Genomic DNA, 115343 nt, shown 5'->3' on the forward strand with positions numbered 1-115343 from the left:
GCGCGGTGGTCCCACCTGACCCCATGCCGAACTCAGAAGTGAAACGCCGTAGCGCCGATGGTAGTGTGGGGTCTCCCCATGTGAGAGTAGGGAACTGCCAGGCATCAAATTTAGCGTGCTGATATGGCTCAGTTGGTAGAGCGCACCCTTGGTAAGGGTGAGGTCCCCAGTTCGACTCTGGGTATCAGCACCACTTTATACTTAGGTTAAAGTTCGGCAAGAAGTAAAAGAATTTGTCTGGCGGCTTTAGCGCGGTGGTCCCACCTGACCCCATGCCGAACTCAGAAGTGAAACGCCGTAGCGCCGATGGTAGTGTGGGGTCTCCCCATGTGAGAGTAGGGAACTGCCAGACATCAAATAAGTGAGAAGGCCATCCGAAAGGATGGCCTTTTTGCGTTTGTGCGCCGAAAAAACGGTAGGCCGGGTAGGCGAAGCCGCCACCCGGCAGAGCAAACGACTAATGAATCACCTGCGACAGGAATGCTCGCGTACGTTCTGACTTCGGATGGGCAAAGAACTCATCCGGCGGCGCTTGCTCAACAATCTCCCCGCGGTCCATAAAGATCACTCGGTCGGCCACGGTTCGCGCAAACCCCATCTCATGCGTCACACACAGCATGGTCATGCCGGATTGTGCCAACCCAATCATGGTGTCCAGAACCTCTTTAACCATTTCAGGATCGAGGGCAGATGTCGGTTCATCAAACAGCATAATTTTCGGTTTCATACACAGAGAACGGGCGATAGCCACACGCTGCTGTTGGCCACCCGATATCTGGCCAGGGAACTTATTCGCATGTTCTGCGATACGTACGCGCTCCAGGTAGTGCATGGCTAATGCCTCCGCTTCCTTTTTCGGCATCTTTCGTACCCAAATCGGTGCAAGCGTACAGTTCTGCAGAACGGTCAGGTGCGGAAACAGATTAAAGTGCTGAAAGACCATTCCCACTTCCTGACGCACGCGTTCAATATTGCGGATATCTTCATTCAGCTCGATACCGTCAACCACGATGCGTCCTTGCTGGTGTTCTTCAAGATGGTTAATGCAGCGAATAGTTGTGGATTTCCCGGATCCGGAAGGGCCGCACAGGACAATGCGCTCTCCCTGCTTGACCTTAAGATTAATGTCCTTAAGGACATGAAACTGTCCGTACCATTTATTCACGTTTTCCAGCGTAATCATCGCGTCGGCGGGTGTCATAGTTATTTGGCTCATAATTTCCTCAGTGCGGTGTACGCCCGGTGTTAAAGCGCTTTTCCAGATGCTGGCTGTAGCGCGACATGCTAAAACAAAAGATCCAGTAGATCAGAGCTGCAAAGACATATCCTTCGGTGGACATACCCAGCCAGACAGGGTCAACGGTTGCCTGCTGCACGCTGCTAAAGAGATCGAACAATCCAATGATGATCACCAGGCTGGTATCCTTGAAGAGGGCAATGATCGTGTTGACCAGACCTGGGATGACCAGCTTGAGTGCTTGTGGAAGAATGACCAGCCCCTGCGTTTTCCAGTAACCGAGAGCCAGTGATTCCGCCGCTTCGTACTGGCCTTTAGGCAGCGCCTGCAGACCTCCGCGCACAACTTCAGCGACATAGGCGGACTGGAAGAGAATCACCCCCACCAGGGCACGGATCAGCTTGTCGATGGTGGTCCCTTCTGCCATAAACAGCGGCAGCATGACCGACGACATAAACAGAACGGTGATAAGCGGTACGCCGCGCCAGAACTCAATGAAGATAACGGAGAGCACGCGTACGATCGGCATTTTTGAACGCCGCCCCAGGGCAAGTAAAATCCCCCACGGCAGAGCACCGGCTATCCCCACTGAAGCGATAATCAACGTCAGCGTCAGCCCGCCCCACTGGCGTGTTTCTACGCGTTCCAGCCCCAGAAAACCGCCATACAACAGTACCCAGACAATAATCGGATAAACCACTGCCCAGACGGCAATATAGCGTCCGCGATGAGGCAGCTTTTTCCAGAACATGGCTGCGACAGAGAGCAGGCCGATAACCAGCGCCAGATTAATCCGCCAGCGCTGTTCATGCGGATACAACCCATACATGAACTGACCGAATCGCTCGTGGATAAACACCCAGCAGGCACCGGCTTTTGTGCAGTCTGCTCGGGTTGAACCGACCCAGTTGGCCTGTAAAAACGCCCAGTTCAGCAGGGGAGGAATCAATTCCCACATGAGCCACAGGCAGACAATCGTCAGCAGGCTGTTACTCCAGCTGGAGAACAGATTCTTACGCGCCCAGAGAATGAAACGTCCACCTGTCGAGTTGGCAGGGCGCGAGGAGTGCGACAGTATCGCTTTTGTCATCATAGATCCTTAGCGCTCGACCAGTGCTATACGACGGTTATAAAGGTTCATCAGGAGTGAAATCACCAGGCTGATGATCAGATAGACAGACATCGTGATGGCGATGGTTTCAATGGCTTGTCCGGTCTGGTTAAGCACGGTTCCGGCGAAAAGTGACACCATATCCGGGTAACCAATGGCAGCGGCCAGCGACGAGTTTTTGACAATATTGAGATACTGGCTGGTCAGGGGGGGGATGATGACCCGTAAAGCCTGCGGAATGATGACCTGGCGAAGCGTCACGGTATGGGGTAATCCCAGCGAGCGTGCCGCCTCGTGCTGTCCGTAAGGTACAGCCTGGATCCCGGCACGGATAATCTCTGCGATAAACGCGGACGTATAAATCGACAGCGCCAATGTCAGCGCTGCCAGCTCGGGAATTAATACCATCCCGCCCTGAAAGTTAAAGCCACGCAGATGGGGAATGTCCCAGTGCAGCGCAGCCCCAAACAGCCAGTGTGCCAATAGCGGGAGACTAACGATCAGGACCACAGCCGTTGGCCAGGTTCTACGAAGCTGACCGGTTTTGATCTGGTGCTTGCGATTAAAACGAAATACGCCAACAGAAAGAGCAAGCGCCATCACAATCGCGCCAATGAAAGCGTACAGCCCTTCACCCGTCTGAGGAGAAGGAATGGACAACCCACGGTTACTCAGGAAAAACAGCTCAAACGCGTCGACGGCCTGACGGGGACCGGGAAGGTTACGCAGTACGGCGAAATACCAGAAGAAGATCTGCAGGAGCGGGGGGATATTGCGGAACGTCTCGATATAAACAGTCGACAGTTTCCGCAGCAGCCAGTTTTCAGAAAGACGTGCCAGACCAATAAAGAAGCCCAGTATCGACGCGAAGACGATACAAAGCGCCGATACCAACAGCGTATTCAGTAAACCGACCACGAACACGCGTCCATACGTGTCACCTTCCTGGTAATCAATAAGGTGCTGAACAATGCCAAACCCCGCGCTGCGATCTAAAAACGCGAAACCGGAGGTAATGCCACGATTATTCAGGTTGGTAATGGTGTTATGGATGAGATACACGGCGATGAGAACAACCGCAACAATAGCAATAATCTGGAATAGCCAGGCGCGGACCGCGGGATGAGAAAAGGATAGCGATCCTTTTACGGCTGAGCGGCGATGGGACATAAAGAAACCTCAGTAACCATGACTCTGGAGAGGGCACTGCCTGAGCAGTGCCCGTTACAGCTATGACTTAACGTACCGGTGGCGCGTACTGAATACCGCCGTTGTTCCAGAGATTGTTCTGGCCGCGTTTGATCTTCAGCGGGCTTTCCGATCCCACGTTGCGCTCAAAGATCTCAGAGTAGTTGCCCACCTGTTTGATGATGTTGTAGGCCCACTTGTTATCCAGCTTCAGATCCTTGCCGAAATCACCTTCTGTACCGAGCAGGTGTGCCATATCCGGGTTGGATGGCTTAGCGGCTTTCTCATCAACGTTTTTCGAGTTGATGCCCATCTCTTCTGCGTTCAGCATGGCGAACAGCGTCCAGCGAACAATTGAGAACCAGTCTTCATCGCCACGACGTACGACCGGTCCGAGAGGTTCTTTGGAGATCACTTCAGGCAGGACAATCCACTCTGCCGGGTTGCTCAGCTTAATACGTAAGGCATACAGCTGTGACTGGTCAGAGGCCAGCGTGTCGCAACGGCCGGACTCCAGCGCTTTGGCCGATTCATCCGAGCGGTCGAATGTCACTGGCGTGTATTTCATGTTGTTTGCTTTGAAATAATCCGCGACGTTCAGCTCGGTATCGGTGCCCGCCTGAATACAAACGGTGGCGCCATCCAGCTCTTTGGCGCTTTTCAGGCCCGCTTTATTGTGGGTCAGGAAGCCGATGCCGTCATAATAGGTCACGCCCGTAAATGACATCCCCATGCCTGCATCACGTGAGGACGTCCAGGTGGTATTACGGGAGAGCATGTCGACCTCGCCGGACTGCAGCGCCGTAAAGCGTTCTTTCGCCGTCAGCGGGGTATATTTTACTTTGCTGTCATCACCAAAAACGGCGGCCGCAACGCCACGGCAGACGTCCACATCGATACCGGTAAATTTGCCGTTCGCATCGGCATAAGAGAAGCCAGGCAAACCGTCACTGATACCGCATTGAACAAAACCTTTCTTTTTAACGGCATCCAGTGTCGTTCCCGCATGGGCTTGACCGGCTACGGCAAACAACATGCCTGCAGCGGCCAGGCTGGCTATCATCGTCTTTTTCATAATGCATCCTGTGTGGCGAAATTTATCGTTATAGAGGCGTTTTTAAACGCTTAACCTGTCTGTGGCTTTGGCCAACGTTTATAAAGCAAACGTAATGCCAGTTTTGCGTTCGACAAAATAAGAGACGAGCGAACGCTTAATGCTGAGTGTAGACAGGCTTAAATAAAACGAGCGCCCTGAAATGGTGCGAAATTACAACCTGTGCCACAAATCGGAGCAAAAGTTATGCGTCGGGTCAGGAAAAAGGGGAGATAGTTTCCAGAGTGAATATTGGCAGGGTATTCAATAATATTAATGTGTGAAAATCATCACGATAGAATAAGTAATTTGAATGAGTATGCGAAAAAGCTGTGACTGACTTCAGGCTTAGATTAATTACGTGAATAAATACGGGGCTATTTTTTTACTTATTTGAAAATACTGCACTCATTAAAAGCAAAAGCGCGGCCAGAGCCGCGCTTTCTTAACAGATGTTACTTCGTCAGGGCAACAATACCCAGCGTCAAACCCGCTACTGCGGCAGCACCGCCAGCGATAGCACCCGCAGTTTCCCAGTTATCCTGGGTGGTGCCTTTCATACAGGTATTGGTATGAACCAGTCGGCCCTGGTCATCGTAAACCGGTACACATGGAGAGTCGTGCGCGCAACCAGCCAGCAGCGCAGCGAGAAGTGCAACGGAAATGAATCTTTTCATGATGTTACCTCAGTATTATTTCTCATCCGCTATAAAGCCAGGAGGGCTATTAACGAACTGGAGGTTATTTTACCACCGGGATAAGTCCTCGTTACACGAGGAATAATCTCAAATTATGTAGTTTGTAAAAATCGTGGAGAAAAATCGGTTTCAGGAGGAATTAATGGAGACATTATGGAGCTGCAAGAGACTGTTTTTACTTAATGCAAATCATCATATTTTTAACACTGCCTTTATGTAAAGCGTAATTCATTGTTTATGTTAAAAATAAAAAAGGCACCAAAGGTGCCTTTTAGGGGGAATATTACTCTTTATGGTGAGTAAACCGTCGTCGAACAACCACAAAGAAGACGGGCACGAAGAAAATCGCCAGAAGCGTTGCGGAAAGCATTCCCCCCATAACGCCCGTACCGACGGCGTTTTGCGCGCCGCTCCCGGCACCGGAGCTGATCACCAGCGGCATGACGCCAAGGATAAAGGCCAGAGACGTCATCAGGATCGGTCGAAGGCGCATCCTGGAAGCTTCCAGCGTGGCTTCAATAATGCCTTTGCCTTCTTTATCCATCAGGTCTTTAGCAAATTCGACGATCAGGATGGCGTTTTTCGCCGATAAACCAATCGTCGTCAGCAGGCCGACCTGGAAATAAACGTCATTGTTTAACCCGCGCAGCGATGCTGCGAGAAGCGCCCCAATGACCCCCAGCGGTACAACCAGCATAACGGAGAACGGAATGGACCAGCTTTCATACAGCGCTGCCAGACACAGGAACACCACGATCAGCGAAATGGCGTACAGTGCAGGCGCCTGGTTACCCGAGAGCCGCTCCTGATAGGACATTCCGGTCCAGTCATAGCCGATGCCGGAAGGCAGTTTTGCCGCGAGACTTTCCATCATAACCATGGCCTCACCGGTACTTTTACCCGGGGCTGATTCACCGAGGATCTCCATAGAGGGCATCCCGTTATAGCGCTCCAGGCGAGGTGAACCGTAGACCCAGTGAGCGTTGCTAAAGGCGGAGAACGGGACCATTTCCCCATTCGCGCTGCGCACGTAGAGGTTGTTAATATCGCCTGGCAACATACGGAATTTGGCGTCGGCCTGTACGTAGACCTTTTTCACGCGCCCATGATCGATAAAGTCGTTCACATAGGTGCCACCTAATGCCGTCGAAATCGTCTGGTTGACGTCAGAAAGACTGACGCCCAGCGCCTGCGCTTTCTCCTGATCGACATCCAGTTTGAACTGAGGCGTATCTTCAAGACCGTTAGGGCGCACGCGAACCAGCAGATCAGGGTGCTCTTTCACCATGCTGAGCAGTTGGTTACGCGCCTGCGTCAGTTGGGTATGCCCCAGGTTAGCCTGATCGATCAATTCAAAGTCGAAGCCCGTGGCGGTACCCAGCTCAATAATTGCAGGCAGGTTAAACGGGAAAACAAGGCCATCTTTAATCTGACTGAAGGCTTTCGTCGCGCGGCCCACAATGGCTTCGACACCATTTTCCGACCCCGGGCGCTCCTCCCAGGGCTTCAGGCTGACGAATGCAATACCGGAGTTCTGACCCTGGCCGCTAAAGCTAAAGCCGTTTACGGTAAAGACGGATTCAACGTTCGCCTTCTCTTTGTTCAGGTAGTAGTCCTGAACCTGGTCGAGGACCTGCTGAGTACGCGTCTGGGTTGCACCTGCCGGGAGTTGAACCATCGTCATAAACACCCCCTGATCCTCTTCGGGCAGGAAGGAGGTGGGTAGGCGCAGGAAGAGTACCGCCATCCCACCGACAATAATGACGTACACCACCAGATAGCGCCCTGTCTTACGCAAAATACCGCTCACGCTGTTGCTGTAGTGCTCAACGCTTTTATCAAAGAGCGCGTTAAACCAGCCGAAGAAGCCCCCTTTTTTCTCATGATGGTCGCCGGATACGGGCTTAAGCAACGTTGCGCAGAGTGCGGGCGTCAGGATGAGCGCAACCAGTACGGACAACGCCATAGCGGAAACGATAGTCAGCGAGAACTGGCGATAGATCGCCCCCGTCGAGCCGCCAAAAAAGGCCATCGGAATAAAGACCGCCGAGAGCACCATGGCGATCCCGACCAGTGCGCCCTGGATCTGCTCCATCGACTTCTGCGTGGCCTCTTTCGGCGGCAGCTTGTCCTCGACCATGACACGTTCGACGTTCTCAACGACCACGATAGCGTCATCGACCAGCAGACCTATCGCCAGCACCATGCCGAACATCGTCAGGGTATTGATGGAGAAACCAAACGCCGCCAGAACCGCAAAGGTGCCCAGCAGAACGACCGGCACCGCGATAGTCGGGATGAGCGTCGCCCGCAGGTTTTGCAGGAACAGGTACATGACCAGGAAGACGAGAACGATCGCTTCAAACAGGGTCTTCACCACTTCGTGAATGGAGATTTTCACAAAAGGCGTGGTGTCATAGGGATAGACAACTTTCAGCCCCTGTGGGAAGAACTGCTGCAGCTGCGCCAGCTTGCTTTTGATGGCTGCCGCAGTGTCCAGCGCATTTGCCCCGGTTGCCAGCTTAATCCCCAGACCGGTTGCCGCCTGCCCGTTGATTTTAGTGACCATGTTGTAGTTTTCGCCGCCCAGCTCAATACGAGCCACGTCCTTCAGATGAACCATCGAGCCGTCCTGGTTCACCTTGAGCGTCACGCGGCCAAACTCCTCCGGCGATTTCAGGCGAGTTTGCGCGATGATCGAGGCATTCAGCTGTTGCCCGGGAATGGACGGCGTTCCGCCCAGCTGGCCTGCCGCTATCTGATCGTTCTGGGTTTTCAGCTGGTTGATAATATCCAGCGGCGTCAGCTGGTATTTGTTCATCGCGTTGCTGTCGAGCCAGATGCGCATCGCATACTGAGCGCCAAACAGCTGAACGTCACCGACGCCAGACGTTCGGCTGATGGCATCTTTGACGTTTGAGGCGACATAGTCAGAGATGTCATCCTGCGTGAGATTTTTGTTGTCAGAAACAAAACCGGCGACCAGCAGGAAGCTGCTGCTGGATTTCTCCACGCCAATCCCTTGCTGCTGAACCTCTTGCGGCAGCAGCGGCATGGCGAGCTGCAGCTTGTTCTGTACCTGCACCTGAGCGATGTCCGGGTTGGTGCCTGACTCGAAGGTCAGGGTGATGGTGACGTTACCCGCTGAATCACTGGTGGAGGACATATACATCAGGTTATCGATACCGTTCATGTTCTGTTCGATAACCTGGGTCACGGTATCCTGCACCGTTTGAGCGTCCGCTCCCGGGTAGGTCGCGGATATCGCCACGGCGGGAGGGGCGATGGTCGGATACTGTGCGACCGGAAGTTTGAGAATGGCCAGCCCGCCTGCAATCATCAGGATGATGGCAAGTACCCAGGCGAAAACCGGTCTCTGAATAAAGAAGTTAGCCATGTCGTCGTCCCTTAACCGGCTGGAGTCGTGGTGGTATCCGGCGTGGCGACGACGGTTACCCCTGGTCTGACTTTCTGTAGCCCGCTGACAATCACGCGGTCACCGTTTTTCAGCCCTTCCGTCACCAGCCAGCGATCGCCAATTGCCTGCGGGGCGACGACGGTACGCGGCTCAACCTGGTTTTTATCGTTCACCACCAGGACGGTTGCATCACCTCGCGGTGTGCGGGTCACGCCTTGCTGGGGAACCAGAATCGCATCCGGCTGGGTACCTTCATCGATGCGGGCGCGAACAAACATGCCGGGTAACAGCATATGCTGAGGGTTCGGGAAAATGGCGCGCAGGGTAATTGAGCCGGTACTTTCATCGACCGTGACGTCAGAGAACTGCAAGGTGCCTTTCAGCGGATAGGGCTGCCCGTTCTCCATCAGTAGCTCAACGCTGCTGGCGGTATCGCCTTTTTGCAGGCTAGTCTGTTTCAGGCGCATAAAATCATTACTGGACTGGGTGACATCGACATAAATCGGATCGAGTTGCTGGACCGTTGCCAGCGCTGAGGCCTGTCCGTTCGTCACCAACGCCCCTTCGGTCACGCTGGATTTCCCGATACGACCATCAACAGGCGAGGTTACTTTGGTGTAGGCAAGGTTGATACGTGCGCTTTCAACGCCGGCTTTCGCGGCAACCACGCTGGCATCTGCCTGCTGAGCCGTCGCCACGGCCTGGTCATACTCCTGCTTACTGACATATTGGGTGCCTACCAGCGGGAGATAGCGTTTTACCGTCAGGTGCGCAATATTGGCCGCCGCCTGAGCCTTCGCCAGTTCGCCTTTCGCGCTGTCATAGGCTGCCTGATAGGTCGCAGGATCAATCTGGTAAAGTGACTCACCCGCTTTTACATCGCTACCTTCCGCGAAGTTGCGGCGAAGGATAATGCCGCTAACCTGAGGACGAACCTCCGCAACGCGAAATGCATCTGTTCTGCCCGGGAGTTCAGTGGTGACAGCCAGAGGTGCGCTTTTCACAATGTGCACGCTGACCTGAGGCGCCTGCAGGTGTTGTTGTTGATTTTCCTGACCATCGCATCCTGTGAGCAGTACCGCGCAGACAATGAAACCGGATAAGGGCAAGCGTCTGAAATGATTCGTCATTACCGTTCCTTTAAATACCCATTAACCGATATATGCCGCGAACCGGTAGCTGGGGCAGAGGGATAAAAAATAAAATGTAGCTGCGTATAATAATGAGGGTATTTAATGTTTTTTAATTTATAAGTGCGAATGACCATGCTTCTGGAGAAAATCAGAATCAGACCTGGTCCATTTCGGGATATACTTCAGGCATGTTAATCAGGTAAATGGGGTTTATGTTGTTTGGTTATTCATCCCGTCAATTTAATTGACTCGATGTATTTGTATTGATTATAAATTAAGAGAGGTGACTTTTTTTGTGCAAAATTAAAACGGATTTTAGTGAATACTTACATTTGCATGAACGCAATATTACCTTTAAACCTTGTGAGTAACGAGTAGTTGCCTATGGCGCGTAAAAAGAAAGAAGAGGCTCAACAAACCCGGCAGCAGCTGATTGAGGCGGCTATAGGACAGTTTGCGACGCGTGGCGTAGCCAGTACGACGCTGACGGATATCGCTGATGCTGCAAAGGTGACGCGCGGCGCGATCTACTGGCACTTCACCAGTAAATCAGAAATATTTAATGCCATCTGGGAACAGCAATTACCGCTTCGCGACATTATTCGTGACAGGCTTTCCCTTTCCGATAGCGACGACCCATTGTTAAAACTTCGTGAGCAATTTATTACTGCGCTGCAGTATATTGCCCGTGAACCCCGGCAATGTGCGCTTTTACAAATTCTGTATCATAAGTGTGAATTTAGCAGTGATATGATTTCAGAGCGTGAAATCAGAAACCGCATTGGATTCAATGATGACACGCTACGCGCCACGCTGGAGACCTGTATTTCGCAGAATATCATTTCGCCAAAGGTGAATGTTGATCTCACCTTGATTGTATTCCACGGTTTTTTTAGCGGAATAATTAAAAACTGGTTAATGAATAACGACAGTTTTAATCTTTATCAGCAGGCTCCCGCTCTGGTTGATAGCATACTGGCGACACTCCCTGTCATTCGCGTGTCGCCTGATGAGGATGCTTACAGCTCAGCGCCAGGTAACATTTCCCCTCGGGCACAAAGTGCTTCTATGGTCTGCGCGCTGGTGGGTTTACCTAACAGATAACCCTGAAGGGTGTTACAGCCCAGCTCGGTTAAAAAGGCTTGCTGTGCTTCGGTTTCTACACCTTCTGCCACGACTTTCAGGTTAAGCGTTTTGGCAAGGGCGACAATCGCTGAGACAATAGTGGCATCCTCGCTTTCGCCGCTGAGCTCTTTCACAAACGCCCTGTCGATTTTCAATTCACAGGCCGGTAACCGCTTGAGATATAGCAGGCTCGAATATCCGGTGCCAAAATCATCAATGGAGGCCTTCACGCCCGCATCCGTTAGCTCTGTCAGCACCCGTACGCTCTCATCCGGGTTGCTCATCGCCGTGGTTTCCGTCACTTCGAGGATCAACATTTCCGGTGGCACATGGTGAAGAGCCAGGCAGTCGAGAACCGTTTTCACCAGCGAAGGTTGTTCAAACTGCAGTGTCGACAGGTTTACCGCCATTGACCAGCTTTGATGCCCCTGAAGATGCCATTCCCGCAGCTGGCGACAGGCTTCATTAATCACCCAGTTGCCAATGGGGATGATCAGCCCCGTTTTTTCCGCCAGCGGCAGAAAAAGCTCCGGCGTCAGTAACCCCTGCTTAGGATGCTGCCAGCGCAATAACGCCTCGAATCCGAGGACAGGACCCGCGGGGGCGTGAAATTTTGGCTGATACAGCAGGCGCAGCTCATTGCGATCGATCGCCATCCACAGATCGTTCATTAACTGGAGATGGGTCTGCGCCAGGGTGTTCATGGAGGGCTGGAAAAAGTGGTAGCCGTTACGGCCCATATGCTTCGTGTGATACATCGCCGCGTCGGCGTTAAACATCAGTTCACGCTCAGTTTTGCCGTCGTGAGGGTACAGTGCGATACCAATGCTGAGAGTCACCACCAGTTCATAGGGGCCGAGATTGAACGGGCTATCGATCGCGCGGACCAGCGAATTTGCCAGCGATGCCGCGTCGTCCGGACCTTCTCCCTCTGCCAGCAGAACAAACTCATCACCGCCGATACGTGCAAGGGTGAACTGGCCTTTCAGGAGAAGCAGCAGACGCTGCGTAACGGCGACCAGCAGCCTGTCACCAACATCATGGCCGTAGGCGTCATTGATGGCTTTAAAGCCGTCGAGATCCATGAACATCAGGGCAAAGTGATTCCCTTCACGATCGGCTTTGCTGATGGCCTGATCGAGTCTGTCTTCCAGCAGGATACGATTGGGCAGACGCGTCAGGGTATCGTGCAGCGCCAGTTGAGCGAGCTCCCGGTTAGCTTCTGCCAGCGACGAGGCCAGAAGGGCGGTACGTGCCTGAAGGCGGGCATCCAGCATCGACACCAGCAGGGTAATCCCAAGAATAGAGAGGGCGACAACGCTGACCAGCACCGCCAGCCAGCTCCCGTTAATCCCCTCATGATGAACCATTGTGGACATGGGAAACTGCGCCGCTTTCATCCCGGCATAGTGCATACCGGCAATGGCAATCCCCATCGTGATGGCGGCCCCCATACGCATCAGCACGACCTGTGCGGCTTCGCGACGCAGGCGGAAGGTCAGCCATAGTGCCGCGAGAGAAGCGGCAAGCGCAATCGCGACCGAAATGGCCACCCAGACTTTGTCCCAGATAATCCCCGGCATCACTTCCAGCGCCGCCATGCCGGTGTAATGCATAGCAACAATACCGCTCCCCATCACCAGCGCGCCGGGCAGCAGTCGGCGCAGGCGTAATTGTTCGCAGCTCACGAGCCATAGCGCAAACAGCGACGAACCCACGGCGATGACCATGGATAACACCGTCAGGGTGGCGTTGTAGCTCATGCTCATGGAGAGGTCCATCGCCAGCATGCCGATAAAGTGCATGGCCCACACGCCAATACCCATTGCAATACCGCCGCCAGCCAGCCAGACGCGGGCAGCGACGCCCTCACTCCCGGCGACGCGTGCAGCCATGTTCAGCGCGGTATACGCCGCAAGGATGGCAACAACAAAGGAGAGGACGACAAGGATATGGTTGTATTGGCTGACCAGCATGGACGGTTCTACTCGAGTGTGGGGTTACGCTAGAGCGGTTGAGAAGGGCGAGACATTATCACCGTCAGGTAATGGCTCAAAGGGATTTAAATCCCCGTTTTTAGTGGGTAATAACGGGGCGATTTGCGCAATCGGGCGGTTAGTCGAGCTCGGAGCAGTTCACGAGTTTCAGCGGATTGACGGAGTTCATATTGCGACACTTATCGGTTTCGGTACTCATCAGTTCAATCCACTGCATCAGGAGTGCATCGAAAATGAGAACGGAGATTGCAAAGACAATCAGCCACCAGTATTTACGAATCATTGTGTCATTCCGCGAGAAGAGCGCCTGTAGGATGGGGAAAAATATACACGAAAAACCGTGGTTTAAAAGCGGGAGAAGCGGAGGTTTACACTGCGTTGACGGAGAGGTACAGGTAATAAAAAAGGCGCTTCCCCATGCCGAAGAGCGCCTTTTTAAACAAGCATTTAACTGATTAGTATCAGTTCATGCCGTATTTTTTCAGTTTCTTACGCAGAGTACCACGGTTGATACCCATCATCAGCGCAGCGCGGGTTTGGTTACCGCGGGTGTATTGCATCACCATGTCCAACAGTGGCTGTTCAACTTCAGCCAGTACCAGCTCATACAGGTCATTAACATCCTGACCGTTCAGTTGAGCAAAATAGTTCTTCAGTGCCTGTTTAACCGAGTCACGCAGGGGCTTTTGAGTTACCTGGTCCTGAGAGTTAACGGTAGAAACGGTCAGTACGTCAGAATTTACGCGTTGTTCGAACATAGTTCTGTCAGCTCTTTATTTCATTACGCAAGATTTTCGAAGTATGCCTCCAACGCCTCCAGCTGTACGCTGGCATCCTCTATGGCGTTGAATGTGCGCCGAAACTGGTCATCTGGAGCGTGCTCCTGGAGATACCAGGAGACGTGTTTACGCGCAATTCGGTACCCTTTTGCCTGACCGTAGTGGTCATGCAGTTCCCGAACATGCGAACAAAGCAAGCGCTTAACCTCTGCCAGAGGCAGCGGGGCAAGCAGCTCCCCAGTGTCCAGATAATGCTGGATTTCCCGGAAGATCCAGGGTCTTCCCTGAGCGGCACGTCCTATCATCAGAGCATCAGCTCCCGTATAGTCGAGTACAGCTCTGGCTTTAAGCGGGTCAGTTATGTCGCCATTCGCGATAATCGGAATGGAAACTTTCTGCTTAACTGCCCGAATGCTGTCGTATTCAGCTTCACCGTTGAACAAACAGGCGCGAGTGCGTCCATGAATGGTCAGGGCCTGAATGCCACAGTCTTCGGCCAGTTGGGCAATCTCTACACAGTTACGGTGTTCCGGCGACCAACCCGTGCGAATCTTCAACGTAACAGGAACGTCCACTGCGCTGACAACCGCCGTCAGGATAGCTTTCACCTGGTCGGGGTATTGCAGAAGGGCTGAACCTGCAAGCTTGCGATTCACCTTTTTGGCCGGGCACCCCATATTGATATCAATAATCTGGGCACCACTTTCCACGTTAATCCGCGCGGCATCTGCCATCTCTTCAGGCACGCTTCCGGCAATTTGCACGGTGCGAATACCTGGTTCATCAACGTGCACCATCCGAAGGCGGGATTTATCGCTTTCCCAAACCTGCGGGTTAGACGACATCATCTCGGATACGGTTAAACCGGCTCCCATCTCATAGCACAGCGTCCTGAACGGCCGGTCTGTAATACCTGCCATAGGGGCTGCGATCAGGCGATTTCTAAGCTGGTGGTGTCCGATGCGCATGAGTTAAGAAATGACCATACTGTGACTGCAAGGCGGCGTATATTACGCATTTTTTGCACGAGATGAAAGGCCAAACTTTGAACAATCCACTGTTGTAGATCAAGGAATCGCCGCTCAATCTTTCTGTTCAAAATTATTCATTATTTAAATCATTATGTTATACGAGAATGGTTATTTTATAGGCGCTTACAATTTCCCGTAACTTCTCATCATTTCTGAATAAATGCTTCGATGAAGCGGGATAATCTGCTGTTTTTAGCAGCAGATTTCCCCACTTCTTTGCGATCTGCGTCGCATTTTAGAACATGATCGTCATGCGAAAAATGCGTCTTATTCGACCACAACGCGCCCATGCAGCGACTGTACCGGACGGTTATTATCGTGATGCATGGTATGAGTAAATTTCTCAAGCTGTTCTGCTGAGAGGGTTAACGGCTGTTTGAGCACGATCCAGGTGACCCCTTCAGAACACGGTGGCGTGGTCAAGGAGCCGCTAAAGCGCCAGTAAGTTTTCACCTTTGGCAGCAGTTTGTTCAGGTTGAGCTCCTTCTCAATAGATACATTCTGTTCAGCCTGCTGAGGCATCACACTCCACAGCTTTTCCAGCTCGGGATTCGCAGCACCTTTATCAAACATGACGGCCACCACGGCCAGCTCACCCGCGCTGTTTTTATGTACCAGATGCATCTCCATCGCGTACTTTTTGCCGTGCACGGTGTTTTCGCTCGGCGCATGGAAGTGGAACTGCTGTAGCGTCCAGGTTTGCTTGTCCAGGGTTATCGTGTTGCGGGTATCTGCTTTTTCGCTGGCCTGAATGGTATGGCCATTGTTTGTCAGCCCGACAGGGCCATCAATGTAGTGTGTTTTAAGCGGAGGGAGATGGGCGTTAGCGGTCGAATCAATATTAATCGGAGACTGGTTCATCCCGCTTTGACAGGTCTTGTATGCCTCGTCCAGCTCGCCCCAGTGTTCCGGCGAACCTTCCCCTTCGTAGCTCCAGTGTGATGCGAATGCTGAAGCCGAAACCATGCTCAGCGCCAGCAGCGCTGCCTTGCCTGTAATGTGTTTCATCATATTCTTCCGGTGAATTTTTATAATACAAATCAACATGATTTGTATGGTTATTTTACCGGAGAATGGCAGAGGGAGAGAGAATAATCAGAGGGTGAAAGGCGTGGTCAGATGACCACGCCAAATGCTTATTTTTTACGGCCGGTGATGCGGCACCACTCTTCTTTCTCAACCACCGGGTCGAGGGTGAAAAGATCGGCGTAGGCTTCACACACGCTGTCGGCCTGGCTCGCCAGAATACCGGAAAGCCCCAGCAGACCGCCCTCAACGGGCAGCACGCTGATTAACGGGGCCAGCTCACGCAGTGGGCCTGCCAGAATGTTTGCGACCACCACATCGGCTTTCATGGCGTCTGGCTGCGCATCCGGCAGATACAGCTCCAGACGATCGGACACGCCGTTACGCTCGGCGTTGTCGCGGCTGGCCTGAATCGCCTGCGGATCGATATCGATCCCGATGGCTTTAGCTGCGCCCAGTTTCAGGGCGGCAATCGCGAGGATCCCGGATCCACAGCCAAAGTCGATCACCGTCTTCCCGTCCAGATCGAGACCATCCAGCCACTGCAGGCACAGGGATGTGGTTGGGTGAGTGCCGGTACCAAATGCAAGGCCCGGGTCGAGCATCACGTTGACCGCATTCTCGTCCGGGACGTCGCGCCAGCTTGGGCAGATCCACAGACGTTTGCCGAACTGCATCGGGTGGAAGTTATCCATCCACTCGCGTTCCCAGTCTTTATCTTCCAGCTGTTCGATTTTGTGCACAAATCCCGCGCCCAGCAGAGGATGGTTTTCCAGAATCGCGACGACCTCTTTCATATCGGTTTCGGCATCAAACAGGCCAATAACGTCGGTATCGCCCCACAGGCGGGTTTCGCCCGGCAGCGGCTCAAAGACCGGCGTGTCATGCGTGTCCTGGAAGGTGATAGAGACCGAGCCGGCCTCCATCAGCGCATCGCTCAGTTCCTCGGCGTTAGCGCCGGTTGTGTTCAGTTTTAGTTGGATCCACGGCATGGCAAAACTCTTTATTTATCAGTAGAAATCATAGCGGGTTGTGGGACAGGCTGACCGAAACGGTTCCCCACCACAAACGCCAGTAAACTTAGCAGTAACGAAGGCACAATCGGATGGAAGCCCAGGTACTGAATCTTAAACGTTGCGAGGACGGCATACAGCACACCGCCGACGATCATGCCGCTCAGCGCGCCCGCCGCGTTTGCGCGTTCCCAGTAGAGCCCTAACACCAGCGGCCACAGGAATACCGCTTCCAGCCCACCAAATGCCAGCAGGTTCAGCCAGATGATCATCTCCGGCGGACGCCATGCGGCGAGCATCATCAGAATACCGAGCACCAGCGTGGTCCAGGTTGAGATGCGTTTCAGCTTCTGCTCATTATGCATTTTAGCCGGACGCGCGCTAAGCCATAGATCTTTGATAATGGTGGCGGAAGCCTGAAGCAGGTGCGCGTTAACGTTGGACATGATGGCCGCCATCGGTGCAGCAAGGAATAAACCTGCGGCCCACGGCGGCAGAACCTGCACCATCAGCGTTGGGATCACCTGATCCGGCACGGTCAGGTGAGGTAATACAGCTCGACCCAGCGCGCCCGCCAGATGCATGCCCAGCATCAGAAGGGCGACAACGACGGTACCAATCACAATCCCGCGGTGAACGGCTTTGCTGTCTTTATAGGAGATACAGCGCACGGCGGTGTGCGGCAGACCAATAACCCCAAAGCAAACCAGCACCCAGAAGGAGGTCATAAACGCGGGCGTCAGGATATCGTCAGCACCATGAGGGCTAACCAGCTTAGGATCGATCTGTTCCAGCGTTTGCACCGCATTGTGTAACCCGCCGGCCGCGTAGATGACGCCAACCAGCAGCACAAGAGTACCTATCAGCATCACCATGCCCTGCATGGTGTCGTTCAGCACGCTGGCGCGGAAACCGCCAAACGCGGTGTACAGCGCAATCGTGATCCCGAAGATGAGCAGCCCGGTCTCGTACTTAATACCCGCCGCCGTTTCCAGCAGGCGCGCGCCGCCAATAAACTGAACGGCAATGGCGCCGACGAAGGCGACAATCAGGCTGATACTGGCAATCCAGACCACCGCGCGGCTCTGATAACGCGCCTGCAGCATGTCGTTCAGCGTAATGGCGTTATAGCGGCGAGCGAGTATGGCAAATTTTTTGCCCAGAATACCCAGTGACAGCCAAATCGTGGGCACCTGAATCATGGCCAGCAATACCCAGCCCAGGCCGTATTTGTATGCGGCTCCCGGCCCGCCGATAAACGAACTGGCGCTCACATAGGTGGCGGTCAGCGTCATCGCCAGCACAAACCCGCCCATGGAACGGCTGCCGAGGAAATATTCGCTCAGGAACGATCCGGTACTGCGTTTGCGCATGGCATAGAAAGAGAGGCCAAATACCACGATCAAATAGACAACCAGTACGGTGATGATTTCAGTTTGCATCACTGTCCTCCAGCGGGAAATCGCGGAAGATAAAGCGCACCATCAGCCAGCTGAGCAAAATGAAAACCAACGGCACCAGCAGACACGCCATTTCAAACCAGTGCGGCAGGCCGGTTATGCCGGACGCTGAATTCGGTAAGTAAGCAGTTACTAACCATGCGGCGAGATAGAGAAGGGTCAGCCACAGCGCCCAGCGCGCTTCTTTATGGGCCTGAACAAAACGTTTGTCCATTTTTTGTCCCTTGTGGATGAAGAAAGCGGGGATTGTACATGATGAGGCTTTCCAGGCCCCAGAAATAAAAAAGGCCGGATAATCCGGCCTTTTCATGTGCGCGCAGTCTTACTTCTCGTTAAGACCGAGTTTCTTCTCGAGATAGTGGATGTTGGTTCCACCATTCTGGAAGTGCTCGTCGCTCATAATGCGCATCTGCAGATCAACGTTGGTTTTGATACCGTCGATGATCAGCTCCTGCAGGGCGTTCTTCATGCGGGCAATCGCCACGTCACGGTTTTCGCCGTAGCAGATGAGTTTACCGATCATTGAGTCATAGTACGGCGGTACGGTGTAACCGGCGTAGATATGAGATTCCCAACGCACGCCAAAGCCGCCCGGCGCGTGGAAACGCGTGATTTTACCCGGGCTTGGCAGGAAGGTGTTCGGGTCTTCGGCGTTGATACGACACTCGATCGCATGGCCTTTCACCACAACTTCTTCCTGCTTGATGGACAGCGGCTGACCGGCTGCGATACGCAGCTGTTCTTTGATCAGGTCAACGCCGGTGATCATTTCGGTAACCGGGTGTTCAACCTGAATACGGGTGTTCATTTCGATGAAATAGAACTCGCCGTTTTCGAACAGGAACTCAAAGGTACCCGCCCCGCGATAGCCGATATCGACACACGCTTTGGCGCAACGCTCGCCGATGTAGCGACGCAGTTCCGGGGTAATACCCGGTGCTGGCGCTTCTTCGACCACTTTCTGGTGACGACGCTGCATGGAGCAGTCACGTTCTGCCAGATAGATCGCGTTACCCTGACCGTCAGCCAGCACCTGAATTTCGATGTGGCGTGGGTTTTCCAGGTATTTTTCCATGTATACCATGTCATTGCTGAAAGCGGCTTTCGCTTCAGCTTTGGTCATGGAGATGGACTGCGCCAGGTCAGCATCGCTACGCACAACGCGCATACCGCGACCGCCGCCGCCGCCGGAAGCCTTGATGATAACCGGGTAGCCAATGCGTTTAGCATGAGCACGGTTAGCATCCATGTCGTCGGTCAGAGGGCCGTCAGAGCCTGGTACGGTTGGCACACCGGCTTTTTTCATCGCGGTGATTGCAGACACTTTGTCGCCCATCAGGCGGATGGTGTCGGCTTTCGGGCCGATGAAGATGAAGCCAGAGCGTTCAACCTGCTCAGCAAAGTTGGCGTTCTCAGAGAGGAAGCCGTAACCCGGATGAATTGCCACCGCGCCGGTGATTTCAGCGGCGCTGATGATAGCCGGGATGTTCAGATAGCTTTTTACGGACGGAGCCGGGCCAATACAGACCGTCTCATCCGCCAGCAATACGTGTTTTAAATCGCGATCCGCGCTTGAGTGCACAGCGACGGTCTTGATGCCCAGTTCTTTACAGGCACGAAGAATACGCAGTGCGATCTCGCCGCGGTTGGCGATAACAATTTTATCCAGCATGTACGCCTCGTTACTCGATGACGACCAGCGGCTCGTCAAATTCAACCGGCTGACCACTTTCGACCAGAATCGCTTTCACAGTACCTGATTTGTCTGCTTCGATCTGGTTCATCATTTTCATCGCTTCAACGATGCACAGGGTATCGCCTACGTTGACTTTCTGACCCACTTCGATGAACGCCTTCGCGTCCGGGCTCGGGGTGCGGTAGAAAGTACCAACCATTGGGGAACGTACGATGTGACCACTGATTTCTGCTGCAGCGGCAGGTGCGGCTTCAGCTGCTGGCGCAACGGCTGCGGAGAGCGCAGGCTGCTGCACTGGCGCAGCATAAGCCTGCTGCATTACCGGGAAGCTAGCGGCTGGGGCTGCACGGCTGATGCGTACAGACTCTTCGCCTTCAGAAATTTCCAGTTCGGAGATGCCTGATTCTTCAACCAGCTCGATCAGTTTTTTAATCTTACGAATATCCATGAGTGGGTTCCGTACTCTTGTTTAGTGTGATTGTGACAAGCGTTTTACCGCTGTCTGTAAAGCGTATGAATAGCCGTCTGCGCCCAGTCCACAGATAACGCCAGCAGCGATATCTGACAGATACGAATGGTGGCGGAACGGCTCTCGGGCGTGCACGTTACTCAGGTGGATCTCGATAAACGGGATACTCACCGCGAGCAGTGCGTCGCGGATAGCAACACTGGTGTGCGTAAACGCGGCCGGATTGATCAGGATATAGTCCACATTGTCTTTAGCCTGATGAATACGGTCGATGATTGCGTACTCCGCATTCGACTGAAAATGATCCAAATCCACATTCAGTGACGCTGCTTCCGTTCCCAGACGGTTAACAATTTCACTCAATGTCAGCGTGCCGTACTTCTCTGGCTCACGGGTTCCGAGCATGTTCAGGTTCGGTCCGTTCAAAACTAAGATGTGGAACTTATCAGTCATTATGCCGCTATCTCCTGCGATTTTCGGGTAAAAAACAAAATATACCTTCGAAACGCAAATGTCACCTTTTCAGAGGCTTAAAACCGCTGTCAGGCGAACCAAGGTCGCACATTATAACGATTTCGTAGCATTTAGCAGCTAAATACTGGTCTTATCAGGGAAGATTATCAACCGCTATCCGAAAAAGATTTGCGGTTGACGGGGAATATGCGGGAAAACGCACAGTTTCGCGAACTATCGCAACCACTGGCGGAACTTCTTGTAACGCCATGCTAAAAGCGCCACGGCGGCCAGTGCGTACAGGACCGGCTGCGGGGAGAGGATCTTCACCGACCACAGGTAATGAATGGGGGCGAGGATCGCGACAAGATAGACGAAGTTGTGCAGCAGCTGCCAGCGCCTGCCCAGTTTTCGCTGCGCATATTGCGTGGAGGTCAGCGCTAACGCCAGTAAAATCACCCAGCTCACAATACCCAGCGTCAGATAAGGGCGTGTCACCAGTTCGCGGCCAAGCAGTGCCAGATTGTTAATTCCCAGTTCCAGCAGGGCATAGCTGGTGAGGTGCAGCGTCGCCCAGGCAAAACACCATAGCCCTAACAGCCGACGGGTGCGTATCAATAGTGGCTGTTTAGCGTAGCGCGCCAGCGGCGAAACGAGCAAGGTGGCCAGCAAAAATTTCAGAGCCATCCGACCGGTAAAATGCTGGATATCCTTGGCCGGGTCTGCGCTAAAGAGCCCCTGGCTGGCGGCCCAGAACAGCCATATAAAAGGAAGTAACCCGGCCAGGTGCAGCAGCACTTTCAGCCAGGTAATCTGTTTTGCCGTTAAACGCACTCAGAAGTTCTCCCGTAAATTGAGGCCACGGTACAGCGAGGCCACTTCATCCGCATAGCCGTTAAACAGCAGCGTGGGCTGACGCTTCACGTCCAGCGCACCGCCGGAACCGATAAACCGCTCGGTTGCCTGCGACCAGCGCGGGTGATCCACATGCGGGTTCACGTTGGCGAAGAAACCGTATTCGTTCGGAGCCGCCAGATTCCAGGTGGTGGGCGGACGCTCGCGGGTGAGCTTAATGCTGACGATGGACTTAATTCCTTTGAAACCGTATTTCCACGGTACGGTTAAACGAATGGGGGCGCCGTTCTGCGGCGGAAGCGCCTTGCCGTACACGCCGACGGTCAGCAGGGTAAGGGGATGCATGGCTTCGTCGAGGCGTAACCCTTCCACATACGGATACTCAAGCCCGCCGCCGATAAACCGATCTTTCTGCCCGGGCATCTCGTCCGGCGCATAGCGCGTCTGGAAAGCGACATATTTTGCGTTGCTGGTGGGCTCAACCATCGCCAGCAGTTTATGCAGCGGGAAGCCGACCCAGGGCACCACCATCGACCAGGCCTCCACGCAGCGCATGCGATAGATACGCTCTTCGAGTGGGAAACGGGTGGTGAGATCGTGGTGGTCCAGCGTCAGGGGTTTTGCCACTTCGCCATCAATCTTCAGCGTCCACGGATCGGTTTTGAGGCTGCCTGCGTTGGCGGCAGGATCGGCCTTGTCGAGACCAAATTCGTAGAAGTTGTTGTAGCCGGTGACTTTATCTTCTGGCGTCAGCGTCAGTTTATTTTTCCATTGGGCGGGTTTCGTAAAGGTGAGCGGGGCGCCGGAAGGAGCCTTCGGCCGATCGTTGCCTTTAAACCAGTCTAGCAGGTCGGCGTGTGCCGCCGGAGAGAGCGTCAGGGCTGTGGCGCTGATACCAAGCATTTTCAGGATCTGGCGGCGCTGTAACATAAAGACAGACTCGGACGTTACGTCGGCTTCCGTCAGTTTTCGGTTTTTCATGGCATCCTCCGTCATGCGTTTTCCTAAGCATGACGGAGGAGAGGGATTCGCGCGAATATGTCACGAAAATTTGAAGATTAGGCGATTTTCACCAGCGCGCGACCGTGGAACTGGTTGTCCATGATCTTACTGGCATAGTCCGGTGCCTGGCTGAGCGTAATCTCCGTTGCGCTCCGGGTGTAGAAGGATTCCGGCAGATCGCGTACCAGACGTTCCCAGGCTTCATGGCGACGGGCCGGCGGGGTCATCACGGAATCCACACCCTGCAGGCGGACGTTACGCAGAATAAATGGCATCACGGTGGTGGGCAGGGCAAATCCGCCCGCCAGTCCGCAGGCTGCCACGCAGCCGCCGTAGTTCATCTGCGCCAGGACTTTTGCCAGCACTTTATCACCGACGGTATCCACCGCGCCTGCCCAGACCTGTTTTTCCAGTGGACGAGTTTCGGCGAATTCGTCACGGCTGAGAATGCGGCTGGCGCCGAGCTGGCGCAGGTAATCGTGGGTGCTTTCACGACCGGAAACCGCCGCGACCTGATAGCCCAGCTTGTGCAGCAGCGTGACAGCCGTGCTGCCCACGCCGCCGCTGGCACCGGTGACGACAATTTCACCCGACTCAGGGCGGATGCCCGCATCTTCCAGCGCCATCACACACAGCATGGCGGTAAAGCCTGCCGTGCCGACGATCATCGCCTTGCGGCCATCCATGCCTTTCGGCATCGGCACCAGCCAGTCGCCCTTCACGCGCGCCTGCGTTGCCAGCCCGCCCCAGTGATTTTCACCTACGCCCCAGCCGGTGAGCAGCACCTGCTGGCCCGGGTGGAAGCGCGGATCCTCGCTGGTATGAACCCGGCCCGCGAAATCAATCCCCGGCACCATAGGGAAATTTCGGATGATTTTACCCTTACCGGTAATCGCCAGCGCATCTTTATAATTTAAACTGGACCAGTCGATGTCGACGGTTACTTCGCCTTCCGGCAGGCGACTCTCTTCAACCGCCTGCACTGAGGCAAGCGTTTTGCCGTCCTGCTGTTCTAAGATCAAAGCCTGCATACGGGGTCCTCTCGACTCATATGATTGGAAAATAATTTCTGAAGACTATACTCGCTCAGGGAAACGCAGTGCCGATTTAACGCAATAAATTGCCAGATACACCCGATTTGATAGTATGCCGCATTTGGAATGCAAGTTAGCGCTTACTCGCTACCCCATCAACCCACGGAGTAATCTCAAGGATGCGATTAACGACGAAGTTCTCGGCTTTTATCACCTTGCTGACGGGGCTTACCATTTTTGTCACGCTTATGGGCTGCTCCCTGAGCTTTTACACCGCCATTCAGGACAAGCTGGTTAACCGGGTACAGTCTGTTGCATCGGTGATTGATGCGCGTCTGCTGACGACGCCGCTACCGGCGCTCTCCCGTGAGCTCGATGAGTTGATGGTACCTGTTGATATCGTTCAGATCGACATTCTGCAGGGAAAGCATCGTGTTTTAAGCCACGAACGGCCGGGAAGCTATCGCCCCGCGGGCGTGGTGAGCCAGTATCGGGAAGTGACGGTGCATTCCCTGAAAAATCCGGGGATGACCATACACATGGTCTACCTCGATCCGATGGCGAGCTATTTTCGTTCAATGATGACCACCGCACCGCTCACCGTCGCCGTTGCGTTTATCGTCCTGCTGATCTTTCTCGCGGTCCGCTGGCTGCGCCGACAGCTCTCCGGCCAGGAGCTGCTGGAGATGCGCTCCGTGCGGATCCTTAACGGTGAACGCGGTCCGCAGGTGCGTGGCTCGGTCCATGAGTGGCCGTCACGCGCCAGCAGCGCGCTGGATACGCTGCTCTCGGAAATCCAGTTTGCCAGCGACCAGCGCAGCCGAATGGATACGCTGATTCGCTCTTATGCCGCCCAGGATAATAAAACTGGCCTTAACAACCGTCTTTTCTTTGATAATCAGCTCGCGACGCTGCTCGACGATTCAGAAAAAGTGGGGACACACGGGGTGGTGATGATGATTCGCCTGCCCGATTTCGATCTCCTGCGCGATACCTGGGGACAGCGGGCTGCGGAAGAAAATCTCTTTACGCTGATCAACCTGCTCTCCACCTTTATTATGCGCTACCCGGGCGCGCTGCTGGCCCGCTATCACCGCAGCGACTTTGCCGTATTGTTGCCTCATCGTACGCTGAAGGAGTCGGAAAGCATCGCCAGCCAGCTGCTGAAAGCGGTGGATGCGTTGCCGCAGAGCAAAATGCTCGACAGGGACGATATGGTCCACATGGGGATCTGCGCCTGGCGTGGCGGACAATCCACAGAACAGGTGATGGAACATGCGGAAGCGGCCACCCGCAACGCCGTGTTGCAGGGGGCGAACGGATGGGCGGTTTACGATGACTCGCTGCCGGAAAAAGGGCGTGGTAATGTGCGCTGGCGTACTTTGATTGAGCAAATGCTTAGCCGCGGTGGACCACGTATTTATCAAAAACCCGCGGTCATGAAAAACGGCAACGTTCATCACCGTGAACTGATGTGTCGTATTTTTGACGGTTCGGAAGAGGTTATCTCGGCGGAATATCTGCCGATGGTCCTGCAATTTGGCCTGTCCGAAGAGTATGACCGCCAGCAAATTACCCGATTGATTCCGTTTTTATCTTTTTGGCCTGAAGAGAGCCTGGCATTACAGGTTACCGTTGAGTCATTAATACGCCCACGTTTTCAGCGCTGGCTTCGTGATACATTAATGCAATGCGAAAAATCGCAACGCAAACACATTATTTTTGAACTTGCTGAGGCCGATGTAGGTCAACACATCAGCCGGTTACGTCCGGTAGTACGTTTGATCAATGCGCTCGGTGCGCGTGTGGCGGTGACTCAGGCAGGCTTAACGCTGGTCAGTACCAACTGGATCAAGGAGCTGGATGTGGAGTTATTAAAGCTACATCCGGGGCTGGTAAGGAATATTGAGAAGCGTACGGAAAACCAGCTGCTGGTACAGAGTCTGGTTGAAGCATGCAAGGGAACGCGAACACAAGTATTTGCCACGGGCGTGCGCTCCAGAAGTGAATGGCAGATGTTAACAGAGCGCGGTGTGATGGGTGGTCAGGGGGATTTTTTTGCTGCCTCTCAACCGCTTGACACCAACGTGAAAAAATATTTGCAAAGATACTCTGTTTGACCTGCCGTTTACGCTGTTTTCACGTAGAATATCGCGCCTGTAGCTTTGAGTATGTCGAGCAAAAAGCCAGTGAACGACCTTTAACGGGTTACAAACGTCAGTGGGGAACGCTACTGTTTATTCAGCCCTGAGGGAGTCAGGGGATGATTTTGTAACATCAGGAAACGTACTGCACAAATTTTCACCGTTGCAGATGATTTTTGCGCCTTGTCGCTGCTGCGTGTGGTTGGTAAAGTAAGCGGATTTTGTTTTCCGCCCCAGCTTTCAGGATTATCCCTTAGTATGTTGAAAAAATTTCGTGGCATGTTTTCCAATGACCTGTCCATTGACCTGGGTACCGCGAATACCCTTATTTATGTAAAAGGACAAGGCATCGTATTGAATGAGCCTTCTGTTGTGGCCATTCGTCAGGATCGTGCAGGCTCGCCGAAAAGCGTGGCCGCAGTGGGTCATGACGCGAAGCAGATGCTGGGTCGTACCCCTGGCAACATCGCCGCCATTCGCCCAATGAAAGACGGCGTTATCGCCGACTTCTTCGTGACTGAAAAAATGCTTCAGCACTTCATCAAGCAGGTTCACAGCAACAGCTTCATGCGCCCAAGCCCGCGTGTTCTGGTGTGTGTGCCGGTTGGTGCAACCCAGGTAGAGCGTCGCGCAATTCGTGAATCTGCCCAGGGCGCAGGTGCGCGTGAAGTGTTCCTGATTGAAGAGCCAATGGCGGCGGCCATCGGTGCTGGTCTGCCTGTGTCTGAAGCGACCGGTTCCATGGTGGTGGATATCGGTGGTGGTACCACTGAAGTGGCCGTTATCTCTCTGAACGGCGTGGTGTACTCCTCTTCCGTACGTATCGGTGGTGACCGCTTCGACGAAGCCATCATTAATTATGTACGCCGTAACTACGGCTCTCTGATCGGTGAGGCCACCGCAGAGCGTATCAAACACGAAATCGGCTCTGCGTATCCGGGCGATGAAGTGCGTGAGATCGAAGTACGTGGCCGTAACCTGGCTGAAGGTGTGCCACGCGGTTTCACCCTGAACTCCAACGAAATTCTGGAAGCACTGCAGGAACCACTGACGGGTATCGTGAGCGCGGTAATGGTTGCGCTGGAACAGTGCCCACCAGAGCTGGCGTCCGATATCTCCGAGCGCGGTATGGTTCTGACCGGTGGTGGTGCGCTGCTGCGTAACCTCGACCGCCTGTTAATGGAAGAGACAGGTATTCCTGTCGTAGTTGCAGAAGATCCACTGACTTGCGTCGCCCGTGGTGGTGGCAAGGCGCTGGAAATGATCGACATGCACGGCGGCGATTTGTTCAGCGAAGAGTAGTCGAGTTTGAGAGGGTAGCAATTTGCTACCCTTTCTCTCTGACGCGAGAATACGCATAGCCTATGAAGCCAATTTTTAGCCGTGGCCCATCGCTACAGTTTCGCCTTATTCTGGCGGTTCTGGTTGCGCTTGGGGTCATTATTGCCGATAGCCGCCTCGGTACGTTCAGCCAGATCAGAACGTACATGGATACCGCCGTCAGTCCTTTCTACTTTGTTTCAAATGGTCCCCGTGAACTGCTCGACTCCGTTTCTCAAACGCTGTCTTCACGTGATCAACTCGAACTCGAAAACCGGGCATTACGTCAGGAACTGTTGCTGAAAAACAGCGAACTGCTGATGCTGGGGCAATACAAGCAGGAAAACGCGCGTCTGCGTGAGCTGCTCGGCTCGCCGCTGCGTCAGGATGAGCAGAAAATGGTCACGCAGGTGATCTCCACCGTGAACGACCCCTACAGCGATCAGGTTGTGATCGACAAAGGGAGCGTGAACGGGGTGTATGAAGGTCAACCTGTTATCAGTGACAAAGGCGTCGTGGGCCAGGTGGTTGCCGTGGCCAAACTGACCAGCCGCGTGCTGCTGATTTGCGATGCCACGCATGCGCTGCCGATCCAGGTTCTGCGCAACGACATCCGCGTGATTGCGGCCGGTAATGGCTGTACGGACGACCTGCAGCTGGAACACCTGCCGGCTAACACGGATATCCGCGTGGGTGACGTTCTGGTGACCTCCGGTCTGGGCGGACGCTTCCCTGAGGGCTATCCGGTTGCGGTGGTTTCTTCAGTGAAGCTGGATACGCAGCGTGCCTATACCGTAATTCAGGCGCGTCCAACCGCCGGTTTGCAGCGTCTGCGCTATCTGCTGCTGCTGTGGGGCGCCGATCGTAACGGTGCTAACCCGATGACGCCTGAAGAGGTGCATCGCGTAGCAAATGAGCGCCTGATGCAGATGATGCCGCAGGTTCTCCCGCCTGCGGATTCCATGGGGCCGCCTGCGCCAGTCCCGGCGCCGGCAACCGGGTTAACGCAGCCGCTGCCGGATGCGCCGCCACCGCCTAAACTCTCTTCGGGAGGGCAGTAGTGGCAAGCTATCGTAGCCAGGGACGCTGGGTCATCTGGCTCTCGTTTCTCATTGCACTGTTGCTGCAAGTGATGCCCTGGCCGGATGATATTCTCGTTTTCCGGCCAAACTGGGTATTGCTCATTTTGCTCTACTGGATCCTTGCCCTGCCGCATCGCGTAAATGTCGGCACAGGTTTCGTGATGGGTGCCATACTGGATCTCATTAGCGGCTCTACGCTTGGCGTGCGCGCCTTGTCCATGAGCATTATTGCGTACCTCGTCGCACTCAAATTCCAGCTCTTCCGTAACCTTGCGCTCTGGCAACAGGCCCTGGTGGTGATGCTATTGTCGCTCGCTGCGGATATCGTTGTTTTCTGGGCAGAGTTTTTAGTGATCAACGTCTCTTTCCGACCGGAAGTGTTCTGGAGTAGTGTAGTAAACGGTGTGCTCTGGCCATGGTTATTCCTGCTGATGCGTAAGGTTCGCCAGCAGTTTGCTGTGCAATAAAAGGTTTCTATGACGTCTTTGTATCTCGCTTCCGGCTCCCCGCGCCGTCAGGAACTCCTGACGCAGCTTGGGGTCTCTTTTGAACGCATCGTAACCGGCATTGAAGAAAAACGTGCTGAGGGTGAAAGCGCGCAACAGTACGTGTCTCGCCTGGCGCGTGAGAAAGCGCAGGCGGGCGTGGCCAGTGTGCCACGCGATCTCCCCGTGCTGGGAGCAGATACCATCGTTATTCTGAACGGTGAAGTGCTTGAGAAACCGCGCGACGCCGATCATGCGGCGCGCATGCTGCGCAAACTGTCCGGACATACGCATCAGGTGATGACGGCCGTCGCGCTGGCTGACAGCCAGCACGTGCTGGATTGCCTGGTGGTGACAGAAGTGACGTTCAGAGTGCTTACCGACGACGACATCGCCGCTTATATTGCCAGCGGTGAACCAATGGATAAGGCAGGTGCATACGGTATTCAGGGGCTGGGTGGCTGTTTTGTCAGGAAGATTCATGGCAGCTATCACGCCGTAGTCGGCTTACCGCTGGTGGAAACGTATGAGTTGCTGAGCAATTTTAACTCACTGCGTGAGGGAAGGGATAATTATGACGGCTGAATTGTTGGTAAACGTAACGCCATCGGAAACCCGTGTGGCCTATATTGATGGTGGCATTCTTCAGGAAATTCATATTGAGCGTGAAGCGCGGCGCGGAATAGTAGGCAATATCTACAAAGGTCGTGTCAGTCGTGTACTACCGGGTATGCAGGCGGCTTTTGTAGATATTGGACTGGATAAGGCGGCATTTTTACATGCCTCCGATATCATGCCGCACACCGAGTGCGTCGCGGGCGAAGAGCAAAAGCAGTTTGCCGTGCGCGACATTTCCGAACTGGTGCGTCAGGGACAGGATCTGATGGTGCAGGTGGTGAAAGATCCCCTCGGTACCAAAGGCGCCCGTCTGACCACCGACATCACCTTACCTTCCCGCTATCTGGTCTTTATGCCCGGCGCGTCGCACGTGGGCGTTTCGCAGCGTATTGAGAGCGAAACCGAGCGCGAGCGTCTGAAGAAAGTGGTGAGTGCCTACTGCGATGAGCAGGGCGGGTTTATCATCCGTACCGCCGCAGAGGGGATCAGCGAGGAAGACCTGGCGTCGGATGCGGCTTACCTGAAGCGCGTCTGGACCAAAGTGATGGAGCGTAAAAAACGCAACCAGACCCGCTACCAGCTCTACGGTGAACTGGCGCTTGCACAACGCGTTCTGCGTGACTTTGCTGATGCGCAGCTCGACCGCATTCGCGTGGACTCGCGCCTGACCTATGAAGCGCTGCTGGAATTTACCGCCGAATATATCCCCGAGATGCCTGGCCTGCTGGAGCATTATTCAGGGCGTCAGCCGATCTTCGATCTCTATGATGTCGAAAACGAGATCCAGCGTGCGCTGGAGCGTAAGGTTGAACTGAAGTCAGGCGGCTATCTGATCATCGATCAGACCGAAGCGATGACCACCGTCGATATTAACACCGGCGCGTTTGTCGGCCATCGCAATCTCGATGACACCATCTTCAACACCAACATCGAAGCCACGCAGGCGATTGCGCGCCAGCTTCGTCTGCGCAATCTGGGCGGCATTATCATCATCGACTTCATCGATATGAGTAATGAAGACCATCGTCGCCGCGTGCTGCACTCGCTTGAGCAGGCGTTGAGTAAAGATCGCGTGAAAACCAGCATCAACGGCTTCTCACAGTTGGGGCTGGTGGAAATGACGCGTAAGCGTACCCGCGAGAGCGTGGAGCATGTGCTGTGTAATGAATGCCCGACCTGCCATGGACGCGGAACGGTAAAGACGGTTGAGACCGTCTGCTACGAAATTATGCGTGAAATTGTGCGTGTGCATCATGCCTACGACTCCGACCGTTTTCTGGTCTATGCTTCCCCTGCGGTGGCTGAAGCGCTGAAAGGCGAAGAGTCACACGCGCTGGCGGAAGTGGAAATCTTTGTCGGCAAACAGGTAAAAGTACAAATTGAACCGCTCTATAACCAGGAGCAGTTTGACGTCGTAATGATGTAAACGCAGTACGCTGCGTGACGAATGCTGACAAGGAGAGATGCGTGAGGCGATTGCCGGGGATTTTATTGCTTACAGGGGCAACGCTGGTCGTGATTGTCGCGTTGCTCGTGAGCGGGCTACGCCTCGTATTGCCGCATCTGGACAGCTGGCGTCCGCAGCTGCTGGCGAAAATCGAATCCACCACCGGCGTGCCGGTGAACGTCAGTCAGGTCAGCGCTAACTGGCAAAATTTTGGCCCGACGCTCGATGTCCGGGATATCAACGCCCGCCTGAAAGATGGCGGTTATCTGAAAATCAAACGCGTGACCCTGGCGCTGGACGTCTGGCAAAGCCTGCTGCATCTGCGCTGGCAGTTTCGCGATCTCACCTTTTATCAGCTCCAGTTCCTGACCAATACGCCGCTGTCGGGTAGCGATAGCGGTCAGGGGCTTGAAGCCAACCGCTTCAGCGATCTTTTCCTCCGCCAGTTCGATCATTTCGATCTGCGCGACAGCGAAGTGAGCTTTATTACTCTTTCCGGCCAGCGCGCCGAGCTGGCGATCCCGCAGCTGACCTGGCTCAACGGTAAGGATCGGCACCGCGCCGAGGGGCAGGTCAATCTCTCAAGCCTGAACGGCCAGCACGGCGTGATGCAGGTGCGCATGGATCTGCGCGACGATGACGGCCTGTTAAATAACGGCAAAGTCTGGCTGCAGGCCGACGATGTGGACGTCAAGCCGTGGCTGGGCGACTGGCTCCAGCAAAATATGCAGCTGGAAACGGCCCGCTTCAGTCTTGAAGGCTGGCTGACCCTGACGAAAGGCGAATTTGCCAGCGGTGATATCTGGCTCAAGCAGGGGGGCGCGAGCTGGAAAGGCGAAAAACAACAGCATCAGCTTTCCGTCGATAACCTCACCGCACACGTAACGCAGGAGAAAGAGGGCTGGCAGTTTGCCATTCCCGATACGCGCATCACGATGGACGGCAAGCCGTGGCCGCGCGGTGCGCTGACGCTGGCCTGGATGCCGGAGCAGGATGTCGGTGGCACGGCCAGTAAACGCAGCGACGAGCTGCGCATTCGTGCCAGCAACCTGGATTTGGCCGCCATTGAAGGGCTGCGCTCGATGGCGGCAAAGCTCTCTCCGGACCTGGGCGAGATCTGGCTGGCAACGCAGCCGAGCGGGAAGATAGACGCTCTGGCGCTGGATATCCCGCTCCAGGCGACGGAAAAAACCCGCTTCCAGGCAACGTGGAAAGATCTTGCCTGGAAGCAGTGGAAGCTGCTGCCGGGTGCAGAGCACTTTAGCGGCAAGCTAGAAGGTAGCGTGGAAAACGGCAGGCTGACGGTTGATATGCACGACGCCAAAATGCCTTACGAGACGGTCTTCCGCGCGCCGCTGGAAATCAAACAGGGCAGCGCGGTGCTTAACTGGCTCCGTAACGACAAGGGTTTCCAGCTTGATGGCCGCCATATCGATGTGAAAGCCAAAGCGGTGCACGCGCGCGGCGATTTCCGCTATCTGCAGCCTGAAGGGGATGAGCCGTGGCTGGGTATTCTCGCCGGGATCAGCACCGATGACGGCTCTCAGGCCTGGCGCTACTTCCCGGAAAACCTGATGGGAAAAGCGCTGGTAGACTATCTCAGCGGGGCGATTCAGGGCGGTCAGGCGGACAATGCCACGCTGGTCTACGGCGGAAATCCGCATCTTTTCCCGTATAAACATAATGAAGGCCAGTTCCAGGTGCTGGTGCCGCTGCATAACGCCACCTTCGCGTTCCAGCCGGGCTGGCCCGCGCTGAAAAACCTGGATATCGAACTTAATTTCCTCAATGACGGCCTGTGGATGAAGTCCGACAGCGTGGCGCTGGGCGGCGTGACGGCCAGTAACCTGACGGCCAACATTCCGGACTACTCAAAAGAGAAGCTGCTGATTGATGCCGACATCAACGGTCCCGGCAAGGCGGTCGGACCGTACTTTGAGGAGACGCCGCTGAAAGAGTCGCTGGCCGCGACGCTTCAACAGCTGCAGCTTGATGGCGATGTGAATGCTCGCTTACATCTTGATATCCCGCTGGACGGCAAGATGACCACCGCCAAAGGCGACGTCCGTCTGAAGAACAACAGCCTGTTCATCAAACCCCTTGAGAGCACGCTGAAAAATCTCAGCGGGCAGTTCAGCTTTGAGAACGGTAACCTGAAGAGCGAGCCACTTACGGCGAGCTGGTTTAATCAGCCTGTTAATATTGACTTCACGACGACCGAGGGTGAAAAGGCCTATCAGGTAGCCGTCAATCTGGACGGTAACTGGCAACCATCACGTATGGACGTCCTGCCGAAGCCCATTGAGGCGTCAGTGGAGGGGGCGGTTGCCTGGCAGGGTAAAGTGGCAATCGACCTGCCTTATCACGCGGGTGCCCAGTATAAGGTCGACATCACGGGCGATCTGAAAAACCTTCAGAGCCAGCTGCCTGCGCCGCTGGATAAACAGGCCGGACAGCCGCTGCCGGTAAAGCTGAACGTCGATGGCAACCTGAACAGCTTCGCGCTGACCGGCAGCGCGGGTGGGACAAACCATTTCAACAGCCGCTGGCTGCTTAACCGCAAGCTCACCCTCGATAAAGCCATTTGGACAACGGATAGCCGCTCCACGCCGCCGCTGCCGGAGCAGACGGGCATTGAGCTGAACCTCCCGCCGATGGACGGTGCTGAGTGGCTGGCGCTGTTCCAGAAAGGCGTTGGGCAAAACGTTGATGAAACCGCCCAGTTCCCGCAAACCATTACCGTACGTACGCCGTCGCTGATGCTGGGCGGGCAGCAGTGGAACAACCTGAGCATTGTCTCGCAGCCTGGCGCTAACGGCACGAAGGTGGAGGCCCAGGGCAGAGAGATCAACGGTACGCTGACCATGCGCAATCACGCTCCGTGGCAGGCGGCGATCCGCTACCTCTACTACAACCCGGCAAGCGCTGCGAGCGGGAAAGATAACCCGGCAGAGACGTCGCCGCTGAGTCATACCTCCCGCGTCGATTTTAGCGGCTGGCCCGATCTCCAGCTGCGCTGTGCGGAGTGCTGGCTGTGGGGGCAGAAATATGGCCGCATCGACGGTGATTTTGCCATCCTGGGAAACACGCTTACGCTCTCCGGCGGTCTGGTTGATACCGGATTTGGCCGCATGACGGCCGCAGGGGAATGGGTGAATAACCCGGGCGAGCAGCGGACGTCCCTGAAGGGCGACATTAAAGGCAACAAACTGGATGCGGCAGCCAGTTTCTTTGGTATCAGCACGCCGCTGCGCGGCTCGTCATTTGACGTTGATTACGATCTTCACTGGCGCGACGCCCCGTGGAAGCCGGATGAGGCCTCGCTTAACGGCATTCTGAAAACCCACTTCGGCAAAGGTGAGATCGCCGACGTAAGCACGGGGCGTGCCGGACAGATCCTGCGCCTGCTGAGTTTTGACGCGCTGCTGCGCAAGCTGCGCTTCGATTTCAGTGATACCTTCAACGAAGGTTTCTACTACGATTCCATCCGCAGTACGGCGTGGATCAAGGACGGCGTTCTGCACACGGACGACACGCTGGTGGATGGCCTTGAAGCGGATATCGCCATGAAAGGCTCCGTTAACCTCGTGCGTCGCGAACTGGATATGGAAGCCGTCGTGGCACCGGAAATTTCCGCGAGCGTGGGTGTGGCGGCAGCTTTCGTGGTGAACCCGATTGTTGGTGCGGCGGTGTTTGCCGCCAGTAAAGTGCTGGGGCCACTCTGGAGCAAGGTCTCCATTCTGCGCTACCGCATTACCGGTCCGGTAGATAAACCGCAGATTAACGAGGTGCTGCGCCAGCCGCGCAAAGATGCACAGCAATGATTTGACGTGGGCAGGTAATTGCCTCACTCTCAATAAATACGATCTTTATACCGCCACGGGCGGCAACGAACGAGTAGCAATACGATGAGTCTGAACCTGGTAAGTGAACATTTGCTCGCAGCGAACGGCCTGAGCCATCAGGACCTGTTCTCCATTCTTGGTCAACTGACCGAACGCCGTCTCGACTACGGCGACCTTTATTTCCAGTCGAGCTATCACGAATCCTGGGTTTTAGAAGACAGCATCATCAAAGATGGCTCCTACAACATCGACCAGGGCGTCGGCGTCCGTGCCGTCAGCGGCGAGAAAACCGGTTTTGCCTATGCCGATCAGATTAGCCTCACCGCACTTGAGCAGAGCGCGCAGGCCGCGCGTACCATTGTGCGTGATACCGGCGATGGTCGCGTGAAAACCCTCGGAGAAGTGCAGCACTCTGCGCTCTATACCAGCATCGATCCGCTGCAGAGCATGAGCCGTGAAGAGAAGCTGGATATCCTGCGTCGCGTGGACAAAGTCGCCCGCGCGGCGGACAAACGCGTGCAGGAAGTTTCAGCCAGCCTGAGCGGTGTGTATGAACTGATTCTGGTGGCGGCAACGGACGGCACCCTGGCGGCAGATGTTCGCCCGCTGGTGCGTCTCTCCATCAGCGTGCAGGTTGATGAGGACGGCAAACGCGAGCGCGGCTCAAGCGGCGGCGGCGGTCGTTTCGGCTATGACTGGTTCCTGGGCGACGTTGACGGTGAAGCGCGCGCTGACGCGTGGGCAAAAGAAGCCGTCCGTATGGCGCTGGTGAATCTGAATGCCGTCGCGGCGCCGGCGGGCTCATTCCCGGTGGTGCTGGGTGCCGGCTGGCCGGGCGTATTGTTGCATGAGGCGGTAGGCCATGGCCTGGAAGGCGACTTTAACCGTCGCGGGACGTCCGTGTTCAGCGGTCAGATCGGGCAGCTTGTCTCCTCTGAGCTGTGCACCGTGGTGGATGACGGCACCATGCGCGATCGCCGTGGCTCGGTGGCTATCGACGATGAAGGTACGCCAGGCCAGTACAATGTGCTGATCGAAAACGGCGTGCTGAAAGGCTACATGCAGGACAAACTCAACGCGCGCCTGATGGGTGTTGCGCCGACGGGCAACGGACGCCGTGAATCTTACGCGCATCTGCCGATGCCGCGCATGACCAACACTTACATGCTGCCGGGCAAATCCACGCCGCAGGAGATTATCGAATCCGTTGATTACGGTATCTTTGCGCCAAACTTTGGCGGCGGCCAGGTGGACATCACCTCCGGTAAGTTTGTCTTCTCTACTTCAGAAGCGTACCTGATCGAGAAGGGCAAAGTGACCAAAGCGGTGAAAGGTGCAACGCTGATTGGCTCCGGTATTGAAGCCATGCAGCAGATCTCGATGGTTGGTAACGATCTGAAGCTGGATAACGGCGTGGGCGTCTGCGGTAAAGAGGGCCAGAGCCTGCCGGTTGGCGTGGGCCAGCCAACGCTGAAAGTGGACAACCTGACGGTGGGCGGCACAGCCTGACCTGACTCCTTCATAAAAAAGGCGCTACATCAGTAGCGCCTTTCTTTTAGCGTAAGTGACCCAGCGGTATCTCCGGATCCGGCTCGTGCGTGATGCGGTTACGTAAATCACGACGAATGATTTCGATCGACCAGAACCAGACCAGATGGCCTACGATCTCTGAAACGTGTTCATACCACGGCAGCTCAAACAGCGGTGGCGTCAGCCCCATCAGCGGGAAGGAGATCATATGCACAAAGAGCTGAGCTAACGCACCCGCCAGCAAACCCTGCCAGAGTTTAATTTTCGGGAAGACTTCAGCAACGACACAATACCCGACAGCGAAGACGATTGAGAAAATAATATGCGTCACGCCGACCCAGTTAAATATATGTCCGGCAAATGTATAAACAGCTGCGTTAGGATCAACAACACCCAGCCAGTCACGTAAAAATACATAGGGAGGGTTTAAAAAATTACGTGAACAGTCAATCTGGCTTGCGGCTCTTATTAATTGCTCAGGCCCGCATGCGCCGGTAAATAAATCGGTGGGACTGCGTGGCGGAAGCGGCACTTCGGCTCCCCATTTGACAAACGCGGAGACAATCCCTGCAATTAAACCGACGAATGCGGCGAGCCCATAGCGCCTGCGTGAAGGCGGTGTTTGTTCAAATAGATTCATTTCTTTTCCTTGTTTAATGTCATCCTGCGGAATACATTTTATTATTCATATCAGCAACAAATTAATTACAGTCTGAACAGCAGACTGTTTATAAAGTAAAGGGCGGGCGGCGGCAGTGTCAATTAGCTATTCCTGATAGTGGCGAAGGAATATTCCAGAATGCAGAGGGGTTTTATCCTGGAAATATTCATCGCTCATATACTTTCAGGGATAAATCGATTATTCCTTCCTTCTTCCCCGCATCCCCTGAAACAGCTCCGCCACGTCCACAAAATACTCGGTCAGATAGTTAATACACACCTGTACCTTGAGCGGGAGTTTGTCTTTTTCGGTATACAGGGCGTACACCGGGCGCGGATCGGACTGGTAGCGTGGGAAGAGGATCTCCAGCACGCCGCTGTTGATCTCGTTGATCACCCACATCAGCGGCACGTAGGCGATCCCGGCGCCGGCCACCAGCCAGCGCGAAATGGTCATCGGATCGTTAGTGACAAAACGCCCTTCCGGCAGCAGTCGGGTGGAGATCCCTTCCGGAGCGATCAGCTCAAATTCATTGTCGGGCCGCACGCTGTACTCCAGCCATGAGTGGTTAGTGAGGTCGGCGGGTTTTTCCGGCACACCGTACTGCGCCAGATAGCTTTTCGATGCACAGACCACCATCGGCATGCTGCCCAGCCGACGCGAGAACAGGCTGGAATCCTGCAGCGCGCCGACGCGGATCACCACGTCCAGCCCGTCGGCAATCAGATCCGGCGCCGGGATACCCGTCACCAGATTGACGGTAAGCCCGGGGTACTCTTTCAGCATATCCGCGGTCATGGCAGCGAGAACATTTTGTGCCATAGTTGAAGAACACCCGATGCGCAGCGTGCCGATGGGGGTGTTGTTGAAGGCATAAAGCTGTTCGTGAACATCCTGCACTTCAAGCAGCATGCGGCGACAGCCCTGATAGTAAATTTTACCCGCTTCCGTCAGCCCAATGCTGCGGGTGCTGCGGTTGAGCAGCTTGACCTGAAGCTCATCTTCCAGTTTGGACACCGTCTGGCTGATGGATGAGACGCTCATCTGAAGCTGGCGTGCAGCGGCGGTAAAGGAGCCCAGTTCAACCACTTTGGCGAAGACCGACATGCGTTTTAAACGTTCCATTGTTCACTCTGGCTTAAAAGTGATTTAGATCACATATTATAGATAACAGCATAACAGTTACGTTAATATATTATTTATTACATAACGGCTGCGCCATTCTCGCCCGGCGTTTCTTGCTCTCCTGCGATGGCGTGCGCTAAAAAATTCTGAAGCCTGCACTCTCTCTAATCAAGGTCAACATGAGTCTGTTTCCCGTTATCGTGGTGTTCGGTCTGTCGTTCCCACCGATATTTTTCGAGCTTCTTTTATCACTGGCGATCTTCTGGCTGGTGCGCAAGGTGCTGGTCCCTACCGGGATCTACGATTTCGTCTGGCACCCTGCATTGTTCAATACCGCGCTGTATTGCTGCCTGTTCTATCTGATATCGCGCATGTTTGTCTGAGGTTGATGTGAAAACGCTAACAAGAAAAATCTCCCGCACTGCCATTACTACGGCGCTGGTTATCCTCGCCTTCATCGCTATTTTCCGCGCCTGGGTCTATTACACCGAATCACCGTGGACGCGTGATGCACGCTTCAGCGCCGATGTGGTGGCCATCGCCCCTGACGTGGCCGGTCTTATCACGGCGGTCAACGTCCACGACAACCAGCTGGTGAAGAAAGATCAGGTCCTGTTCACCATCGACCAGCCTCGTTACCAGAAAGCGCTGGAAGAGGCGGAAGCGGACGTGGCCTATTACCAGGCGCTGGCTGCGGAGAAACGCCGCGAGGCTGGCCGCCGTAATCAGCTGGGCGTTCAGGCAATGTCCCGTGAAGAGATTGACCAGTCCAACAACGTGCTGCAGACCGTGCTCCACCAGCTGGCGAAAGCGCAGGCAACGCGCGATCTGGCGAAGCTCGATCTGGAGCGCACCGTGATCCGTGCGCCGTCGGATGGCTGGGTGACCAACCTGAACGTCTACGCCGGGGAATTCATTACCCGCGGCTCAACCGCCGTGGCGCTGGTGAAACAGAACTCCTTCTACGTGCTCGCCTATATGGAAGAGACCAAGCTGGAAGGCGTACGTCCAGGATATCGCGCGGAGATCACGCCGCTGGGCAGCAATCGCGTCTTTAAAGGTACCGTCGACAGCGTTGCCGCAGGGGTGACTAACTCCAGCAGCTCTAACGATGCCAAAGGGATGGCGACGGTAGATTCCAACCTCGAGTGGGTGCGTCTGGCCCAGCGCGTGCCGGTGCGTATCCACCTGGATGAACAGCAGGGAAATCTGTGGCCTGCGGGTACCACGGCGACGGTGGTGATTACCGGTGAAAAAGACCGGGATGCCAGCCAGGATTCATTCTTCCGTAAAATTGCCCACCGCCTGCGCGAGTTTGGTTAATCGACATGGGTATCTTTTCCATCGCCAGCCAGCACATTCGCTTCGCCGTGAAGCTGGCGTGCGCCATCGTGCTGGCGCTGTTTGTCGGCTTCCACTTCCAGCTTGAAACCCCTCGCTGGGCGGTGCTGACGGCTGCGATTGTCGCGGCGGGCCCGGCCTTTGCTGCGGGTGGGGAACCCTATTCAGGCGCGATCCGCTATCGCGGGATGTTGCGTATCATCGGGACGTTTATCGGCTGTTTCGCGGCGCTCACCATTATTATTCTGATGATCCGCACGCCGCTGCTGATGCTGATGGTCTGCTGTATCTGGGCAGGTTTCTGCACCTGGATCTCGTCTCTGGTGAAAGTGGAGAACTCCTACGCCTGGGGGCTGGCGGGCTATACCGCGCTGATTATTGTCATCACCATTCAGTCTGAACCGCTGCTCGCCCCACAGTTTGCGGTGGAGCGCTGCAGCGAGATTGTGATTGGTATTGTCAGTGCAATCGTCGCTGACCTGCTGTTCTCCCCGCGCTCCATCAAGCAGGAAGTCGACCTTGAGCTTGACGCGCTGATGGTTGCCCAGTACCAGCTGATGCAGCTCTGCATTAAGCATGGCGACAGCGAAGAGGTGGATAAAGCCTGGAGCGGGCTGGTACGTCGTACGCAGGCGCTGGAAGGGATGCGCAGCAACCTTAATATGGAGTCCTCGCGCTGGGCTCGCGCGAATCGTCGCCTGAAAGCCCTCAACACCGTCTCTCTGACGCTGATTACCCAGGCATGTGAAACCTATTTGATTCAGAACACCCGACCGGAAGCTGTCACCGATACGTTCCGCGAACTGTTTGCCGAGCCGGTGGAAACCGTGCAGGACGTGCACAAGCAGCTTAAGCGCATGCGTCGGGTGATTGCCTGGACTGGGGAGCGCGACACGCCTGTAACTATTTACACCTGGGTCGGCGCCGCGACGCGCTACCTGCTGCTGAAGCGCGGCGTGATCGGGAACACCAAAATCAGCGCGGCGGAAGAAGAGGTACTGCAGGGGGAAGTGGTGATCAAAGCGGAATCCGCCGAGCGCCATCACGCCATGGTCAACTTCTGGCGTACGACGCTTGCCTGCATGCTCGGCACGCTGTTCTGGCTGTGGACGGGCTGGACGTCCGGCAGCGGCGCGATGGTGATGATTGCCGTCGTGACCGCACTGGCGATGCGTCTGCCTAACCCGCGAATGGTCGCCATTGATTTCCTCTACGGCACCATTGCCGCCCTGCCGATAGGCGCGCTCTATTTTCTGGTCATCATCCCGTCTACCCAGCAGAGCATGCTGCTGCTCTGTATTAGTCTGGCGGTAATGGCGTTCTTTATCGGCATTGAAGTACAAAAGCGGCGCCTGGGATCGCTGGGGGCGCTGGCAAGTACGATTAACATCATCGTGCTCGATAACCCGATGACCTTCCATTTCAGCCAGTTCCTCGACAGCGCGTTAGGTCAGCTGGTGGGCTGTTTCCTGGCCATGATGGTGATACTTCTGGTTCGGGATAACTCGCAGGCAAGAACGGGCCGCGTGCTGCTGAACCAGTTCGTGTCGGCTGCCGTGTCGTCGATGACAACCAATACCGCGCGCCGTAAAGAGAACCACCTGCCCGCGCTCTACCAGCAGCTGTTTTTACTGCTGAACAAGTTCCCGGGCGATATCGCGAAGTTCCGCCTGGCGTTAACCATGATCATCGCGCACCAGCGTCTGCGTAACGCGCCCGTGCCGATCAACGACGATCTGTCGGCCTGGCACCGCCAGCTGCGTCGTACTGCCGATCACGTGCTTTCCGCCAGCAGTGATGACAAACGGCGTCGTTACTTTACGCAGCTGCTTGAAGAGCTCGATATCTACCAGGAGAAGCTAAAGCACTGGGAAGCACCGCCTCAGGTGACCGAGCCGGTAGGACGGCTGGTGTTTATGCTGCATCGCTACCAGAATGCCCTCACGGATAACTGACTGAAGTAAAAAAACCGACGCCAAAAGCGTCGGTTTTTTTGTGGCTATACTTATTCCAGCACGTTCTTACATTTCAGGAAGGGAGGACACATGACGACCCAGGCGCTTCAGGATCACATCCTTTTTCAGACCGGTTTTCTGGTCAACGGGATCTGGAAAACGCTGGACACGACGTTCGATGTACTTAACCCCGCGACCGGGGAAGTCATCGCTAAAGTCGCGAAGGCGGGTAAAGCACAAACCGAAGACGCTATCGCAGCGGCCACCAAAGCCTTCCCGGCCTGGCGTGCCAAAACCGCAAAAGAGCGTTCGGCGATTCTCTACCGCTGGTACGAACTGATTATTGAGAATAAAAGCTGGCTCGGGCGGTTAATGACCACCGAACAGGGCAAACCCCTGAAAGAGGCGGAGGGAGAAGTCGAGTACGCCGCCAGCTTTATCCAGTGGTTTGCCGAAGAAGCCAAACGCGCGAACGGTGAAATTATTCCGCCGATCAAACCCGGCTCACGCATTCTGGCGACCCGTGAACCCATTGGTGTGGTCGCGGCGATTACGCCGTGGAACTTCCCGATGGCCATGCTCACCCGCAAGTTAGGCCCGGCGCTGGCAGCAGGATGTACCGGGGTGATCAAACCGGCCAATAACACACCGCTTAGTGCCTTTGCGCTGCTTACCCTGGCAAAACAGGCCGGTGTACCCGACGGCGTGCTCAACGCCGTGGCCGGGAATACGCATGAAATCAGCGATGCGATTATGGCAAGCCGGGACGTGCGTAAAATCTCCTTTACGGGTTCAACCTCCGTCGGCAAAACGCTGGTGCGTAACGCCGCAGAAACCATGAAGAAAGTCTCGATGGAGCTGGGGGGAAATGCTCCTTATATCGTTTTTGAGGATGCGGATATCGACGCAGCGGTTAAGGGGGCGATCGCCAACAAGTTCCGCAATGCCGGGCAGGTCTGCGTCAGCGTGAACCGTTTTTATATTCAGGAAACCGTTTACGACAAATTTGTGAATAAACTTGCCGATGCGGTGAATGGGCTGAAGGTGGGCAATGGTCTTGACGAAGGGGTGGTCGTCGGGCCGCTGATTGAACCTTCTGCGGTCAACAAGGTGCGTGAGCATGTCGACGATGCCGTTGCCCGGGGCGCAATCGTATTGGCTGGGGGTAAGCCCCATCCGCTTGGTGGGAATTTCTGGATGCCAACCGTACTGGGCGACTGCCATGAAGGCATGAAGCTGGCAGAAGAAGAGACGTTTGGCCCGGTGGCGGCGTGCTTCCGTTTCACCTCGGAAGATGAAGTTATCCAGCGCGCCAACAACACGCCCTATGGGCTGGCGGCTTACTTCTATACCCAGAATCTCTCACGGGTCTTCCGCGTTTCACAGGCAATCGAGAGCGGGATGATTGGCATTAACGAGTGTGCCGTCTCCACGGAGCTCGGCCCCTTTGGCGGCGTAAAAGAGTCAGGTCTTGGACGAGAGGGCTCCGTGCTGGGGCTGGAAGAGTATCTGGAAGTTAAAACCCTGCATATTGGGGGATTATAATAGACAGGGCGGCATCTGCCGCTCGCCTGGACTGGGTGGCTGGCAATGAAAACCTATACGTTTGATTTTGACGAGATCGACAGTCAGGAAGACTTCTACCGTGAATTTATCCGGGTGTTTGATCTTGAACGGGAAAGCGTGACGAATCTGGATACGCTGTGGGACGTGGTGACCGGCAGCCTGCTGCCGCTACCGCTGGAAATTGAGTTCATCCATTTGCCCGATAAGCTTCGCAGACGTTTTGGCGCGCTGATATTGCTTTTCGATGAAGCGGAAGAAGAGCTTGAAGGGCAGCTGCGCTTTAACGCGCGGCATTGAATCAAAAAAAAAGCCCCTGACCATGAGGCCAGGGGCAAGTCGTATGATGAGATACGACGAGGGTTTATTTATACAGCTCTGCCGTTGCATGCCAGTGGTCACCCTGATTCAGTTCGGTGACGCGATAGCTGCTGGCGCCTGCTTTTTCAGCTTTGGCGGCAAGTTCGTGACGAATATCCATCGGGGAACCGGTGACTGACGTCACGGATACGCTGCCCATTGGCTGCAGATTTTGTGCCTGGTCGGCATTCACCTGCTGTACGGCTGCACTTGCGCCGAAAGAGAGAACGGATGCCAGACCGAGGGTTGCGATGATCAATTTGGTTTTCATAGTCTTTACTCCTGAATAGGGTTTTTTACTCAACGGCGAGAAGGGTTGAACCGCTATTTTTATGCCTGGTGCCGTTGAGGGGAGATTTACGTTTTCAGTTATTACTAAAACTTATTTGTACAGCTCAGCGGTGGCGTGCCAGTGGTCACCAGAACGCGCTTCGATGATGCGATAGGATGACGCACCCTGTTCTTCCGCTTTTTTGTTCAGCATCTCACGCATGTCCATTGGCGATGTGCCGACCGCGCCGACAGAAACCGTACCGATGGCCTGGCGGGATTGCGCCTGGTCAGCATTGATAGAGTCGGCAGCGAAAGCACCGAATGACAGGACAGACAGGACGCTCAGCGCCGCTACAGTTGATTTGATTTTCATGATTCTTACCTCGTCGAATTTTTTAGTGGGGTCTTGTTTCGTGACCCTCATCACAAAATCAAGTATACACTAATAACGGTAAAAATTAATACCAGACTAATGGTTTCTATTGTTATTACGTGTTAACCAGACTATTTTTTATAACCAAATTGCATAATATTGGGTGTTTTTTGTTCGATTGTGGTGGTTATATCTAATTAAATCATATGGATAGTAGCTTTTGATTTTTTGTGCGATTTTTTGATTTAGCATTCACCAGATGAATGTTAATGGGTGGTAAAAAGCACTATTTGTCAAAGTGAAGGGCAGTAGAAAAGAGGGGGAAACGCAGCGTAAGCAGAACGATCCCCGTAGCGACGCTACGGGGAGAGGGGATTAGAGTTCCTGTTCGAACAGAACCAGAATCGCTTCGTGGAGATCTTTCACGGAGAAACCGCTGGCTGGTGTGGTAAAGATGGTGTCATCGCCGGCGATAGTCCCCAGGATCCCCTCCGTTTTACCCAGCGAGTCCAGCATGCGGGCAATCAGCTGTGCGGCGCCAGGGCTTGTGTGGATCACCACTACGGCGTCGTTATGATCGATATCCAGAACCAGATTTTTGAGCGGGCTGGAGGTGGTCGGCACGCCAAGTTCTGCCGGCAGGCAATAGACCATCTCCATCTTGGCGTTACGGGTACGCACCGCGCCAAATTTCGTTAACATGCGGGAGACTTTCGACTGATTGATGTTATCGAAGCCTTGTTCCTGCAGCGCCTGAACAATTTCTCCCTGAGAACTGAATTTCTCTTCTTTGAGTAGCGCCTTAAACGCCTTTACTAATTCTTCTTGCTTAGACGAGCTTCGCATAAGTCACCCGGAATATGACGATAGAAACAACATTATTATGCATGTGGATGAATTTTTATGCAAATTATCTACCCAGCGCCAGGCTGAAATAATGTTATGAAAGGGAGTGATTTTATCAGATTTCGTTATCAGAAAACATGCCTGGGTCACGCCGCGCAAATAAGCTTAAAAGTAAATTAAATGTTATCAAAATGATGTTGTTTTGGTGGCGGGGCAGGGTGTATTGTAACCACCTCTTAATGCGTTGCCATTTGTCGTCAGATAGTCTTCTGATGAGAGATAAAGTCGCGTGACCTCAAATTCTTTAGCTACGAAAATTGTAATTATTTACTTGCTGAATTATGGTCGCCGCAACGGATTTACAGATACTTAAGTTAACCATAATAAGGAGTTTAGGATGAAAGTCGCAGTCCTCGGCGCTGCTGGTGGTATCGGCCAGGCGCTTGCCCTACTACTGAAAACCCAACTGCCTTCAGGCTCAGAACTCTCCCTGTACGATATTGCTCCGGTAACCCCAGGTGTGGCGGTTGACCTGAGCCACATCCCGACCGCTGTAAAAATCAAAGGCTTCTCCGGTGAAGATGCACGTCCTGCACTGCAGGGTGCTGACGTGGTGCTGATTTCTGCAGGCGTGGCGCGTAAGCCAGGCATGGATCGTTCAGACCTGTTCAACGTCAACGCGGGCATCGTGAAAAACCTGGTGCAGCAGATTGCAGAAATCTGCCCGAAAGCATGCATCGGTATCATCACTAACCCGGTGAACACCACCGTGGCTATCGCGGCAGAAGTGCTGAAGAAAGCGGGTGTTTACGACAAAAACAAACTGTTCGGCGTGACCACGCTGGATATCATCCGTTCCAACACCTTTGTTGCTGAGCTGAAAGGCAAACAGCCAACAGAAGTGGAAGTGCCGGTCATTGGCGGTCACTCTGGCGTCACCATCCTGCCTCTGCTGTCGCAGATCCCAGGCGTGAGCTTCACCGAGCAGGAAGTGGCTGACCTGACTAAACGCATCCAGAACGCGGGCACCGAAGTGGTGGAAGCGAAGGCGGGTGGCGGTTCTGCAACCCTGTCTATGGGCCAGGCAGCTGCGCGTTTTGGCCTGTCACTGGTTCGCGCTCTGCAGGGCGAGAAAGGCGTTGTTGAATGCGCTTACGTTGAAGGCGATGGCGAACACGCTCGCTTCTTCTCTCAACCGCTGCTGCTGGGTAAAAACGGTATCGAAGAGCGTAAATCCATTGGTACGCTGAGCGCGTTTGAACAACACGCGATGGAAGGTATGCTGGATACGCTGAAGAAAGATATCACCCTGGGTGAAGAGTTCGTTAACAAGTAAAACGAACCGTCTTCCGGCAAAAAAAAACGGAGCTTATCGCTCCGTTTTTTTATGCCTGTCAGTTAGTGGCCGGATATTCCTGAATCGTCACATGCAGCGTCAGTTTCTTATCGTTGCGCATGACTTCAACAGGGATGATAGAGCCCGGACGAATCTCTGCCACCTGGTCCATCGTCTCCAGCGCAGAGACCGCTGGCGTGCCGTTGACCGACACAATGACGTCATTTACCTGAATACCCGCATTAGCGGCCGGGCCACCAGGCGACACTTCATTCACCACAATCCCCTGAATCTGATCGATACCGCCGCCCTGGGTATGCATCGGTGCAATTTCGCGCCCGCCGATACCGATATAGCCGCGGATCACGCGTCCGTCGCGGATCAGCTTATCCATGATCTTGGTCGCCAGCTGGAATGGAATAGCAAAGCCGATCCCTTCCGGCGTCTCGCCGTCGTTACTCTTATCGAACGAGAGGGTGTTGATGCCCATCAGTTCGCCCAGCGAGTTGACCAGCGCCCCGCCGGAGTTACCGTGGTTGATGGAGGCATCGGTTTGCAGAAAGTTCTGCCGCCCGGAGGGGTTGAGGCCAATACGACCGGTCGCGCTAATAATCCCCTGGGTGATGGTCTGACCCAGGTTGTAAGGGTTACCGATAGCCAGGACGACGTCACCAATATGCGGGGTACGTTTACGGTTGATCGGGATGACCGGCAAACCGCCCGTGGCGTTAATTTTCAGCACGGCCAGGTCGGTCAGGCTGTCAGATCCAACGAGTAACGCCTCAAATACGCGGCCATCTTGCAGGGCGACGATGATCTGGTCGGCATCGTTAATCACGTGCTTGTTGGTAATAATGTAGCCGCGCTCATCCATGATTACGCCGGAGCCGAGAGTACGGATCTCCAGCTGGTTGTGGGCTGAGGTGTTCAGACCACGGTTATAGACGTTAACCACGGCAGGTGCGGCACGGCGGACGGCCTGGTTATAGGTGGCTGGCGTTTCATCCGTGCTATCGAACTGGGGAGCCGACAGTTTATTGAACTGACGTATAGACGGCAGCGCCAGCAGCAGCAGGCCAGCGACAATCAAACCGATGACAATAGAACGTAAGAGCTTTAAAAGCATGATGCGCGTGTCGTTAAAAAAGGAACGATTTGCAGCATAACATGAGTTATCCGGACATCACACGCAGCGGTGATGTCCGGGTCACAAATGCTTAGCGCAACAGTATATAGATGGACTCATTGCCACGCATGACCTGCAGGGCAATAACCGCCGGTTTACTTTCCAGCAACTTGCGCAGTTCGGCAATGGACTGCACGCGATTGCGGTTTACGCTAATGATCACGTCATCCTGATGCAATCCGGCCTGTGCGGCAGGGCTGCTCTTCTCGACGGTGTCGATGCGAATGCCTTTCGTACCGTCTTTCAGCTGCCCATCGCTCAACGTAGCCCCTTGCAGGGCCGGGGCGATAAGCTCCGCACTGGCAGAGGAAGAGGTGCTCTTATCCAGCGTGACTTCAACGTCCAGCGGCTTACCGTCACGTATCAGGCCCAGCTTCACTTTGGCACCGGGTTCGGTGGTGGCAATCCGCGAACGCAGTTCTGCAAAGCTGCTCAGCGGTTTGTCGTTCAGGCTGACGATCACATCACCCGATTTCACGCCCGCTTTTGCCGAGCCGGAGTTTGGCAGCACTTCACTGACAAACGCCCCGCGCTGTACGTTGATATTGAACGCTTTTGCAATATCCGCGCTCATCTCCATGCCTTTAATACCCAGCAGCCCGCGTTTGACTTCGCCAAACTGAATGAGCTGTTGAGAGAGGGTTTTGGCCATATTGCTGGGGATAGCAAAACCGATCCCAATGCTGCCGCCGCCCGGGGCCAGAATCGCCGTGTTAATCCCTATTAGCTCGCCGTTAAGGTTGAGCAATGCCCCGCCGGAGTTCCCACGGTTGATGGAGGCATCGGTCTGGATAAAGTTTTCCAGCCCTTCCAGATTGAGGCCGCTGCGTCCCAGCGCGGAGACGATCCCGGAAGTCGCGGTCTGCCCTAAACCAAAGGGGTTGCCCACGGCGACGGCAAAATCGCCGACGCGCAGTTTGTCGGAGTCCGCGATGGCAATCTGGGTCAGGTTGCTCGGGTTTTGCACCTGCAACAGCGCGATGTCGCTCTGGTCATCTCCGCCGATCAGTTTGGCATCGAATTCGCGGCCATCGTTCAGCTGGACGCTGATTTTATCGGCCTGGCTGATGACATGATTGTTGGTCAGAATATAGCCTTTTGCCGCATCAATAATGACGCCAGAACCCAGGCCTTCAAAAGGCTGAGCCTGCTGGTCGGGAGACTCATCGCCAAAATATTTTTTCAGTTCTTCAGGGACGCGTTGGCTTTGTACTGCGGTACCCTCAACCTGAACGCTGACGACCGCAGGCAACACTTTTTCCAGCATGGGTGCGAGGCTTGGAATGGCCGCCTGGCCAGGCACCTGGGTGGGGATGGCGGCGAATACAGGGACGGACGCCGAGAGAGATAACCCGACACTTAACGCGATAGCGCTCAACAGCTGGTTTTTTTTCTTCATCGATGTTGACTCTCGTAACCTGGAATAAAGGAAAAACGGCCCCAAAAACACGTTGATGTTATTGAATTTTAAACCGCTGAACAATGAGGTGTTTAACTAAATGATAGCTGGGGTCATCAAGAAAGGACGGGCGCAATCGCTGCGCCCGTAAAATAAATTCAGGTTGTGCGATTAATCGCGTTTTACACCGCCGCGCAGCAGGCCGGACGCGCCATCGGAATAGTCGCGAGGCATCTGAACGGGCGCCTGATCGTTACCGGCTTCAGAGTCAGCCAGACGGTTGCGGAACGGGTTGGTTTCCGCGGTCATTTCCGGCAGCAGGCTGCTGGAGCTTTTGGCCATATGTTGATACAGCTGACGATAGTCGGTCGCCATGTTGTCCAGCAGCTCGGCGCTACGGGCAAAATGGCTGACCAGCTCTTCACGATACTCTTCCAGCTCGGCTTTGTTCTTTTCCAGTTCGTACTGCAGTGACTGCTGCTGACGCAATTTGCGATTACCGAAACGCATGGCCACAGCACCGATAACGATGCCGACGACTAAACCGATTAGCGCATATTCCCAGGTCATGAACTTCTCCCGTTGTCTTGTTGTTCCGTAGGGTGTTGGCTCGGCTCCTGCCTGTGCCTGATAATGCCACTATAACCGCTATTTCCGTAGAAGTGGAATCCTGACGTATCATCGCGTAGTGTAGAACGGCCTTTTTTTCATCAGTCGCGTCTGCTGGTGAGCGTTAATTGAAGGAATAACAATAAGATTATGCAAAACCTGTCCCCTGCATCGCGATATCAACTGGCCCTAAACGAGGGCACTCATCAGCCGGATGACGTTCAACGTGAGGCGGTAAACCGTCTGGAGATGATTTATCAGGAGCTCACGGCAAAACCCGCTGAAGTCGAACAGAACGGTGGCCTAAAGGCGGCGTTTGGGCGGTTGCTCGGTAAAAAAGCGCCGCAGGCTCATGCGCCGGTGCGCGGTTTATATATGTGGGGCGGGGTCGGTCGCGGAAAAACCTGGCTGATGGACCTGTTCTATCTGAGCCTGCCGGGCGCACGCAAACAGCGCCTGCACTTCCATCGTTTTATGCTGCGGGTGCATGAAGAGCTGACCGCACTGCAGGGTAAAAGCGATCCGCTGGAGATTGTGGCCGACAGGTTCAAGGCGGAAACCGACGTGCTCTGCTTCGATGAGTTTTTTGTGTCTGACATCACCGATGCCATGCTGTTAGGTGGCCTGATGAAAGCGCTATTTGCCCGCGGAATCACGCTGGTGGCCACGTCGAATATCCCGCCGGATGAGCTCTATCGTAACGGCCTGCAGCGGGCACGCTTTCTGCCCGCCATCGACGCCCTCAAGCAGCACTGCGACATCATGAACGTCGATGCCGGTGTCGATTATCGTCTGCGCACCCTGACACAGGCGCACCTGTGGCTTTCGCCGTTAAATGCAGAGACCACCCGCGAGATGGATAAGCTTTGGCTGGCGCTGGCGGGGGCAAAACGCGATCACGCCCCGGAACTCGAGATTAACCATCGCCCGCTGCCCACCCTTGGCGTCGAAAACCAAACGCTGGCGGTCTCCTTTACGACGCTCTGCGTGGATGCCCGCAGCCAGCACGACTACATTGCGCTTTCGCGTCTGTTCCACACCGTCATGGTGCTGGATGTACCGGTGATGACGCGGCTGATGGAGAGCGAAGCACGGCGCTTCATTGCGCTGGTGGACGAGTTTTATGAGCGCCACGTCAAGCTGGTGGTCAGCGCCGAGGTACCTTTATATGAGATTTACCAGGGCGAGCGGCTGAAGTTTGAATTCCAGCGCTGCCTGTCGCGCCTGCAGGAGATGCAGAGCGAGGAATACCTGAAGCTGGAGCATATGCCGTAACAAACGTCACCCTCTCCCTGTGGGAGAGGGGCTGGGGTGAGGGCACCAGACGTTAATAAATGCCACCCTCTCCCTGTGGGAGAGGGGCCGGGGGTGAGGGCACCAGACCGCGCAATACTTACCCCCGAAAAACCCATTCCAAATCACATTTAAGGGTCGATCTTTGACCTCAACTTCTCTATAATCTTGCGACCCCACGTTACGAGAAGGTTTTTTTCCCGAAACTTTCTATGTGTCGGCATTAGCTATTCGAAGGGGTAGGTTTGCCGGACTTTGTCGTGTGAACCTCAACTGACTAAACGTTTGGGTGTTCACCAACGTGTAACTTATTATTTGGGTAAGCTTTTAATGAAAACTTTTACAGCTAAACCAGAAACCGTACAGCGCGACTGGTATGTTGTTGACGCGACCGGTAAAACTCTGGGCCGTCTGGCTACTGAACTGGCTCGTCGCCTGCGCGGTAAGCACAAAGCGGAATACACTCCGCACGTTGATACCGGTGATTACATCATCGTTCTGAACGCTGATAAAGTTGCTGTAACCGGCAACAAGCGTACTGACAAAGTGTACTATCACCACACCGGCCACATCGGTGGTATCAAAGAAGCGACCTTTGAAGAGATGATTGCTCGCCGTCCTGAGCGTGTGATTGAAATCGCGGTTAAAGGCATGCTGCCAAAAGGCCCGCTGGGTCGTGCTATGTTCCGTAAACTGAAAGTTTACGCAGGCAACGAGCACAACCACGCGGCACAGCAACCGCAAGTTCTTGACATCTAATCGGGATTATAGGCAATGGCTGAAAATCAATACTACGGCACTGGTCGCCGCAAAAGTTCCGCAGCTCGCGTTTTCATCAAACCGGGCAGTGGTAAAATCGTAATCAACCAGCGTTCTCTGGAACAATACTTCGGTCGCGAAACTGCCCGCATGGTAGTTCGCCAGCCGCTGGAACTGGTTGACATGGTAGAAAAACTGGATCTGTACATCACCGTTAAAGGTGGTGGTATCTCCGGTCAGGCAGGTGCGATCCGTCACGGTATCACCCGCGCTCTGATGGAGTACGACGAATCCCTGCGTTCTGAACTGCGTAAAGCTGGCTTCGTTACTCGTGACGCGCGTCAGGTTGAACGTAAGAAAGTGGGTCTGCGTAAAGCACGTCGTCGTCCACAGTTCTCCAAACGTTAATCCATTCTGCTTACGCAGAACGATTGGCGAAAAACCCGCTTCGGCGGGTTTTTTTATGGATAATGCGCAGGTTATCCACAATCTCCATACATATATCTTCTCTTTTTCCACATTTCCAGAATCCCCTCACCACAAAGCCATCAAAATCTGGTAAACTATCATCCAATTTTCTGCCCAAATATCGGTGAATACTCGATTTTTGTTCGTTTCTTGAACAATGTGTTTTCTCTGGGATGGGCGATACAACATCTGGCTGGCCCCTGTTGGGCTGGTAGCAGTAAAAATTCTGAATATACCTGGAGGTTTTCATGGCTGTCGCTGCCAACAAACGTTCGGTAATGACGCTGTTTTCTGGTCCTACTGACATTTATAGCCATCAGGTTCGTATCGTGCTGGCCGAGAAGGGTGTCAGTTTTGAGATCGAGCATGTGGAAAAGGATAACCCGCCTCAGGATCTGATCGATCTCAACCCGAGCCAAAGCGTACCGACGCTGGTGGATCGCGAGCTGACCCTGTGGGAATCCCGTATCATTATGGAATATCTGGATGAGCGTTTCCCGCATCCGCCACTGATGCCTGTTTACCCTGTCGCGCGTGGTGAAAGCCGCCTGTACATGCAGCGTATTGAAAAAGACTGGTACTCGCTGATGAACGTTATCGTCAGCGGTTCCGCTTCTGAAGCTGACGCTGCACGTAAGCAGCTGCGTGAAGAGCTGCTGGCAATCGCGCCTGTGTTTGGTCAGAAACCGTTCTTCCTGAGCGATGAGTTCAGCCTGGTGGATTGCTACCTGGCACCGCTGCTGTGGCGTCTGCCAACCCTGGGCGTAGAGTTCAGCGGTCCTGGCGCGAAAGAGCTGAAAGGCTATATGACTCGCGTATTTGAACGCGACTCTTTCCTGGCATCTTTAACTGAACCGGAACGTGAAATGCGTCTCGGCCGAGGCTAATGACTGTGGAAATGTCACAACTTACCCCACGCCGTCCGTATCTGCTGCGCGCCTTCTATGAATGGCTGCTGGATAACCAGCTCACGCCGCACCTGGTTGTGGATGTGACGTTGCCGGGCGTGCTGGTTCCAATGGAATACGCGCGTGACGGACAGATCGTACTGAACATTGCGCCGCGTGCGGTGGGTAATCTGGAGCTGGCAAACGATGAAGTGCGCTTCAACGCGCGTTTCGGCGGCGTGCCGCGTCAGGTTTCCGTACCTCTGGCAGCCGTGCTGGCTATCTACGCGCGTGAAAACGGGGCGGGTACCATGTTCGAGCCGGAAGCGGCGTATGATGAAGATGTTGCCAGCCTGAATGATGACAACGCATCCGATGAGCGCGAAAGCGACACGGTGATGTCACTTATTGATGGCGATAAACCCGATCATCACGACGACAATGACCCTGATGACGATCCGCCTCCGCGCGGTGGCCGTCCGGCTCTTCGCGTCGTGAAATAAAAAAAACAGGCCCAATCGGGCCTGTTTTTTTACACTTCCAGGTAGTTCAGTATACCGTCAGCCGCCTTGCGGCCTTCGGCAATCGCCGTCACCACCAGGTCAGAACCGCGAACGATATCGCCACCGGCGAAGATTTTCGGGTTGCTGGTCTGGAACGCGTTATCGCTGCCTTCTGGCGCAATCACGCGGCCCTGCGAATCCAGCTCAACGCTGTGCTTCGCCAGCCACTCCATGCTGTGAGGACGGAAACCGAACGCCATCACCACGGCATCGGCCGGGATCACGTGTTCAGAACCGGCGACGATTTCCGCACGACGACGGCCTTTCGCATCCGGTGCCCCCATCTCCGTGCGCGCCATCTTCACGCCGCTCACTTTACCGTTGGCATTCACTTCAATACCCAGAGGCTGGATGTTGAACTGGAACTCCACGCCCTCTTCACGCGCGTTTTTCACTTCGCGTTTAGAACCCGGCATGTTCTCTTCGTCACGACGGTAGGCGCAGATCACGTGTGCCGCATTCTGACGAATGGAGGTACGCACGCAGTCCATCGCGGTATCACCGCCGCCCAGCACCACCACGCGTTTGCCTTCCATGCTGACGAAAGGCTCATCGGCGGTTTCGCCGTAGCCCATGATCTGCTTGGTGTTGGCAATCAGGAACGGCAGCGCGTCGTACACGCCCGGCGCGTCTTCGTTCTCCAGACCGCCGCGCATGGACTGATAGGTGCCCACGCCCAGGAACACGGCGTCGTAATCCTTCAGCAGGTCGTCGAGCTGCACGTCGCGGCCCACTTCCACGTTCAGTTTGAACTCAATGCCCATGCCGGTGAAGATTTCACGGCGACGGGTCATGACCTCTTTTTCCAGCTTGAAGGCCGGGATACCGAAGGTTAGCAGACCGCCGATCTCCGGATGACGGTCAAAGACCACCGCCTTCACGCCGTTGCGGGTCAGCACGTCCGCACAGGCCAGGCCCGCCGGGCCCGCGCCGATGATCGCCACGCGCTTGTCGGTTTGCTTCACGCCGGTCATATCCGGACGCCAGCCCATCTCGAACGCTTTATCGTTGATATAGCGCTCGATGTTGCCGATGGTCACCGCGCCGAACTCGTCGTTCAGCGTACAGGAACCTTCGCACAGACGGTCCTGAGGACACACGCGGCCGCACACTTCCGGCAGGGTGTTGGTCTGGTGAGACAGCTCGGCGGCTTCAAAAATACGTCCTTCGTTGGCCAGCTTCAGCCAGTTCGGGATGTAGTTATGTACCGGGCATTTCCATTCACAGTAAGGGTTACCGCAGGACAGGCAGCGGTCTGCCTGCGCTTTGGCCTGGCCCTCTGAAAACGGCTCGTAGATTTCAACAAATTCAATTTTGCGGATCTTCAGCGGTTTCTTTGGCGGATCAACACGCTGCAGGTCGATAAACTGGTATACGTTCTGGCTCATCTGAATTCCTTACTGCGCCTGCACGCGCAGCTCTGCTGCGCTACGACTACGGTGACCCAACAGGGCTTTAACATCGCTGGACTTCGGCTTAACCAGCGCGAATTTCGCAGAGAACGCCGGCCAGTTCGCCAGGATCTCTTCGCCGCGCGAAGAACCGGTATGCTGCACGTGTTCGGTGATCAAACCGCGCAGGTGTTCTTCGTGGATAGCCAGCGTATCAACGTCCAGCACTTCCACCAGCTCCGGGTTCACGCGTTTGCGGAACTCACCGTCTTCATCCAGGACGTAGGCAAAACCACCCGTCATGCCCGCGCCAAAGTTCACGCCGGTTTTACCCAGAACGCAAACAATCCCGCCCGTCATGTATTCACAACCGTTATCGCCAATGCCTTCCACCACGGTGATGGCACCGGAGTTACGCACCGCAAAACGCTCGCCCGCACGGCCTGCTGCGAACAGGCGACCGCCGGTCGCGCCGTACAGGCAGGTGTTACCGATGATGCTGGCTTCATGGCTGCGGAAGGCTGAGCCAACCGGAGGACGCACCGCCAGCAGACCGCCCGCCATGCCTTTGCCGACGTAGTCGTTGGCATCGCCGGTCAGGTAAAGCTCAACGCCGCCTGCGTTCCACACGCCGAAGCTCTGACCCGCGGTACCGCTGAAGTGCGCGGTAATCGGATCCGCCGCCAGCCCCTGGTCACCGTGCGTTTGCGCGATATAACCGGAAAGGGAGGCGCCCACGGAGCGGTCGGTGTTGCGGATATCAAACCAGAACGTTTTGCTCTGCTTGTCGTCCACATACGGCTTCGCCTGCTGCAGCAGCTGCGCGTTCAGTACGCCGTTATCGAACGGTGGGTTGTTCTCGGTGCAGTAGACCGCTTTGCCAGGATGCGGCTGCGCGGTTTCCAGCAGCTTGCTCAACTCCAGCTTTTGCTGTTTGGCGGTGAAGCCTTCCAGCTCTTTCAGCAGATCGGTGCGGCCAATCAGGTCTACCAGACGCTTCACGCCCAGCTGCGCCATCAGCTCGCGGGTTTCGCGGGCGATGAAGTCAAAGTAGTTGGTTACTTTGAACGGCAGACCGTGATAGTGATTCTTACGCAGCTTCTCGTCCTGGGTTGCCACGCCGGTTGCGCAGTTGTTCAGGTGGCAAATACGCAGGTATTTACAGCCAAGTGCAACCATTGGGCCGGTACCGAAGCCGAAGCTTTCCGCACCGAGGATCGCCGCCTTGATGATGTCGAGGCCGGTTTTCAGGCCACCGTCCACCTGCAGGCGGATCTTATGACGCAGACCGTTAGCCACCAGCGCCTGCTGGGTTTCCACCAGGCCAAGCTCCCACGGACAGCCCGCATATTTCACGGAGGAGAGCGGGCTTGCACCGGTACCGCCGTCGTAGCCGGCGATGGTGATGAGGTCCGCATAGGCTTTCGCCACGCCGGTGGCGATGGTGCCGACGCCCGGTTCGGAAACCAGCTTCACGGAGATCATCGCCTTCGGGTTGACCTGCTTCAGGTCGAAAATCAGCTGCGCTAAGTCCTCGATAGAGTAGATATCGTGGTGCGGTGGCGGGGAGATCAGCGTCACGCCCGGTACCGAGTAGCGCAGTTTGGCGATGTACGGGGTAACTTTATCACCCGGCAGCTGGCCGCCTTCGCCCGGTTTCGCACCCTGAGCGACTTTAATCTGAATCACGTCGGCGTTGACCAGGTACGCTGGCGTTACGCCAAAGCGACCGGATGCCACCTGCTTGATGCGGGACACCTTGTTGGTACCGTAACGGGCCGGATCTTCACCGCCTTCGCCGGAGTTAGAGTTGCCGCCGATGCTGTTCATGGCTTCCGCCAGCGCTTCGTGGGCTTCCGGGCTCAGCGCGCCGATGGACATCGCCGCGGTGTCGAAGCGTTTGAACAGCTCGGATGCCGGCTCAACCTCGTCAATGCTGACCGCTTCATCACCCGGGTTCAGGGCAATGAGGTCGCGCAGCGTTGCCGCCGGACGGTTGTTCACCAGCTCAGCATACTGCTGATAATCACGGTATTCGCCGCTCTGAACCGCCTGCTGCAGCGTGCGCACCACGTCCGGGTTGTAGGCGTGGTATTCGCCGCCGTGAACGTATTTCAGCAGACCGCCCTGATCCAGCGGCTTACGTGCCAGCCAGGCGCGTTTGGACAGGTTCACCAGATCCTGCTGGAAGTCAGCAAAACCGGCGCCGCCGATGCGGCTGACCACGCCCTGGAAGCAGAGGTTGGCGACTTCGTCATGCAGGCCGACCGCTTCAAACAGCTTCGAGCAGCGGTAGGAGGCAATGGTCGAGATGCCCATTTTGGACATGATCTTGTACAGACCTTTGTTGATGCCGTTACGGTAGTTCAGCATCACCGCGCGGTAATCTTTGTCGATCGCGCGGGTATCCACCAGACGGGCCAGCGTTTCGTAGGCCAGGTACGGGTAGATCGCCGTCGCACCGAAGCCCAGCAGCACGGCAAAGTGGTGCGGATCGCGCGCGCTTGCGGTTTCCACAATGATGTTGGCGTCGCATCGCAGGCTCTTATCGACCAGACGCGTCTGGATAGCGCCAACCGCCATCGGGGCCGGTACCGGCAGACGGTTTTTCGCGATGTTGCGATCGGACAGCACCAGCAGAACGGTACCGTTACGCACCATCTGTTCGGCTTTGTCACACAGCGCATTCACCGTCTCTTCGAGGCTCGCTTCGTTCACGTCGAAGGTAATATCGAGCGTGTCGGCGCGGTAGTGCTCCTCTTTCATGGTGGTAAGCTGTTTGAAATCGGAGTACAGCAGGATCGGCGATTTAAAGGTCAGACGGTGCGCCTGGCCTTCGGCCTCGCAGAAGACGTTCATCTCGCGACCGATGCTGGTGGCCAGCGACATCACGTGTGCTTCACGCAGTGGATCGATTGGCGGGTTAGTCACCTGCGCGAACTGCTGACGGAAGTAGTCATAGATGATGCGCGGCTGGCTGGAGAGCACGGCAAACGGGGTATCGTCACCCATCGAGCCGACCGCTTCCTGGCCGTTCTCACCGAGCACGCGGATGACGGAGTCCAGCTCTTCTGCGCTGTAGTTAAACTGCTTCTGGTAGCTTGCGAGGGTATCGTCGTCCAGCTCGCGGCTGCCCACTTCTTCGTCCGACAGATCTTCGAACGGCACCAGACGACGCACGTTCTTCTCCATCCACTCTTTGTACGGATGGCGGCTTTTCAGATCGTTGTCGGTTTCGGCGGAGTGCAGGATGCGCCCACCGCGGGTGTCGATTACCATCAGCTCGCCCGGACCGACGCGGCCTTTCTCGACCACTTCGTCAGGCTGGTAATCCCAGATACCGACTTCAGAGGCGCAGGTGATGAGCTTGTCTTTGGTGATGACGTAGCGCGCCGGACGCAGACCGTTACGGTCCAGGTTACAGGCGGCAAAACGGCCGTCGGACATCACGATGCCCGCCGGACCGTCCCACGGCTCCATGTGCATGGAGTTAAAGTCGAAGAACGCGCGCAGCTCAGGATCCATATCCGGGTTGTTCTGCCAGGCCGGTGGCACGAGCAGACGCATGGCGCGCACGATATCCATCCCGCCCGCCAGCAGCAGTTCCAGCATGTTATCCATCGAGCTGGAGTCAGAGCCGGTTTCGTTCACGAACGGTGCGGCATCGTGCAGGTCCGGGATCAGTGGCGTCTGGAACTTATAGGTACGGGCGCGGGCCCACTGGCGGTTACCGGTGATGGTGTTGATCTCGCCGTTGTGCGCCAGGTAGCGGAACGGCTGAGCCAGCGGCCAGCGTGGAACGGTGTTGGTGGAGAAGCGCTGGTGGAACAGGCAAATGGCCGATTCCAGACGCAGGTCCGCCAGGTCCAGGTAGAAGCGCGGCAGGTCAGCCGGCATACACAGACCTTTATAAATGTTCACCAGGTTAGAGAGGCTACAGACGTAGAACTCTTTATCGTCCTGGAGACGTTTTTCAATACGGCGGCGGGCAATAAACAGACGGCGTTCCATATCACGCGGACGCCAGCCCGCAGGCGCGTTGACGAAAATCTGTTCAATACGAGGCAGCGAGGAGAGGGCGATTTCACCGAGTACCCCTTCGTTGGTTGGCACATTGCGCCAGCCGACAATCGACAGGGTTTCACGCTGAAGTTCTTCTTCGACGATGCGGCGTGAGGCGGCAGCCTTTTCAGGATCCTGATTCAGGAACAGCATGCCGACAGCGTAGTTTTTGGCTAAACGCCAGCCGCGCTCTTCCGCCACGATGCGGAAGAAACGATCCGGTTTTTGCAGCAGCAGGCCGCAACCGTCGCCGGTTTTACCATCGGCAAGGATGGCGCCACGGTGCTGCATACGGGCCAGTGCGTGAATAGCAGTACGCACTACCTTGTGGCTAGGTTCGCCTTCTATGTGGGCGATCAGGCCGAAACCACAGTTATCCTTCTCAAGGGATTTATCGTACAACATATCAGTGAACCTCCCCAGGCTCGTCGGGCTTCCCACTGAACTTTACCGTGGCGCACAGGCACAGAAAGAGCATGGCGACGGGGTTTGCGTTTCATACGCGGACCTCGCATTCGCCCTCTTTTTCATCCTTTCGCGCAGGTAAACAAGTTTGAGGACTTGCTTCAGAGGGAATCTCAATTACTGCATAAATATGATGAGCAGGCCGCTCATCCAGAAAGCTTCCAGCGGATTTCCAACTTATCGGGAATTGGTACACAGGTCAAATGGCATTCTTATTTATACAAAAATGTGCTAAAGAGAGTTTATATGATTGTAATTAAAGGATATTTAACTATATTTACATTGATTATATGCCCTGACAGGACGTAGCGGAGTGTGATCTGACTCACTATATGTAAGCGGTATTATCAATGTAGCGTGCTGAATAGCGGTTTTATAGCAGAATAATAATCTGGCATTTCCTTCAAACCCGCATAAAGTCACTGTTTTTCAGTGACGGCGCTATAAATGAAAAAAACAATCAGAACATAAGGAAAAGTAATCACGAGTAGCGTGAATGAAATTGCAGTAATCCTGAGTATTTATTCATATAGATAAAGGCCGTCCAGGGCGATTGATCCAGGTCATCGCCGACAGAGGCTAAAAGTGGCAGGCTTGTCCCCTTTCTTCGGGACGGTCTATCAGATTATGCAGTTACAGAAATTAGTCAATATGTTTGGTGGGGATCTTTTGCAGCGGTACGGGCAAAAGGTTCATAAGCTGACGCTGCACGGCGGGTTTAGCTGCCCGAATCGTGATGGCACCATCGGGCGCGGCGGCTGCACCTTCTGTAACGTTGCGTCCTTTGCTGACGAAGCCCAGCAGCATAAATCTATCGCGGAACAGCTTGCCCATCAGGCCAGCCTGGTGAACCGCGCGAAGCAATATCTGGCCTATTTCCAGGCCTACACCAGCACGTGGGCGGAGGTGCAGGTGCTGCGCTCTATGTATCAGCAGGCCGTCAGCCAGGCTAACATCGTTGGGCTGTGCGTGGGCACGCGCCCGGACTGCGTGCCGGACGCGGTGCTGGACCTGCTCAGCGAGTACAAAGAACAAGGCTACGAGATCTGGCTGGAGCTGGGCCTGCAAACCGCGCACGACAAAACCCTGCACCGTATTAACCGTGGCCATGATTTCGCCTGCTACCAGCGCACCACGCGCCTGGCCCGTGAGCGCGGGCTGAAGGTCTGTTCGCATCTGATTGTCGGTCTGCCCGGCGAAGGTCAACAGCATGGCCTTGAAACGCTGGAGAGGGTAGTTGAGACCGGCGTGGACGGCATCAAGCTGCACCCGCTGCATATTGTTACGGGAAGCATTATGGCGAAAGCCTGGGAAGCGGGGCGGTTAAACGGTATTGCGCTTGAGGACTATTCGGTGACGGCGGGGGAGATGATTCGCCACACGCCGCCGGAAATTGTCTACCACCGTATTTCGGCCAGCGCCCGCCGTCCAACGCTTCTGGCACCGCTATGGTGTGAGAACCGCTGGACGGGGATGGTGGAAATCGACCGCTATCTGCAGGAGAACGGTGTACAGGGTTCGGCGCTGGGCCGCCCGTGGATTCCCCGTCTACCGGCGACGGCCGCCTAACAGACTCCCCAGCATGCCGCGCACGATCTGATTGGTGACCTGTCGCGCCGCGCTTTTCGCCATGGTCTGTACCACGCCGTCGCGCTTGCCGCCACGCGGCCCGGTGCTGCCGAACAGGATGTCTTTGAGCCCCCCGAGAATACCGTCATCCACGGCGACAGATTGCCCTTTAGCGGCAGGCGCATCCTGCGATTCGGTGGTCGCCTGTACCCCTTTTTGCAGCATCTCAAAAGCGGACTCGCGATCCACCTCGTCTTCGTACTTCCCGTAAACCGGAGAGTGGTTAATCAGGCCGTTACGTTCATCGTCGGTAACCGGCCCCATGCGCGAGCAGGGGGCAATCACCATGGCGCGTTCCACCACGGACGGGCTGCCCTTCGCATCCAGGAAAGAGATCAGCGCTTCACCAGTGCCTAACGCCTGAATCGCCGCTTCAGTATCAAAGGCAGGATTGGCGCGCATGGTTTGCGCGGCGGCTTTCACCGCTTTCTGATCCTTCGGCGTGAAGGCGCGCAGGGCGTGCTGCACGCGGTTGCCGAGCTGACCGAGCACGTTATCGGGGATATCCGACGGGTTTTGCGAGACAAACCAGACGCCGACCCCTTTGGAGCGGATCAGGCGAATGACCTGTTCAATTTTATCCAGCAATACCTGCGGCGCGTCGTTAAACAGCAGATGCGCCTCGTCAAAGAAGAACACCAGCTTCGGTTTTTCCAGATCGCCCGCTTCCGGTAGCTGTTCATACAGTTCGGAGAGCATCCACAGTAGGCTGGCGGCGTAGAGCTTTGGCATCTGGTAGAGTTTTTCCGAACTCAGAATGTTGATGATGCCTTTGCCGCTGCTGTCGGTGCGCATCCAGTCTTTGATATCCAGCATTGGCTCGCCAAAGAAGTGTTCGGCACCCTGTTGCTCCAGGGTCAGTAGCCCACGCTGAATGGCGCCCACCGAGGCGCTGCTGATGTTGCCATACTGGTTCTGGAAGGATTTGGCGTTATCGCCGATATACTGCGTAATGGCGCGCAGATCTTTAAAATCAAGCAGCAGCAGCCCCTGATCGTCGGCAATGCGGAAGATAATATTCAGCACGCCGGACTGCACGTCGTTGAGGTTAAGCAGACGGGCCAGCAGCAGCGGGCCGAGATCGGAGACGGTGGCGCGCACCGGATGGCCTTTCTCACCAAAGATATCCCACACCACTACCGGATTGTTATGCGGCGTCCAGTCCGTGATGCCTATATTCTTCAGCCGTTCGAGCAGTTTTTCAGAGGCCGTCCCTTCCTGAGAGACACCGGTTAAATCGCCTTTCACGTCAGCCATAAAGACCGGTACGCCAATCTCCGAAAGCGACTCCGCCAGCTTTTGCAGGGTGACGGTTTTCCCCGTCCCGGTCGCGCCGGTGATCAAACCGTGGCGGTTCGCCATCGCGGGCAGTAAATACAGCTCTTTTTCCAGCGTCCGGGCAATTAACAATGGTGTACTCATGATGCGCTTCCTCTCTTAGTCCTGGGTGGAGTATAGGCAACCTGATAGCAATTTGGTTGAGTAAATTCCTGACTTTGCGGCGCATTATCCAGCGCGGACTATGCTTTTGCATACGGTTCACAAAATAGTGGGAAACTATGTCCAGATTCTTCTTTAACGATCGCAAACAGCTGGTCAACGATGCCATTGAAGGCATACTGCTTTCTGCGCCACATGCCAATCTCGTCAAGCTTGATATCGATCCGGCCATCAGGATCGTCGCACGCGGCGACTGGGACAAAAGCCGTGTGGCGGTGATCTCCGGCGGCGGCTCAGGCCACGAACCCGCGCACGCCGGGTTTGTCGGCAAAGGGATGCTGACGGCGGCGGTATGTGGCGATCTGTTTGCCTCGCCGAGCGTGGATGCGGTGCTGAATGCCATTGTGGCGGTCACGGGCGATCGCGGCTGTCTGCTGATCGTCAAAAACTACACCGGCGACCGCCTGAACTTTGGTCTGGCGGCCGAAAAGGCCAAGCGCTATGGCCTGAAGGTGGAGATGGTGATTGTGGCAGACGATATCGCGCTGCCGGATAACAAGCAGCCGCGCGGTATTGCCGGTACGGCGCTGGTGCACAAGATTGCGGGCTATGCGGCGGAGCAGGGGAAATCGTTGAGCGAGGTACGGGAGATTGCGCAACAGGCCTGCGACAACCTCTGGAGCCTGGGCGTTGCGATGCAAACCTGCAACCTGCCGGGCAGCGACGATGAAGAGGGGCGCATTAAGCAAGGCCACGTCGAGCTGGGTCTGGGCATTCACGGAGAGCCCGGCGCTTCCGTCGTAGATACGCAGAACAGCAAAGCGATTATCGACACGCTGGTGACGCCGCTACGCGCGCAGGCGGGAGAGGGGCGCTTTGCGGTATTGATTAACAATCTTGGCGGTGTATCGGCGCTGGAGATGGCGCTGCTGACCAAAGAGCTGGCGCATTCGGCGCTGAAAGAGGAGATCGCGTATCTGATAGGCCCCGCGCCGCTGGTGAGCGCGCTGGACATGAAGGGCTTTTCGCTCACGCTGCTGAAGCTCAACGATTTCTTCGAAAAGGCGATTCACGCCGAGGTTGAAACGCTGGGCTGGCAGAAGCCCGTGGCGTTTGCGCCGCTGCGCACCGTGGCGCATAACGCTATTCACGATCGCGTGGAATATACCCCGTCTGACAATCCGCAGGTGGGCGAATATGTCGCCTCGGTGACCAGCACGCTGCTCCAGCTGGAAAATCGTCTGAACGCGCTGGATGCCAAAGTGGGCGATGGTGATACTGGCTCCACCTTTGCGCAAGGGGCGCGGGATATTGCGCAGCGTCTGGAGCAGAACACGCTCCCGCTTAATGACGTGCCTAAGCTGCTACTGCTGGTTGGCGAGCGGCTGGCAACGGTGATGGGCGGATCGAGCGGCGTATTGATGTCGATCTTCTTTACGGCGGCCGGGCAAAAGCTGCATGACGGACACGCCCTGCCGGATGCGCTGTTGAGCGGACTGGCGCAGATGAAGCAGTACGGCGGGGCAGATCTCGGCGATCGCACGCTGATCGACGCCCTGCAACCGGCGCTGGAGGCGTTACAGAAAGGCAATATTCAGGCGGCAGCGCAGGCCGCGCAGCAGGGCGCAGAAGCAACGTCGAAAATGGCGAAAGCCGGCGCGGGACGCTCGTCGTATGTCAATAAAGAGAACCTGGATGGGGTGCTGGATCCGGGAGCGGTCGCGGTAGCGGAAGTATTTAACGTATTGGCGTAGCAGTGAAAGTAGGCCGGGTAAGGCGAAGCCGCCACCCGGCAAACTCACATCAGAAATCTGCTTTCAGCACCACGCGGTAGCGGGCTTTGCCGTCGCGCACGTGCTGGATCGCTTCGTTGATTTTCGACATCGGATACAGTTCGGTGGTCGGGGCCACTTTGGTGCGTCCGGCAAACTTCATCAGCTTGCGCAACTCAAACGGCGTACCGGTCGCGGAGCCTGACACGCTGCGATCGCCGCCGATCAGGGTAAACGCCGGAACCGGCAGCGGCTTCATCACGGCACCTACGGTATGGAAGTTACCGCCATAGGCCAGCGCTTCAAAGTACGGCTGCCAGTTGAGATCGACGTTAACGGTGTTGATGATCAGGTCAAACTGACCCGCCAGCGCGTTCAGTGCTTCAGGATCGCGGCTGTTCACGACTTTATCCGCACCCATCGCCAGCACTTCTTTCTCTTTCGCCGGGTTCGAGCTAAACGCCGTGACTTCACAGCCCATCGCGTGCAGCAGCTTGATGGCGATATGCCCAAGGCCACCAATACCGATGACGCCCACGCGGCTGGTGGCGGTGATATGGTGCATCAGCAGGGGTTTGAAGACGGTGATACCGCCGCACAGCAGCGGACCGGCGGATTCGATATCAATGCTGTCCGGCAGCGGGATGACCCATTGCCAGTCGGCGCGCAGCTTGTCGGCGAAACCGCCTTTGTTCAGAATGGTGGGAACGGCGCCTTCGAGGCAGTTGATCTGATTACCGCTGATACAGGCATCGCAGTGACCACAGCTGCGTGCCGTCCAGCCAATGCCCACGCGCTGGCCCACTTTCAGCCCTTTGTCCTGCGCGGCGCTACCGAGCGCGACAACGCGGCCAATGACCTCGTGCCCGGCAATCAGTGGATAGCTTGAAAAGCCCCATTCGTTGTCGATCATCGAGAGATCCGAATGGCAGATCCCGCAGTAATCAACCTGTACTTCGACGTCTTCTGCTTTTAGTTCGCCCGCGTCGTACTCGTACAGCTCAAGTTCTGCACCCGCCTGCGGTGCGGCGTAGCTTTTTATCTTTGACATCGTGTTTCCCCCGTTGTGGTGTGAACTGAGAGTGTAGAGTATTCAGTTCAGCGCCGCTTAACAGAAGGGGGCAGCAAAGATATTTACAGACTTTTCAGCATCCTGACTTCGCAATCAACATGGCCGGTACAGCCCAGCGGCGCATCGATATGCTCAAAGCCCAGATGTTCATACAGGCCGATGGCCTCTTTGAGGAAGGCGGTCGTTTCCAGGTAGCACCGGGTAAAGCCCTGCTTGCGCGCGTGGTCCAGCGCCATCAGCGCCAGCTTTTTTGCCAGTCCTTGTCCGCGCGCCGCTGGCAGGAAATACATTTTCTGCAGTTCGCAGATGTCCGGCTCGCTGCAGCTGAGGGGCGCCACGCCGCCACCGCCCACCACCTGGCCATTCTGCTCGATTACCCAGTAGGCATGCCCTGGCTGGCTGTAGAGCTGGAAAAGCGCGTCCAGGTTCGGGTCCGCAACCGTGTAGCCTTTGTCAGCCGTCAGGCCATATTCGGCAGAAACGGTGCGAATAACGGCGGCGATAGCCGGGTTATCCTGCTCAGTGATCCGACGCATCGTCGTCGCGACGGGGGTAATCACGCTCATAGCATTACTCATTACAAAAATTGACACATAACTGCTGTTAATAGCACCGCAGAAGGGGGAGTGCAAGCGAGGAGTTTTCAGGAAGGTTACCCCTTACGCCCTGAAGCGTAAGGGGTAAAAGCATTACAGCGCGGCGATAACCGCCTGCTGCTCAATCAGCTTGGTCTTCGCATCGGCGAAGGCAACCAGGCGCTCACGCTCTTTCGCGATGACCGCTTCCGGCGCGCGGGCGACAAAGCCTTCGTTCGCCAGCTTGCCTTCGATTTTGCCAATTTCCACGTCGACTTTCGCCACTTCTTTCGCCAGACGAGCCAGCTCAGCGTCTTTGTCGATCAGACCTGCCATTGGGATCAGCAGCTCGGCGCCGTCGATGATTTTGGTCACGGAAACCGGACCTTTGTCATCCGCAGGCAGCACGGTGATGCTTTCCAGGCGCGCCATGGTCTTGAGGAAGGTGTTGTTCTCGGTGACGCGACGAACAGCCGCTTCGCTGCAGCCGCGCAGCAGCAGTTCCAGCGGTTTGCCCGGGGCGATGTTCATTTCAGCACGAATGTTACGCACCGCAACGATCGCCTGTTTCAGCCACTCGGTATCCGCGGACGCCGCTTCATCAACCTTAGCCGCATCGAATTCCGGGAACGGCTGCAGCATGATGGTGTCAGCGTTGATGCCTGCAATCACCTTCACGCGCTGCCAGATGGTTTCGGTGATAAATGGAATGACCGGATGCGCCAGGCGCAGCAGACCTTCCAGAACGGTAATCAGCGTGTTGCGCGTGCCGCGCAGTTCCGCCTCAGTACCGCCGTTCATCACCGGCTTCGCCAGCTCCAGATACCAGTCGCAGAACTGGTTCCAGGTGAATTCATACAGGATGCCCGCCGCGATATCGAAGCGGTAGCTGTCCAGCGCCTCGCGGAACGCTTTCACCGTCTGGTTGAATTCCGCCAGGATCCAGCGGTCCGCCAGAGACAGGGTCATTTCGCCGCCGTTGAAGCCGCAATCCTGATCTTCGGTGTTCATCAGCACGAAGCGGCTGGCGTTCCACAGCTTGTTACAGAAGTTACGGTAACCTTCCAGACGCTTCATGTCCCAGTTGATGTCACGGCCGGTAGAGGCCAGTGCCGCCAGGGTGAAGCGCAGGGCATCAGTACCGTGAGACTCGATCCCGTTCGGGAACTGCTTCTCGGTGCGCTTGCGGATTTTCTCCGCCAGCTGCGGCTGCATCATGTTACCGGTACGTTTTTCCAGCAGCTCTTCCAGAGAGATACCGTCAACCATGTCCAGCGGGTCAATCACGTTACCCTTGGACTTGGACATCTTCTGGCCTTCGTCGTCGCGGATCAGACCGGTCATGTAGACGGTATGGAACGGAACCTGCGGCTTGCCGTCTTCGTCTTTGATGAAGTGCATGGTCATCATGATCATGCGGGCAATCCAGAAGAAGATAATGTCGAAGCCGGACACCATCACGCTGGTCGGGTGGAACTGACGCAGCGCGTCGGTGTTTTCTGGCCAGCCGAGGGTGGAGAAGGTCCACAGCGCGGAGGAGAACCAGGTATCCAGCACGTCTTCGTCCTGACGCAGCGCAACGTCCGCGCTCAGGTTGTTTTCCTGACGCACTTCGTCTTCGGTGCGGCCAACGTAGACGTTGCCGTCGTTGTCGTACCACGCCGGGATACGGTGACCCCACCACAGCTGACGGGAGATACACCAGTCCTGAATATCGCGCATCCAGGAGAAGTACATGTTTTCGTACTGTTTCGGCACGAACTGAATGCTGCCGTTCTCAACCGCTTCCACAGCAGGTTTCGCCAGCACGTCGGCACGCACGTACCACTGGTCGGTCAGCATTGGCTCGATAACCACGCCGCCACGGTCGCCGTAAGGCACGGTCAGATCGTGAGGTTTAATTTCTTCCAGCAGGCCGAGAGCGTCGACTGCAGCCACGATCGCTTTACGCGCGGCAAAGCGTTCCAGCTTCTGGAACTCCGCCGGGATGTCGCTGGAGTAAACGTCAGACTCTTCGCCTTTGGTGTCATACACTTCTGCGCTCTCACGGATATCACCGTCGAAGGTCAGGATGTTGATCATCGGCAGGGCGTGACGACGACCCACTTCATAGTCGTTGAAGTCGTGCGCCGGGGTGATTTTCACGCAGCCGGTGCCTTTTTCCATGTCGGCGTGTTCGTCGCCCACAATCGGAATACGGCGGTTTACCAGCGGCAGCACCACGAATTTGCCAATCAGATCTTTATAACGCGGATCTTCCGGGTTAACGGCCACGCCGGTATCGCCCAGCAGGGTTTCCGGACGGGTGGTCGCGACCACCAGGTAATCTTTACCGTCGGCGGTTTTTGCGCCGTCGGCCAGCGGATAGCGGATATGCCACATGGAGCCCTTGGACTCGCGGTTTTCCACTTCCAGGTCAGAAATTGCGGTGCGCAGTTTCGGATCCCAGTTGACCAGGCGTTTGCCACGGTAAATCAGGTCTTCTTTGTACAGACGGACGAAGACTTCTTTCACGGCGTTGGAGAGGCCTTCATCCATGGTGAAGCGCTCGCGCTCCCAGTCCACGGAGTTGCCGAGGCGGCGCATCTGACGGGTAATCGTGCCGCCGGATTCCGCTTTCCACTGCCAGATTTTGTCAATGAACGCGTCGCGACCGTAGTCGTGGCGGGTTTTCCCTTCTTCAGCGGCAATTTTACGCTCAACCACCATCTGGGTCGCGATACCCGCGTGGTCAGTCCCCGCCTGCCACAGGGTGTTTTTCCCCTGCATGCGCTGGTAGCGGATCATGGTGTCCATGATGGTCTGCTGGAAAGCATGACCCATATGCAAACTGCCGGTGACGTTCGGCGGCGGGATCATGATGCAGAAGGACTCTTTGCTTTCGTCGCCGTTAGGCTTGAAATAGCCCTGCTGTTCCCAGTGCTCGTAAAGCGGCTGTTCGATATCGCGTGGGTTATATGTCTTTTCCATTATTTCCAGGTTGCCGTATTCAGGTTAAAACCAGCCAGGCGGTACGCTTTATAGCGTTCGCGCGCCAGTTGTTTCAAAGATTCTTCGTAGGGGACAAAGTCTACCACTTCTGTGAAAGCGGTGGCAAAATCTGCAAAATCTATTCGCAGGCTAATCAGAATATCGCGCGCGCTGCTGTTGCGCTTTTGCGGCCAGGCAATTTCAACCGGTGCTCCACCGCGCGGGCCTTCGCCCGACAGGTTATGCGGGACAAAGCTCTCCGGCGGACGCGCCCACAGCGCCTCATCAAGGCGAATGGCCTGCTGTTCATCTTCACAGGCAATCAGAACGCGTTTACCTGCGCGCCAACGTTCTGCGGCAATTTCACACACCAGCTGTTCGACGGCGCTGAGGCCATCCTGATGGGTGTCGTTGTCCAGAAGGTAGAACGTTGCATTCTTCATATATGGGGCTTCTTGTCGTGGATTTAAAGGCAAAGCCGGGTGGCGCTACGCTTACCCGGCCTACGGTTGAGTGACGCTTTAGGCCGGGTAAGGCGAAGACGCCACCCGGCGTTTTACATCATTCGTCGCCGTTAAAACCCGCGCGATTGAGCAGGAACTGCGACAGCAGCGCCACTGGACGACCGGTTGCGCCTTTGGCTTTGCCGGAGCGCCATGCGGTGCCCGCGATATCCAGGTGCGCCCAGTTGTACTTGCGGGTGAAGCGTGCCAGGAAGCAGCCCGCGGTGATCGCTCCGCCAGGACGTCCACCGATGTTTGCCATATCCGCGAAGTTAGACTCCAGCTGCTCCTGATATTCGTCACCCAACGGCAGACGCCATGCGCGGTCACCGGCCTGTTCCGAGGCGCCGATAAGCTCGTGCGCCAGCGGATTGTGGTTCGACATCAGGCCGGTGATGTGGTGGCCCAGCGCAATCACGCAGGCACCGGTGAGGGTGGCGACGTCAATCACCGCTTCAGGCTCGAAGCGTTCCACATAGGTCAGCACGTCACACAGCACCAGACGGCCTTCGGCGTCGGTGTTCAGCACTTCAACGGTCTGGCCGGACATGGTGGTCAGCACGTCACCCGGACGATAAGCACGCCCGCCAGGCATGTTTTCGCAGCCCGCCAGTACGCCGATAACGTTAATCGGCAACTGAAGTTCAGCGACCATGCGCATCACGCCGTAAACCGCCGCCGCGCCGCACATGTCGTATTTCATCTCGTCCATGCCTTCGGCAGGCTTGATGGAGATACCGCCGGAATCGAAGGTCAGGCCTTTACCGACCAGCACGACAGGGCGCGCGTCTTCGGCCGGGTTGCCTTTGTACTCGATGACGGACATCAGGGATTCATTCTGCGATCCGTTACCGACCGCCAGGTAAGAGTGCATCCCGAGCTCTTTCATCTGCTGTTCGCCGATGACGCGGGTAATGACGTTTTTGCTGTAGGCGTCGGCCAGCTGACGCGCCTGAGAGGCCAGGTACGCCGCGTTACAGATGTTAGGCGGCATGTTGCCGAGATCTTTGGCCGCTTTAATGCCGGCTGCGATCGCCAGACCGTGCTGGATCGCGCGTTCGCCGCTGGTCAGTTCGCGACGGGTTGGCACGTTAAAGACCATTTTACGCAGCGGACGACGCGGCTCGCTTTTATTGGTCTTCAACTGATCGAAGCTGTAGAGGCTCTCTTTTGCCGTTTCGACCGCCTGACGCACTTTCCAGTAGGTGTTACGCCCTTTGACGTGCAATTCAGTCAGGAAGCAGACGGCTTCCATTGAGCCGGTATCATTCAGCGTATTGATTGTTTTCTGAATCACCTGCTTATACTGACGTTCATCCAGCTCGCGTTCTTTGCCGCAGCCAATCAGCAGAATACGCTCTGACAGTACGTTCGGAACATGGTGCAGTAACAGCGTCTGCCCAGGTTTGCCTTCCAGTTCGCCACGGCGCAGCAGGGCGCTAATATAGCCGTCACTGATTTTATCGAGTTGCTCGGCGATCGGGGAGAGTCGGCGTGGTTCAAAGACGCCCACAACGATGCAGGCACTCCGCTGTTTCTCCGGGCTACCGCTTTTTACACTGAACTCCATGCACTACGCTCCTGAATCTTAAAGACAACGGCGGCTGCTACGGATAGAATTGAAACCTTTCGTAACTCATGTCCGCTGTTGTGGTGACTTCGTGTTAATCTTACGTTACTACGGTTTCGACACGTCAGAAAAAGTCCTGAAGCGTGAATCCGCTGGATGTTTTAATCTTAGCGATGATTTCGACGACTCAAGAGAATAAATGACGTTTAAGCCATGAAACAAGCGAAATTCCTGCAAAGAGACGGGTTTTTACGGGCGTATTTAAAGTGATAATCATAAGATATCTGGTGCGGGAGACGCTCAAAAGCCAACTGGCGATCCTCTTCATCCTGCTGCTGATTTTTTTCTGTCAGAAGCTGGTTAAGATCCTCGGTGCGGCCGTTGACGGCGAAATTCCAACAAATCTGGTGCTTTCCCTGCTTGGTTTAGGGATCCCGGAAATGGCGCAGCTCATCCTGCCGCTAAGTCTTTTCCTTGGCCTGCTCATGACGCTTGGGAAACTCTACACCGAGAGTGAAATCACGGTGATGCATGCCTGTGGTCTGAGCAAAGCGGTACTGGTGAAAGCGGCCATGATACTGGCGCTGTTCACGGGTATTGTTGCCGCGGTGAATGTGATGTGGGCGGGCCCCATGTCTTCCCGTCATCAGGACGAAGTGCTGGCCGAAGCGAAAGCCAACCCCGGCATGGCGGCGTTAGCCCAGGGGCAGTTCCAGCAGGCGACCGACGGCAACTCCGTGCTGTTTATTGAGAGCGTTGACGGCAGTAAATTCAACGACGTCTTCCTGGCGCAGTTACGTCCCAAAGGTAACGCGCGTCCTTCCGTGGTGGTGGCAGATTCCGGTCAGCTTGCTCAGCGCAAAGATGGTTCTCAGATCGTGACGCTGAATAAAGGCACCCGTTTCGAAGGCACCGCGATGCTGCGCGACTTCCGTATCACGGATTTCCAGAACTATCAGGCCATTATCGGCCATCAGGCGGTGGCGCTCGATCCAACGGATACCGAGCAAATGGACATGCGGACCCTCTGGAATACCGATACCGACAGAGCGCGCGCTGAGTTCCACTGGCGTATTACGCTCGTCTTTACCGTGTTTATGATGGCGCTGATTGTCGTTCCGCTGAGCGTGGTGAACCCTCGCCAGGGACGCGTGCTCTCTATGCTGCCGGCGATGCTGCTTTACCTGATCTATTTCCTGCTGCAAACCTCGATTCGTTCTAACGGCGCGAAGGGTAAGCTGGACCCTATGGTCTGGACATGGTTCGTCAACAGCCTGTACATCTTACTGGCGCTAGGGTTAAACCTGTGGGATACGGTGCCTGTGCGCCGCATACGTGCCCGATTCTCGCGTAAAGGAGCCATCTAATGCAGGCGTTTGGCGTTCTTGATCGCTATATCGGTAAAACCATTTTTACCACCATCATGATGACCTTGTTCATGCTGGTGTCGCTCTCCGGCATTATCAAATTTGTCGATCAGCTGAAAAAAGCCGGGCAGGGGAGCTATGACGCGATGGGCGCGGGGATGTATACCCTGCTCAGTGTGCCGAAAGATGTGCAGATCTTCTTCCCGATGGCGGCCCTGCTGGGCGCGCTGCTGGGGCTGGGAATGCTGGCGCAGCGTAGTGAGCTGGTCGTTATGCAGGCCTCAGGCTTTACCCGCATGCAGGTTGCGCTGTCGGTAATGAAAACCGCGATCCCACTGGTGCTGTTGACCATGGCGATCGGCGAGTGGGTCGCGCCGCAGGGCGAACAGATGGCGCGTAACTACCGTGCGCAGGCAATGTACGGTGGCTCTCTGCTCTCGACTCAGCAAGGTTTATGGGCGAAAGACGGTAAAAACTTCGTCTACATCGAGCGGGTAAAGGGGAATGACGAACTGGGTGGGGTGAGCATCTACGCTTTCGATGACCAGCGCCGTCTGGAGTCCGTTCGCCACGCCTCTTCGGCAAAATTTGACGCCGAACATAAGCAGTGGCGGTTGTCCCAGGTTGATGAATCTAACCTGACCGATCCGAAACAGATTACGGGTTCTCAGACGGTAACCGGGACGTGGAAGACCAACCTGACGCCCGATAAGCTCGGGGTCGTGGCGCTGGATCCAGACGCGCTCTCCATCAGCGGTTTACACAACTATGTGAAATACCTGAAGTCGAGCGGGCAGGATGCGGGACGTTATCAGCTCAACATGTGGAGCAAAATCTTCCAGCCGATGTCCGTGGCGGTGATGATGCTGATGGCGCTGTCGTTTATCTTCGGCCCGTTACGCAGCGTGCCGATGGGCGTGCGCGTCGTGACCGGTATCAGTTTCGGCTTTGTGTTCTACGTGCTCGACCAGATCTTCGGTCCGCTGACGCTGGTTTATGGCATTCCGCCGATAATTGGTGCGCTGCTGCCAAGCGCCAGTTTCCTCCTGATCAGCCTCTGGCTGTTGTTGAAACGCTCCTGATTGACCTCTCCTCGCTTCCGGTTCACCGGGAGCGAGGCTAATCTCCTGTTTCACCCCGCACTTTTTCTCACAACCTTCAACGCCTCGCCCTGAATTTGAGTATTATTGAGCGATAAAGTCGTGAAGGGATCCTCTATGAAGCAAATTCGAATGCTTGCCCAGTATTACGTCGACCTGATGATGAAGCTTGGGCTGGTGCGTTTCTCTATGCTGCTTGCGCTGGCGCTGGTCGTTCTGGCCATTGTCGTGCAAATGGCCGTCACCATGGTTCTGCATGGTCAGGTCGAGAGTATCGACGTCATCCGCTCCATCTTCTTTGGCTTGCTTATTACCCCCTGGGCGGTCTATTTCCTTTCCGTGGTGGTTGAACAGCTGGAAGAGTCCCGTCAGCGTTTGTCTAAGCTGGTCGATAAACTGGAAGAGATGCGCGAGCGCGACCTGAAGCTCAACGTCCAGCTTAAAGACAACATTGCGCAGCTGAACCAGGAGATTTCAGATCGTGAGAAGGCGGAGGCCGAGCGCCAGGCCACGCTGGAGCAGCTGAAAATCGAAATGAAAGAGCGCGAGGTCACGCAGATCCAGCTTGAGCAGCAATCCTCTTTCCTGCGGTCGTTCCTCGATGCTTCGCCGGATCTGGTGTTTTACCGTAATGAAGATAAAGAGTTTTCCGGCTGTAACCGGGCGATGGAGTTGCTCACCGGGAAAAGCGAGAAGCAGCTGATTAACCTGAAACCGCAGGACGTTTACTCTGAAGAGGCGGCGGCCAAGGTCATGGAGACCGACGAAAAAGTCTTCCGTCATAACGTCTCGCTGACCTATGAACAGTGGCTGGATTACCCGGACGGACGCAAAGCCTGCTTTGAGATCCGTAAGGTGCCCTACTATGACCGCGTGGGGAAACGCCATGGCCTGATGGGCTTTGGCCGCGACATTACCGAGCGTAAGCGCTATCAGGATGCCCTTGAGCGTGCCAGCCGCGACAAGACCACCTTTATCTCCACCATCAGCCACGAGCTGCGTACGCCGCTTAACGGCATCGTCGGGCTGAGCCGTATTCTGCTGGATACCGACCTGACCGCAGAGCAGGAAAAATACCTCAAGACTATCCATGTTTCGGCGGTCACGCTGGGTAATATCTTCAACGATATTATTGATATGGATAAGATGGAGCGCCGTAAAGTTCAGCTTGATAATCAGCCTGTTGATTTCACCAGCTTCCTTGCCGATCTGGAAAACCTGTCCGGCCTGCAGGCGCAGCAGAAGGGGCTAAGTTTTGTCATGGAGCCAACCCTGCCGCTGCCGCATAAAGTGGTGACTGACGGTACGCGTTTGCGCCAGATCCTGTGGAACCTTATCAGCAACGCGGTGAAATTTACCCAGAAGGGGCAGGTTGCGGTGCGCATCCGCTTTGACGAAGGCGACATGCTGCACTTTGAGGTAGAGGACTCCGGGATGGGTATTCCGCAGGAGGAGCAGGACAAAATCTTCGCCATGTACTACCAGGTGAAGGACAGCAACGGCGGAAAACCAGCTACCGGAACGGGCATTGGCCTGGCGGTCTCTAAACGACTGGCGAAGAGCATGGGGGGCGATATCACCGTTGCCAGCCAGCCGGGCAAAGGGTCAACCTTCACGCTGACGGTCCATGCGCCGGCGGTGGCGGAAGAGGTAGAAGATACCTTTGAAAATGACGATATGCCGCTGCCTGCGCTGCACGTCCTGCTGGTGGAAGACATTGAGCTGAACGTGATCGTGGCGCGCTCCGTGCTGGAAAAACTGGGCAACAGCGTGGATGTCGCGATGACCGGCAAAGCCGCGCTGGAGATGTTTAAACCCGGCGAATACGATCTTGTTCTGCTGGATATTCAGTTACCGGATATGACCGGGCTGGATATCTCGCGCGAGCTGACGCGTCAGTACGCGGCCGACGAACTGCCGCCGCTGGTTGCCCTGACGGCGAACGTACTGAAAGATAAAAAAGAGTATCTCGATGCCGGTATGGACGATGTACTCAGCAAGCCGCTGGCGGTGCCTGCTCTGACCGCCATGATTAAGAAGTTCTGGGATACCCGTGATGAAGAGGAGAGCACCATGACGTCTGTTGATAGCGCAAAAGCCCAAACGATACTCGATACCGCGATGCTGGAGCAGTACATCGATCTGGTCGGCCCGAAACTGATTACCGATGGTCTGGCGGTGTTCGAAAAAATGATGCCGGGCTATCTGAGCGTGCTGGAATCAAACCTGACGGCGCGTGACCAGAAGGGCATCGTGGAAGAAGGACATAAAATTAAAGGTGCCGCCGGTTCGGTTGGCCTACGCCACCTGCAGCAGTTGGGTCAACAGATTCAGTCGCCTGATTTACCTGCATGGGAAGATAACGTGGGTGATTGGGTTGAAGAGATGAAGCAAGAGTGGCAAAACGATGTGGCGGTGCTTAAAGCCTGGGTTGACGCCAGAAAAAAATGACCCCGGATTAACCGGGGTGCGCGAATACTGCGCCAACACCAGGGAAATCGTGGCTGCGCCTGTTTTTAAACGTTATTTTCGAAAGGGCGCCGCCTGAAAAATTTAGGCCGCACGCAGATAAGATAGCAAATCTTAAATGGTTTGTTACATGAATCAGTGAAATGTGTGAAGCATAGCGTTTTAATCAAAATTATTAATGTGCTTCAGCAAGTTGCAGAAAAGGATTGTCATGATGAAAAAGATTGGTGTCGTGCTGAGCGGATGCGGTGTTTACGATGGTACTGAGATACACGAAGCCGTCATTACGCTGCTGGCCCTGGCTAAGCAGGGAGCAGAGGTGATTTGCTTTGCGCCAGACAAAAATCAGGTGGATGTGATTAACCATCTGACCGGTGAACCAATGGCGGAAACCCGTAATGTACTGATTGAAGCCGCGCGTATTGCGCGAGGTGATATCCATCCTCTTATTCAGGCAGACCCTACAGAGCTTGATGCGCTCATTGTGCCGGGTGGGTTTGGCGCGGCCAAAAATCTCAGTACCTTTGCTGCGCAGGGCGCGGAGTGTCAGATCGATCCTCATCTGAAAGCGCTGTCGCAGGCTATGCATGCGGCAGGAAAACCGCTGGGCTTTATCTGCATCGCACCAGCGATGTTGCCTAAGATTTTTGATTTCCCGCTGCGCCTGACCATCGGGACGGATATTGATACCGCAGAGATCGTCGAGGAAATGGGGGGCGAACACGTTCCGTGCCCGGTAGATGACATTGTGGTTGATGAAGATAACAAAATTGTCACCACGCCTGCGTATATGCTGGCGAAGAATATTGCAGAAGCGGCTATGGGGATCGAAAAGCTGGTCGCCCGCGTGCTGGTGTTGGCTGAATGAGTCGTCAATCCGGTGCCGGCGCGTGGGTAAAACGCACCCTGTTGCGCATCGTTCTGGTGCTGGCGGTGTTTTGGGGCGGTGGACTCGCCCTGTTCAGCATTATGCCAGTCCCGTTCTCCGCCGTGATGGTTGAACGCCAGCTCGGCGCGTGGCTCAGCGGCGATTTCAGCTATGTTGCCCACTCTGACTGGGTAAGCATGGACGAGATCTCGCCGTTCATGGGGCTGGCGGTCATCGCGGCGGAGGACCAGAAATTCCCGGAGCACTGGGGGTTCGACGTGGCGGCCATTGAGAAGGCGCTGGCCCATAACGAACGCCATGAAAACCGCGTGCGCGGTGCCTCAACCTTGTCGCAGCAGACGGCCAAAAATCTGTTTCTGTGGGACGGCCGCAGCTGGGTGCGAAAGGGGCTGGAAGCGGGGTTGACCCTGGGGATGGAAACGGTCTGGAGCAAAAAGCGCATTCTGACCGTCTATCTCAACGTCGCTGAATTTGGCGACGGTATTTTTGGCGTGGAAGCTGCCGCGCAGCGTTATTTCAATAAGCCAGCCAGCCGTCTGAGCATGTCAGAAGCAGCACTATTGGCAGCTGTCTTACCTAATCCCATCCGCTTTAAAGCCAGCGCCCCATCAGGGTACGTGCGAAGCCGTCAGGCGTGGATCCTACGCCAGATGAATCAGCTGGGTGGAGAGGGTTTTATGCAGCGTAACAATCTTATGTAGGGCGGGTAAGCGCAGCGCCACCCGCCGAAGGGGCGAACGCTAGTCTTCGTCAAATCCGGCGTTAAACAGGGCAATCACCGCCGCCAGCGCTTCCTCTTCCTGAGGTCCTGTGGCTTCGACTTCAATCTGGCGCCCTTTGGCGGAATCCAGCATTAGCAGGGCGATCACGCTGTTCGCTTCCGCTTCGGTACCTTCGTCATTCCGCAGCAGAACCTCTGCATCGAAACCCTGCATCAGCTCAAACAGTTTCATCGCCGGGCGTGCATGCATACCCAGCTTATTGGTGATCTCAACGGTTTGTTTTACGGTCATGTTTTACGTTTTTCCAGCGTGCGATGACGGGACTGAACGTTCTTCCCGCGCGAGCGGAAATAGTCGGCCAGCTGTTCGGCGATATAAACCGAACGATGTTTACCGCCGGTACAGCCAATCGCCACCGTCAGGTAGCTACGATTGTTTGTCTCCAGCATAGGTAACCATAGCTCAAGGTAGCTTCGCGTCTGGTAGATAAAATTGTGAACTTCTGTGTGCCGGTCGAGGAAGGCCGCGACGGGTTTATCCAGACCGGTCATGGGACGCAGCTTCGGATCCCAGTGCGGGTTCGGCAGGAAGCGCACGTCGAAAACGTAATCCGCATCGATTGGAATGCCGTGCTTAAAGCCGAAGGATTCGAACACCATCGTCAGTTCGCGCTCGCGCTTGCCCAACAGTCGGGTACGCAGCATTTCCGCCAGCTCGTGAACGGACATCTCAGAGGTGTCGACAATCAGGTCGGCACGAGAGCGCAGCGGCTCCAGCAGATCGCTCTCTTCATCGATCGCGCTCTCCAGTGAGAGGTTCTTACTGGAAAGCGGGTGCAAGCGACGGGTATCGCTGTAGCGACGGATCAGCGTATTGCGGTCTGCATCAAGGAAAAGCAGCTGAGGCGAAAACGCATCAGGCAGGTTGCTCATGGCCTGCTCGAAGATCTCTGGCGATTCAGGCATGTTACGGACGTCGATGCTGACGGCGGCAGAGGTTTGTCTCTCCGCAAGCGTGCGGGCCAGGTCGGGCAATAACACGACCGGCAGGTTATCTACGCAGTAAAAACCCATGTCTTCCAGCGCGCGCAGAGCAACGGATTTCCCCGACCCTGAACGGCCACTGACAATCATCAGCACCATGTTCCGTTTCTCCTCAGGACAACAGATGTGAAGGCCATCTCCTGGTTATGCATCATCCTGATTGCCTTCTGCTTCAGTGATAATCTGATAGAGCTCTTCATCACTTTGGGCCGAGCGCAGTCGACGGCAAATAGTTTTATCGGCCAGACGTTTTGCGACCAGCGACAGCGTATGCAGATGGGTTTTCGTCTGGTCGGCAGGCACCAGCAGCGCGAAGAGGAGATCGACGGGCTGGTTATCAATGGCATCGAAGGCGATCGGTGTTTCAAGCTGCACAAACACACCAACGGCACGCAGGGTATCCTCTTCCAGTTTGCCGTGCGGGATCGCGATGCCGTTGCCGATGCCGGTACTGCCCATTTTTTCACGGGTCAGAATCGCCTCGAATACCACCTGCGGCGGCAGGCCCAGCTGTTTTGCGGCCAGTTCACTGATGATTTCCAGCGCACGTTTTTTGCTCTGGCAGTGAACCGCACTGCGGGTACATTCCTGGTTAAGGACATTGCTCAGTTGAAGAGCGGAATCGTTGTTCATCATAATTTCACCTAAGCGCTAACTGTACAAATGGCCTGTTGTGTTTCACAACAGGCCGTCCTGCACCCGTTAACTGCCCGGACAATTAGTGTTGTTTCAGTTTATCTTTATGTTTATTGAGCTGTCGTGCAAGCTTATCAATCAAGCCGTCGATAGCAGCGTACATGTCTTGCCCTTCCGCACTGGCATGCAGTTCACCCCCGTTAACATGCAGGGTGGCATCCGAGATATGAGTCACTTTCTCCACTTTCAACACAATATAGACCTGATTGATCCTTTCGAAATACTGCTCGAGTTTTGCAAACTTCGCGTTCACAAAGTCGCGTAAAGCCTCAGTAATTTCGACGTTTTGTCCAGTGATGTTGAGCTGCATAGTGTCTTCCTTATCGGTTGTGTCAGACCAGCTGTTTACGCTGGTTGGACGGCGGAATGGATAAAGACTCTCGATACTTCGCAACAGTACGACGTGCCACCATAATACCCTGATCGGACAGCATGGTGGTTAACTTACTGTCGCTTAGTGGCTTCGCGGGGTTCTCCGCGGCGATCAACTTCTTCACCAGGGCTCGAATGGCCGTTGACGACGCTTCGCCGCCGCCCTCGGTATTCACATGGCTGGAGAAGAAATACTTAAGCTCAAAAATACCGCGTGGACTGTGCAGATACTTCTGCGTGGTGACACGGGAAATGGTTGATTCATGCATTTCGACGGCCTGGGCGATATCCGCCAGTACCATCGGTTTCATATACTCTTCGCCCTGCTCAAAGAACGCCTGCTGCTGTTCGACAATACAGCGGCTGACGCGTAGCAGCGTATCATTTCGGCTCTCCAGACTTTTGATCAGCCATCGCGCTTCCTGCAAATTGCTACGAATATATTGATTGTCGGAGTCGTTACGCACGCTGGTGCACATGGAGGCATACTGCTGGTTGATTTGCAGACGAGGGATGCTGTCTGAATTCAGTTCAACGACCCAGCGGCCATTGTGTTTTCTGACCAGCACATCCGGGATGACGTACTCGGGCTCGCCGGTCTGGATCGACTGTCCCGGGCGCGGATCGAGCGACTGGATCAGATTCACCGCTTCTTTCAGCACCTCTTCCTTCAGGCGCGTGACGCGCATCAGGGAACGGAAATCGTGGTTAGCCAACAGATCCAGATGATCGCTGATGATTAAGCGCGCCTCGTCGAGCCACGGCGTCTCTTTGCTGAATTGAGAAAGCTGGATCAGCAGGCAGTCGCGCAGATCTTTTGCGGCCACGCCTACCGGATCGAAACGCTGGATGCGCTTCAGAACGGCTTCAACTTCCTCAAGCTCTATCTCGTCGTCGCCCATGCTTTCCAGAATATCGTCCAGCGTGACGGTCAAATAGCCAGTGTCGTCAACGGCATCGACAATTGAGGTGGCAATCGCGCGGTCGGTATCGGAGAAGGGAGTAAGTTCCACCTGCCACATCAGGTAATCCTGCAGTGACTGGGTGGTTTCGCCCTGGTAGACCGGTAGCTCATCATCCTGGTAGTCTGCACGCGTACCGGAAGGGGTTCCGGCGGTGTAGATTTCATCCCAGCTGGCATCCAGCGGAAGCTCGTCCGGCATCTCTTTTTGTTCGAGTGCATCCGCGGTGTCGAGCGCTTCTGTATCCTGCGATTGCTGGGTATCTACCTCGTCATGAAGATCGGTTTGTTCCAGCAGGGGGTTGCTGTCCAGCGCCTGCTGGAGTTCCTGCTGAAGTTCTAACGTGGACAGTTGCAACAGGCGAATTGCCTGCTGTAGCTGCGGCGTCATCGCCAGTTGTTGGCTGAGCCTTAATTGCAAACCTTGCTTCATGTTCAGAGCATTTTTCTCCGGTTCGGCGTTACGTTACCTCTACCCTATCAGAGTCTGAAGTCTTCCCCAAGATAGACGCGCTTAACATGATCGTCTTCGAGGATCTGCTGCGGCGTACCGTGGGCGATCAGATTGCCCTGGCTCACAATATACGCGCGTTCACACACGGCCAGCGTTTCACGGACGTTGTGGTCGGTGATCAGTACGCCAAGCCCGCTGTCACGCAGGTGTTCAATGATACGTTTAATGTCGATAACCGAGATCGGGTCAACGCCCGCAAACGGTTCATCCAGAAGGATAAACTTCGGGTTTGCGGCCAGCGCACGGGCAATCTCAACACGACGGCGTTCGCCCCCGGAGAGAGCCTGACCGAGGCTGTCGCGCAGATGCTCAATGTGGAACTCTTCCATCAGCTCGTTGGCACGATCCTGACGCTGTTCGCTGGTCAGATCGTTACGAATTTGCAGGACCGCCATCAGGTTATCGTAAACGCTAAGACGACGGAAAATGGAGGCTTCCTGCGGCAGGTAGCCGATCCCGCGACGTGCGCGCGCGTGCAGCGGCAGAAGACTGATGTCTTCATCGTCAATGACAATGTTGCCGGCATCGCGCGGCACAATGCCAACGACCATGTAGAAAGTGGTGGTTTTACCCGCACCGTTAGGGCCAAGCAGCCCTACAATTTCGCCGGAGTTGACGGTCAGACTGACATCTTCTACGACACGGCGGCCCTTATAGGCCTTCGCGAGATTTTTTGCAGTTAATGTTGCCATAACGAATTAGTTACTCTTCTTCTGTGCCGAGGCCTGGCCTTTGCCTTTGTCCTGCAGCTGCGACGGAACCAGTACGGTGGTGACGCGTTTGCCTTTCTCGCTGGAGGCCTGCATTTTTTGCTCTTTTACCAGATAGGTAATCTGGTCGCCGGTAATGTTGCTGTCCAGCTGTTCCAGGTACGCATTACCGGTCAGGATGACCAGGTCCTTCGCCAGCTCATAGTGCATGTGCGTAGCGTGACCTTTCACCGGCTTGCCATTGTCCTGCATCTGGTAGAAGGTGGCCGGGTTACCGTAACCATCAATGATCTCTTTGCCCTGCTCGCCACCCGGACGGGTCACGACCACTTTGTCGGCGTTAATTTTGATGGTGCCCTGAGTCATGACGACGTTACCCGTGAAGGTGACGACATTGCCCTGCATATCGAGAGACTGGGTATCGGACTCGATATGGATCGGTTGGTCGGTATCGCCCGTTACAGCAAGCGCGGGGAGACTGGTCGCCAGCATCGCGCTGGCGATAATTACTTTAAGGCTGAGTTTGTTTGTTTTGAATTTCATAGGAGGTTCTAACCTTTTCAATCAGCTCGGCGTTTTTGCTGCGTAAGTTCCCGCGCATTCTCAAACCGCTGGAATTAAATGTTGTGCCATACAGTGTGACCAGATCCTGCGACGTCACGTCCTGGGTTACCAGGTTGATCTGGGCATTATCCGTCGTAATTTTTCGTAGCTGCGAGTCAGCGGTCAGGGCGTTGACTTCAACGTGGCCATACAGATAAAGCATACGGTCATTTGTCAGTTTTGCCCGATCTGACTTAATTGACCACGTCGGCACTTTGTCCTTATCAAATGTGGTCATGACAGGTTGGGTAAACCACGAAATACCATCATCTGAAAAATATTCAACATGCTGGGCAATCAGGCGATAGTTCAGCGCGCCTTCAGGGCTGTAGACCACGGTGTCGCTGTGATCGCTTTTATAGGTTGGATCGTTATTGTTGATCACTTCCGTTTGCGTATCGTCGCGATCGGCAAGGTTCACGCCAATCAATACCAGTGCGACAAGCGAAAGCAAAATGATAATCCAACGTCTGGTTTTACTCATATCGATTGCCCTTTGGCCTCATCAAGCTTGCCCTGCGCCAGCAGGAGCAGATCGCAGACTTCACGTACGGCACCGCGGCCCCCGTTGATATGGGTAACATAGTCAGCGCGCGGGATCAGCAGCGGATGCGCATCGGCAACGGCGATGCTCAGCCCAACTTCAGCCATCACGGGCCAGTCAATCAGATCGTCCCCGACGTAGGCCACGTTTTCCGGTGCGATAGCCAGTTTACCCAGTAAATCTTTAAACGCCGCCATCTTATCGGATTGCCCCTGATACAGATGGGTAATGCCTAAGGTTTCACAGCGGTCTTCTACCAGTTTAGCTTTTCGCCCGGTGATGATAGCCACCTCAATACCTGAGGTGAGCGCACAGCGGATACCGTAGCCGTCGCGAACGCAGCTCTTCACCATTATTGCCCATGTAAATCAGGCCATCGGAGAGTACCCCATCCACATCCAGGATGAGCAGACGGACATTTTCCGCCTTTGCCATCATCTGGGTACTGACCGGACCATAACAGGTTGCAAGGGATGCACCCGCATTACTCATTGTCTTATCCTTCATTACACTACGCCTGCGCGCAGCAGATCATGCATATGTACCACACCCAGCAACTGGTCGCCATCGGCAACCATAACGGAGGTGATATGGCGGGACTGCATCAGGTTCAGCACATCCACGGCCAGCGTACCCGGACGCACGCGGATACCGCCTGGCGTCATCACGTCGGCAATGCCGAGCGTGCGGACATCGACACCCATGTCGAACACGCGACGCAGGTCGCCATCGGTGAAGATCCCCTGAATTTTCATCAGATCGTCGCACACGACCGTCATCCCCAGATTCTTGCGGGTGATTTCCAGCAGCGCATCACGCAGGGAGGCTTCTTTACTGACGTGAGGGATCTCATCCCCGGTGTGCATAATATCGTTTACCCGAAGCAGTAGCTTGCGCCCCAGCGCACCGCCCGGGTGGGAAAGCGCGAAATCTTCCGGCGTAAAACCACGGGCTTCGAGCAGCGCGACGGCAAGCGCATCACCCATGACCAGCGCGGCGGTGGTGCTGGACGTCGGCGCCAGGCCGAGCGGGCAGGCCTCCTTGGGCACTTTCACGCACAGGTGAATGTCGGCCGCACGCGCCATGCTGCTTTCCGGACGGCTGGTCATGCAAATAAGCGGCACCTGCAGGCGCTTCAGTACCGGGATCAACGCCAGGATCTCATTGGACTCACCGGAGTTGGACAGCGCGATGACGATATCCTGCGGCGTGACCATACCCAGATCGCCGTGCGCGGCTTCCCCCGGGTGCACAAAGAAGGACGAGGTGCCGGTACTGGCAAACGTTGCCGCCATTTTGCGTCCAATGTGGCCGGACTTACCCATCCCCATCACCACGACTTTGCCGGCACAGTAGAATATCTTCTCACATGCCAGACTAAAATCCTGATTAATGTACTGATCTAACTGCGCCAGACCTTCACGTTCAATCTCCAGAACGTCTTTGCCTGCTTTCTGAAAGTCAAAACCCGGCTGCAATTCTATTTGCGACATAATGCGTTTCCGTTACCCAGAGAGAAGAGGCGAGAGCCAGTACAGCATCGCCATCCATACGATAAATCCACCCGTCAGCAGCGCGCCTGCGCCTTTGCCGATCTGTCGTTGCCGCCGCCAGCAGAGCAGGGCAAATATCACGCTGACCAATAACATCACGCCGTAGTCGCGTGAGAACGCCAGGGGATTAAAGGGCCCTGGCGTAATCAGGGCCGGCAGCCCCATCACAATGGCGATATTAAATATGTTGGAACCGATGATATTACCAATGGCAATGTCATCCTCACCTTTGCGTGCCCCCGCAATGGCCGTGGCCAGCTCCGGCAGGCTGGTACCGATGGCAATCACCGTCAGGCCAATGGTCAGTTCACTGATGGCGAAATAGTTCGCCAGCACCGTCGCGTTATCCACGACCATACGCGTTGCCATCGGCATGATGATCAGCGCAACGCCAAGCCACAGCAGGGCAACAGGCAGCGTGCCTTCTCGCGGAAGTTCGGCGACCTGCTCACGCGTGAGGCTATCCTGGCCCTGCTTTTCAGCCAGACGGGCGATTTTAACACTATACAGCAGCCAAATAACGGCCAGCGCCAGCAAGAAAATGCCGTCGCTGTAGCTCAGTACACCATCGTAAAATACGCACCCTGCCAGCAGACTTACGATTAACATTAGCGGCAATTCACGGCGCAGAACATCAGAATGCACGCGAAATGGATGGAGCAGTGCCGCCAGGCCTAAAATCAAGAGTATATTGACGATGTTAGAGCCAATCGCAGTGCCGACTGCCAGGTCTAACTGACCATGCAGCGATGCCGAGACAGAGACGATGATTTCAGGAAGTGACGTTCCAACACTGACCACGGTCATCCCGATGACGACAGGCGGTACGCCCGTCAGGCGACACAGGATAGATGCAGCAAACACTAAACGGTCAGCACTGTAGACCACCAAAAGTAAACCAATTATTAACAGTGCTGTTGCTAAAAGCATCAAAAGTCCTTTCTTCAGGTATACTCGTCGGTCCATCGCGCGGAAATGGCTGGACTGCATACAGTCTGAGGCGTAACGAATTCCTAATTTTGACTTTATGCGCCGGAAAAGTAAAACAAATGCCAGCTTTCGCTAACCTCAACGGCTATTATTCTGTAAAAATGCGGAGTTGAGGGCTGATTCAGGCAGCATGCCTTAATGTGAGCAGGGTAATAAAGGAACCATAAATGAGCCAAACGATGGCGAATTTAGTCGATGTTCGCGGTGTGAGTTTTTCTCGCGCCAACAGATTGATATTTGATGATATTTCGTTGACCGTACCGCGTGGCAAGATCACTGCCATCATGGGGCCGTCCGGGATCGGTAAAACGACCCTGTTGCGCCTTATTGGTGGGCAGATCCCACCGGATAGCGGTGAAATTCTCTTTGATGGCGAAAACATCCCGGAGATGTCACGCTCGCGCCTGTATACTGTCCGCAAACGCATGAGCATGCTCTTTCAGTCTGGAGCCTTGTTCACCGACATGAATGTCTTTGATAACGTGGCCTATCCGCTGCGCGAGCATACCAGCCTGCCGCCTGAACTGCTGAAAAGCACGGTGATGATGAAGCTTGAAGCCGTCGGTTTGCGGGGCGCCGCGAAACTGATGCCTTCAGAGCTATCCGGGGGGATGGCGCGCCGCGCCGCGCTGGCGCGAGCCATTGCACTCGAACCTGATTTAATCATGTTTGACGAACCGTTCGTTGGACAGGATCCCATCACGATGGGCGTGCTGGTGAAGCTCATCTCTGAACTGAACAGTGCGCTTGGCGTCACCTGCATTGTGGTATCTCACGATGTACCGGAAGTATTGAGCATTGCCGATTACGCCTATATCGTGGCGGACAAAAAGATCGTCGCGCACGGTAGCGCCCAGGCGCTGCAGGAGAATTGCGATCCGCGCGTGCGGCAGTTCCTCGACGGTATTGCCGATGGCCCTGTGCCGTTCCGCTACCCGGCGGGCGACTATCGTGACGATTTACTGGGAATAGGGAGTTAAGCCACTCATGCTGTTAAATGCGTTGGCCGCTCTCGGACACCGTGGCATAAAAACCATCAGGACGTTCGGGCGTGCCGGATTGATGTTATTCAACGCGCTGGTCGGCAAGCCGGAATTCCGTAAGCACGCACCGCTGCTGGTGCGGCAGCTTTATAATGTCGGCGTGCTGTCGATGCTCATCATCATTGTCTCCGGTCTTTTTATCGGTATGGTGCTTGGGCTACAGGGCTATCTTGTTCTGACAACCTACAGTGCGGAAACCAGCCTCGGGATGCTGGTGGCGCTCTCGCTGCTGCGAGAACTGGGGCCGGTTGTGGCGGCGCTGTTGTTCGCCGGGCGTGCGGGGTCAGCATTAACGGCAGAAATTGGCCTGATGCGTGCGACCGAGCAGCTCTCCAGCATGGAGATGATGGCGGTCGATCCGCTACGTCGCGTGATCTCGCCGCGTTTCTGGGCTGGGGTGATCTCTTTACCGTTACTGACTATTCTGTTTGTCGCCGTGGGTATCTGGGGCGGTTCGCTGGTTGGCGTGCACTGGAAAGGCATTGACGCCGGTTTCTTCTGGTCCGCGATGCAGGACGCCATTGACCTGCGAATGGATCTGGTTAACTGCCTGATTAAAAGCGTGGTATTTGCCATTACGGTCACGTGGATTGCATTGTTCAATGGTTACGATGCCATCCCGACGTCGGCGGGCATTAGCCGTGCAACTACACGTACCGTCGTACATTCGTCGCTGGCCGTACTGGGTCTGGATTTTGTGCTCACCGCACTGATGTTTGGGAATTGAGTTCATGCAAACGAGAAAAAATGAAATTTGGGTCGGTGTATTCCTGCTTCTGGCGCTGCTGGCCGCGCTGTTCATCTGCCTGAGAGCGGCGGATATTACGTCTGTGCGCACCGAGCCGACGTATCGCATCTATGCCACCTTCGATAACATCGGCGGGCTGAAGGCGCGTTCACCGGTCCGTATTGGCGGCGTGGTGATCGGACGCGTAACGGACATTACGCTCGATGAGAAAACCTATCTGCCACGCGTCGCGATGGATATCGAAGAGCGTTATAACCATATCCCGGACACCAGTTCCCTTTCTATCCGTACTTCCGGCCTGCTGGGTGAACAATATCTGGCGCTTAACGTCGGTTTTGAAGACCCCGAGCTGGGAACGACTATCCTTAAAGACGGTAGCGTCATTCAGGATACGAAATCCGCGATGGTTCTGGAGGATATGATTGGTCAGTTCCTTTACAACAGCAAAGGGGATGAGAAAAAATCCGATGCAGCCCCTGCGCAGAGCGAAGAGCATACCGACGCCGCACCGGCACCTGGTGCTGCGAATTAATTTCAGGAGAAGTCATTCATGTTTAAACGACTGTTAATGGTTGCCATGCTGGTCATCGCCCCTCTTACCGCTGCCCACGCTGCGGATCAGAGTAACCCGTACAAACTGATGGACGAGGCCGCGAAGAAGACCTTCGACCGCCTTACAAACGAACAGCCTAAAATTCGTGCTAATCCTGATTATCTGCGTGATGTCGTTGACCAGGAACTGCTGCCGTATGTGCAGATCAAATATGCGGGTGCGCTGGTGCTGGGACGTTATTACAAAGACGCGACCCCTGCGCAGCGTGAGGCCTACTTTGCCGCGTTCCGTGAATACCTGAAACAGGCTTATGGCCAGGCGCTGGCGATGTACCACGGTCAGACCTATCAGATTGCGCCTGAGCAGCCGCTGGGTGATGCGACCATCGTGCCTATCCGCGTAACGATCAACGATCCTAACGGCCGTCCGCCGGTTCGTCTGGATTTCCAGTGGCGTAAAAACAGCCAGACCGGCCACTGGCAGGCGTATGACATGATCGCCGAAGGCGTAAGCATGATCACCACCAAACAGAACGAGTGGAGTGACCTGCTGCGCACTAAGGGTATTGATGGCCTGACCGCGCAGCTGCAGTCCATTGCTCGTCAGAAAATCACGTTGGACGAGAAGAAGTAATGTCACAGCAACTCAGCTGGTCGCGTGAAGGCGAGACATTAATGCTGTCCGGTGAGCTGGATCAGGATCTGCTGAACCCCTTATGGGATAAACGCCATGAGGCTATGCAGGGCGTGACGCTTATCGACTTAACCGACATCACACGGGTCGATACGGCAGGCGTTGCGCTGCTTGCCCATCTGGTTGCGGTAGGGAAAAAGCAGGGGGCGAGCGTCACGCTTCGCGGCGCGAGCGATAATGTCGTTACCCTGGCGCAGCTCTACAATCTGCCTCAGGACGTATTGCCTCGTTAATATTTTCAGTGCGTTACTTCCGAAAGCCCTGACAGTTTCATCGTCGGGGCTTTTTGCTTGTTTAAGACGACGCCACTTTGCTCTAAGATGTTGGGCTTGTTTTCACTATCAGATGATTAAGAACCCATGGAAAATCATGAAATCCAGACAGTGCTGATGAATGCACTCTCCCTTCAGGAAGCCCACGTCACTGGCGATGGCAGTCACTTCCAGGTTATTGCTGTGGGTGAGATGTTCGACGGTATGAGCCGTGTGAAGAAACAGCAGGCTGTGTACGCGCCGCTGATGGAATATATTGCGGATAACCGCATCCACGCCCTGTCGATTAAAGCGTTCACCCCGCAAGAGTGGGCACGCGATCGCAAACTAAACGGTTTTTGAGCTGAGGGCGACAGGCCCGCAGCACGGTTGAATTTATAAGAGAGCACACAATGGATAAATTTCGTGTACAGGGGCCAACGCGTCTCCAGGGCGAAGTCACAATTTCTGGCGCGAAAAACGCCGCGCTGCCAATCCTCTTTGCTGCGCTGCTCGCGGAAGAGCCGGTAGAAATTCAGAACGTACCGAAGCTGAAAGATATCGATACCACCATGAAGCTGCTCACCCAGTTGGGCACGAAAGTCGAGCGTAACGGTTCCGTCTGGATCGACGCCAGCAAGGTGAACAACTTCTCTGCCCCTTACGATCTGGTGAAAACCATGCGTGCATCCATCTGGGCGCTTGGCCCACTGGTGGCGCGTTTTGGTCAGGGTCAGGTCTCTCTGCCGGGCGGCTGCGCTATCGGTGCGCGTCCGGTTGACCTGCACATCTTTGGTCTGGAAAAACTGGGCGCAGAGATCAAGCTGGAAGAAGGTTACGTCAAAGCGTCCGTCAATGGTCGTCTGAAAGGCGCGCACATTGTCATGGACAAAGTGAGCGTGGGCGCAACGGTGACCATTATGTCTGCGGCGACGCTGGCAGAAGGGACCACTATCATCGAAAACGCCGCGCGCGAACCGGAAATTGTGGATACCGCCAACTTCCTCGTGGCGCTGGGTGCGAAGATCACCGGTCAGGGTACCGACCGTATCACCATCGAAGGCGTTGAGCGTCTGGGCGGTGGTGTTTATCGCGTTCTGCCGGACCGTATCGAAACCGGTACCTTCCTGGTCGCTGCCGCGATCTCTGGCGGTAAGATTGTTTGTCGCAACGCGCAGCCCGATACCCTGGATGCGGTGCTGGCGAAACTGCGCGATGCGGGTGCGGATATCGAAATCGGTGAAGACTGGATCAGCCTTGATATGCACGGCCAGCGTCCAAAAGCGGTCAATGTGCGGACGGCACCGCATCCGGCGTTCCCAACGGACATGCAGGCGCAGTTCACCCTGTTGAACCTGGTCGCCGAAGGTACTGGCTTCATCACAGAAACCATTTTCGAAAACCGCTTTATGCACGTACCGGAGCTGATCCGTATGGGTGCGCATGCTGAGATCGAAAGTAATACCGTGATTTGCCATGGCGTTGAGAAACTGTCAGGTGCTCAGGTGATGGCAACCGATCTGCGTGCGTCTGCAAGCCTGGTGCTGGCGGGTTGTATCGCGGAAGGCACAACGATCGTGGATCGTATTTATCACATCGATCGTGGTTATGAGCGTATCGAAGATAAACTGCGCGCGCTGGGTGCCAATATCGAGCGTGTGAAGGGCGAGTAATCGTTCCGGCAGCCCCCTGCCAGCAATGACCGGGGGGTTGCTGTTCCTGTCAAAAACGCATTACTTCTGCGGTTCTCTTTTTGCCTTTCTCTGGCGAATCATGCGCGTTCTGTCGATAAATTCATGGGTGATGGGATCGTGGTAGCGCGAAGGCCAAATCACCCACGGATGCGTATCCAGCGCCGTCGCGATGATTAATTCTCCCTTGGGCCAGGGGCGGGTGAGGGCGTTTGCCAGAGTTGAAGAACTCAGTCCATGGCGGCGGGACTCTGCTGCCAGTGAAGTGCCTCTTTTGCGCAGTGCGGCAATAATATCAGCCGTGTGCCAGTCGATAAATTTCGTATCCATAACGCAGTCCTTAAGTTCGGATTCACCTACGCCGTTTCTTCTGAAACGACGGGGTTAATATACCCATTTCAAGCTTTTGTTCTAAAAAGTTCGCGTTACTTGAAGGGATATTCAGAATAAGACATGGCTTTATTCATGCAGTCTCTAAACCGATGAATTTACAGGAATACGTAATTTACAGGATTTTTCTGGAATCCCCCCGCCATGGTCGCGGGGAGAAATAAGGAGGGTTAACGGTCGCGCTGAACGGCGATGTGGGCAAGACCAATCAATGCCTCGCGCCACGGGCTGTCGGGAATGACCTGGAGAGCTTCGATGGCTTTGTCGGCTTCTTCTTCCGCACGCTGCCGCGTCCATTCCAGCGATCCGCAGATAGCCATGGTTTCCAGCACAGGTTCCAGAAGATGGCGGCCATTTCCCTGCTCAATCGCTTCACGGATCATTTTCGCCTGATCGGCTGTTCCGTTACGCATGGCATGGAGCAGCGGCAGGGTCGGTTTGCCTTCATTAAGGTCATCGCCCACGTTTTTGCCGAGCGTCTCACCGTCCGCACTATAGTCCAGCAAATCATCAATCAGCTGGAATGCCGTACCCAGATAGCGACCATAGTCCTGCAGGCCTTTTTCCTGTGCTTCGGTACAGTCAGCCAGAATGCCGGAACACTGGGCCGCCGCTTCAAACAGGCGCGCGGTTTTGCTGTAGATCACGCGCATGTAGTTTTCTTCGGTGATGTCCGGGTCGTTGACGTTCATCAGCTGCAGCACTTCGCCTTCAGCAATGACGTTTACGGCTTCGGACATCACTTCCAGCACTTTCAGGGAGCCCAGACTGGTCATCATCTGGAAGGCGCGGGTGTAGATAAAGTCCCCCACCAGTACGCTGGCTGCGTTCCCGAACGCGGCGTTAGCCGTGGCTTTGCCACGACGCATATCCGATTCATCCACCACATCGTCGTGCAGAAGCGTCGCCGTGTGGATAAATTCGATGAGCGCTGCGATAGTGATGTGGGCATTTCCCTGATAACCAACGGCTCTGGCAGCCAGAATGGCGATCATCGGACGAATGCGTTTACCACCGCCGCTGACAATGTAATAGCCCAACTGATTGATCAGCTGGACGTCAGAGTTGAGTTGCTCCAGGATTGCTGCATTCACACCCGCCATATCTTGCGCGGTTAACTCGTTGATTTTTTCTAAATTCATCGCAAAAGCCGGGCTTTTTATCCTGTTGATCCCATCTTCAATGGGGTAACGAAGGGTTTCGGTTTATCAATAGTAGTGCTGATTGTACTGAAAAAACGGCTCAGATAAACGTTACCGTACGTGTTGTGTTTTTTTTCTTCATGTATTGACGGTAGCACTTGTCAAAGGCTCGCGTTTTGCGTAATATTCGCGCCCTATTGTGAATATTTATAGCGCACTCTGAATCATACGAGGATGTGCGCGGAAGCGGAGTTTATATGTACGCGGTTTTCCAAAGTGGTGGTAAACAACACCGAGTAAGCGAAGGTCAGACCGTTCGCCTGGAAAAGCTGGACATCGCAACTGGCGAATCTGTTGAGTTCGCAGAAGTTCTGATGATCGCAAACGGTGAAGAAGTCAAAATCGGCGTTCCTTTCGTTGATGGCGGCGTTATCAAAGCTGAAGTTGTTGCACACGGTCGTGGCGAGAAAGTTAAAATCGTTAAGTTTCGTCGTCGTAAGCACTACCGTAAGCAGCAGGGCCACCGTCAGTGGTTCACTGATGTGAAAATTACTGGCATCAGCGCCTAAGACCTGAGGAGAGATTTAAATGGCACATAAAAAGGCTGGCGGCTCCACACGTAACGGTCGCGATTCAGAAGCTAAACGCCTGGGCGTTAAGCGTTTCGGTGGCGAATCCGTTCTGGCGGGTAGCATCATCGTTCGTCAACGTGGTACCAAATTCCACGCTGGCAACAACGTAGGTTGCGGTCGTGACCACACTCTGTTTGCTAAAGCAGACGGTAAAGTGAAATTTGAAGTTAAAGGCCCGAACAACCGTAAATACATCAGCATCGTTGCTGAGTAAGGTTTTCTCGGTCCGGTAACGGATTAAAGCCCCGCACCCTGTTGCGGGGCTTTTTACATTGGAAACCCGGTAATTTTTTCTGTAGGGAAAACGGGCATGAAGCAGCAGGCCGGCATAGGAATTCTTTTGGCGCTCACCACCGCAATGTGCTGGGGTGCGTTGCCAATTGCAATGAAGCAGGTGCTGGAAGTGATGGAGCCGCCTACGGTGGTCTTTTATCGCTTTCTGATGGCCAGCATCGGCCTCGGGGCGATTCTGGCCGTCAAAGGTAAGCTTCCACCCTTGCGGCTCTTCCGTAAACCGCGCTGGCTGGTGCTGCTGGCTATCGCGACGGGCGGTCTGTTCGGTAACTTCATCCTGTTCAGCTCTTCCCTGCAATATCTCAGCCCCACGGCGTCGCAGGTGATTGGTCAGCTTTCACCGGTGGGCATGATGGTCGCCAGCGTCTTTATCCTCAAGGAGAAGATGCGCGGTACGCAGATTATCGGGGCGAGCATGCTGCTGTGCGGTCTGGTGATGTTCTTCAACACCAGTCTGATCGAGATTTTTACCCGCCTGACGGATTACACATGGGGTGTCATTTTCGGTGTGGGGGCAGCAACGGTCTGGGTGAGCTATGGCGTCGCGCAAAAGGTGTTATTGCGTCGACTTGCCTCACAGCAGATCCTCTTTTTGCTGTACACTTTGTGTACAATAGCATTGCTGCCATTAGCGAAGCCGGGTGTGATTACTCAGCTTAGCGACTGGCAACTGGCGTGCCTCATTTTTTGTGGGCTGAACACGCTGGTCGGTTATGGCGCGCTGGCCGAAGCGATGGCGCGCTGGCAGGCAGCACAGGTGAGCGCGTTGATCACGCTTACCCCGCTGTTTACGCTGTTATTTTCAGATTTGTTATCAATGGCCTGGCCCGATGTCTTCGTCAGACCGATGCTCAACCTGTTGGGTTATCTCGGTGCGTTTGTCGTGGTTGCGGGCGCGATGTATTCCGCCATTGGTCATCGTCTTTGGGGACGTTGGCGCAAAAATGAAGCGGTTGTAGTAGTCCCCCGCTCAGGCGAATGAGTTACGGAGAGTAAAATGAAGTTTGTTGATGAAGCGACGATCCTGGTCGTGGCTGGTGATGGCGGCAACGGTTGCGTGAGCTTCCGCCGTGAAAAGTATATCCCTCGTGGCGGTCCTGATGGCGGCGACGGTGGGGATGGTGGTGACGTGTGGCTGGAGGCGGATGAGAACCTCAACACGCTGATCGACTACCGTTTCGAAAAATCCTTCCGCGCTGAACGTGGCCAGAACGGCCAGAGCCGTGACTGTACCGGGAAACGCGGTAAAGACGTCACCATTAAGGTTCCGGTCGGTACGCGTGTGATTGACCAGGGAACCGGTGAAACCATGGGTGACATGACCAAACACGGTCAGCGCCTGATGGTAGCGAAAGGCGGCTGGCACGGTCTGGGTAACAGCCGTTTCAAATCTTCCGTTAACCGTACGCCGCGTCAGAAAACGATGGGTACCCCGGGCGATAAGCGCGACCTGCAGCTGGAGCTGATGCTTCTGGCTGACGTGGGCATGCTGGGTATGCCAAACGCCGGTAAATCAACGTTCATTCGTGCCGTCTCTGCGGCGAAACCGAAAGTGGCGGACTATCCGTTTACCACGCTGGTACCAAGCCTGGGCGTTGTCCGCATGGATAACGAGAAGAGCTTTGTGGTTGCCGATATTCCGGGTCTGATTGAAGGCGCTGCGGAAGGCGCGGGTCTGGGTATTCGCTTCCTGAAACACCTTGAGCGTTGCCGCGTACTGCTGCACCTCATTGATATCGATCCTATCGATGGTTCCGATCCGGTTGAAAACGCCCGCATCATCATCGGTGAGCTGGAAAAATACAGCGAAAAACTGGCGAATAAACCACGCTGGCTGGTCTTCAACAAGATCGACCTGATGGACAAAGCCGAAGCGGAAGCAAAAGCGAAAGCCATTGCTGAAGCGATGGGTTGGGAAGATAAATACTACCTGATCTCTGCGGCAAGCCAGGTTGGCGTGAAAGATCTGTGCTGGGATGTGATGACCTTCATCATTGAGAACCCAATCGTTCAGGCGGAAGAAGCCAAACAGCCTGAAAAAGTCGAATTCATGTGGGATGACTACCACCGCCAGCAGCTCGAAGAGCTGGAAGCGGAAGAAGACGATGAAGACTGGGACGATGACTGGGATGAAGACGACGAAGAAGGCGTCGAGTTCATCTACAAGCACTAATATCTGTCCAAAGCCCCCATTATGGGGGCTTTTTTTATTCCAGCGTCGCAGGCAGCCAGCAGCTGGCGATTAAACCGCCTTCAGCGCCATTCTCAAGCGTGAGCCTGCCGTGGTGAAGCTGGACGATGCGCTGCACGATGCTCAGCCCCAGACCGCTGCCGCCGTAGCGCTGGTCAAGACGGCGGAATGGCTCGGTAATGGACTGCCGGTGCGCTTCATCAATCCCTGGGCCCTGATCGATAACGCTGATCTGCGTCCCCCCGTCGACCTCGGTTAACGTCACTGTAATCGTTGTCCCTGCCGGGCTGTAGCGTCCTGCATTTTCCAGCAGGTTGCGCAGCATCAGGCGCAGGAGCACGGCGTCTCCCTGAACCGTGAGCGCGCTTTTAGCGGGCCAAATTATCGTATGCTCTTTGGCTTCATGACCCAGGCCGAGAGGTTCAATGATATTTTCCGTCCAGCTTACGGTTTCGTAGTGGCCGCTCGCCATTGCCTGTCCGGCCCGGGCCAGCATCAGCAGCTGTTCGACGGTATGCATGAGCTGATCGATACGGCTAATCAGCGTTGCCGCCTGTGGCGCACCAGACTGCGACATCAGCTCCAGATGGAGCCGGATACCGGCAAGAGGCGTTCGAAGCTCGTGCGCGGCGTCTGCAGTGAAGAGACGCTCCTGTTGAATGGTATTGTCCAGCCGGGCGAGGAGCTGGTTCAGGGAGGTCGTCACCGCGCCGATCTCTTCCATATCGGAATACATAGGAAGCGGGGTTAAGTTATCCGCCGAACGGTTAGCCAGGCTGACACGCAGTTTATTCAGGGGCCGGGTGATCCAGGTGACCGCCCAGAAGGAGAAGAGCAGGGTAAAACCGACCATCACCAGAGAAGGGACCAGCAGCGAGGCAATCGCCTCGCGGATCTCTTTCTCGACATGGTTATTACGCGCTTTTGCTGACAGCGTTTCACTGACCAGGAAACTAATCTGCTCACGGCTTTCATGCCACAGCCAGATGACGCTTATCAGCTGGAAAAATAACAGAATGACCGCCAGCAGCACCATCAAACGCCGACGCATGCTGTTCATTTCTGGCTCTCCAGGCGATAGCCAACGCCACGGACGGTTTTGATTCTGTCCTTGCCGAGCTTACGACGCAGGTTGTGAATGTGGACTTCAAGGGTATTTGACCCCGGATCGTCCTGCCAGGAGTAGATATCCTGCTGGAGCGTTTCTCTGTGCACCGTTTGCCCGCTGCGCATGATCAGACGCGTAAGCAAGGCGAACTCTTTTGGTGTTACCTCGACCGCCTGATCCTGGCGCAGTACCTGCTGGGTTTGCAGATTCAGCGTAATATCGCCGTCGGTCAGTAAGTTATCACTATGTCCCTGATAGCGGCGAATCAACGCTCGCACCCGAGCCTGCAGCTCCGCAAGCGCAAAAGGCTTCACCAGGTAATCATCTGCGCCTGCATCGAGACCGGTGATACGGTCTTCAATGGCATCGCGTGCCGTCAGGATCAACACCGGGTTGGCGATACCGCGGCGTCGCCACTGGCTGAGCAGCGTAGCGCCGTCTTTATCAGGCAAGCCCAAATCGAGGATCACCAGACTGTATTCGCCGCTCTGAATCAGGGCGTCCGCCTCCGCTGCGGTGCCGGCACAGTCGAGGGCATACCCTTCATTGGCCAGCCCCAGCGCCAGCCCTTCCTGCAATAACAGATCGTCTTCAACTATAAGTAGTTTCATCGCTAGTTATTCTGGTAGATGTCCTTATAAAGCCTGCTTTCGAAGCGAACAAGCGGAATACGACGATTGCGCTGGTCGGTCGGTTCGACGGCATAGCCGGAAAGATACTGCACGAATGCCATGCGTTGTCCGCTGGCGGTAGTGATGAAGCCTGCAAGGTTGTAAACCCCCTGCAGTGAGCCTGTTTTAGCGGATACTTTGCCATCCACACCGGCAGCGTGAAGCCCGGCGCGGTACTGCAGTGAACCGTCATGCCCGGCCAGCGGCAGCATTGAAATAAAGTTTAGCTCAGTGTCATGCTGTGCAATGTACTGAAGCACCTGCATCATCGTGGCCGGAGAGATCAAATTATGGCGCGATAGTCCGGAGCCATCGACAGCGATGGTATTACCCAGATCGATCCCCGCCTGCTGGCGCAGGATCTGCCGAACCGCGTCTGAACCCGCGCGCCAGGTTCCCGGCACGCCGAAACGGGCGTGACCAATCATGCGAAACACCGTATCGGCAATCATGTTGTCCGACTTTTTCAGCATAATTCGCAATAAATCGTGCAGCGGTGGAGACTGTTTGCTGGCGATGACCGTACCGGGCTGGTTGACCTGCGTCTGACGAAGCAGCGTGCCCGAGTAGGTTATTCCCGCTTGTTTCAGTTCATCTTTCAGGATGGCGCCCGCATAGCTTGCACCATCCTGTATCGCAAAGGCCAGCGGCAGCGGATCGGCGCGCTGGGTCAGGCAGCCGGTCAGCGTGAAGCGGTTAAGATCGCCTGGCACGACGTCCAGCTCACAATATTGCGCATCCGGGGAGCCTTTCGCCAGCGTGCGGACCTGGCTAAACATCGTGACCGGGTAGTAGGACGCTATGCGGATAAACGCTAAATCATCCGGCTTTGGCGCGCTGTAAAGCGAAACCGAAAAGCAGTTACGGTCGACAATCGCGGCGGCGGGCGGGGCGCTAAAGCACTGGGTCATGTCGTTCCACGGCCAGCCTGGGGCTTTATCGTGGCTGGCAAAGATGGACGTGTCGATCAGCACATTGCCATCAATTTTCTGCACGCCAGATTTTTTCAGCACCGCAACCATATTGCGGATATCCTGGCGCTTAAAGGTCGGATCGCCGCCAAAACGGGCGATAAGATCGCCTTTCAGTTCGCCACCCTCAACGTTACCTTTGGTTTCAAGAGTGGTCGTAAAACGGAAGTCAGGCCCGAGCTGGAGCAGGGCGGCGAGGGCGGTGATCACCTTTTGGGTACTGGCAGGCAGCGCCATCTGTTGACTGTGATAGTCAATCTCGGGAGCCTGTGCGCCAACCTTCTGCACCATCAGGGCGAGGTTCGCGCCTGCGGGAAGCTGATTAATGTACTCATCAACATTCGCGGCCTGAGCGGTGAACGTTATACTGGTAGTCAATCCGATGATAAAACTGGAAAATCGCATAATCTCGCGCTAACAACCCGAAAACAAACCGTCATACTACGGTGCATGGCACTGCAAAGTAAACGATGACCCATAGTGAACTTCGCGGTAAAATGCGTATCAAATTGAAAAATTGCTGCTGACCTGGGGCATCGCTCCCGGGTCGGTTTTCTTTTTGCTTCTTGCCCGCTTAAAGGGGGCAGGAGCAGGGAACACTGCTCCCAACAGGAATGTTTAAGAGGTATAACAAATGCAAGCTATTCCGATGACCTTACGTGGTGCCGAAAAACTGCGCGAAGAGCTGGATTTCCTGAAATCCGTGCGTCGTCCTGAAATCATCGCCGCTATCGCGGATGCGCGCGAGCATGGCGACCTGAAAGAGAATGCTGAATACCACGCCGCGCGTGAGCAGCAGGGCTTCTGTGAAGGGCGTATTAAAGATATCGAAGCAAAACTATCCAATGCACAGGTTATCGATATCACTAAGATGCCGAATAATGGCCGTGTGATCTTTGGTTCTACCGTTACCGTGCTAAACCTGGACAACGACGAAGAGCAGACCTATCGCATCGTGGGTGATGATGAAGCTGACTTCAAACAGAACCTGATTTCGGTGAACTCGCCGATTGCTCGCGGCCTGATTGGCAAAGAGCAGGACGATGTTGTCACCATCCGCACCCCTGGCGGTGAAGTAGAATACGAAATTATTAAGGTTGAATACCTGTAATTCGCTTCTCTACTAAGATGTTGATACATTGTAAAGAAAAGAAAAAGGCCGCGTAGCGGCCTTTTATCAACTCAAGGAGCATGGCATTTTGCTCGCCTGCTGACAGAAATCCCTCGTTTCACACAGAAAATGTGTTTAATTCAGGATATCCTTAACGTGGCAGCGAGATTTTACGCTCTTTAGACGGGCGGTAGAGCACCAGCGTTTTACCGATGACCTGTACATTACAGGCGCCGGTTTCGCGCACGATGGCTTCCACGATCAGGTTTTTAGTGTCTCTGTCTTCAGAGGCGATTTTCACCTTGATCAGCTCGTGGTGTTCCAGCGCTTGTTCAATCTCGGCAAGCACCCCTTCGGTCAAACCATTGTTGCCAAGCATCACTACAGGCTTGAGCGGATGTGCCAGACCTTTAAGGTGCTGTTTTTGTTTAGTACTCAGATTCATCGTATATTTTTGCTTACGTTGGGATTGAAAACGGTTCATTCTACCGCCATCTCCCTTATATCGCCAAATAGCTGCGTAGAAATTTACGTCACAGGCAAGCAACGATGAACCAGGACGGAAATGTTAAATGACAGGTAAAAAGCGTTCTGCCAGCTCCAGCCGCTGGCTCCAGGAACACTTTAGCGATAAATATGTTCAACAGGCACAGAAAAAGGGGTTGCGTTCCCGTGCCTGGTTTAAACTTGATGAAATACAGCAAAGTGACAAACTTTTTAAGCCGGGGATGACGGTTGTTGACCTCGGCGCGGCACCTGGCGGATGGTCCCAGTATGCGGTCACGCAGATCGGCGGAACGGGCCGAATCATCGCGTGCGATCTTTTACCAATGGATCCCATCGTCGGTGTCGACTTCCTTCAGGGCGACTTTCGTGATGAATTAGTGCTGAAAGCGTTACTTGATCGTGTAGGTGACAGTAAGGTCCAGGTTGTCATGTCAGATATGGCACCAAATATGTGCGGAACACCGGCGGTGGATATCCCCCGCGCCATGTATCTGGTGGAGCTAGCGTTAGAAATGTGTCGTGATGTACTAGCGCCTGGTGGTAGTTTTGTTGTGAAGGTGTTTCAGGGCGAAGGTTTCGAGGAGTATCTTAAGGAAATTCGCTCCCTGTTTGCGAAGGTCAAAGTTCGTAAGCCGGACTCTTCCCGGGCCCGTTCCCGTGAAGTGTATATTGTAGCGACCGGGCGAAAATGATAACCGGGAGATTTCAGACGAAAGTTTGAATGAAACTGGATATAGAGTATCCTGACGCTGTTTTTAACACAGTTGTAATATGAGGTTAATCCCTTGAGTGACATGGCGAAAAACCTAATACTCTGGCTGGTCATTGCCGTTGTGCTGATGTCAGTATTCCAGAGCTTTGGGCCCAGCGAGTCGAATGGCCGCAAGGTGGATTATTCTACCTTCCTGCAGGAGGTCAATCAGGACCAGGTTCGCGAAGCGCGTATCAACGGACGTGAGATCAACGTTACCAAGAAAGATAGTAACCGTTACACGACTTACATCCCGGTGAACGATCCTAAGCTGCTTGATAACCTTCTGACCAAAAACGTCAAGGTAGTTGGCGAGCCGCCAGAAGAACCAAGCCTGCTGGCTTCTATCTTCATTTCCTGGTTCCCGATGCTGCTTCTTATCGGCGTCTGGATCTTCTTTATGCGCCAGATGCAGGGCGGCGGTGGCAAAGGTGCCATGTCGTTCGGTAAGAGCAAGGCGCGTATGTTAACGGAAGATCAGATCAAGACCACTTTTGCAGACGTTGCCGGGTGTGACGAAGCGAAAGAAGAGGTCGGCGAACTGGTTGAATACCTGCGTGAACCGAGCCGTTTCCAGAAGCTGGGCGGTAAGATCCCGAAAGGCGTGCTGATGGTTGGCCCTCCGGGTACCGGTAAAACCCTGCTGGCGAAAGCCATTGCGGGCGAAGCGAAGGTGCCGTTCTTTACTATTTCAGGTTCTGACTTCGTTGAAATGTTCGTGGGTGTCGGTGCATCTCGTGTGCGTGACATGTTCGAGCAGGCCAAGAAGGCAGCACCGTGCATTATCTTCATCGATGAAATCGACGCCGTAGGCCGCCAGCGTGGCGCAGGTCTGGGCGGTGGTCATGATGAACGTGAACAGACGCTGAACCAGATGCTGGTTGAGATGGACGGCTTCGAAGGTAACGAAGGTATCATCGTTATCGCGGCGACTAACCGTCCGGACGTACTTGACCCTGCGTTGCTGCGTCCAGGCCGTTTCGACCGTCAGGTTGTTGTGGGTCTGCCGGACGTTCGCGGTCGTGAACAGATTCTGAAAGTTCACATGCGTCGTGTACCGCTGGCACCAGATATCGACGCGGCAATCATTGCGCGCGGTACCCCGGGCTTCTCCGGTGCGGACCTGGCTAACCTGGTCAACGAAGCAGCTCTGTTTGCCGCTCGCGGTAACAAGCGTGTCGTATCGATGGTCGAGTTTGAGAAAGCGAAAGACAAAATCATGATGGGTGCGGAACGTCGCTCCATGGTGATGACGGAAGCGCAGAAAGAGTCCACGGCATACCACGAAGCGGGTCACGCGATTATCGGTCGCCTCGTGCCGGAACACGATCCGGTGCATAAAGTGACGATTATTCCGCGCGGTCGTGCGCTGGGTGTGACCTTCTTCCTGCCTGAAGGCGACGCGATCAGCGCCAGCCGTCAGAAACTGGAAAGTCAGATTTCTACCCTCTACGGTGGTCGCCTGGCAGAAGAGATTATCTACGGTGTGGAACATGTTTCTACCGGTGCGTCCAACGACATCAAAGTCGCGACCAACCTGGCGCGTAACATGGTGACGCAGTGGGGCTTCTCCGACAAACTCGGTCCGCTGCTGTATGCAGAGGAAGAGGGTGAAGTCTTCCTGGGCCGTTCTGTGGCGAAAGCGAAACATATGTCCGATGAGACGGCACGTATCATCGACCAGGAAGTAAAATCTCTGGTAGAGCGTAACTATGCACGTGCTCGCCAGATCCTGAACGACAATATGGACATCCTGCATTCGATGAAAGATGCGCTCATGAAGTATGAGACCATCGATGCACCGCAGATTGACGACCTGATGGCGCGCCGTGAAGTGCGTCCGCCAGCAGGCTGGGAAGACCCAGGCGCTTCCAATAATTCTGACAACAATGGCACCCCGCGTGCGCCGCGTCCGGTTGATGAACCGCGTACGCCAAACCCGGGCAACACCATGTCAGAACAGTTGGGCGATAAGTAAGTTACTGCTGTTGACGCGTTTGTCTGTACCTCAAACCCTGGAGCTTGCTCCGGGGTTTTTCATTTCTGTTTAACCATATAGATATCAGGGATTTCGCCATGAAATTATTCGCTCAGGACTCGCATCTCGATCTCTCACATCCCCATGTGATGGGGATCCTGAATGTTACCCCTGACTCCTTCTCTGACGGCGGCACGCATAACACGCTTATCGAGGCGGTTAAGCACGCGAATTTAATGATTAATGCGGGTGCCACCATCATTGACGTTGGCGGCGAATCGACGCGTCCTGGTGCGGCTGACGTGTCTGTGGAAGAAGAGCTGGCGCGCGTCGTGCCGGTCGTTGAAGCCATCGCGCAGCGGTTTGAAGTGTGGATCTCCGTTGATACCTCCAAACCCGAAGTGATTCGTGAAGTGGCGAGAGTAGGCGCTCACATTATTAATGATATTCGCTCACTCACCGAGCCTGGCGCACTTGAAGCCGCGGCAGAGACGGGGTTACCGGTATGCCTGATGCACATGCAGGGCCAACCGAAAACCATGCAGGAAGCACCGAAGTATGACGATGTCTTTGCCGACGTGAATCGCTTCTTTATTGAGCATATTGCACGCTGTGAACGTGCAGGTATCCCAAAAGAGAAATTGCTGCTCGACCCGGGGTTCGGTTTCGGTAAAAATCTCTCCCACAACTATGCGTTGCTTGCGCGCCTGTCGGAATTCCATCATTTTGGCCTGCCGTTACTGGTGGGGATGTCGAGAAAGTCGATGATTGGGCAGTTGCTGAACGTGGGGCCGAGCGAACGCCTGAGCGGCAGCCTGGCCTGCGCAGTGATTGCGGCGATGCAGGGTGCGCACATTATTCGTGTCCATGACGTCAAAGAAACAGTAGAAGCCATGCGTGTGGTGGAAGCCACACTGGCAGCGAAGGAAAACAAACGCTATGAGTAATCGTAAATATTTTGGTACCGACGGTATCCGCGGGCGTGTAGGCGATGCTCCCATCACCCCTGATTTTGTCCTGAAGCTCGGCTGGGCTGCTGGCAAGGTACTGGCGCGTCATGGCTCACGTAAAATTATCATCGGTAAAGACACCCGTATTTCGGGCTATATGCTGGAGTCCGCGCTTGAAGCGGGTCTGGCGGCTGCCGGACTGTCCGCCTCCTTTACGGGCCCAATGCCAACGCCTGCAGTTGCGTATCTGACGCGCACCTTCCGTGCGGAAGCGGGGATTGTCATTTCGGCTTCTCACAACCCGTTCTACGACAACGGCATTAAATTCTTCTCCATTGACGGCACTAAGCTGCCGGATGACGTGGAAGAGGCGATTGAAGCCGAAATGGAAAAAGAGATCACCTGTGTTGATTCCGCAGAGCTGGGTAAAGCGAACCGTATCGTCGATGCGGCGGGGCGTTACATCGAATTCTGTAAAGGTACCTTCCCGAATGAGCTGAGCCTGGCTCATCTGAAAATTGTGGTGGACTGTGCAAACGGTGCGACCTACCACATCGCCCCGAATGTTTTCCGCGAACTGGGTGCGAAAGTGATCGCCATTGGCTGCGAGCCGGATGGTCTGAACATTAACGAGCAGGTGGGTGCAACTGACGTTCGTGCTCTGCAGGCGCGTGTTCTGGCGGAGAAAGCCGATCTGGGTATTGCGCTGGACGGCGACGGTGACCGCGTGATCATGGTCGACCACGAAGGTAACAAGGTCGACGGCGATCAGATCCTCTACATCATTGCACGTGAAGGTCTGCGTCAGGGCCAGCTGCGCGGCGGTGCGGTAGGTACGCTGATGAGTAACATGGGCCTGGAACTGGCGCTGAAACAGCTCGGTATTCCGTTCGTGCGCGCGAAAGTGGGTGACCGCTACGTGCTGGAAAAACTGCAGGAGAAGGGCTGGCGCATCGGTGCAGAAAACTCGGGTCACGTCATCCTGCTCGACAAAACCACCACCGGTGACGGTATCGTGGCCGCGCTGCAGGTGGTTGCCGCGATGGCGCGCAACCATATGAGCCTGCACGATCTGTGCAGCGGGATGAAAATGTTCCCACAGATCCTGGTGAACGTGCGCTTTACTGCTGGCAAAGGCGATCCTCTGGAAAATGAGAACGTCAAAGCGGTGATGGCTGATGTTGAAGCGGCTCTGGGCAGCCGTGGACGCGTGCTGCTGCGTAAGTCCGGTACCGAACCGCTGATCCGCGTGATGGTGGAAGGCGAAGACGAAGCGCAGGTCACCGAATTTGCGCACCGTATTGCGGATGCGGTGAAAGCTGCATAATCTTGCACGCTAAATGTTTAAAAAGGCGGCGTTTGCCGCCTTTGTTTTAAGCAATTCATGGCTTTTTGCTGTTTTTTTCCGCAGTTGATACAATGCGTCGAAAATGCCCTTGCGAAGGTGATTCGCTTTGGTTAGTATTCACACCCGCTTCAGTGGGAAACAGAAATCCTGCTAATTGGTCGAAGCATTGGTATGCGGCAAATCCGCAAGGAACAGGTTGATTATGTACGAAGCTCTTTTAGTTATTTTCCTTATTGTAGCCATCGCTCTCGTAGCGCTGATTATGCTGCAGCAAGGTAAAGGCGCTGATATGGGAGCCTCCTTCGGAGCAGGCGCTTCCGGTACGCTGTTCGGTTCAAGTGGTTCTGCGAACTTCATGACCCGCACAACGGCGATTCTGGCTACGCTGTTCTTCATCATCAGTCTGGTGCTTGGCAATATCAACAGCAATAAGACCAGCAAAGGAAGCGAGTGGGAAAACCTGAGCGCGCCAGCGAAAACTGAGCAGACTCAGCCAGCTGCACCGGCTAAGCCAACCAGCGATATCCCGCACTAAGTATTCTGTACCGAGGTGGTGGAATTGGTAGACACGCTACCTTGAGGTGGTAGTGCCCTAACGGGCTTGTGGGTTCGAGTCCCATCCTCGGTACCAATATTCCAGAAGAAAGACGTCGAAAGACGTCTTTTTTTTCGTCTGTATATTGTGGTAGCGGGCAAAATGGCGGGTGGCGCTGCGCTTACCCGCCCTACAAATACCAAATAAAAAAGACGCCTGTTGGGCGCCTTTTGCATGTCGTGCTGTCGATTACTTCTTATCGCTGTGTTCCAGGTTTTCAACCTGCGGCAGGCCGTTACCGGAGCTGGCGGAGAGCAGGCCATTCTCAACATAGTTGAACAGCTTCTCACGGGTATCAGTGATGTCCAGATTACGCATGGTCAGCTGACCAATACGATCGTCTGGTGAGAACACAGATTCACCTTTCTCCATAGTCAGACGCTCTGCTTTATAGGTCAGGTTGTCAGACACGGTGTTCAGGATGGAGTAGTCGTTACCGCGACGCAGTTCCAGCGTCACTTCACCGGTGATCGCGCTTGCCACCCAACGCTGCAGCGCATCACGCAGCATCAGCGCCTGTGGATCGAACCAGCGGCCCTGATACAGCAGTTTGCCCAGCTGACGGCCATGAGAGTGATACTGCTCAATGGTGTCTTCGTTGTGAATGCCGGTCAGCAGACGCTCGTAAGCGATGTGCAGCAGCGCCATTCCCGGGGCTTCATAAATGCCACGGCTTTTCGCTTCGATGATACGGTTTTCAATCTGATCGCTCATGCCCAGACCGTGACGACCGCCAATACGGTTAGCTTCCAGCATCAGCTCAACATCGTCAGAGAAGGTTTTACCGTTCAGCGCAATCGGATGACCGCGTTCGAAACGTACGGTCACTTCTTCTGCCGGGATCTTCACGTTCTCGTCCCAGAACTTCACACCCATGATCGGGTTAACGATCTTCACGCTGGAGTTCAGGAATTCCAGGTCTTTCGCTTCATGCGTCGCACCCAGCATGTTGGAGTCGGTGGAATAGGCTTTCTCGACTGACATCTTATAGTCGAAACCGCAGGCGATCATAAACTCGGACATCTCATGACGACCACCCAGCTCGTCGATGAAGTCGGTGTCCAGCCACGGTTTGTAAATCTGCAGCTCGGCGTTGGTCAGCAGGCCATAGCGATAGAAGCGTTCGATATCGTTTCCTTTATAGGTGCTGCCGTCACCCCAGATGTTGACGCCGTCTTCTTTCATCGCCGCAACCAGCATGGTGCCGGTGACCGCACGGCCCAGCGGGGTGGTGTTGAAATAGGTCAGACCGCCGGTGGTGTTATGGAATGCACCACACTGAATAGCCGCGATACCTTCCGCGACAAGTTGCTTACGGCAGTCAATCAGGCGCGCGTTCTCTGCACCATACTCTTTAGCGCGACGAGGAATGGCATCATAGTCGTCCTCATCCGGCTGACCCAGGTTCGCAGTATAGGCATACGGAACCGCTCCCTTCTGGCGCATCCACAGCAGTGCAGCGCTGGTATCCAGGCCACCTGAGAAAGCGATGCCAATACGTTGTCCTACCGGAAGATGCTTGAGAATCGTCGTCATAGAATAAAACCCTGCTTGATTGACTGATTAGAGACCGCTTTCGCTCTCTTGTGCATTTTTATGCAAAATAAGTGAGTATTCATTTAATCATCTTTTGGCGAAGACCGGAAGAGAGTCATGCGTTTTTTGTAAAAATTTTGGTCTGATCGATCTGGCGGAAGTCGCCTTGACAGGTGGGGTCAACTATCAATATACTAAACGCCGATTTTACGTCCCGTCTTCGGTACCAAATCCCAGCATTATTTGCAAATTCTGTCCAAAACGCGTAGAATTTGCCACGTTTCAGGCGCGGGGTGGAGCAGCCTGGTAGCTCGTCGGGCTCATAACCCGAAGGTCGTCGGTTCAAATCCGGCCCCCGCAACCACTTTCCCATAAAGTTCTTTTTCAAATATACTGTGAAGACTTAGAGCCTTCGTAGCTGGATTTGAAAAAATTCTTTCGGAAAGTGCTCCAGGCCACAGTTGTGGCTATAGGGTTCAGTTATCTAAAGCCCCGATTTATCGGGGTTTTTTGTTATCTGACTACAGAATAACTGGGCTTTACGCCCTTTTTTTATGTCTTGGGGGTGGGCTTGTCCACATTAGAGCAAAAATTAACAGAGATGATTACTGCACCGGTCGAAGCACTGGGCTACGAACTGGTCGGCATCGAATTCGTTCGCGGCCGTACATCGACGCTGCGCATCTATATTGATAGTGAAGATGGCATCAATGTTGATGATTGTGCTGATGTCAGCCACCAGGTGAGTGCGGTTCTTGATGTTGAAGACCCGATTACCGTTGCGTACAACCTGGAAGTTTCCTCACCTGGCCTCGATCGCCCGATGTTCACGGCCGAGCACTATGTGCGCTTTACCGGTGAAGAAGTGGCTCTCGTTCTGCGTATGGCCGTACAGAACCGCCGTAAATGGCAGGGAATTATCAAAGCTGTTGATGGTGAAATGATCACGGTGACAGTCGAAGGCAAAGATGAAGTGTTCGCGCTGAGTAATATCCAGAAGGCGAACCTGGTTCCCCACTTTTAACAGTCTGGATTGAGGTGAAAAGCCCGCGATGAACAAAGAAATTTTGGCTGTTGTTGAAGCCGTCTCCAACGAGAAATCACTGCCGCGTGAGAAGATTTTTGAAGCGCTGGAAAGTGCACTGGCTACAGCAACCAAGAAAAAATACGAACAAGAGATCGATGTTCGCGTAGAAATCGATCGTAAAAGCGGTGACTTCGATACATTCCGTCGTTGGGTAATCGTTGAAGAAGTAACCCAGCCGACCAAAGAGATCACCCTGGAAGCCGCCCGTTTTGAAGACGAAAGTCTGAACGTGGGTGACTACGTTGAAGATCAGATTGAATCTGTGACCTTCGACCGTATCACCACCCAGACCGCTAAACAGGTTATCGTGCAGAAAGTGCGCGAAGCCGAGCGCGCGCTGGTTGTCGATCAGTTCCGCGATCAGGAAGGCGAAATCATCACCGGCGTGGTGAAGAAAGTGAACCGCGACAATATCTCCCTGGAGATCAAATCCGAAGGGTTGCCGGGTAACGCTGAAGCCGTGATCCTGCGTGAAGATATGCTGCCGCGTGAAAACTTCCGTCCAGGCGACCGTATTCGCGGCGTTCTGTACGCCGTTCGCCCTGAAGCGCGTGGCGCACAGCTGTTCGTGACCCGTTCTAAACCAGAAATGCTGGTAGAACTGTTCCGTATCGAAGTACCGGAAATCGGTGAAGAAGTTATCGAGATTAAAGCGGCGGCTCGCGATCCGGGCTCCCGTGCGAAAATTGCGGTGAAAACCAACGACAAGCGTATCGACCCGGTCGGTGCTTGCGTCGGTATGCGCGGTGCGCGTGTCCAGGCAGTGTCTACTGAGCTGGGCGGCGAACGTATTGATATCGTTCTGTGGGATGACAACCCGGCGCAGTTCGTGATCAACGCAATGGCTCCAGCTGATGTGGCGTCTATCGTTGTTGACGAAGACAAACACACCATGGATATCGCTGTTGAAGCGGGCAACCTGGCGCAGGCAATCGGCCGTAACGGCCAGAACGTACGCCTGGCGTCACAGCTGAGCGGCTGGGAACTCAACGTGATGACCGTTGATGACCTGCAGGCTAAGCATCAGGCTGAAGCCCATGCGGCGATCGATACCTTCACGAAATACCTGGATATTGACGAAGACTTCGCCACTGTTCTGGTTGAAGAAGGTTTCTCTACGCTGGAAGAACTGGCCTATGTGCCAATGAAAGAGCTGCTGGAAATTGACGGTCTGGATGAACCAACCGTTGAAGCCCTGCGTGAACGCGCTAAAAACGCACTGACCACCCTGGCACTGGCTCAGGAAGAAAGCCTTGGCGATAAGAAGCCGGCTGATGACCTGCTGAATCTGGAAGGTCTTGATCGTGCGATTGCGTTCAAGCTGGCTGCCCGTGGTGTTTGTACGCTGGAAGATCTCGCTGAGCAAGGCGTTGATGACCTGGCTGATATCGAAGGTTTAACCGACGAGAAAGCCGGCGAGCTCATCATGGCCGCACGTAATATTTGCTGGTTCGGCGACGAAGCGTAATAAACTGTAGCAGGAAGGAACAGCATGACTGATGTAACTGTAAAATCGCTGGCTGCTGAGATTCAGACCTCCGTGGACCGCCTGGTACAGCAATTTGCTGATGCAGGGATCCCGAAGTCCGCTGATGACTCGGTGACCGCGCAAGAAAAACAAACCTTGTTAACGCACCTGAACCGTGAACACGGCTCTACGCCTGACAAGTTAACGCTGCAGCGCAAAACGCGTAGCACGTTAAACATCCCTGGTACCGGTGGCAAAAGCAAATCGGTACAAATTGAAGTCCGCAAGACGCGCACCTTTGTAAAACGTGATCCGCAAGAGGCAGAACGCCTTGCCGCGGAAGAGCAGGCACAGCGTGAAGCGGAAGAACAAGCTCAGCGTGAGGCGGAAGCAGCCGCCAAACGTGAAGCAGAATTAAAAGCTGAACGTGAGGCCGCAGAAAAAGCGAAACGCGACGCAAGTGATAAAGTGAAGCGTGACGCTGCGGAAAAAGACAAAGTGAGCAATCAACAGACAGACGAAATGACCAAAACCGCCCAGGCTGAAAAAGCCCGCCGTGAAAATGAAGCTGCCGAGCTGAAGCGTAAAGCGGAAGAAGAAGCCCGCCGTAAGCTGGAAGAAGAAGCTCGCCGCGTCGCCGAAGAAGCGCGCCGTATGGCAGAAGAAAACGAGAAGAATGGTGTGAATACCGTTGAGCCGACTGAAGACACCAGCGACTATCACGTGACCACTTCTCAGCATGCGCGTCAGGCTGAAGATGATAACGACCGTGAAGTGGAAGGCGGTCGTGGCCGTGGCCGTAATGCAAAAGCTGCGCGTCCGGCGAAAAAAGGCAACAAGCACGCTGAATCCAAAGCCGATCGTGAAGAAGCACGCGCGGCTGTTCGCGGTGGTAAAGGCGGCAAGCGTAAAGGTTCCGCTCTGCAGCAGGGCTTCCAGAAGCCTGCTCAGGCCGTTAACCGTGACGTTGTGATCGGCGAAACCATTACCGTTGGCGAACTGGCGAACAAGATGGCGGTTAAAGGCTCTCAGGTCATCAAAGCGATGATGAAACTGGGCGCCATGGCGACCATCAACCAGGTGATCGATCAGGAAACCGCACAGCTGGTTGCTGAAGAGATGGGCCACAAAGTAATCCTGCGTCGTGAAAACGAGCTGGAAGAAGCAGTAATGAGCGACCGTGATACTGGCGCTGCGGCTGAACCGCGTGCACCGGTTGTGACCATCATGGGTCACGTTGACCACGGTAAAACCTCTCTGCTTGACTACATTCGTTCTACTAAGGTTGCCTCGGGTGAAGCGGGTGGCATTACCCAGCACATCGGTGCATACCACGTAGAAACTGACAACGGTATGATCACCTTCCTGGATACCCCAGGCCACGCCGCGTTTACCTCAATGCGTGCTCGTGGTGCTCAGGCGACGGATATCGTTGTTCTGGTTGTTGCCGCAGACGACGGCGTGATGCCACAGACCATCGAAGCTATCCAGCACGCGAAGGCTGCAGGTGTGCCAGTTGTGGTTGCAGTGAACAAGATCGATAAGCCAGAAGCGGATCCCGATCGTGTTAAAAACGAACTTTCCCAGTACGGTATCCTGCCGGAAGAGTGGGGCGGTGAAAGCCAGTTCGTACACGTGTCTGCGAAAGCGGGTACCGGTATCGACGAACTGCTGGACGCGATCCTGCTGCAGGCCGAAGTTCTGGAGCTGAAGGCCATCCGTAACGGTATGGCGAGCGGCGCGGTGATCGAATCCTTCCTGGATAAAGGTCGTGGCCCGGTTGCTACCGTTCTGGTTCGTGAAGGTACACTGCATAAAGGCGATATCGTTCTGTGCGGTTTCGAATACGGCCGCGTTCGTGCGATGCGTAACGAACTGGGTCAGGAAGTGCTGGAAGCGGGTCCGTCCATTCCAGTGGAAATCCTGGGTCTGTCCGGTGTTCCGGCTGCCGGTGACGAAGTGACCGTTGTGCGTGACGAGAAGAAAGCGCGTGAAGTGGCACTGTACCGCCAGGGCAAATTCCGTGAAGTTAAACTGGCTCGTCAGCAGAAATCTAAACTCGAGAACATGTTTGCCAACATGACCGAGGGCGAAGTTCACGAAGTGAACATCGTTCTGAAAGCCGACGTTCAGGGTTCTGTGGAAGCGATCTCCGACTCCTTGCTGAAACTGTCTACTGACGAAGTGAAAGTGAAGATCATCGGTTCGGGCGTAGGTGGTATCACCGAGACCGACGCTACCCTGGCTGCTGCCTCTAACGCTATCCTGGTTGGCTTCAACGTTCGTGCGGATGCGTCTGCGCGTAAAGTGATTGAATCCGAAAGCCTGGATCTGCGTTACTACTCCGTCATCTATAACCTGATCGACGAAGTGAAGGCCGCGATGAGCGGTATGCTGTCTCCTGAGCTGAAACAGCAGATCATCGGTCTGGCTGAAGTACGTGACGTGTTCAAATCACCGAAATTCGGTGCGATCGCGGGCTGTATGGTTACCGAAGGTAACATCAAGCGTCACAACCCAATCCGCGTACTGCGTGACAACGTGGTTATCTACGAAGGCGAGCTGGAATCCCTGCGCCGCTTCAAAGATGACGTTAACGAAGTCCGTAACGGCATGGAATGTGGTATCGGCGTGAAGAACTACAACGACGTTCGCGTTGGCGATATGATCGAAGTGTTCGAGATCATCGAAATTCAGCGTACCATCGCTTAATTACCGATTGTAAGCCGGGATCGCCTCGCGCCACCCGGCAATAATTTCAAAAAGGGGCTTTAGCCCCTTTTTTGTCTGGAGAATTTATTATGGCGAAAGAATTTGGTCGCCCTCAGCGCGTAGCGCAGGAAATGCAGAAAGAGATCGCACTCATTCTGCAACGTGAAATTAAAGACCCGCGCGTCGGCATGATGACCACCGTTTCCGGTGTCGAAATGTCCCGTGATTTGGCCTATGCCAAAGTGTTCGTCACCTTCCTGAACGATCAGGACGAAGCGGCAGTGAAAAACGGCATTAAAGCGCTGCAGGAAGCCTCTGGTTTCATCCGCTCCCTGCTTGGCAAAGCGATGCGCCTGCGTATCGTGCCTGAACTGACCTTCTTCTACGACAACTCGCTGGTCGAAGGTATGCGTATGTCCAACCTGGTGACCAGCGTGGTTAAACATGACGATGAGCGTCGTGTTAACCCGGCGGACGACAGCAAGGAGGACTGATGAGTCGTCCTCGTCGTCGTGGTCGCGACGTGCATGGTGTGCTGCTGCTGGATAAACCCCAGGGCGCTTCCAGCAACGACGTGCTGCAGAAAGTTAAGCGTATTTATAACGCCAACCGTGCGGGCCACACCGGCGCGCTCGACCCGCTGGCAACCGGCATGCTGCCGGTCTGTCTGGGAGAGGCGACAAAGTTTTCCCAGTACCTGCTCGACTCCGATAAGCGCTACCGCGTTATCGCTAAACTGGGCCAGCGCACGGATACCTCCGACGCGGATGGCCAGGTGGTAGAAGAGCGTCCGGTGACCTTCAGCGCGGAGCAGCTTGATGCGGCGCTGGAGAGCTTCCGTGGGGATACGATGCAGGTACCGTCGATGTATTCGGCGCTGAAGTATCAGGGGAAAAAACTCTACGAATATGCGCGCCAGGGCATTGACGTCCCGCGTGAAGCCCGTCCGATAACCGTGTATGAGCTGCTGTTTATTCGCCACGAAGGTGATGAGCTGGAGCTGGAGGTGCACTGTTCGAAAGGGACCTATATTCGCACCATCATCGACGACCTCGGTGAAAAGCTGGGCTGCGGCGCACATGTGATTTACCTGCGCCGTCTGGCGGTGAGCAAGTACCCGGTAGAGCGGATGGTGACCCTGGAGCAACTGCGCGAGCTGGTAGAACAGGCGGAAGCGCAGGGGATCGCGCCGGCAGATTTGCTGGATCCTTTGCTGATGCCGATGGACAGTCCGGCAGCGGACTTCCCGGTTGTTAATCTTCCTTTAACATCCTCCGTTTACTTTAAGAACGGCAACCCGGTTCGTACGGCGGAAGCGCCGCTGGAAGGACTGGTACGCGTGACCGAAGGCGACGAAGGGAAATTCATCGGTATGGGCGAAATGGATGGTGAGGGGCGCGTTGCGCCGCGTCGTCTGGTCGTCGAGTATCCGATCGAAGCATGACGGTGATGACGGCTCACCTTGCGATAAGCAGGGGAGACGAGTAGAATATCGCCGCTTAACGCCTGGTAAATTGTTTAACAATCTGCGGGGCGTACATGGGGTCGCTGAATTAGAGATCGGCATCCTTACATTCTTTATACTTTGGAGTTTGAAAATGTCTCTAAGCGTTGAAGCTAAAGCTAAAATCGTTTCTGAGTTTGGTCGTGGTACTAACGACAGCGGTTCTACCGAAGTTCAGGTTGCACTGCTGACTGCACAGATTAACCACCTGCAGGGTCACTTTGCAGAGCACAAAAAAGATCACCACAGCCGTCGTGGTCTGCTGCGTATGGTTTCTCAGCGTCGTAAACTGCTCGACTACCTGAAACGTAAAGATGTTGCACGCTACACCGCGCTGATCGAGCGTCTGGGTCTGCGTCGCTAAGTCTTGCGAGTTTCAGAAAAGGGGGCCTGATGGCCCCTTTTTTCAACCAGACGGCAGCAATTCACTGGAAACTATTGTATTGTTGCTATAAATGATCTTCATTGCAGAGGTTCGCGCGGCTAATGAGAGGCTTCACCCATGGGGGTGTTGGTTGTCATTAGTCGCGAGGATGCGAAGAAGGTCGGGTTAAATCGACAGCACACCGGTGGTGTGCTGTCAAACATTTAAGAAAGGACAGAACTTTGCTGAATCCGATCGTTCGTAAATTCCAGTATGGTCAACATACCGTCACGCTGGAAACCGGCATGATGGCTCGTCAGGCTACTGCTGCCGTTATGGTAAGCATGGATGACACTGCGGTATTCGTTACCGTTGTTGGCCAGAAAAAAGCTAAACCAGGTCAGGACTTCTTCCCGCTGACCGTTAACTACCAGGAGCGTACCTACGCTGCCGGTAAAATCCCGGGTGGTTTCTTCCGTCGTGAAGGCCGTCCAAGCGAAGGCGAAACCCTGATTGCGCGTCTGATTGACCGCCCGGTTCGTCCACTGTTCCCGGAAGGCTTCGTTAACGAAGTACAGGTTATCGCGACCGTTGTTTCCGTTAACCCGCAGGTTAACCCGGACATCGTTGCCATGATCGGCGCATCCGCTGCTCTGTCACTGTCTGGTATTCCATTCAATGGTCCAATCGGTGCCGCGCGCGTTGGCTACATCAACGACCAGTACGTGCTGAACCCAACCCAGGAAGAGCTGAAAGAAAGTAAGCTGGACCTGGTGGTTGCGGGTACTGAAGCGGCTGTACTGATGGTTGAATCCGAAGCTGAACTGCTGAGCGAAGACCAGATGCTGGGCGCTGTGGTATTTGGCCACGACCAGCAGCAGATCGTCATCCAGAACATCAACGACCTGGTGAAAGAAGCCGGTAAACCACGTTGGGACTGGCAGCCAGAAGCGGCAAACGACGCGCTGAACGCACGCGTTGCTGCCCTGGCAGAATCTCGTCTGAGCGATGCATATCGCATCACTGACAAACAGGAGCGTTACGCTCAGGTTGACGTGATCAAGTCTGAAACTATCGCGACCCTGGTTGCGGAAGATGAAACGCTGGACGCTAATGAACTGAGCGACATCCTGCACGCTATCGAGAAAAACGTTGTTCGTAGCCGCGTACTGGCAGGCGAGCCGCGTATCGATGGCCGCGAAAAAGACATGATCCGTGGTCTGGATGTGCGTACTGGCGTTCTGCCACGTACTCACGGTTCCGCGCTGTTCACCCGTGGCGAAACGCAGGCGCTGGTTACCGCGACCCTGGGTACTGCACGTGATGCGCAGATCATCGACGAACTGATGGGCGAGCGCACTGACAGCTTCCTGTTCCACTACAACTTCCCTCCGTACTCCGTAGGCGAAACCGGTATGGTTGGCTCGCCGAAGCGTCGTGAAATTGGTCACGGTCGTCTGGCGAAGCGCGGCGTACTGGCAGTCATGCCAGAAGCAGACAAATTCCCGTACACCGTACGTGTAGTGTCTGAAATCACCGAATCCAACGGTTCCTCTTCCATGGCTTCCGTGTGTGGCGCCTCTCTGGCGTTGATGGATGCAGGCGTGCCAATCAAAGCCGCCGTTGCGGGTATCGCAATGGGCCTGGTGAAAGAAGGCGACAACTTCGTTGTTCTGTCTGACATTCTGGGTGACGAAGACCACCTGGGCGATATGGACTTCAAAGTAGCGGGTTCCCGCGAAGGTATCTCTGCACTGCAGATGGATATCAAAATTGAAGGTATCAC

The 115343-nt window shown here is 55.0% G+C and carries 105 protein-coding genes, 3 tRNA genes, 2 rRNA genes and 1 pseudogene (1 of these 111 running past the window's edge); 56 read left to right on the plus strand and 55 right to left on the minus strand.

The features are described from left to right. From rrf (ACDO57_RS15985) to rrf (ACDO57_RS15995), 3 genes are all read left to right on the plus strand, one after another. Window positions 1–103, plus strand: a 5S ribosomal RNA gene (gene rrf / locus ACDO57_RS15985); the annotation flags it as partial. A 14-nt stretch (window positions 104–117) separates the two neighbouring features. Further along, a tRNA-Thr gene (locus tag ACDO57_RS15990) sits at window positions 118–193 on the plus strand. 43 nt (window positions 194–236) lie between these two features. After that, a 5S ribosomal RNA gene (gene rrf / locus ACDO57_RS15995) occupies window positions 237–352 on the plus strand. Between the two features lie 105 nt (window positions 353–457). Here rrf (ACDO57_RS15995) and ACDO57_RS16000 read toward each other — a convergent pair. The 7 genes from ACDO57_RS16000 to ACDO57_RS16030 all read right to left on the minus strand — a co-directional run bounded on the left by ACDO57_RS16000 (window position 458) and on the right by ACDO57_RS16030 (window position 9875). Further along, entirely contained in the window at window positions 458–1216 is a 759-nt protein-coding gene (locus tag ACDO57_RS16000) for an amino acid ABC transporter ATP-binding protein (protein ID WP_014171880.1), read from the minus strand. A gap of 7 nt (window positions 1217–1223) precedes the next feature. After that, window positions 1224–2327 (minus strand): amino acid ABC transporter permease, encoded by a 1104-nt coding sequence (locus ACDO57_RS16005; protein ID WP_032650459.1) that lies wholly within the window; start codon window positions 2325–2327, stop codon window positions 1224–1226. A 9-nt stretch (window positions 2328–2336) separates the two neighbouring features. After that, window positions 2337–3518, minus strand: a complete 1182-nt coding sequence (locus tag ACDO57_RS16010) for an amino acid ABC transporter permease (protein ID WP_090418923.1) — start codon at window positions 3516–3518, stop codon at window positions 2337–2339. Window positions 3519–3585: 67 nt separating this feature from the next. After that, entirely contained in the window at window positions 3586–4611 is a 1026-nt protein-coding gene (locus ACDO57_RS16015) for an amino acid ABC transporter substrate-binding protein (protein WP_024906309.1), read from the minus strand. A gap of 473 nt (window positions 4612–5084) precedes the next feature. After that, a complete protein-coding gene (locus ACDO57_RS16020) occupies window positions 5085–5306 on the minus strand; it encodes a lipoprotein (protein WP_008502867.1) in 222 nt (73 codons plus the stop codon). A gap of 304 nt (window positions 5307–5610) precedes the next feature. Further along, window positions 5611–8724: an efflux RND transporter permease subunit gene (locus tag ACDO57_RS16025; protein WP_032650453.1), complete on the minus strand. Its 3114-nt coding sequence runs from the start codon at window positions 8722–8724 to the stop codon at window positions 5611–5613. An 11-nt stretch (window positions 8725–8735) separates the two neighbouring features. Then, on the minus strand, window positions 8736–9875 hold the full coding sequence (locus tag ACDO57_RS16030; protein WP_248272492.1) for an efflux RND transporter periplasmic adaptor subunit: 1140 nt from the start codon (window positions 9873–9875) through the stop codon (window positions 8736–8738). Window positions 9876–10262: 387 nt separating this feature from the next. On the opposite strand from ACDO57_RS16030, the gene envR reads away from it, so the two are divergent. Further along, window positions 10263–10982, plus strand: a complete 720-nt coding sequence (gene envR / locus ACDO57_RS16035) for an acrEF/envCD operon transcriptional regulator (RefSeq protein WP_024906312.1) — start codon at window positions 10263–10265, stop codon at window positions 10980–10982. Here envR and ACDO57_RS16040 read toward each other — a convergent pair. From ACDO57_RS16040 to ACDO57_RS16105, 14 genes are all read right to left on the minus strand, one after another. Continuing rightward, on the minus strand, window positions 10898–12979 hold the full coding sequence (locus ACDO57_RS16040; RefSeq protein ID WP_024906313.1) for a bifunctional diguanylate cyclase/phosphodiesterase: 2082 nt from the start codon (window positions 12977–12979) through the stop codon (window positions 10898–10900). The genes envR and ACDO57_RS16040 overlap by 85 nt on opposite strands. Before the next feature lie 139 nt (window positions 12980–13118). After that, complete coding sequence (locus tag ACDO57_RS16045; protein ID WP_024906314.1) at window positions 13119–13283, minus strand: DUF2556 family protein; 165 nt, start codon at window positions 13281–13283, stop codon at window positions 13119–13121. 178 nt (window positions 13284–13461) lie between these two features. Next, window positions 13462–13758 carry a DNA-binding transcriptional regulator Fis gene (gene fis, locus ACDO57_RS16050; protein WP_000462905.1) on the minus strand — a complete coding sequence of 99 codons (297 nt, stop codon included), beginning with the start codon at window positions 13756–13758 and terminating at the stop codon, window positions 13462–13464. A gap of 23 nt (window positions 13759–13781) precedes the next feature. After that, window positions 13782–14747: a tRNA dihydrouridine synthase DusB gene (dusB, locus tag ACDO57_RS16055; RefSeq protein WP_023309409.1), complete on the minus strand. Its 966-nt coding sequence runs from the start codon at window positions 14745–14747 to the stop codon at window positions 13782–13784. A gap of 330 nt (window positions 14748–15077) precedes the next feature. After that, complete coding sequence (locus ACDO57_RS16060) at window positions 15078–15818, minus strand: carbonic anhydrase (RefSeq protein ID WP_370884351.1); 741 nt, start codon at window positions 15816–15818, stop codon at window positions 15078–15080. 128 nt (window positions 15819–15946) lie between these two features. Then, a complete protein-coding gene (gene prmA / locus ACDO57_RS16065) occupies window positions 15947–16828 on the minus strand; it encodes a 50S ribosomal protein L11 methyltransferase (protein ID WP_024906316.1) in 882 nt (293 codons plus the stop codon). An 11-nt stretch (window positions 16829–16839) separates the two neighbouring features. Then, window positions 16840–18291: a sodium/pantothenate symporter gene (panF, locus tag ACDO57_RS16070; protein WP_032650448.1), complete on the minus strand. Its 1452-nt coding sequence runs from the start codon at window positions 18289–18291 to the stop codon at window positions 16840–16842. After that, the gene (locus ACDO57_RS16075) at window positions 18281–18523 is read right to left on the minus strand and encodes a YhdT family protein (RefSeq protein ID WP_267215680.1); all 243 of its coding nucleotides are present in this window, start codon (window positions 18521–18523) and stop codon (window positions 18281–18283) included. Before ACDO57_RS16075 ends, panF begins: the two co-directional genes overlap by 11 nt. A gap of 108 nt (window positions 18524–18631) precedes the next feature. Then, window positions 18632–19981, minus strand: coding sequence for an acetyl-CoA carboxylase biotin carboxylase subunit (gene accC, locus ACDO57_RS16080; RefSeq protein ID WP_024906319.1), 1350 nt, complete (start codon window positions 19979–19981; stop codon window positions 18632–18634). A gap of 10 nt (window positions 19982–19991) precedes the next feature. Next, a complete protein-coding gene (gene accB / locus ACDO57_RS16085; protein ID WP_010436174.1) occupies window positions 19992–20453 on the minus strand; it encodes an acetyl-CoA carboxylase biotin carboxyl carrier protein in 462 nt (153 codons plus the stop codon). A 21-nt stretch (window positions 20454–20474) separates the two neighbouring features. Continuing rightward, a complete protein-coding gene (gene aroQ / locus ACDO57_RS16090; RefSeq protein ID WP_024906320.1) occupies window positions 20475–20927 on the minus strand; it encodes a type II 3-dehydroquinate dehydratase in 453 nt (150 codons plus the stop codon). Window positions 20928–21161: 234 nt separating this feature from the next. Beyond that, window positions 21162–21761 carry a protein-methionine-sulfoxide reductase heme-binding subunit MsrQ gene (gene msrQ / locus ACDO57_RS16095; RefSeq protein WP_024906321.1) on the minus strand — a complete coding sequence of 200 codons (600 nt, stop codon included), beginning with the start codon at window positions 21759–21761 and terminating at the stop codon, window positions 21162–21164. Further along, entirely contained in the window at window positions 21762–22763 is a 1002-nt protein-coding gene (gene msrP, locus ACDO57_RS16100) for a protein-methionine-sulfoxide reductase catalytic subunit MsrP (RefSeq protein ID WP_370884261.1), read from the minus strand. It lies immediately after the preceding gene. Between the two features lie 77 nt (window positions 22764–22840). Further along, the gene (locus ACDO57_RS16105; RefSeq protein ID WP_370884262.1) at window positions 22841–23815 is read right to left on the minus strand and encodes an MDR family oxidoreductase; all 975 of its coding nucleotides are present in this window, start codon (window positions 23813–23815) and stop codon (window positions 22841–22843) included. A 182-nt stretch (window positions 23816–23997) separates the two neighbouring features. Here ACDO57_RS16105 and csrD point away from each other — a divergent pair, with 182 nt between their 5' ends. From csrD to tldD, 8 genes are all read left to right on the plus strand, one after another. After that, window positions 23998–25938: an RNase E specificity factor CsrD gene (csrD, locus tag ACDO57_RS16110; protein WP_048989768.1), complete on the plus strand. Its 1941-nt coding sequence runs from the start codon at window positions 23998–24000 to the stop codon at window positions 25936–25938. A 282-nt stretch (window positions 25939–26220) separates the two neighbouring features. Continuing rightward, window positions 26221–27264: a rod shape-determining protein MreB gene (mreB, locus tag ACDO57_RS16115; protein ID WP_000913396.1), complete on the plus strand. Its 1044-nt coding sequence runs from the start codon at window positions 26221–26223 to the stop codon at window positions 27262–27264. 62 nt (window positions 27265–27326) lie between these two features. After that, window positions 27327–28343 (plus strand): rod shape-determining protein MreC, encoded by a 1017-nt coding sequence (mreC, locus tag ACDO57_RS16120; RefSeq protein WP_023309400.1) that lies wholly within the window; start codon window positions 27327–27329, stop codon window positions 28341–28343. Beyond that, complete coding sequence (mreD, locus tag ACDO57_RS16125) at window positions 28343–28831, plus strand: rod shape-determining protein MreD (RefSeq protein WP_023309399.1); 489 nt, start codon at window positions 28343–28345, stop codon at window positions 28829–28831. Before mreC ends, mreD begins: the two co-directional genes overlap by 1 nt. Before the next feature lie 9 nt (window positions 28832–28840). Beyond that, on the plus strand, window positions 28841–29434 hold the full coding sequence (locus ACDO57_RS16130; protein WP_370884263.1) for a nucleoside triphosphate pyrophosphatase: 594 nt from the start codon (window positions 28841–28843) through the stop codon (window positions 29432–29434). After that, window positions 29424–30893 (plus strand): ribonuclease G, encoded by a 1470-nt coding sequence (rng, locus tag ACDO57_RS16135; RefSeq protein WP_010436156.1) that lies wholly within the window; start codon window positions 29424–29426, stop codon window positions 30891–30893. Before ACDO57_RS16130 ends, rng begins: the two co-directional genes overlap by 11 nt. 41 nt (window positions 30894–30934) lie before the next feature. Continuing rightward, complete coding sequence (yhdP, locus tag ACDO57_RS16140; RefSeq protein ID WP_248272487.1) at window positions 30935–34738, plus strand: AsmA2 domain-containing protein YhdP; 3804 nt, start codon at window positions 30935–30937, stop codon at window positions 34736–34738. 84 nt (window positions 34739–34822) lie between these two features. After that, window positions 34823–36268, plus strand: coding sequence for a metalloprotease TldD (gene tldD, locus ACDO57_RS16145; protein ID WP_024906327.1), 1446 nt, complete (start codon window positions 34823–34825; stop codon window positions 36266–36268). 46 nt (window positions 36269–36314) lie between these two features. Here tldD and ACDO57_RS16150 read toward each other — a convergent pair whose 3' ends face one another. Together ACDO57_RS16150 and aaeR are read right to left on the minus strand one after the other, a co-directional pair. After that, window positions 36315–36929, minus strand: coding sequence for a YagU family protein (locus ACDO57_RS16150; protein ID WP_024906328.1), 615 nt, complete (start codon window positions 36927–36929; stop codon window positions 36315–36317). A gap of 219 nt (window positions 36930–37148) precedes the next feature. Continuing rightward, window positions 37149–38075: an HTH-type transcriptional activator AaeR gene (gene aaeR / locus ACDO57_RS16155; protein WP_023309395.1), complete on the minus strand. Its 927-nt coding sequence runs from the start codon at window positions 38073–38075 to the stop codon at window positions 37149–37151. A gap of 179 nt (window positions 38076–38254) precedes the next feature. On the opposite strand from aaeR, the gene aaeX reads away from it, so the two are divergent. The 5 genes from aaeX to ACDO57_RS16180 all read left to right on the plus strand — a co-directional run bounded on the left by aaeX (window position 38255) and on the right by ACDO57_RS16180 (window position 43234). Continuing rightward, window positions 38255–38458 carry a p-hydroxybenzoic acid efflux pump operon protein AaeX gene (gene aaeX / locus ACDO57_RS16160; protein ID WP_003860416.1) on the plus strand — a complete coding sequence of 68 codons (204 nt, stop codon included), beginning with the start codon at window positions 38255–38257 and terminating at the stop codon, window positions 38456–38458. Window positions 38459–38465: 7 nt separating this feature from the next. Beyond that, entirely contained in the window at window positions 38466–39398 is a 933-nt protein-coding gene (gene aaeA, locus ACDO57_RS16165) for a p-hydroxybenzoic acid efflux pump subunit AaeA (protein ID WP_032650427.1), read from the plus strand. Between the two features lie 5 nt (window positions 39399–39403). Then, window positions 39404–41371 carry a p-hydroxybenzoic acid efflux pump subunit AaeB gene (aaeB, locus tag ACDO57_RS16170; protein WP_157189789.1) on the plus strand — a complete coding sequence of 656 codons (1968 nt, stop codon included), beginning with the start codon at window positions 39404–39406 and terminating at the stop codon, window positions 41369–41371. Between the two features lie 90 nt (window positions 41372–41461). Continuing rightward, entirely contained in the window at window positions 41462–42916 is a 1455-nt protein-coding gene (locus tag ACDO57_RS16175; protein WP_370884264.1) for an NAD-dependent succinate-semialdehyde dehydrogenase, read from the plus strand. A 45-nt stretch (window positions 42917–42961) separates the two neighbouring features. After that, window positions 42962–43234 (plus strand): barstar family protein, encoded by a 273-nt coding sequence (locus tag ACDO57_RS16180; protein ID WP_008502839.1) that lies wholly within the window; start codon window positions 42962–42964, stop codon window positions 43232–43234. A gap of 64 nt (window positions 43235–43298) precedes the next feature. On the opposite strand, the gene yhcN (ACDO57_RS16185) is transcribed toward ACDO57_RS16180, so the two are convergent. The 3 genes from yhcN (ACDO57_RS16185) to argR form a co-directional block, all read right to left on the minus strand. Next, the gene (yhcN, locus tag ACDO57_RS16185; protein WP_024906332.1) at window positions 43299–43565 is read right to left on the minus strand and encodes a peroxide/acid stress response protein YhcN; all 267 of its coding nucleotides are present in this window, start codon (window positions 43563–43565) and stop codon (window positions 43299–43301) included. 111 nt (window positions 43566–43676) lie between these two features. Then, on the minus strand, window positions 43677–43940 hold the full coding sequence (gene yhcN, locus ACDO57_RS16190) for a peroxide/acid stress response protein YhcN (protein ID WP_024906333.1): 264 nt from the start codon (window positions 43938–43940) through the stop codon (window positions 43677–43679). Between the two features lie 375 nt (window positions 43941–44315). Continuing rightward, window positions 44316–44786 (minus strand): transcriptional regulator ArgR, encoded by a 471-nt coding sequence (argR, locus tag ACDO57_RS16195; RefSeq protein WP_023309388.1) that lies wholly within the window; start codon window positions 44784–44786, stop codon window positions 44316–44318. A gap of 397 nt (window positions 44787–45183) precedes the next feature. Between argR and mdh the strand changes: the two genes are divergently transcribed. Next, entirely contained in the window at window positions 45184–46122 is a 939-nt protein-coding gene (gene mdh / locus ACDO57_RS16200) for a malate dehydrogenase (protein WP_023309387.1), read from the plus strand. Window positions 46123–46180: 58 nt separating this feature from the next. On the opposite strand, the gene degS is transcribed toward mdh, so the two are convergent. The 3 genes from degS to zapG form a co-directional block, all read right to left on the minus strand. After that, window positions 46181–47248, minus strand: coding sequence for an outer membrane-stress sensor serine endopeptidase DegS (gene degS, locus ACDO57_RS16205; RefSeq protein WP_024906334.1), 1068 nt, complete (start codon window positions 47246–47248; stop codon window positions 46181–46183). A gap of 91 nt (window positions 47249–47339) precedes the next feature. After that, complete coding sequence (degQ, locus tag ACDO57_RS16210) at window positions 47340–48707, minus strand: serine endoprotease DegQ (protein ID WP_024906335.1); 1368 nt, start codon at window positions 48705–48707, stop codon at window positions 47340–47342. A 171-nt stretch (window positions 48708–48878) separates the two neighbouring features. Continuing rightward, the gene (gene zapG, locus ACDO57_RS16215) at window positions 48879–49277 is read right to left on the minus strand and encodes a Z-ring associated protein ZapG (protein WP_008502832.1); all 399 of its coding nucleotides are present in this window, start codon (window positions 49275–49277) and stop codon (window positions 48879–48881) included. A gap of 189 nt (window positions 49278–49466) precedes the next feature. On the opposite strand from zapG, the gene zapE reads away from it, so the two are divergent. From zapE to sspB, 5 genes are all read left to right on the plus strand, one after another. After that, window positions 49467–50591: a cell division protein ZapE gene (gene zapE, locus ACDO57_RS16220; RefSeq protein WP_208763299.1), complete on the plus strand. Its 1125-nt coding sequence runs from the start codon at window positions 49467–49469 to the stop codon at window positions 50589–50591. Window positions 50592–50939: 348 nt separating this feature from the next. Continuing rightward, a complete protein-coding gene (gene rplM / locus ACDO57_RS16225; RefSeq protein WP_006178824.1) occupies window positions 50940–51368 on the plus strand; it encodes a 50S ribosomal protein L13 in 429 nt (142 codons plus the stop codon). Window positions 51369–51383: 15 nt separating this feature from the next. Beyond that, window positions 51384–51776, plus strand: coding sequence for a 30S ribosomal protein S9 (gene rpsI, locus ACDO57_RS16230; protein ID WP_003860436.1), 393 nt, complete (start codon window positions 51384–51386; stop codon window positions 51774–51776). Window positions 51777–52084: 308 nt separating this feature from the next. Beyond that, complete coding sequence (gene sspA, locus ACDO57_RS16235; protein WP_023333624.1) at window positions 52085–52723, plus strand: stringent starvation protein SspA; 639 nt, start codon at window positions 52085–52087, stop codon at window positions 52721–52723. 5 nt (window positions 52724–52728) lie between these two features. After that, window positions 52729–53226, plus strand: coding sequence for a ClpXP protease specificity-enhancing factor (gene sspB / locus ACDO57_RS16240; protein ID WP_024906337.1), 498 nt, complete (start codon window positions 52729–52731; stop codon window positions 53224–53226). Window positions 53227–53255: 29 nt separating this feature from the next. Here sspB and gltD read toward each other — a convergent pair whose 3' ends face one another. Together gltD and gltB are read right to left on the minus strand one after the other, a co-directional pair. After that, window positions 53256–54674 carry a glutamate synthase subunit GltD gene (gene gltD / locus ACDO57_RS16245; RefSeq protein WP_023309377.1) on the minus strand — a complete coding sequence of 473 codons (1419 nt, stop codon included), beginning with the start codon at window positions 54672–54674 and terminating at the stop codon, window positions 53256–53258. Between the two features lie 9 nt (window positions 54675–54683). Further along, on the minus strand, window positions 54684–59144 hold the full coding sequence (gene gltB, locus ACDO57_RS16250; protein WP_032645059.1) for a glutamate synthase large subunit: 4461 nt from the start codon (window positions 59142–59144) through the stop codon (window positions 54684–54686). A 687-nt stretch (window positions 59145–59831) separates the two neighbouring features. Here gltB and ACDO57_RS16255 point away from each other — a divergent pair. Beyond that, entirely contained in the window at window positions 59832–60773 is a 942-nt protein-coding gene (locus ACDO57_RS16255; RefSeq protein ID WP_370884352.1) for a TIGR01212 family radical SAM protein, read from the plus strand. On the opposite strand, the gene ACDO57_RS16260 is transcribed toward ACDO57_RS16255, so the two are convergent. Next, a complete protein-coding gene (locus ACDO57_RS16260; protein ID WP_370884265.1) occupies window positions 60753–62255 on the minus strand; it encodes a helicase HerA-like C-terminal domain-containing protein in 1503 nt (500 codons plus the stop codon). The two genes, ACDO57_RS16255 and ACDO57_RS16260, sit on opposite strands and share 21 nt — an antisense overlap. Before the next feature lie 137 nt (window positions 62256–62392). On the opposite strand from ACDO57_RS16260, the gene ACDO57_RS16265 reads away from it, so the two are divergent. Continuing rightward, window positions 62393–64027 carry a dihydroxyacetone kinase subunit DhaK gene (locus ACDO57_RS16265; RefSeq protein ID WP_370884266.1) on the plus strand — a complete coding sequence of 545 codons (1635 nt, stop codon included), beginning with the start codon at window positions 62393–62395 and terminating at the stop codon, window positions 64025–64027. A gap of 49 nt (window positions 64028–64076) precedes the next feature. Here ACDO57_RS16265 and ACDO57_RS16270 read toward each other — a convergent pair whose 3' ends face one another. The 5 genes from ACDO57_RS16270 to pepA all read right to left on the minus strand — a co-directional run bounded on the left by ACDO57_RS16270 (window position 64077) and on the right by pepA (window position 70735). After that, complete coding sequence (locus ACDO57_RS16270; RefSeq protein ID WP_032650403.1) at window positions 64077–65096, minus strand: NAD(P)-dependent alcohol dehydrogenase; 1020 nt, start codon at window positions 65094–65096, stop codon at window positions 64077–64079. An 83-nt stretch (window positions 65097–65179) separates the two neighbouring features. Continuing rightward, window positions 65180–65683 carry a GNAT family N-acetyltransferase gene (locus ACDO57_RS16275; protein WP_024906342.1) on the minus strand — a complete coding sequence of 168 codons (504 nt, stop codon included), beginning with the start codon at window positions 65681–65683 and terminating at the stop codon, window positions 65180–65182. 123 nt (window positions 65684–65806) lie between these two features. Beyond that, on the minus strand, window positions 65807–68662 hold the full coding sequence (locus ACDO57_RS16280; protein ID WP_032650401.1) for a valine--tRNA ligase: 2856 nt from the start codon (window positions 68660–68662) through the stop codon (window positions 65807–65809). Next, window positions 68662–69105, minus strand: coding sequence for a DNA polymerase III subunit chi (gene holC / locus ACDO57_RS16285; protein WP_008502815.1), 444 nt, complete (start codon window positions 69103–69105; stop codon window positions 68662–68664). The genes ACDO57_RS16280 and holC overlap by 1 nt, the downstream gene beginning before the upstream one ends. A 118-nt stretch (window positions 69106–69223) precedes the next feature. Further along, entirely contained in the window at window positions 69224–70735 is a 1512-nt protein-coding gene (gene pepA / locus ACDO57_RS16290) for a leucyl aminopeptidase (RefSeq protein WP_024906344.1), read from the minus strand. Between the two features lie 266 nt (window positions 70736–71001). Here pepA and lptF point away from each other — a divergent pair, with 266 nt between their 5' ends. The 5 genes from lptF to mtgA all read left to right on the plus strand — a co-directional run bounded on the left by lptF (window position 71002) and on the right by mtgA (window position 77261). Then, window positions 71002–72102 (plus strand): LPS export ABC transporter permease LptF, encoded by a 1101-nt coding sequence (lptF, locus tag ACDO57_RS16295; protein ID WP_024906345.1) that lies wholly within the window; start codon window positions 71002–71004, stop codon window positions 72100–72102. Beyond that, the gene (lptG, locus tag ACDO57_RS16300) at window positions 72102–73184 is read left to right on the plus strand and encodes an LPS export ABC transporter permease LptG (protein ID WP_024906346.1); all 1083 of its coding nucleotides are present in this window, start codon (window positions 72102–72104) and stop codon (window positions 73182–73184) included. Before lptF ends, lptG begins: the two co-directional genes overlap by 1 nt. Before the next feature lie 135 nt (window positions 73185–73319). After that, complete coding sequence (gene arcB / locus ACDO57_RS16305) at window positions 73320–75653, plus strand: aerobic respiration two-component sensor histidine kinase ArcB (protein WP_024906347.1); 2334 nt, start codon at window positions 73320–73322, stop codon at window positions 75651–75653. A gap of 232 nt (window positions 75654–75885) precedes the next feature. Continuing rightward, complete coding sequence (elbB, locus tag ACDO57_RS16310) at window positions 75886–76539, plus strand: isoprenoid biosynthesis glyoxalase ElbB (protein ID WP_370884353.1); 654 nt, start codon at window positions 75886–75888, stop codon at window positions 76537–76539. Then, window positions 76536–77261 (plus strand): monofunctional biosynthetic peptidoglycan transglycosylase, encoded by a 726-nt coding sequence (gene mtgA, locus ACDO57_RS16315; protein ID WP_148770237.1) that lies wholly within the window; start codon window positions 76536–76538, stop codon window positions 77259–77261. The genes elbB and mtgA overlap by 4 nt, the downstream gene beginning before the upstream one ends. Window positions 77262–77300: 39 nt before the next feature. On the opposite strand, the gene npr is transcribed toward mtgA, so the two are convergent. The 11 genes and pseudogenes from npr to ACDO57_RS16370 form a co-directional block, all read right to left on the minus strand. After that, window positions 77301–77573, minus strand: coding sequence for a PTS phosphocarrier protein NPr (gene npr / locus ACDO57_RS16320; RefSeq protein WP_003861872.1), 273 nt, complete (start codon window positions 77571–77573; stop codon window positions 77301–77303). Then, on the minus strand, window positions 77570–78424 hold the full coding sequence (rapZ, locus tag ACDO57_RS16325; RefSeq protein WP_014885397.1) for an RNase adapter RapZ: 855 nt from the start codon (window positions 78422–78424) through the stop codon (window positions 77570–77572). The genes npr and rapZ overlap by 4 nt, the downstream gene beginning before the upstream one ends. Before the next feature lie 45 nt (window positions 78425–78469). Beyond that, entirely contained in the window at window positions 78470–78961 is a 492-nt protein-coding gene (gene ptsN, locus ACDO57_RS16330; RefSeq protein WP_008501443.1) for a PTS IIA-like nitrogen regulatory protein PtsN, read from the minus strand. An 82-nt stretch (window positions 78962–79043) separates the two neighbouring features. Further along, complete coding sequence (hpf, locus tag ACDO57_RS16335) at window positions 79044–79331, minus strand: ribosome hibernation promoting factor (RefSeq protein WP_008501444.1); 288 nt, start codon at window positions 79329–79331, stop codon at window positions 79044–79046. 22 nt (window positions 79332–79353) lie between these two features. Continuing rightward, window positions 79354–80787 carry an RNA polymerase factor sigma-54 gene (rpoN, locus tag ACDO57_RS16340; RefSeq protein ID WP_024906351.1) on the minus strand — a complete coding sequence of 478 codons (1434 nt, stop codon included), beginning with the start codon at window positions 80785–80787 and terminating at the stop codon, window positions 79354–79356. Window positions 80788–80834: 47 nt separating this feature from the next. Then, window positions 80835–81560 carry an LPS export ABC transporter ATP-binding protein gene (gene lptB / locus ACDO57_RS16345; RefSeq protein WP_025756692.1) on the minus strand — a complete coding sequence of 242 codons (726 nt, stop codon included), beginning with the start codon at window positions 81558–81560 and terminating at the stop codon, window positions 80835–80837. Between the two features lie 6 nt (window positions 81561–81566). Then, complete coding sequence (gene lptA / locus ACDO57_RS16350) at window positions 81567–82121, minus strand: lipopolysaccharide ABC transporter substrate-binding protein LptA (protein ID WP_370884267.1); 555 nt, start codon at window positions 82119–82121, stop codon at window positions 81567–81569. Further along, window positions 82090–82665, minus strand: coding sequence for an LPS export ABC transporter periplasmic protein LptC (gene lptC, locus ACDO57_RS16355; protein WP_024906353.1), 576 nt, complete (start codon window positions 82663–82665; stop codon window positions 82090–82092). Before lptC ends, lptA begins: the two co-directional genes overlap by 32 nt. Further along, window positions 82662–83217 (minus strand): annotated as a pseudogene (gene kdsC, locus ACDO57_RS16360) (3-deoxy-manno-octulosonate-8-phosphatase KdsC). Before kdsC ends, lptC begins: the two are co-directional and overlap by 4 nt. A 14-nt stretch (window positions 83218–83231) precedes the next feature. Continuing rightward, complete coding sequence (kdsD, locus tag ACDO57_RS16365) at window positions 83232–84218, minus strand: arabinose-5-phosphate isomerase KdsD (protein WP_008501450.1); 987 nt, start codon at window positions 84216–84218, stop codon at window positions 83232–83234. Window positions 84219–84230: 12 nt separating this feature from the next. Further along, complete coding sequence (locus tag ACDO57_RS16370) at window positions 84231–85208, minus strand: calcium/sodium antiporter (RefSeq protein ID WP_023309354.1); 978 nt, start codon at window positions 85206–85208, stop codon at window positions 84231–84233. 227 nt (window positions 85209–85435) lie between these two features. Between ACDO57_RS16370 and mlaF the strand changes: the two genes are divergently transcribed. The 7 genes from mlaF (at window position 85436) to murA (ending at window position 90229) form a co-directional block, all read left to right on the plus strand. Next, window positions 85436–86248, plus strand: a complete 813-nt coding sequence (gene mlaF, locus ACDO57_RS16375; protein ID WP_024906354.1) for a phospholipid ABC transporter ATP-binding protein MlaF — start codon at window positions 85436–85438, stop codon at window positions 86246–86248. 7 nt (window positions 86249–86255) lie between these two features. Next, window positions 86256–87038: a lipid asymmetry maintenance ABC transporter permease subunit MlaE gene (gene mlaE, locus ACDO57_RS16380; RefSeq protein ID WP_010436044.1), complete on the plus strand. Its 783-nt coding sequence runs from the start codon at window positions 86256–86258 to the stop codon at window positions 87036–87038. A 4-nt stretch (window positions 87039–87042) separates the two neighbouring features. Beyond that, window positions 87043–87591: an outer membrane lipid asymmetry maintenance protein MlaD gene (gene mlaD, locus ACDO57_RS16385; protein WP_061716413.1), complete on the plus strand. Its 549-nt coding sequence runs from the start codon at window positions 87043–87045 to the stop codon at window positions 87589–87591. An 18-nt stretch (window positions 87592–87609) separates the two neighbouring features. After that, complete coding sequence (gene mlaC, locus ACDO57_RS16390) at window positions 87610–88245, plus strand: phospholipid-binding protein MlaC (protein ID WP_024906356.1); 636 nt, start codon at window positions 87610–87612, stop codon at window positions 88243–88245. Further along, the gene (mlaB, locus tag ACDO57_RS16395; RefSeq protein ID WP_370884268.1) at window positions 88245–88538 is read left to right on the plus strand and encodes a lipid asymmetry maintenance protein MlaB; all 294 of its coding nucleotides are present in this window, start codon (window positions 88245–88247) and stop codon (window positions 88536–88538) included. The genes mlaC and mlaB overlap by 1 nt, the downstream gene beginning before the upstream one ends. Window positions 88539–88664: 126 nt before the next feature. Beyond that, window positions 88665–88919 carry a BolA family iron metabolism protein IbaG gene (ibaG, locus tag ACDO57_RS16400; RefSeq protein ID WP_008501458.1) on the plus strand — a complete coding sequence of 85 codons (255 nt, stop codon included), beginning with the start codon at window positions 88665–88667 and terminating at the stop codon, window positions 88917–88919. Between the two features lie 50 nt (window positions 88920–88969). Further along, on the plus strand, window positions 88970–90229 hold the full coding sequence (murA, locus tag ACDO57_RS16405) for a UDP-N-acetylglucosamine 1-carboxyvinyltransferase (RefSeq protein ID WP_024906358.1): 1260 nt from the start codon (window positions 88970–88972) through the stop codon (window positions 90227–90229). A 60-nt stretch (window positions 90230–90289) separates the two neighbouring features. On the opposite strand, the gene sfsB is transcribed toward murA, so the two are convergent. Both sfsB and ispB read right to left on the minus strand, forming a co-directional pair. Beyond that, window positions 90290–90577, minus strand: coding sequence for a DNA-binding transcriptional regulator SfsB (gene sfsB, locus ACDO57_RS16410; RefSeq protein ID WP_024906359.1), 288 nt, complete (start codon window positions 90575–90577; stop codon window positions 90290–90292). Window positions 90578–90807: 230 nt separating this feature from the next. Beyond that, window positions 90808–91779 (minus strand): octaprenyl diphosphate synthase, encoded by a 972-nt coding sequence (gene ispB, locus ACDO57_RS16415; RefSeq protein WP_024906360.1) that lies wholly within the window; start codon window positions 91777–91779, stop codon window positions 90808–90810. Window positions 91780–92036: 257 nt separating this feature from the next. Here ispB and rplU point away from each other — a divergent pair, with 257 nt between their 5' ends. The 4 genes from rplU to cgtA all read left to right on the plus strand — a co-directional run bounded on the left by rplU (window position 92037) and on the right by cgtA (window position 94878). Further along, on the plus strand, window positions 92037–92348 hold the full coding sequence (rplU, locus tag ACDO57_RS16420; protein ID WP_003025032.1) for a 50S ribosomal protein L21: 312 nt from the start codon (window positions 92037–92039) through the stop codon (window positions 92346–92348). A 19-nt stretch (window positions 92349–92367) separates the two neighbouring features. Next, window positions 92368–92625: a 50S ribosomal protein L27 gene (gene rpmA / locus ACDO57_RS16425; RefSeq protein WP_004385076.1), complete on the plus strand. Its 258-nt coding sequence runs from the start codon at window positions 92368–92370 to the stop codon at window positions 92623–92625. A 96-nt stretch (window positions 92626–92721) separates the two neighbouring features. Next, complete coding sequence (locus ACDO57_RS16430; protein WP_014833443.1) at window positions 92722–93687, plus strand: DMT family transporter; 966 nt, start codon at window positions 92722–92724, stop codon at window positions 93685–93687. A 15-nt stretch (window positions 93688–93702) separates the two neighbouring features. Beyond that, window positions 93703–94878, plus strand: coding sequence for an Obg family GTPase CgtA (gene cgtA / locus ACDO57_RS16435; protein ID WP_023333597.1), 1176 nt, complete (start codon window positions 93703–93705; stop codon window positions 94876–94878). A 34-nt stretch (window positions 94879–94912) separates the two neighbouring features. Here cgtA and pmrB read toward each other — a convergent pair whose 3' ends face one another. From pmrB to dacB, 3 genes are read right to left on the minus strand one after another with little or no spacing between them, the layout of a single operon-like run. Next, complete coding sequence (pmrB, locus tag ACDO57_RS16440; protein WP_208763295.1) at window positions 94913–95956, minus strand: two-component system sensor histidine kinase PmrB; 1044 nt, start codon at window positions 95954–95956, stop codon at window positions 94913–94915. Further along, a complete protein-coding gene (pmrA, locus tag ACDO57_RS16445) occupies window positions 95953–96615 on the minus strand; it encodes a two-component system response regulator PmrA (protein ID WP_024906362.1) in 663 nt (220 codons plus the stop codon). The genes pmrB and pmrA overlap by 4 nt, the downstream gene beginning before the upstream one ends. Window positions 96616–96617: 2 nt before the next feature. Next, window positions 96618–98051: a serine-type D-Ala-D-Ala carboxypeptidase gene (gene dacB / locus ACDO57_RS16450; protein WP_048989799.1), complete on the minus strand. Its 1434-nt coding sequence runs from the start codon at window positions 98049–98051 to the stop codon at window positions 96618–96620. 229 nt (window positions 98052–98280) lie between these two features. Here dacB and greA point away from each other — a divergent pair, with 229 nt between their 5' ends. Beyond that, the gene (gene greA / locus ACDO57_RS16455) at window positions 98281–98757 is read left to right on the plus strand and encodes a transcription elongation factor GreA (protein ID WP_014171793.1); all 477 of its coding nucleotides are present in this window, start codon (window positions 98281–98283) and stop codon (window positions 98755–98757) included. A 151-nt stretch (window positions 98758–98908) separates the two neighbouring features. On the opposite strand, the gene yhbY is transcribed toward greA, so the two are convergent. Next, window positions 98909–99202 carry a ribosome assembly RNA-binding protein YhbY gene (gene yhbY / locus ACDO57_RS16460; RefSeq protein WP_003861814.1) on the minus strand — a complete coding sequence of 98 codons (294 nt, stop codon included), beginning with the start codon at window positions 99200–99202 and terminating at the stop codon, window positions 98909–98911. Between the two features lie 127 nt (window positions 99203–99329). On the opposite strand from yhbY, the gene rlmE reads away from it, so the two are divergent. From rlmE to ACDO57_RS16490, 6 genes are all read left to right on the plus strand, one after another. Next, on the plus strand, window positions 99330–99956 hold the full coding sequence (rlmE, locus tag ACDO57_RS16465) for a 23S rRNA (uridine(2552)-2'-O)-methyltransferase RlmE (protein WP_003861812.1): 627 nt from the start codon (window positions 99330–99332) through the stop codon (window positions 99954–99956). Window positions 99957–100058: 102 nt separating this feature from the next. Then, window positions 100059–101993, plus strand: a complete 1935-nt coding sequence (gene ftsH, locus ACDO57_RS16470) for an ATP-dependent zinc metalloprotease FtsH (protein WP_010436002.1) — start codon at window positions 100059–100061, stop codon at window positions 101991–101993. A 98-nt stretch (window positions 101994–102091) separates the two neighbouring features. Next, window positions 102092–102940 carry a dihydropteroate synthase gene (gene folP, locus ACDO57_RS16475; protein WP_024906364.1) on the plus strand — a complete coding sequence of 283 codons (849 nt, stop codon included), beginning with the start codon at window positions 102092–102094 and terminating at the stop codon, window positions 102938–102940. Beyond that, window positions 102933–104270 carry a phosphoglucosamine mutase gene (gene glmM / locus ACDO57_RS16480; protein WP_024906365.1) on the plus strand — a complete coding sequence of 446 codons (1338 nt, stop codon included), beginning with the start codon at window positions 102933–102935 and terminating at the stop codon, window positions 104268–104270. Before folP ends, glmM begins: the two co-directional genes overlap by 8 nt. Before the next feature lie 223 nt (window positions 104271–104493). Beyond that, window positions 104494–104826 (plus strand): preprotein translocase subunit SecG, encoded by a 333-nt coding sequence (gene secG / locus ACDO57_RS16485; protein ID WP_023333590.1) that lies wholly within the window; start codon window positions 104494–104496, stop codon window positions 104824–104826. Window positions 104827–104835: 9 nt separating this feature from the next. Then, window positions 104836–104922 (plus strand) — tRNA-Leu (locus ACDO57_RS16490). 153 nt (window positions 104923–105075) lie between these two features. On the opposite strand, the gene argG is transcribed toward ACDO57_RS16490, so the two are convergent. After that, window positions 105076–106422 (minus strand): argininosuccinate synthase, encoded by a 1347-nt coding sequence (gene argG / locus ACDO57_RS16495; RefSeq protein WP_370884269.1) that lies wholly within the window; start codon window positions 106420–106422, stop codon window positions 105076–105078. 287 nt (window positions 106423–106709) lie between these two features. On the opposite strand from argG, the gene ACDO57_RS16500 reads away from it, so the two are divergent. From ACDO57_RS16500 to pnp, 8 genes are all read left to right on the plus strand, one after another. Then, window positions 106710–106786: transfer RNA gene (locus ACDO57_RS16500), tRNA-Met, on the plus strand. Window positions 106787–106993: 207 nt separating this feature from the next. Beyond that, complete coding sequence (gene rimP, locus ACDO57_RS16505; RefSeq protein ID WP_014833432.1) at window positions 106994–107446, plus strand: ribosome maturation factor RimP; 453 nt, start codon at window positions 106994–106996, stop codon at window positions 107444–107446. Window positions 107447–107474: 28 nt separating this feature from the next. Beyond that, complete coding sequence (nusA, locus tag ACDO57_RS16510) at window positions 107475–108977, plus strand: transcription termination factor NusA (RefSeq protein ID WP_003861798.1); 1503 nt, start codon at window positions 107475–107477, stop codon at window positions 108975–108977. Window positions 108978–109001: 24 nt separating this feature from the next. Beyond that, entirely contained in the window at window positions 109002–111689 is a 2688-nt protein-coding gene (gene infB / locus ACDO57_RS16515; RefSeq protein WP_048992084.1) for a translation initiation factor IF-2, read from the plus strand. An 89-nt stretch (window positions 111690–111778) separates the two neighbouring features. Continuing rightward, complete coding sequence (gene rbfA, locus ACDO57_RS16520) at window positions 111779–112183, plus strand: 30S ribosome-binding factor RbfA (RefSeq protein WP_003024988.1); 405 nt, start codon at window positions 111779–111781, stop codon at window positions 112181–112183. Next, window positions 112183–113133, plus strand: a complete 951-nt coding sequence (gene truB / locus ACDO57_RS16525) for a tRNA pseudouridine(55) synthase TruB (protein ID WP_148770242.1) — start codon at window positions 112183–112185, stop codon at window positions 113131–113133. Before rbfA ends, truB begins: the two co-directional genes overlap by 1 nt. A 154-nt stretch (window positions 113134–113287) precedes the next feature. Further along, window positions 113288–113557 (plus strand): 30S ribosomal protein S15, encoded by a 270-nt coding sequence (gene rpsO / locus ACDO57_RS16530; RefSeq protein WP_003861789.1) that lies wholly within the window; start codon window positions 113288–113290, stop codon window positions 113555–113557. Window positions 113558–113799: 242 nt separating this feature from the next. Then, window positions 113800–115343, plus strand: the 5' portion of a protein-coding gene (pnp, locus tag ACDO57_RS16535) for a polyribonucleotide nucleotidyltransferase (protein ID WP_024906369.1). Its footprint extends 595 nt past the window's final position; the window shows 1544 of its 2139 coding nt (coding positions 1–1544); the start codon lies at window positions 113800–113802; its stop codon lies beyond the right edge, outside the window.

The organism is Enterobacter cloacae complex sp. 2015409 (assembly GCF_041365315.1).
Classification (GTDB): Bacteria; Pseudomonadota; Gammaproteobacteria; order Enterobacterales; family Enterobacteriaceae; genus Enterobacter; species Enterobacter pseudoroggenkampii.

Coding starts and splice junctions, on each gene's coding strand:
- ACDO57_RS16105 (WP_370884262.1), bottom strand. CDS start 23,815: ATGCAGGCTTTGATCTTAGAACAGCAGGACGGCAAAACGCTTGCCTCA.
- aaeB (WP_157189789.1), top strand. CDS start 39,404: ATGGGTATCTTTTCCATCGCCAGCCAGCACATTCGCTTCGCCGTGAAG.
- rpmA (WP_004385076.1), top strand. CDS start 92,368: ATGGCACATAAAAAGGCTGGCGGCTCCACACGTAACGGTCGCGATTCA.
- mlaD (WP_061716413.1), top strand. CDS start 87,043: ATGCAAACGAGAAAAAATGAAATTTGGGTCGGTGTATTCCTGCTTCTG.
- ACDO57_RS16010 (WP_090418923.1), bottom strand. CDS start 3,518: ATGTCCCATCGCCGCTCAGCCGTAAAAGGATCGCTATCCTTTTCTCAT.
- ispB (WP_024906360.1), bottom strand. CDS start 91,779: ATGAATTTAGAAAAAATCAACGAGTTAACCGCGCAAGATATGGCGGGT.
- ACDO57_RS16370 (WP_023309354.1), bottom strand. CDS start 85,208: ATGCTTTTAGCAACAGCACTGTTAATAATTGGTTTACTTTTGGTGGTC.
- ACDO57_RS16175 (WP_370884264.1), top strand. CDS start 41,462: ATGACGACCCAGGCGCTTCAGGATCACATCCTTTTTCAGACCGGTTTT.
- truB (WP_148770242.1), top strand. CDS start 112,183: ATGAGTCGTCCTCGTCGTCGTGGTCGCGACGTGCATGGTGTGCTGCTG.
- holC (WP_008502815.1), bottom strand. CDS start 69,105: ATGAAGAATGCAACGTTCTACCTTCTGGACAACGACACCCATCAGGAT.
- ACDO57_RS16430 (WP_014833443.1), top strand. CDS start 92,722: ATGAAGCAGCAGGCCGGCATAGGAATTCTTTTGGCGCTCACCACCGCA.
- greA (WP_014171793.1), top strand. CDS start 98,281: ATGCAAGCTATTCCGATGACCTTACGTGGTGCCGAAAAACTGCGCGAA.
- accC (WP_024906319.1), bottom strand. CDS start 19,981: ATGCTGGATAAAATTGTTATCGCCAACCGCGGCGAGATCGCACTGCGT.
- rplU (WP_003025032.1), top strand. CDS start 92,037: ATGTACGCGGTTTTCCAAAGTGGTGGTAAACAACACCGAGTAAGCGAA.
- ACDO57_RS16000 (WP_014171880.1), bottom strand. CDS start 1,216: ATGAGCCAAATAACTATGACACCCGCCGACGCGATGATTACGCTGGAA.
- rpsO (WP_003861789.1), top strand. CDS start 113,288: ATGTCTCTAAGCGTTGAAGCTAAAGCTAAAATCGTTTCTGAGTTTGGT.
- ACDO57_RS16025 (WP_032650453.1), bottom strand. CDS start 8,724: ATGGCTAACTTCTTTATTCAGAGACCGGTTTTCGCCTGGGTACTTGCC.
- yhbY (WP_003861814.1), bottom strand. CDS start 99,202: ATGAATCTGAGTACTAAACAAAAACAGCACCTTAAAGGTCTGGCACAT.
- ACDO57_RS16015 (WP_024906309.1), bottom strand. CDS start 4,611: ATGAAAAAGACGATGATAGCCAGCCTGGCCGCTGCAGGCATGTTGTTT.
- rplM (WP_006178824.1), top strand. CDS start 50,940: ATGAAAACTTTTACAGCTAAACCAGAAACCGTACAGCGCGACTGGTAT.
- argG (WP_370884269.1), bottom strand. CDS start 106,422: ATGACGACGATTCTCAAGCATCTTCCGGTAGGACAACGTATTGGCATC.
- rpsI (WP_003860436.1), top strand. CDS start 51,384: ATGGCTGAAAATCAATACTACGGCACTGGTCGCCGCAAAAGTTCCGCA.
- mlaE (WP_010436044.1), top strand. CDS start 86,256: ATGCTGTTAAATGCGTTGGCCGCTCTCGGACACCGTGGCATAAAAACC.
- folP (WP_024906364.1), top strand. CDS start 102,092: ATGAAATTATTCGCTCAGGACTCGCATCTCGATCTCTCACATCCCCAT.
- elbB (WP_370884353.1), top strand. CDS start 75,886: ATGAAAAAGATTGGTGTCGTGCTGAGCGGATGCGGTGTTTACGATGGT.
- cgtA (WP_023333597.1), top strand. CDS start 93,703: ATGAAGTTTGTTGATGAAGCGACGATCCTGGTCGTGGCTGGTGATGGC.
- ACDO57_RS16270 (WP_032650403.1), bottom strand. CDS start 65,096: ATGTCAAAGATAAAAAGCTACGCCGCACCGCAGGCGGGTGCAGAACTT.
- rlmE (WP_003861812.1), top strand. CDS start 99,330: ATGACAGGTAAAAAGCGTTCTGCCAGCTCCAGCCGCTGGCTCCAGGAA.
- mreC (WP_023309400.1), top strand. CDS start 27,327: ATGAAGCCAATTTTTAGCCGTGGCCCATCGCTACAGTTTCGCCTTATT.
- pmrA (WP_024906362.1), bottom strand. CDS start 96,615: ATGAAACTACTTATAGTTGAAGACGATCTGTTATTGCAGGAAGGGCTG.
- mreB (WP_000913396.1), top strand. CDS start 26,221: ATGTTGAAAAAATTTCGTGGCATGTTTTCCAATGACCTGTCCATTGAC.
- hpf (WP_008501444.1), bottom strand. CDS start 79,331: ATGCAGCTCAACATCACTGGACAAAACGTCGAAATTACTGAGGCTTTA.
- ACDO57_RS16260 (WP_370884265.1), bottom strand. CDS start 62,255: ATGAGTACACCATTGTTAATTGCCCGGACGCTGGAAAAAGAGCTGTAT.
- mdh (WP_023309387.1), top strand. CDS start 45,184: ATGAAAGTCGCAGTCCTCGGCGCTGCTGGTGGTATCGGCCAGGCGCTT.
- prmA (WP_024906316.1), bottom strand. CDS start 16,828: ATGCCGTGGATCCAACTAAAACTGAACACAACCGGCGCTAACGCCGAG.
- degS (WP_024906334.1), bottom strand. CDS start 47,248: ATGCTTTTAAAGCTCTTACGTTCTATTGTCATCGGTTTGATTGTCGCT.
- ACDO57_RS16150 (WP_024906328.1), bottom strand. CDS start 36,929: ATGAATCTATTTGAACAAACACCGCCTTCACGCAGGCGCTATGGGCTC.
- infB (WP_048992084.1), top strand. CDS start 109,002: ATGACTGATGTAACTGTAAAATCGCTGGCTGCTGAGATTCAGACCTCC.
- mlaB (WP_370884268.1), top strand. CDS start 88,245: ATGTCACAGCAACTCAGCTGGTCGCGTGAAGGCGAGACATTAATGCTG.
- msrP (WP_370884261.1), bottom strand. CDS start 22,763: ATGAAAAACCGAAAACTGACGGAAGCCGACGTAACGTCCGAGTCTGTC.
- ftsH (WP_010436002.1), top strand. CDS start 100,059: ATGGCGAAAAACCTAATACTCTGGCTGGTCATTGCCGTTGTGCTGATG.
- yhcN (WP_024906332.1), bottom strand. CDS start 43,565: ATGAAAACCAAATTGATCATCGCAACCCTCGGTCTGGCATCCGTTCTC.
- lptG (WP_024906346.1), top strand. CDS start 72,102: ATGCAGGCGTTTGGCGTTCTTGATCGCTATATCGGTAAAACCATTTTT.
- ACDO57_RS16130 (WP_370884263.1), top strand. CDS start 28,841: ATGACGTCTTTGTATCTCGCTTCCGGCTCCCCGCGCCGTCAGGAACTC.
- sfsB (WP_024906359.1), bottom strand. CDS start 90,577: ATGGATACGAAATTTATCGACTGGCACACGGCTGATATTATTGCCGCA.
- ACDO57_RS16180 (WP_008502839.1), top strand. CDS start 42,962: ATGAAAACCTATACGTTTGATTTTGACGAGATCGACAGTCAGGAAGAC.
- ACDO57_RS16030 (WP_248272492.1), bottom strand. CDS start 9,875: ATGACGAATCATTTCAGACGCTTGCCCTTATCCGGTTTCATTGTCTGC.
- yhcN (WP_024906333.1), bottom strand. CDS start 43,940: ATGAAAATCAAATCAACTGTAGCGGCGCTGAGCGTCCTGTCTGTCCTG.
- sspA (WP_023333624.1), top strand. CDS start 52,085: ATGGCTGTCGCTGCCAACAAACGTTCGGTAATGACGCTGTTTTCTGGT.
- mlaF (WP_024906354.1), top strand. CDS start 85,436: ATGAGCCAAACGATGGCGAATTTAGTCGATGTTCGCGGTGTGAGTTTT.
- lptA (WP_370884267.1), bottom strand. CDS start 82,121: ATGAAATTCAAAACAAACAAACTCAGCCTTAAAGTAATTATCGCCAGC.
- ACDO57_RS16060 (WP_370884351.1), bottom strand. CDS start 15,818: ATGAAACACATTACAGGCAAGGCAGCGCTGCTGGCGCTGAGCATGGTT.
- degQ (WP_024906335.1), bottom strand. CDS start 48,707: ATGAAGAAAAAAAACCAGCTGTTGAGCGCTATCGCGTTAAGTGTCGGG.
- secG (WP_023333590.1), top strand. CDS start 104,494: ATGTACGAAGCTCTTTTAGTTATTTTCCTTATTGTAGCCATCGCTCTC.
- aaeR (WP_023309395.1), bottom strand. CDS start 38,075: ATGGAACGTTTAAAACGCATGTCGGTCTTCGCCAAAGTGGTTGAACTG.
- argR (WP_023309388.1), bottom strand. CDS start 44,786: ATGCGAAGCTCGTCTAAGCAAGAAGAATTAGTAAAGGCGTTTAAGGCG.
- ACDO57_RS16255 (WP_370884352.1), top strand. CDS start 59,832: ATGCAGTTACAGAAATTAGTCAATATGTTTGGTGGGGATCTTTTGCAG.
- pepA (WP_024906344.1), bottom strand. CDS start 70,735: ATGGAGTTCAGTGTAAAAAGCGGTAGCCCGGAGAAACAGCGGAGTGCC.
- zapE (WP_208763299.1), top strand. CDS start 49,467: ATGCAAAACCTGTCCCCTGCATCGCGATATCAACTGGCCCTAAACGAG.
- ACDO57_RS16280 (WP_032650401.1), bottom strand. CDS start 68,662: ATGGAAAAGACATATAACCCACGCGATATCGAACAGCCGCTTTACGAG.
- ACDO57_RS16045 (WP_024906314.1), bottom strand. CDS start 13,283: ATGATTCGTAAATACTGGTGGCTGATTGTCTTTGCAATCTCCGTTCTC.
- ACDO57_RS16275 (WP_024906342.1), bottom strand. CDS start 65,683: ATGAGCGTGATTACCCCCGTCGCGACGACGATGCGTCGGATCACTGAG.
- envR (WP_024906312.1), top strand. CDS start 10,263: ATGGCGCGTAAAAAGAAAGAAGAGGCTCAACAAACCCGGCAGCAGCTG.
- gltD (WP_023309377.1), bottom strand. CDS start 54,674: ATGAGCCAGAACGTATACCAGTTTATCGACCTGCAGCGTGTTGATCCG.
- gltB (WP_032645059.1), bottom strand. CDS start 59,144: ATGTTGTACGATAAATCCCTTGAGAAGGATAACTGTGGTTTCGGCCTG.
- dusB (WP_023309409.1), bottom strand. CDS start 14,747: ATGCGCATCGGACACCACCAGCTTAGAAATCGCCTGATCGCAGCCCCT.
- aroQ (WP_024906320.1), bottom strand. CDS start 20,927: ATGACTGATAAGTTCCACATCTTAGTTTTGAACGGACCGAACCTGAAC.
- rapZ (WP_014885397.1), bottom strand. CDS start 78,424: ATGGTGCTGATGATTGTCAGTGGCCGTTCAGGGTCGGGGAAATCCGTT.
- zapG (WP_008502832.1), bottom strand. CDS start 49,277: ATGACCTGGGAATATGCGCTAATCGGTTTAGTCGTCGGCATCGTTATC.
- dacB (WP_048989799.1), bottom strand. CDS start 98,051: ATGCGATTTTCCAGTTTTATCATCGGATTGACTACCAGTATAACGTTC.
- ACDO57_RS16020 (WP_008502867.1), bottom strand. CDS start 5,306: ATGAAAAGATTCATTTCCGTTGCACTTCTCGCTGCGCTGCTGGCTGGT.
- arcB (WP_024906347.1), top strand. CDS start 73,320: ATGAAGCAAATTCGAATGCTTGCCCAGTATTACGTCGACCTGATGATG.
- npr (WP_003861872.1), bottom strand. CDS start 77,573: ATGACCGTAAAACAAACCGTTGAGATCACCAATAAGCTGGGTATGCAT.
- glmM (WP_024906365.1), top strand. CDS start 102,933: ATGAGTAATCGTAAATATTTTGGTACCGACGGTATCCGCGGGCGTGTA.
- ACDO57_RS16040 (WP_024906313.1), bottom strand. CDS start 12,979: ATGCTGGTCAGCCAATACAACCATATCCTTGTCGTCCTCTCCTTTGTT.
- tldD (WP_024906327.1), top strand. CDS start 34,823: ATGAGTCTGAACCTGGTAAGTGAACATTTGCTCGCAGCGAACGGCCTG.
- murA (WP_024906358.1), top strand. CDS start 88,970: ATGGATAAATTTCGTGTACAGGGGCCAACGCGTCTCCAGGGCGAAGTC.
- ACDO57_RS16005 (WP_032650459.1), bottom strand. CDS start 2,327: ATGACAAAAGCGATACTGTCGCACTCCTCGCGCCCTGCCAACTCGACA.
- mlaC (WP_024906356.1), top strand. CDS start 87,610: ATGTTTAAACGACTGTTAATGGTTGCCATGCTGGTCATCGCCCCTCTT.
- rng (WP_010436156.1), top strand. CDS start 29,424: ATGACGGCTGAATTGTTGGTAAACGTAACGCCATCGGAAACCCGTGTG.
- pmrB (WP_208763295.1), bottom strand. CDS start 95,956: ATGAACAGCATGCGTCGGCGTTTGATGGTGCTGCTGGCGGTCATTCTG.
- panF (WP_032650448.1), bottom strand. CDS start 18,291: ATGCAAACTGAAATCATCACCGTACTGGTTGTCTATTTGATCGTGGTA.
- nusA (WP_003861798.1), top strand. CDS start 107,475: ATGAACAAAGAAATTTTGGCTGTTGTTGAAGCCGTCTCCAACGAGAAA.
- lptC (WP_024906353.1), bottom strand. CDS start 82,665: ATGAGTAAAACCAGACGTTGGATTATCATTTTGCTTTCGCTTGTCGCA.
- ptsN (WP_008501443.1), bottom strand. CDS start 78,961: ATGATGAACAACGATTCCGCTCTTCAACTGAGCAATGTCCTTAACCAG.
- accB (WP_010436174.1), bottom strand. CDS start 20,453: ATGGATATTCGTAAGATTAAAAAACTGATCGAGCTGGTTGAAGAATCA.
- csrD (WP_048989768.1), top strand. CDS start 23,998: ATGCGATTAACGACGAAGTTCTCGGCTTTTATCACCTTGCTGACGGGG.
- ACDO57_RS16075 (WP_267215680.1), bottom strand. CDS start 18,523: ATGGACAAACGTTTTGTTCAGGCCCATAAAGAAGCGCGCTGGGCGCTG.
- aaeX (WP_003860416.1), top strand. CDS start 38,255: ATGAGTCTGTTTCCCGTTATCGTGGTGTTCGGTCTGTCGTTCCCACCG.
- rpoN (WP_024906351.1), bottom strand. CDS start 80,787: ATGAAGCAAGGTTTGCAATTAAGGCTCAGCCAACAACTGGCGATGACG.
- mtgA (WP_148770237.1), top strand. CDS start 76,536: ATGAGTCGTCAATCCGGTGCCGGCGCGTGGGTAAAACGCACCCTGTTG.
- rbfA (WP_003024988.1), top strand. CDS start 111,779: ATGGCGAAAGAATTTGGTCGCCCTCAGCGCGTAGCGCAGGAAATGCAG.
- ACDO57_RS16265 (WP_370884266.1), top strand. CDS start 62,393: ATGTCCAGATTCTTCTTTAACGATCGCAAACAGCTGGTCAACGATGCC.
- kdsD (WP_008501450.1), bottom strand. CDS start 84,218: ATGTCGCAAATAGAATTGCAGCCGGGTTTTGACTTTCAGAAAGCAGGC.
- lptB (WP_025756692.1), bottom strand. CDS start 81,560: ATGGCAACATTAACTGCAAAAAATCTCGCGAAGGCCTATAAGGGCCGC.
- ibaG (WP_008501458.1), top strand. CDS start 88,665: ATGGAAAATCATGAAATCCAGACAGTGCTGATGAATGCACTCTCCCTT.
- fis (WP_000462905.1), bottom strand. CDS start 13,758: ATGTTCGAACAACGCGTAAATTCTGACGTACTGACCGTTTCTACCGTT.